Consider the following 115343-nt stretch of genomic DNA (forward strand, 5'->3'; position numbering starts at 1 on the left):
CTTCCGAACCCTCCAGAGTACCCTCCGTAGCCCCGTCCGCTGCCCCGTTGTGCGCCTCAGCGCCGCCGGTGAAGGGGGTTCTAAGGTGATTGCAGAAGAGCCGCAAGCGGTTTTTAAAGAAAAAACACATTTTTCCAGAATTAATTGAAAAATTAATTAAAAACAATAAGTTATGGAAATATAAAAGCCGAGGAGAGTTGTTAAGCCCCCTCTTTCACCGCCACTGCGACGACTCAGGTCCACTTCTCCACCGGTTATCCACAGAAGCCCCCACAGAGTCGGGTGAGACTCGGTCTTTGGAAACGAAAACCCCGCGAGTCAGGGGCGACTCGCGGGGTTCTCTGTAGCGATTGTCAGGAGGCCCGATTCACGCGGCGACTCGGACCTTGCGCTTCTTGGGGGCACGCAGCGCGAGGAGGGTGAGGATCACCGCCAGATATATGAGCGGCTCGACTTGCCATCCCTTGACCAGCCAGACGTAATGGACGCCACCAAGGATCACCGCTGGGTATGTCAGCTTGTGCAGCTGGCGCCAACGCACGCCCAGTTTGCGCACCGACCGGTTGTTGGAGGTGATCGCCAACGGCAGCAACAGTGCAAATCCCGCCATTCCGATGGTGATATAGGGGCGCTTCAGAATATCGGCCCAAACCGCGCCCAGCGTCTGCACGTCGAGAACCGCCCAAACCAACAGATGCGCCAAGACATAGAAGAAGGAAAGAACCCCGATCGCGCGGCGGAACTTCAGCAAGTTAAGCCCAAGGTGACGACGTGCAGGTGTGATCGCCAAGCCCAGCACCAGCAGCTGCAGCGCCAGTTCCCCATATTCATGCTCCAGCGCTTTTACCGGATCGACACCCAACGCACCGGTGATGCCCTGCCAGAACAGAAACGGCATCGGGGCAAAACCGATCAGATACACAGCCCAAGTGGGCAATTTACGTGCATATGTATTGAGGGTGTCGATCATCCGCTGTGGTCCTTAGAAGAACTTGGCCAGGTCCATGCCTTTATAAAGACCTGCGACCTCTTTTTCGTAACCGTTGAATTTCAGCGTATCGATCCGTTTGGTAAACAGACCGCCACCGATGCGGCGCTCGCTGGCCTGCGACCAGCGGGGGTGGTCCACCTCTGGATTCACATTACTGTAAAATCCGTATTCGCCGGCGTTGGCCAAATTCCAGCTGGTCGGCGGCTCTTTGTCGGTCAGGGTGATGCGCACCACGGACTTAATCGACTTGAACCCATATTTCCACGGCACCACCAGACGCAGCGGCGCGCCGTTCTGGTTGGGCAGGTCTTTGCCATAGATGCCGGTGGCCATGATGGTCAGCGGGTGCATCGCCTCATCCAGACGCAGGCCTTCAACATAGGGCCATTTCAGCACGCGGGTTTTCTGACCCGGCATTTCATCGGGACGGTAGAGCGTTTCAAAGGCCACGTATTTCGCCCGCGATTGCACACCGGCCATATTCAGCAGATCGGCCAGTTCAAACCCGTTCCACGGCACCACCATCGACCATGCCTCAACACAGCGGAAGCGGTACAGCCGGTCCTCAATGGTCATCTTGGCCATGATGTCTTCGAACTGATAGTTGCCGGGGTTGTCGACCAGACCGTCGATCTTCACTGTCCACGGACTGGTGGTCAGGGCGCCCGCATATTTCGCCGGGTCATCCTTGCCGGTGCCAAATTCGTAGAAGTTGTTATAGGTGGTGACCTCTTCATAGGTGTTAGCCTTCAGACCTTGCGCGCGCGCTGTCGTGGGCAGACCCGCCACACCGGCCAGACCGACACCTGCAATACCCGCCAATAGGCTGCGGCGTGACAGGTAGTTTGCCTCTGGGGTGATGTCATTTTCCGTCAGAGTGTTTTTCCAGCGTCCGGCCATGGAAATGTGTCCTTTATAAATCCTCACGCGAAAAGTTAGACATAAAGGACGCCTGCGCCAAACAACATCGTCTCACATTGACGTGGTGTGGCTGAAACATTCGCAAGACATTCAGGGGCTTTGGCGGGACTGTCAGCGCCCCGAAACCAGTTCCGCCACCTCAACCGCATAGCGGTCTGTCATGCCGGATACGAAATCCGCCATTGCATGCAACGCCTCATAGTTGCTGTTGATGTCGCGCAGGTCCAAACCGACAGCCCGCACCAGTTGGCGTTCGTAACCGGGCAGCGCCCCCCCATTCCAGCCCGCAGCCTTCAGCGCATTATAGGCTGGCAGGATCCCATCCAGCACCGCACAGATCACATTATGCCCGCGCACCTCCAGCTTGGTTTTACGGGGCGCCGTGAACAGCTGGTTGCCTGCAAGTTCACGAATGGCGCGGAATTTGGTGCCCAGTTCGGAATCATCAATCAGCTCACCAGAATAGGTGCCGGACATGATGGCGTCGTAGTTTGCCTTGAACGCCGCCACACAGGCACGGATGGATTCACCAATCGCGCGTGCACGCAGATGGCTGATCTGCTCATAATCCGTGTGATCCGTGTAAACCTCTTCTGGGGCATTATCGGTATTCCGCTTGTCTTCGATAAGATCCAAGAGCAAGCCACGCACCTCAGAAAAAGTCAGATCGCCCGCGCTAAAGCCATCCTCAAGATCTACAATATTATAACAGATGTCATCCGCCGCCTCGACGAGGAAAACCAGCGGGTGACGACGCCACCATTTTTGACCCCCCGACCCATCCTGTTCGATGAGGCCCAGCGCCCTGGCGGTTTTGGCAAAGATCTCTCGTTCGCTCTCAAAGAAACCGAACTTCTTCGCACCAGCATAGAGGTGCTTTTTGACGTCTTTCTCGGGAATTCCCCCAGCCTCAATCCCCGCTTTGATCGCGGCAGAGGTGGCGGCAGACATCGGGTATTTGGTGAAGGCGCCGATAACGGCATGGGACAGGTCCATGCCACGGTCGCCACGGTACATCTCTAGCCGGGTGAGGATCCGGTAGCCTTGGGCGTTACCTTCGAATTTAGTGAACTCTTGCTGGCGCCCCTTGTTAATCCCTGCAAAAACTCCCTCAGGCTTAGAAAACTGGCGTTCAAACCATGCGCCGATTGTGGCCTCTCCGGAATGCCCAAAAGGTGGATTGCCAATGTCATGCGCCAGAGCTGCGGCATGAATGATGCCCGCAACCTTATGCGCCTCACCGGGTGCAATCTCTTTTTGCTGTTCCAGCCAGTGGCCCACCTGCATCCCCAAATTGCGCCCCACACTGGCCACCTCTGAAGAATGGATCATCCGGTGGCGCAGATGGTCATTGGCGTATAGCGGATGCACCTGCGTCTTGTTCGCCAACCGACGGAACGGCGCAGAGAAAGTGATGCGGTCGGCGTCCTGCGTGTAGTTCGGACGGCCCGGATCCTCTGCCTGCCCCGGCTTGCCCGGACGTTCAGTGTTCAGCAGCGACTGCCAGTTCATTCTCTGGGCCATGCCTGTTCCTCAAAGCCTGTCTTTATGAAAAAGGCCCGCCACATTGGCGGACCCTTCGGCTTATACATATGTCAGCTCAATGCACCACGGCATCATCGGGGCGTGGGCGGTTGGTGGCGCCGATACGATCACCAATGATCAACCCTTCAGCGCCAGCGCTGACAGCGATCTGATCGCCATCCTTCACCTCACCACCCAGCAGCAATTCAGCCAGCGGGTTTTGCAGGGCGCGTTGAATCACCCGTTTCAGCGGGCGGGCCCCAAAGACCGGATCATAGCCCGAATCCGCCAGCCATGTCTTTGCCGCCGCATCCAGATCCAGCGTGATCTTGCGTCCTGCCAGACGTTTCGCCAGACGGCGCAGCTGGATATCGACGATCCCGTCCATATCGGCACGGGCCAGACGGTCAAAGATGATGGTTTCATCCAGACGATTGAGAAACTCAGGACGGAAGTGCGCGCGCACAGCATCCATCACATCGCGTTTCGCCTGCGAAGCATCCGCGCCTTCTGGCAATTGGCTGAGCGCCTGCGCCCCGAGGTTCGAGGTCAGGATAATCAGTGTCTGCTTGAAATCCACGGTGCGACCCTGACCATCGGTCAGCACCCCATCGTCGAGAACCTGCAAAAGCACGTTAAAGACATCCGGGTGTGCCTTTTCCACCTCATCAAACAAAACCACCTGATAGGGGCGACGGCGCACAGCTTCGGTCAACACACCACCCTCATCATAACCGACATAGCCGGGAGGAGCGCCGATCAGACGGGCAACGCTGTGTTTTTCCATAAACTCCGACATATCAAGGCGCACCATGGCGCTGTCGTCATCAAACAGGAACTCTGCCACCGCTTTGGTCAGCTCCGTCTTGCCCACCCCCGTCGGCCCGAGGAAGAGGAAAGAGCCAAGCGGCCGGTTTTCGTCGTTCAGCCCCGCCCGCGCACGGCGCACAGCGTTTGATACAGCGGTCACTGCAGCGCTCTGACCGATCACACGGGCATGTAGATCCTCCTCCATCCGCAGGAGTTTTTCACGCTCTCCTTCCAGCATCTTGGCGGTAGGGATGCCCGTCCACCGCTCGACAACGGTGGCGATCTGCTCAGGGCGCACGGTTTCCTCAATCAAAGCACCAACATGTTCCTGCGCTTCGGCATCGATCAATTTCTTTTCCAGATCAGGGATGATGCCATAAGACAGCTCACCTGCACGGGCCAGATTGCCCTCACGCTTGGCGATATCCAGTTGGGCGCGGGCCTGATCCAGCAGTTCCTTCACTTCACGCGCAGATTCCAGCTTGTCTCGCCCTGCCTGCCATGTGGCCGTCAGGGTAGCGCTGCGCTCCTGCAGTTCAGCCAATTCTTTTTCGCGCACTTCCAGACGATCTTTGGAGGCCGCATCATCTTCCAGCTTCAGCGCCTCAACCTCGATCTGCATCTGCAGGATCTGGCGATCCAGCTGATCCAGCTCTTCCGGTTTACTGTCCACCTCCATCCGCAGCCGGCTTGAGGCTTCATCGACCAGATCAATCGCCTTATCGGGCAGAAAGCGGTCGGTGATATATCGGTGCGACAGGGTTGCCGCCGCCACTAGGGCCGAGTCGGAAATACGCACGCCATGGTGCACCTCATACTTTTCCTTGATGCCACGCAGGATAGAGATGGTGTCTTCCACCGTCGGCTCTTCTACGATCACCGGCTGAAATCGGCGGGCAAGAGCTGCGTCTTTTTCCACATATTTGCGGTATTCATCCAACGTCGTCGCGCCAACGCAGTGCAATTCACCCCGGGCCAGTGCGGGCTTGATCAGGTTCGCCGCGTCCATCGCGCCATCGGATTTGCCCGCCCCAACAAGGGTGTGCATTTCGTCGATGAACAGGATGATTTCACCAGCGGCTTCTGTCACTTCTGTCAGAACAGATTTTAGGCGCTCTTCAAACTCACCCCGGTATTTTGCGCCCGCAATCAAGGCACCCATATCCAGCGCCATCAGTTTCTTGTCGCGCAGGGATTCGGGCACATCGCCATTGATGATGCGCAAGGCCAGACCTTCGGCGATGGCGGTTTTACCCACCCCCGGCTCCCCGATCAGCACCGGATTGTTTTTGGTGCGGCGTGACAACACCTGCATCGAACGGCGGATTTCTTCATCACGGCCAATGATCGGGTCAATCTTGCCCTGTTCAGCAGCCTCTGTCAGGTCACGCGCGTATTTCTTCAGCGCGTCATATCCATCCTCGGCAGAGGCGCTATCAGCGGTACGGCCCTTGCGGATATCGTTGATCGCAGCATTCAGGGTCTGCGGCGTCACCGCACCAGCATCCAGCGCCGACTTGGCCTTGGATTTCACCAATGCCAGCGCCATCAAAACACGTTCAACAGGGACAAAGCTATCCCCCGCCTTTTTCGCCAACGCTTCTGCCTCTGACAGAACCTTGGCGGTGGTGTTGTCCATATAGATGGACCCCGCATCGCCCGAAATCGCAGGCTGTTTCGCCACAGCCGCATCCACCGCCTGAACCACACGTTCAGGCGCGCCACCGGCGCGGCGGATCAGGTTGGCGGCCAGCCCCTGATCATCATCCATCAATGCTTTCAGAAGGTGTTCGGGAACCAGACGCTGGTGGTTTTCCCGCATCGCAATGGTCTGTGCCGCCTGGATAAATCCACGCGCACGCTCCGTGAACTTGCTCAAGTCCATCGTACTCTCCTTTTCTTAAGCGCCCGGTCAGATGATGCGCCCGCTTTGCGGCACGCCCCGGTTTCGGGCCTCACACTCAAGGTGGTGTGTGGGACGCGCAGGTTCAAGAGGTTTTGCACCCAGACATACTAATGAAGGGGTTAAAAATTCCCCGCGCCCGCCGTTCTGAAAAGCAACGAAGTCTTTAGGTCTATGTGGTGCCATCCACGCAGGGATCAAAGACCATCACACAACGGGAGAGCCACCAGATGCATATCAAACAGATCGAAGTTTCCGACCTGAAGTCCAACGCCGATCAATCCCGCGGACTGATTTCGTTTGAATGTGAGGAAGGCACAGTCGAAATGCACTGCTCGGTCCCGAAACAAGGCGTCAAGAACCCGCGCCTTGCGCTGATTTCCGAGGCGCTGCGCCAACTGGCCTGTGCGCCGGAGTTCCGCACCGGTCGACGCCACTTCTCCTTCTCGACCAGCATTGCGGATGCGGACCCGGTGCTGGCCTAATCGATAGGCCTTTGGTGTAGGCCTATCAGTCTTGACCAACTCCAGCATTCCCTGCAAAAGAAGTCCGTTTATCCAGCCGCAGGAGTGCCCACATGTCCAACCTTTCTGACGATCGCCTTATTGTCGCCCTTGATGTCCCCAACGCATTGGCAGGCCTGAATCTGGCCGAAAAGCTGGGCGACGCAGTGTCATTCTACAAAATCGGTCTGGGCATGCTGACCGGCGGTGGTCTGGCGCTGGCCAACGAACTCAAGGAAGAGCACGGCAAGCGGATTTTCCTCGACATGAAACTGTTCGATATCGGCGCCACGGTGGAAAACGCAGTGCGCGGTCTGGCACAGTTCGATCTGGATTTCCTCACCGTGCATGGCGACCCTTACGTGGTGAAAGCCGCGAAAGAAGGCGCATCGGGCAAGGACATGAAAATCCTTGCTGTCACCATTCTAACCTCGCTCGATCGCGCTGATCTGGACGGCGCACTGATCAAATCGGGGGAGATTCGCGATCTGGTGCAGGAACGTGCAGGAAACGCTTTTGCCGCTGGCGCCGATGGCATCATCGCCTCGCCACAAGAGGCCGCCCTGATCCGCGCCCTGCCCGAAGCAGAAGGCAAGCTGATTGTCACACCCGGTGTGCGCCCTGCAGGTGCTGCGCTGGGGGATCAGAAACGTGTGTCCACGCCTGCACAGGCGATAAGGGACGGCGTAGATCATATGGTTGTTGGTCGCCCGATCTGGCAGGCCGACAATCCCCGCGCCGCGGCCGAGGCCATTCTGGCCGAAATTCGCGACGTTTAACCGGCAGCCTTAGTCAGCCGATGCTCCATGTAAATCCTCAGGCGGTCGCGAAAATGCGGGATCGCCTGAGGATGGTGCAGAAACTGATCAGCAGGCCAGCGCTCCAACGCCTGCCCTTCATCGCCCAGAGACAGATCAGCGGCACACGACTCCGCCAGATGAGCGGCAAAGAACCACGTCGGCAACTCCCCCTCTCGTGGAAAACAACGCGCCCAGATCAGATCTGACGGTTGCACCTGGATCGCAACCTCTTCGCGGACTTCACGGATACCACAGGCGACCGGGCTTTCACCCTGCTCCCGCAATCCGCCGGGCAAATCCCAATGGTTCGGCCAGGCGATATCGGGCTTGTCATCGCGCAGCATTACCGTCAGCCTATCACCAATAAACAGGATGACATTGGTGCCTTTGAACACCGTGTCTGCCTGATCCCACCCCGCCTGCATCACTTCGCGCCTCCCTGCACCTTACCCGAACCCCAGACGTACCATGCCGTCCCTTTGCAAATCCTGCCTGACCACCTTTGATCACGCCCCCCGCTGCCCGACATGTCGCAGCCCGCGTGTGGTAACCCATGATGAACTGTTTGACCTGTCCATCGCCCATATGGATTGCGACGCATTCTACGCATCGGTGGAAAAGCGTGACAATCCCGACCTTGCAGACAAGCCGGTGATCATCGGCGGCGGCAGGCGCGGCGTTGTCTCGACAGCGTGTTATGTTGCCCGCATTCGGGGTGTGCGTTCTGCAATGCCGATGTTTCAGGCGCTGAAACTCTGTCCCGAGGCGGTTGTCATCAAACCCAGAATGCATGTTTACGCTGAGGTGTCACAGCAAATCCGCCAGATGATGACGGAACTGACGCCTGCACTCCAACCGCTGTCATTGGATGAGGCGTTTCTGGACATGTCCGGCACCGAAAAATTACACGGTGCGCCACCAGCGGTAATGCTCGCGCGTTTGGTCAAACGCATGCAGGACGAATTGGGGATTACTGGCTCCATCGGCCTCAGTCATAACAAATTTCTGGCCAAGGTTGCCTCTGACCTTGAAAAGCCACGCGGGTTTTCGGTGATCGGCAAAGCAGAGACAGCGGATTTCCTGCACGACAAACCGGTACGGATGATATGGGGTGTCGGTGCGGCATCACAGGCGTCACTGGAACGGGCGGGCATCCGCACCTTCACCGATTTACTGCGCTGGGAACGGGACGATCTGTTCAAACGCTTCGGCCAGATGGGCGATCGTCTGTATCATCTGGCACGGGGACAAGACCACCGGCAGGTGAATGCGCGCGAACCTGTAAAGTCGATATCGAATGAAACGACATTTGGCGAAGACACTGGCGACCCCGACATTCTGGATGGCCACATCTGGCGACTGTCAGAAAAGGTCGCCGACCGCGCCAAGGCCAAGGGGCTGGCGGGCCGTGTTGTGACGCTGAAGCTGAAAACGGATGAGTTCAAAACCATCAGCCGTCGCCACACCCTCCATGATCCAACCCAATTGGCTGATGTCCTCTACCGTGAGGCGCGGACACTGTTTGATGCCGTCCCTTCGCGGTCGCAATATCGGTTGATCGGGGTTGGCCTGTCCAATCTGGTTGATGAAGGTCAGGCTGGATTGGCAGGTGATCTGCTGGACCCACAGGCCACGACGCGCAGCAAGGCTGAACGAGCCACAGACGCGATCCGGGAACGGTTCGGTAAGGACGCGATCAAGAAAGGCCGTGCTTTGCGCTAACCAGCCGCCCTATTCCGCGTTTACTCGGCCGCCAGCCGTTGCGGCCGCGCGCCAATCTCTGCCACCTCGGCGGCGACCTGCGCCATCATGGTACGGAACGCCTCGAAGTTGTTGTTCGGGCGGATCATGTGTTCGTTCATGTAGAGAGACCGGTCAATTTCCACCTGCACCGCATGCTGCCGCCGCGCCGGTCGCCCGTATTGCGATGCAATATAGGCGCCAGCAAAAGGCGCGTTGCGCGCCACGCGTAGACCGGCACGTTGAAACGCGGCCTCTACCCGATCGACAATTTCACTATCCGCAGCAGCGCCAAATCTATCGCCCAGCACCACCTCTGGCCGTGGTTTACCTGACCGAACCACACTATCCACCGCCTCGTGCGGCATCGAATGGCAATCGATCAGGATCGCCTCCCCGAACATGCGCCGCGATTCGTCCAGCAAACGCTGCAACGCCGTATGATAAGGATGGTAGTAACCTGAGATTCGCGCCTGCGCCTCCTCAAGCGTGAGTTTACCGCTGTAGATAATCCGTCCATTGGCCACCACACGGGGAATCACCCCCAGCCCCGAGGCAACCCGCGGGTTGTGCCCACCACCGCGAACGCCAGTGATCAGCGCAGGGTCCAGTTCATCCTCGCTGCGATTGAGGTCAACAAAGGCGCGCGGCGCACCCGCCTTCAGAAACGGAGCACCGAATTGCGTCACACTGTCGAAAAGCCTGTCTACAAAGGCATCTTCGGAGGTGCGAATGCTATGTTGATTGAGGATCGTTCGCTTTAGAAAACTGGCAGGATAGTCGCTCCCTGAATGGGGTGAGGCAAATACAACGCTTGTCAGGCGCTTGGGGGGATGAACAATCTCATAGGCGGAACGGGGCAAGGGCGTCTCCTTCTTCGAGAAATATCATAGCCAGAAAAATCTTCTGCTCGAAAGCCCTTGAAACCCTTACCGACTCCTTTTATAGAACCGCAACCGGCGCGGATCTCCGCGCCCCTTTTCTTGATGAGGGGCTGGTTCGTGCAGGGGAATATGGGCGGTTAGCTCAGCGGTAGAGCACTTCGTTGACATCGAAGGGGTCACAAGTTCGATCCTTGTACCGCCCACCATTTCTTTCGCCTCTTGTGGCGACCCGTAACCCAGGCGCAAGACGCGCCGCGAAGAAGGAGAAGACCCATGAAGGTCAAGAACTCGCTCCGCTCGCTGAAGCAGCGTCACCGCGACTGCCGTATCGTGCGCCGTAAAGGCCGCGTCTACGTCATCAACAAGACGCAGCCCCGTTTCAAAGCCCGTCAAGGCTAAGATACGGCTCGGTAGAGCTTGAAAAAGACCGTTTCGAGAAATCGAAACGGTCTTTTCTTTTGTCCAGTGGTCTAATGTGGTCCGCAAGCCCGCTTAACGCAGGCTGGCACTGGTCAAGCGGGCCATCGTTTGCTGACTGACAAACCCTGTTTCCGGCAGGTCGCTGCGACGCTGAAAGGCGCGGATCGCGCGGCGTGTTTGGTTGGTGAACCGCCCATCCGCCGGACCGGGGTTCAGACCTAAACGCTCCAGCGCCTTTTCGACCAGCAAGCGGGCGATGGGGTTGGCGAAAATAGCCTCCTCTTCACCCCGGTCCTGTTCGATCTGCGCCAGTGACGCACCCGGATTTTGCAGCGCCTCAATCCGGCGCCGAGCGTCATCCACAAAACGGCTGTTAGGATAAAGGTCGATGAATTCACGGTAGCCTGCGATGCTGTCCTGCTCGCGCACCGACTGCCAGTCATAAGCAGCGCGCGCCTCCTCGGCGTCGGCCAAGGCCTGCAGCTCATCCCGCGCAGTTTTGGCAAAGACGCCATCGAGATAACGTTCCAGATAGCGACGCAGATCACGGGCCTCCCCCGTAACACCGGTCTGTTGCCAGAAATCGCGGTCCTGCTGTTCCAGCACCGCACGGCGCGTATTGGCATCCACGTCAAGACGGCGCAAGAGGCTGCGGGTCAGATAGCCTGTGATGGCAAAGCCCTGATCCTGCTGATAGCCACGGATCGCCCCACGGGTACCACGCCCAAAGACGCCATCAATACCGCGGGTGTTATAGCCCAGCACCGTCAAATCACGCTGCACTCCGCGACGATCGGTGCGGGTAAGGCTGAGCGCGTCCTCCGCAGCTTTGGCAGGATTGATCGGCTCAACGGGTTCGGTGGGGTCTGTCGGTTGAGTCTCCGGCTCACCCTTCAGCAGGCGGCGGGCCTCCGCCACAAACAGGCCTGAAGGAAAGCGGCGTAAATAGGCGCGGTAGGCATCAGCAGTATGAATATCGCGCACCGCACTCCAATAGGCGGCGTCACTGTTGGCGATCACCTCGCCATCTGGATTGACCCCGATGCTGCTGTGCCGCGGCAGATAACCAGACAGCACCACGCCGTCCGGCGCATTCGCGGACAAGTCAGCCAAAGACGCAGCATCCGGCGCCAGCAGTTGACCCATCAGGGTGCGCACGCCCTCGCCCGCGCCTGTCAGCAGTGTCACCCCCTGACCGGCGCGATAGTCACCTAGTCCCACGCGCAAGCCAGCCCCTGCTGCGCGGCGATTGCTCCAGACAGGCGCCACTGCCATCAACGACTGACCGGGATAGTCTGCCAGAATGCGATCGAGCGTCGCCAGTGCGATGCCCTGCTGTGCCACCGTCAGGTCGTTCAGCGTATCGCCCCGTTTGGCCCGGCCCAGAAACCAACTGTCGCGCCCGTCGCTTACCACGCTGCCAGACAACACGATCACCGCACGACTCACATCTGCGTCCGCTAAAATCGCGCGGAACTCTTCCGCCGCGCGTCGCAGCCCATCGGCACTGGCCGCATCGGTGCTGCGCACACGGAACCCTGCCGCGCGCAACTGACGGCTCACCTCGCGCGATCCAATCGCGCCCAGTTCTGGCCCGCCGCCATAAGGACGGTTGGTCAGGACAAGCGCGATGTCCGCCGCGATACCGCGTATCGGCAGCACAGCGGTCGCCAAAGCCAGCGCAAAAGTCAAAAATATCGGTCGCATCAGGGACATGGCAGATCCTCCACTAGAACCCACAGCCTATCCCGAGGCCCGAGAGAAAGGAAATCGCACGCCTAAACGATCGGCCGAAACCCGCAAATCATGGCCCAATCATCCCACAAAAAAGGCCGGGGCAATGCCCGGCCGAAAGTTTCAGACCTCATACGAGGGTCTGACAGGGGGGGTAAACACGATCACTCGTAAACCCGTTGATCATCAATGACCTTGCCGTCATTCGGCAGGCTACCCTTTGCAACCACCTCAATCCGGCCTTTCAGTTTCAGCGTGTCGATCACCGACTGGATATAGATGTCTTCGCTGCCGCCTTCGGCTTCGATCTGAACGGTCATCACATCCATTTCACCGTCACGGTCAGCGATGACCCGGGCCTTGGAAATCTCATCATGTTTGGCAACCAAAGCGGCAACTTGTTCGGGGCGCACGAACATGCCCTTGATTTTGGTCGTCTGATCAGCGCGGCCCATCCAACCTTTGATCCGCATATTGGTACGACCACAGGGGCTTTCGCCCGCCAGAACGGCCGAGAGATCGCCGGTGGCGAAACGAATCAGCGGATAGTCAGGGTTCAGCGTGGTGACCACAACCTCTCCCACTTCACCAGGTGCCACGGGGATGCCAGTGCCAGGGCGGACGATTTCGACGATGACGTTTTCATCAACGATCATCCCTTCCATCGCGTCAGATTCATAGGCGATGTTGCCCAGATCGGCAGTGGCGTAGCATTGCAAGCACTTAATACCGCGATCCGCGTATTCCCGGCGCAGCGAGGGGAACAGCGCACCGCCACCAACAGCGGCCTTGGTGATTTTCAGCGGCAGACCCATGGCATCTGCCTTGTCCAGAATGACCTTCAGATAGTCCGGCGTGCCAGCATAGGCAGTCACACCCACATCATGAGAGGCGCGTGCCTGCAATTCAGTTTGCCCAGTGCCCGCAGGCAGCACCGCCGCGCCAACGGCCCGCGCTCCACTTTCAAAGATCATGCCCGCGGGGGTCAAGTGGTAGCCAAAACAGTTCTGCACAATGTCGCCCTGCCCGATTCCGCAGGCATTGAGGAAGCGGCCCATACGCCACCAGTCATGCGCGGTATCGCCCGGTTCATAGATCGGGCCCGGAGACTGAAAGATATGGGCAAAGCCCGTTGCAGGCCGCGTGGTCAGGCCGCCGAAGGGATAGGATTCCCCCTGCGCCGCAACCAATGCCGATTTGCGCAGCACTGGCAGTTTTGCCAGATCCGCCACACTGGCGATCGCCCCTGCATCCGTTCCCGATAATGACCCGCCATAGCCCGGCAAGGCCTGCGCCCGTGCCACCTGGGCAGACAGGGCAGTGGCCTGCGAGGCTGCACGCTGATCAGCGCTGCGGGTTTCAAGGTCGTCAAAGTAACGGCTCATATCTGGGTACTCCGGGGTGGGTGCGACGCACCCGCAAGTGAGATCGAAGGTGGGCTCTGTGGGGTAGAACTGCCGGGCGGCAAACCGCCCGGCTGGCGGCTGGTGTTTTAGCTCAGCCAACGTTTGCGGCGACGATAAGAGCGCACATCGCGGAAGCTTTTGCGGCCTTCATCGGACATGCCCAGATAGAACTCTTTCACGTCGGGGTTTTCGCGCAGATCGGCGGCAGGGCCGTCCATCACCACACGACCCGATTCCAGAATGTAGCCGTAATGCGCAAAACGCAGCGCCACGTTGGTGTTCTGTTCCGCCAGAAGGAAGGTAGTCCCTTCGTTTTCGTTGAGGTTCTTCACAATATTGAAGATCTCTTCGACAAGCTGCGGCGCCAGCCCCATCGACGGCTCATCCAACAAAATGGTTTCCGGACGGCTCATGATAGCGCGACCGATGGCGACCATCTGCTGTTCACCACCCGAGGTGTAGCCAGCCTGACTCTTGCGGCGAGTTTTAAGACGGGGGAAGTAGTCGTAGACCATTTCCAGATCAGCATCCACGGCGCCTTTGCCATCCTTGCGCGTGTAAGCGCCGGTCATCAGGTTTTCCTCGACGGTGAGGTGCTCAAAACAATGGCGCCCCTCCATCACCTGAATAACGCCTTTTTCCACCAGCGCGGCAGGGCTGAGGTCAGCGATCCCGGCACCGCGATAGGTGATAGCACCTTTGGTCACTTCGCCGCGTTCAGAATGCAGCAAATTGGAAATCGCTTTAAGCGTGGTGGTCTTCCCCGCCCCGTTGCCGCCCAGAAGCGCGGTGATACCGCCCTTGGGCACCTTCAGGGACACGCCCTTCAGCACCAGGATCACGTGGTTATAGATCACCTCGATGTTGTTGACCTCCAGCAAGGTCTCTTGGCTGCGTCCTGCGTCCAGCATCTTGTGTCTACTTTCCGATTAACTCTGTTAGAGGTCCGGCCACACCCGAAGGAGCAGCCGGACAGGGGAGTGTTTGCTTAACAACCCGGAGTGATGTTGTTTTCCGCAGCGTAGGCTTCGGAGTCTTCTTTGATCAGCGCATCAATCACTTCACCATCCGAAGGTTCAAAACCGGAAATCAGGCTCCACTCGCCAGCGCCGGCATCCCACTGCTGCACCGCGCCCAGACCTGGGCCACCGTGGTTCTCACAGGATACGCTGAATTCTGGACCAAAGCCCGCCAGACCGTGTTTGTCCATCAGCGGCTGGGTGATTTCCAGCGCCTCCATGCCCTTGATCATGTCAGCCTGCGAAATGTTCGCGTTACCGGAGATTTCCTGCGCCTTTTCAGCGGCCATGTGGGCCAGATAGGCAGCGTAGAGACCACGGTTATAAAGAACGCTGCCGACCTGATCGCCTGCACCGGCCGCTTTACCTGCGTCCACAACGTATTTCTGGATGTCGTCAAAGATCGGGAAGTCCGAACCAACATTGTGGAAGGTCACAGCTTTATAGCCATTCGCCGCGTCCCCCGCAGGCTTCACGTCGTTTTCCGAACCGGACCACCAGACACCGATGAAGTTTTCCATCGGGAAGCGGATGTTCACGGCTTCCTGAATGGCAACCTGGTTCATCACGCCCCAGCCCCACATGATCACATAGTCAGGACGTTCGCGGCGGATTTGCAGCCACTGCGATTTCTGCTCCTGACCAGGGTGGTCAACGGCCAGCAGGCTCAGGTCGTAGCCGTGTTTCGCAGACAGCTCTTCCAGCGTGCGGATCGGTTCCTTGCCGTAGGCAGAGTTGTGGTAGATCAGCGCAACTTTCTTGCCCTTCAGATCGCCACCGTTCAGATCCACCAGATGGTTAATCGCAACCGACGCACCATCCCAGTAGTTGGCGGGGTAGTTGAACACGTTCGAGAAAACAGAGCCGTTCTTGGCCGAAGTCCGGCCATAGCCCATGGTGTGCATCGCGATGCCGTCAGCGGTCACTTTGGGGATCAGCTGATAGGTGATGCCGGTGGACAGCGGCTGATACACCAGCGTGCCCTGGTCTTTGGTCGACTCGTAGCACTCAACGCCTTTTTCGGTGTTGTAGCCGGTTTCACATTCCAGCAGGTTAACCATTTCGCCGCCGATGCCGCCATCGCGTTCATTCAGCAGAGTGAAATAGTCAGCGTAGCCATCTGCGAAGGGAATGCCGTTCGCGGCATACGGACCCGTACGGTAGCTGAGCGAGGTAAAGGTCAGTTCCGCCACAGCGGGGCTGGCCGCCACCATTGCAGCCACGGCTGCGGTGATCAGTTTGGTTTTCATCGGTAACACTCCTCCCTTGGTTTTTTCCGATGTTCGTCTAATGCCGAACACTCCTCTTCGTCCGGCGGTGGATATGGCCCCACGCTTAGTGCGGGAAGGGCCACAGCCGTAGTTTCTCTTTGGCGACACGCCACAGCTGCGCCAGACCATGCGGTTCGGCGATCAGGAAGATGATAATCAGCGCACCGACAATCATGAATTCCAGATGTGCCGCCAGATCAGTTGGCCACCCCAGCATGCCCACCAGCACGTTCTTCAGCAGTACCGGCAGCAGCACCAGAAACGCTGCGCCCGCAAACGAACCGAAGATAGAGCCAAGGCCGCCGATAATGATCATAAACAGAACCAGGAACGATTTGTTGATGCCGAAGGCTTCGCCGACTTCAACCGCGCCAAGATATACCGAGAAGAACAGCGCACCAGACACACCGATGAAGAAAGAGCTGACCGCAAAGGCCGACAGTTTCGATTTCAACGGGTCCACACCGATGATTTCTGCCGCGATGTCCATATCACGGATGGCCATCCATTTACGTCCTGTGGTGCCGCGCGTCAGGTTGCGGGCAATGATCGCGCAGATCGTCACAAAGACAAGGCAGAACAAATATGTTGCCCATGCGCTGGTGTTGGGGCCAGTCACGGCGATGCCAAGCACGGTGCGTTCCGGTGCCGAGATTTGGCCAGAGGCCGAGTAGTTGTAGAACCACGGCACCTTGTTAAACAGCCATACAAGAAAGAACTGTGCCGCCAGTGTCGCCACTGCAAGGTAGAAGCCTTTGATGCGCAGGGAGGGCAGGCCGAAGGCCACACCAACCATTGCCGTCACCCCACCTGCCAGCAGGATATGGATGAAAATACTGACCTCAGGGAAGCCGGTCATCAGTTTGTAAACTGCATAGGCGCCCACTGCCATAAACCCGCCGGTGCCCAGCGACACCTGGCCACAATAGCCAACCAGAATGTTCAGACCGATCGCGGCAATCGCGTAGATCAGGAACGGCATGAAGACCGCGTTCACCCAGTAGTCATTGATGACAAAAGGAACGATCAGGAAGGCAAAGAACAAGACAGCATAGTACCGGTACCGATCAAACTTAATCGGGAAGGTCTGGTTGTCATCGGTATAGGTGGTCTTGAAGTCACCCGCTTCACGATAAAACATGGTCCCTTACCCTTCCTGTTGCGCATGCTGAAATCGCAGCGCGGTATTGTTGATGGTTTGTCCTTTGGTCAGGCCCAGATAGGCCCCAACCCCAGTCAAGAAGCCCAGTCCAGCCAGGCTGGTGGCGGTGAGGATCTGCAGATCGGTCAGGTTTGTCGCCGTCAAGGCGATGTAGCCGAAGGACCAGAAACCCGACCAAGACACCACTGTGAGGATCGCGATAAGTTTCTGCATCAGACCCTCTCGATGATTTTTTCGCCGAACAGACCCTGCGGGCGGAATACCAGAAAGACCAGCGCCAGCGCATAGGCAAACCAGTTTTCGGTTGCGCCGCCAACCAATGGGCCGATGATGAATTCAAACATCTTCTCACCCACACCGATAATCAGACCGCCCACGATCGCGCCGGGGATTGAGGTGAAGCCGCCCAACATCAGAACCGGCAACGCCTTCAGCGCGATCAGCGACAGTGAGAACTGCACGCCCGATTTGGCGCCCCACATGATGCCCGCGACCAGTGCTACGAAACCCGCAACTGACCAAACCATCACCCAGATGAAGTTCAGCGAGATACCAACCGACAGCGCCGCCTGGTGATCGTCAGCAACAGCTCGCATGGCGCGGCCCTGTTTGGTGTACTGGCTGAACAGCACCAGTGCGGCCACCAGAATAATCGCGATACCAGTGGCCACGATGTCCAGCTTATCCAGGAAGAAGCCGTAGAAACGGTCGTTGCCAAAGCCCAGCCACTGGGTGTTTTCTTCGATCCAGAAGCTACCACCCTGCGGCAGGCCAACATCCAGTTTCTTGATGTCGCTGCCCCACATGATGTCACCCATGCCTTCCATGAAATAGGCCAGACCGATGGTTGCCATGAACAGGATAATCGGTTCCTGCCCCACCAGATGACGGAACACGAAACGCTGCACACACCAGGCAAGGCCGATCATCACAATCATCGTCAGAATGATCGCGAAGAAGGCGTTCACATGGAAGCCGAAGTGGTGAATTTCAGTGCCAAGAACCGCGTTGATCAGGTGGGCAAACGGAATTTGCCCATCCATGATCCCCACCAGCGTAAGCGCTGCAAACAGCGCCATCACGCCCTGAGCGTAGTTGAAGATGCCGGAGGCCTTGTAGATCAAGACAAACCCCAGCGCGACGAGGGCATATAGAACGCCTGCCATCAGGCCGTTCAGGAATACCTCTGCCCCAAAGAGAAGCTGTTCAGGCATCAGTTACGCCCCCTTAACCAGATTAGTTTTGCGTGCGATCAGATCAGTCATGGCTCACCCCCAGATAGGCGTCGATAACGTCCTGATTGTTGCGCACCTCATCGGGGGTGCCGTCCCCGATCTTTTTGCCGTAATCCATCACAACCACACGGTCGCTCAAGTCCATCACAACGCCCATATCATGTTCGATCAGAGCGATGGTGGTGCCAAATTCGTCATTCACGTCGAGGATGAAGCGGCTCATGTCCTCTTTCTCTTCGACGTTCATGCCAGCCATTGGTTCATCCAGCAGCAACAGATGCGGGGCCGCCGCCAAGGCGCGGGCCAGTTCCACACGCTTCTTCAAACCGTAGGGCAGACGTGCAACCGGCGTTTTGCGGATCGATTGGATTTCGAGGAAGTCGATAACTTTCTCCACGAACTCACGGTTTTCGACCTCTTCTTTTTCGGCCTTACCTTTCCAGATCGCCTGCTGGAACATGTTTGTTTTCATATAGTTGAGGCGGCCGGTCATCACGTTATCCAGCACAGACATGCCTTCAAACAGCGCGATATTCTGGAAGGTCCGTGCAATGCCCTGCTGGGCCACCTGGTAAGGTTTCATCGGCGGGCGCTTAGCGCCTTTGTACCACACCTCGCCCTCCTGCGGGACATAGAACCCAGAGATCACGTTCAACATCGAGGATTTGCCAGCACCGTTCGGGCCGATGATGGCGCGAATTTCGCCTTCCTTGATGTCAAAACTGATGTCGGTGATTGCCTTCACACCGCCAAAGCGCAGCGTGATGTTCTTCATCTCCATCAAGGTGCCGCCGATTTTGCGGCCATCCTCAGTGATGTAGCCTTCTTCCATCGTAACGCTCATTCTGCTGCCACCTTTGCACTGCTCACTGGAACAACAGCGGCGTCCATCAGTGTCAGATGCGCACTGATCGACCCTTTGCGGCCGTCCTCATAGGTCACTTCGGTGGTGGTGTGGATGTCACTCTTCCCGTCATAGAGACCGGCAATCAGATCATCGAACTTCTCTTCGACAATCCGACGGCGCACCTTGCGGGTACGAGTCATTTCGCCGTCATCCGCATCCAGTTCCTTGTGCAGAACAAGGAAGCGGTGGATCTGACAACCAGACAGCATCTCATCCTCTGCCACCGAACGGTTCACCTCTTCAACGTGCTCTTTGATGGTTTCCAGCACCTTTGGGTGACCCGCCAGTTCCTGATAAGAAGAATAGGCGATGTTGTTGCGTTCGGCCCAATTGCCAACCGCGGTCAGGTCAATGTTGATGAACGCCATGCAGCGGTCACGACCATTGCCGAACAACACGGCCTCCAGCACATTGGGGAAGAACTTCAGCTTGTTTTCCACGAACTTGGGCGCGAACATGCTGCCGTCGGCCATTTTGCCAACGTCCTTCGCACGGTCGATGATCCGCAGATGACCACTGTCTTTTTCCAAGAAACCCGCGTCTCCGGTGGCCACCCAACCATCGTCGGTTTTGGTGCCTTTGGTGCTTTCTTCGTTCTTGTAATAGTACTCGAATACACCGGGGCTGCGGTAATGCACTTCACCGTTGTCATCGATCTTAAGCTCAACACCAGGTGAAGGCACACCAACGGTGTCCGCACGCACCTGCCCATCAGGCTGAGCGGTGATGAACACGGTCGCCTCTGTCTGACCGTAGAGCTGTTTCAGGTTGATCCCCAGAGAACGGTAGAACGAGAAGATCTCCGGCCCGATAGCCTCGCCCGCGGTGTAGCCAACACGTACCCGACTGAAGCCGAGAGTGTTTTTCAGCGGGCCGTAAACCAACAGATCGCCCAGCGCGTATTTCAGTCGATCGCCAAAGCTGACGGAGTTACCGTCCAGAATATCGCCGCCAACTTTTTTCGCGTGATCCATAAAGTGGTGGAACATCTTGCGCTTCAGCGGGCCGGCATCCTCCATACGGATCATCACATTGGTCAACTCGGTTTCAAACACGCGCGGCGGAGCAAAGTAATAGGTCGGCCCGATTTCGCGCAAGTCCACTGTCAGAGTTTCCGCACTTTCAGGGCAGTTCACGCAGAACCCACACCAATAAGCCTGACCAACGGAGAAGATGAAATCACCCACCCATGCCATCGGCAGGTAGGCCAGGATTTCCTCGTCGGGACGCAGCTTATCAAACTCAGACGAGTTTTTCGCCGTCTCGATCACGTTGCGGTTCGACAGAACCACACCTTTGGGTTTGCCGGTGGTGCCCGAAGTATAAAGCATGACACAAGTGGAATCGTAGGTCAGTTTCGACCGGCGACGTTCCAGTTCAGGCGTTAGCTCATCGCGGGCGGCAAAGCCCTGTTCCTGAATGTGGCTGAACTCGTGTAGCTGGGTATGATCGTATTTCCGCATGCCGCGCGGATCTAGGTAGATCATATGTTCAAACTGATGCAGGTCATCCTGAATTTCGATGACCTTATCAACCTGTTCCTGATCTTCGGCGATCACGAAACGGGCGCCGCAGTGATCCAGCACATAGGCCATCTCTTCGGCCGCCGCATCCTGATAGAGGGGCACCGGAATGGCCCCTACGGACTGCGCCGCGACCATCGACCAATACATGTATGGGCGGTTGCGCCCGATAATGGCGATAAAATCGCCCTCATTCACACCAATGTTCAAAAGGCCCCGTGCGAGATTGTTGATCTCGCGTTGCGCTTGACGCCAGGTCCAGCTCTGCCAGATCCCGAACTCTTTCTCGCGATATGCGGGGCGATCCGCCATCTCTGTGGCGTTGCGATGCAACAGCGCCGGAATGGACTGCAGTCCATCCGTCGCCTGTGACGACTGTGCCAATTCTGTTCCTCCCAAATGCCCGTTTTCGTCGAGCGCGCGGCGTCCTCCCACCGCGAAATCCCTCAACCGAGGGTGCGCTGACAAGTTATGCCAGCAACTTTTTCCTGATCATTTCCAAATCCTAACAAATTGTAACAGCAACCACGCTGGTGCTTTCCACAACCTCGCCAGAATGTTAGCCAAGAGACAGGAGGGCCGTGTGGCTTTGGGAAAAAATGACACAGCATCAATGACTAGCGCCGGGCTGAACCTGATTCAGCAAGGGCTGTCGATCTTTGATGATCAGCTAAAAATGGTGTTGTGCAATCAGCGTTTTCGCGAAATGTTCGACATACCGGAGGCCTACAGCCGACCTGGTGTCCACTTTGAAGAGACGATTCGGTTTCTGGTGGAACGTGGTGAATACGGCGAGGTGGACAACGTCGAAGAGGCGATCACGTTCCGCGTCGATCAGGCCCGTGCCTTTACTCCGCACTATGTAGAACGCGAACGATCAAACGGGCGCTGGATCGCAGTGGAGGGGTCGCCCCTGCCCGAAGGCGGCTGGGTCGCCGTTTATACTGACATCACCCGCACCAAGCGGCAGGAAGCACTGCTGCGCACAAGATCAGAGGCGCTGTCAGACAAGGTTCTGGGCTACGCTGAGGAGCTGGCCGCCACCAACCGCCAATTGGAAGCAACGATTAACGCGCTGGAAGAGGCCCAGCGCCAACTGGCCGAGACAGAGGCGCGCACCCGCCAGACGACCGAAATGATCCCCGCCCACATTGCCCATGTGGACCGCAACAGACGCTATACGTTTTCCAACCGCAAACTGTCTAACGTAATGCCGGGGCGACCCTCGGACATCACCGGTCTGGATATCCAAGAGGCATTGGGGGAAGAGATCTACAGCGAAATTGCCCCACATCTGGACAAAGCTTTTGCAGGCGAAGCATCGGTCTTTGAGTTTTTTATCGAAAGCAGTTCGCGTCGCATCCGCGTGTCCTTCACCCCGGCGGAGGATCTGGCGCAGGAACCAGACAGCACCGGCGTTGCGCAAGACCAGCACGGCGGGGTTTATATCCTGTCGATGGACATCACCCGCGAAGCACAGGCGCGCACCGCACTGCAACAAACGCGGCGGCGTGAATTGGCCGCACAACTGGCCAGCGGCATGGCGCATGATTTTTCCAATCTGCTGACCATTATCCTTGGTAGCCAATCCAGACTGCAGCGTATGGAGCTGCCGGAACCAGCACAGAAACAGGTGACCGCCACGCTGTCCGCCGCCCATCGCGGTGGATCACTCCTCAACCGGATTGCTGACATCACCGGCGCGCGGGAATGGCATCCGGTGCCCGCCGATATTGCCCTGTTGCTGGATGATATGAAAATCCTCGCCACCCCTGCTCTGCCCGAGGGATTCACGCTGCACATTTCGAACCTGTTGCATGATAAAATGCTGATGCTGGACACCGGCATGTTGCAAGACTCACTGCTGAACCTGATCCTCAACGCCCGCGATGCCTGCGGCACATCGGGCGAAATTTCCCTGACCGTCGCCCCGGTTCAGCACCTCTGGGCAGAGTTCATAGTCGAGGACACAGGCCCTGGTTTTTCTGACACCGCGTTAGAGCGTGCGATGGAGCCGTTTTATACCACCAAGGGCGGCGAGGGTTCGGGCCTTGGCCTGTCGATGGTCTATGATATGGCGAAACTGGCCGGTGGCCGGTTGCGTATCGCCAATGGCGAAAAGGGCGCCCGCATCACCCTGCGCCTGCCAATGCGCCGTGCCCCTGCCGCGCTAAAACCCGGGCTGGTTCTGCTGGTTGAGGACAGCAGCGACATCCGCGAAGTGCTGCGCCCGATGCTGACCGATATGGGCAATACCGTCATCGAAGCGGCCTCTTATGACGAAGCACGCGCGCTCATTGACGGGGTGCCAGGGATTGCGCGGATACTATCAGACATCTCGCTGGTCGGGGAAAAGACCGGTCTTGACCTACGCGACAGTCTGGGGCCGGATGCGCCACCAATGCATATGATGACCTCGCGCCCGCCCGATGACCCGCTCTACCATACGGCAGCGCAGGGTGGGCCAGTGCTACGCAAACCGTTTACGCAATCGCAACTCACTTCCTTCCTGCAACAGGACCCGAATATCCGATGACCGCCGATCCCTCTGCACCTCTTGTCACCATTCTGGATGATGAACCCGCCATCCGCGCGATGCTGTCCGACGCGCTGGAAGAGGCAGGGTTTCGCACCATGTCCTTCGGACGTGCAACCGAATTTGAGGCGGCGCTGCAGTCAGCGACGCCAGATGTCTGTCTCGTGGACCTGTCATTGCCGGATAAGGACGGGCTGACACTGGTGCATCGTCTGGCACTGGAGCAAGGTGCGACGGTGATCATCATTTCAGGGCGGGCGCAGGTGCAGGACCGGATCACCGGATTAGAACTGGGCGCAGATGACTACATTATCAAACCCTTTGACCCGACAGAGGTGGTCGCCCGCGTCCGCGCCCGCCTACGCCGTGGCCAACCACAACCCCAATCTGCAAACACCGCGATATTCAACGGCTGGACCGCACATTTCGACAGTTACCTTCTGGAGGACGAAACTGGTGACCGGACCCCCATGTCACACGCCGAAGGTCAGGTGCTGCGGCTGTTTCTGGAACGGCCAAAGCGACTGGTATCGCGGGCGGTGATGCAGGAAATCCTTGGCGGTGCGGCAGGCGAAAGCTTTGATCGCGCGATGGACGTGCGCATATCGCGCCTGCGCACCAAACTGAAGGAAGATCCGAAAAACCCACGCCTGATCAAGACGATCTACGGTGCGGGCTATATCTTCCTCGGCGATGTGAGCTGGCGCTAGGGTTTGCCGCAGCACGCGCTCCGTCACAAACACTTGCACGCTGCGAATCGCCTGCCTAGAATCAGGGCATGACCAGCTGTCTGCTCTATCGCCCCTCTGATCGAAACTTCCGGCCACGGTTTTACCGGGTTGAAATCGCAATGAACCTCTTCGAGGAGGTATCCGTCCTGCGAGAATGGGGCGTTTCGGGCAGCAAGGGCACATCAAAGATCGACATCTTCGGCAACCTGCGCCACGCGTCAGAGGCCGCAGATAAGGCCCGCCGTTCCGCAATCCGGCGCGGCTACCTGCGCGCAGACACCTCCTGATTCACCGCATCCGTACCGTAGTCCGCGCAATCCTCAGGTTTCGGCCCCGATTTTGCGGCAAACCCATTGCGTCATGGGTTCCCATTGCCTACCCACATGACGAACAGCGATGTGCAAATGCGATAGGGATCATATGTCCAACATCACACTCGTGCGTCACGGACAGGCCAACACCGGCGCCCGTGATGAGGCAAACTATGACTCGCTCAGCGATCTGGGGCAGCAGCAGGCCGCCTGGCTGGGCCAGCACATCCGTAACACCGGCGAACATTACGAACGGTTCTATAGCGGCACCCTGACCCGCCACCGCCAAACCGCTGCTGGTATGGCCCTGTGCGAGGCTGAGGCGCTTATGCTCGACGAACGCCTCAACGAGATGGAGTTTTTCACCCTCGCCAATCTGCTGCAGCAGCAACAGAACGTCCCCATCCCGCAGGAGCGGGAGGAGTTTGTGACCTACTTGCCGATGCTGATGAACAAATGGCGCGCCAGTGAGATCGACAATCCGCCAGAGAGCTATCAAACCTTCCAGACCCGCACCCAATCGGTGATCGAAGAAATCTCTCAGGGGCGTGGCGCAGCCATTGTCGTGACCTCCGGCGGGTTGATCGCAATGGCGCTGCGCGGGGTACTGGATCTGGACACTCAAGGGTTTTCCCGTCTGGCGCTGGCAATCATGAACAGTTCAATGCACCGCCTGCATAGCGTTGGCGGCGATCTAATGATGACTCAGTTCAACACCGTGCCACATCTCGAGGATCGAGAGCGGCACCATGCACAAACGCACCTATAACAACCGAAAACCAAGAAGCGCGAAACGCGCACAGGAGGGGTAAGCACATGACACATCTCTGGGTTCGCGCGGAACAGCGCCTGAACGAGGACCGCGTTGGCCTGACGCCCGCAGGCGTCAAGGCACTGATCGCGGCGGGCATCCGTGTAACGGTCGAAGACAGTAAAACCCGCGCCCTGCCGATTGACGGCTACATCGCGGCGGGGGCAGAAATTGCACCGGAAAACAGCTGGCCCGATGCCCCGCGAGATGCAATTATCTTTGGTCTCAAGGAACTGCCCGAAGATGGCACGCCGCTGCCACACAAACACATCATGTTTGGCCACGCCTACAAGGGCCAGCATTCTGGCAAGGCGCTCTTGGAACGGTTCAAGGCGGGCGGTGGCACGCTCTATGATCTGGAATATCTGGTCGATGAAACCGGCCGCCGCGTCGCAGCCTTCGGCTACTGGGCTGGCTACGCGGGCGCTGCTGTCACCCTGAAAACATGGGCTGCTCAGCAACGCGGCGAAACCTGCCCCGAGGTTGGTGTTTACAAGGACAAGGATACCCTAAACGCCGAATTGCTGGCGGAGGTAGAGGCGACGGGCAAACCCCGCCCCACCGCCATCGTCATCGGTGCGCTGGGTCGCGTCGGTACCGGCGCTGCCGACCTGTGTGAAGCAATGGGCATTGCCGTGACCAAATGGGACATGGCCGAAACCGCCAGCGGCGGCCCCTTTCCTGAAATTCTAGATCACGATCTGTTCCTGAATTGCATCTTTGCACGCCCCGGTACACCGGTCTTTGTCCCAGCGGAGGCACTGAATGCCGATCGCAAACTGACCGCGATCGGTGATGTCGCCTGTGACCCTGACAGTGATTACAACCCGATCCCCGTTTATGATCGCGCCACCACATGGGCCCAACCAGCCCTACGCGTGGCCAACGATCCGGTGATGGATGTGATGGCGATTGATAACCTGCCCTCTATGCTGCCCGCAGAAAGTTCCGAAGATTACGCCGCACAGCTGCTGCCGTCGCTGCTGACCCTTGGCGATCTGGACGCTGGCGTATGGGGCCGTGCCGACGCGACGTACCGTGAACACGTCGCTAAGGTCTGAAATTTAGGAGGAAGAACATGACTATTCACTGGTGTGGCACCGGCCTGTCGGCCATCCCCGGCCTGCGTCGCCTGCTGGAAGCAGGACAAGACGTCACCGTATGGAACCGAACCGTCGCCAAGGCCGAAGAGGCCGTGGGCGATCTGGCCAAGGACATCCGCCCCTTCTCGATGGAGGCAGTGGCAGGTGCAATGCAGGCAGGCGATGTCGTCGTCTCTATGCTGCCGGCAGATCAACACGTCCCGCTGGCAGAACTGTGCCTGAGTAAGGGCGCGCATTTCGTATCCTCCTCCTACATCGCGCCGGAAATGCGCGCGCTGGATGCGGCGGCGAAAGACAAGGGGCTGTGTTTTGTGAATGAGGTCGGGCTGGACCCCGGCATCGATCACCTGATGGCCCACGCGCTGATGGCGGATTACAAATCGGCCGACGCCTTTGATGCGGGCAACGAGCTGTCCTTCATCTCTTACTGCGGTGGCGTGCCGAAACACGAAAACCCCTTCCGCTACAAATTCAGCTGGTCGCCGCTGGGTGTGCTGAAAGCGCTGCGATCCCCGTCGAAATCCATTCTGGACGGCAAGGAATTTGTTGCCCAGCGTCCGTGGGATGCGCTGTCGAGCTACACCGCACCGCTGCCCACTGCTGAGGCCTTTGAAGTCTATCCGAACCGCGACTCACTGCCCTTTATGCAAGAGTACGGGTTCGAGGCAGATTGGAACGTCAAACAATTCGTGCGCGGCACCCTGCGCCTGAACGGCTGGGCCGAAGCCTGGGCTGATGTGTTCAAAGAAATCGAAACGCTGACAGGTCCCGAAGGCGATGCCCGCCTGAAAGAAATGTCCGATCAGTTCTGGGCCGACAACGCCTATGATGAGGGTGAGCCGGACCGCGTGATCATGTGCGTCGCGCTGAAGGCAGAACGGGACGGTGAAACCGTCTGGCACAAGACCTACACAATGGACGCATGGGGCGATGAACGCGGATCTGCCATGGCGCGTCTGGTGTCGAGCCCCGTTGCAATGGCGATCGAGGCGGTGCTGGACGAACGCATCGCCGCCGGTGTTTCTGCAGCACCTGCACAAGCGGATCTGGTCAGTGACTGGCTGGACACGGTCGGTGAACTGGCCCAGCACATCGAGGTTGTGACCCACTAAGGGTCAGACCATACGCACCCGTATATAAAACGCCCCGCTGAGCGGTCAGCGGGGCGTTTTTGTTTCGTTTCGGTGGTTGGGGTCAGCCGCCGCGGATTAGCTCATCCTCTTCATCCGCTGCAGACAGGCCCAAGGCCTCCAACCCGTTTTCCAGGTGGTCCGACAGATGCGGCGTGCCAATCAGGTAGTCGGCAGTGGGCGTCGTTGCCTCCGCAACGGCAGTGTCGCGGGCCTCATCCCATTCTTCGGGTTCAAAACTGCCGCGACCGATCCACATTAGAGCGACCATATCGGCCTGCTCTTCTTCGGTCATGCGGTCGATAAAGGCGCGCAGCTCACCCTCGGCCCGCCCCAATTCGCGGGCCATCAGGATGATATTGGCAACCTTTTGAACAGAGGTGGTCAGCATGGTTTCGATTCCTTTCGCGCTATCTCTGCTCTCATCCTGCCCTTCCGGCCACGCGCGGACTTTGATCTGGGGCAAGTCGCGAAAGGTGTCGATATTTGCCTTAGGACTTGTCCGTTTCCAACAGGTCGCGCTGCACCTCGGGTTCCGGTTCAGGCGCCAGTTCTTCGAAATCGAAATTATCCAGCTTGTGCGCACGTTTATTGGCGCGGGTGGCTGCGGTCAGAATGCCTGCCACATCATCGCCTGCCTGTCGCAAATGGGTTTCCAACTTGCCCGCACGTTCGCCAACAATTTCCACATCGCGGTGCAGATTGCGCAGTGCTTTGCGAATCTCACCTGCCTGTTCGCGCATCCGCGCATCCTTCAGAATCGCCCGCATGGTATTCAACGTCGCCATGCAAGTCGTCGGCGAGACGATCCAAACACGACGCTCGAATCCTTCCCGCACGAGGTCCGAGAATTTGGAGTGCAACTCGGCGTAAATCGCCTCGGACGGCAGGAACATCAGCGCACCATCGGCGGTTTCGCCTTCGATGATATAACGGTCAGAAATGTCTTTGATATGCTTACGGACAGAGGTTTTGAACTGCTGAATGCCTGCCTTCAGCTCTGCCTCAGTCTGCGAAGACAGCATCGCCTCATAGGCTTCCAGCGGGAATTTGCTGTCGATCACGATGGGGCCGGGTGGGTTTGGCAAATGGATCAGACAGTCAGCGCGTTTGCCATTCGTCAGCGTATGTTGCAGCGTGTAGCTGTCGCGCGGCAGCGCCTTACCGACGATATCATTCAGCTGGATTTCCCCGAACGCCCCACGCGTCTGTTTGTTCGACAAGATATCCTGCAGTGACAGTACATCGCCCGACAGCTTGGTAATGTTTTCCTGCGCCTTATCGATGGTCGCCAGCCGTTCCTGCAACTGCGTCAGCGAGGTGGCCGTCTGCTTCGCGTTGCCCGCCAGCGAGGTGTTCAATTTCTCATGCAGATCAGTCAGCGAGCGGTTGGTGCGCATTTGCATATTCGCCAGATTTTCCTGCATCTGCAGTTGCTGCGCCGCCAAAGTGTCCGCCATTTTCTGCTGCATTGAGGCCAGGTTTTCACCCGTCCCGCGCTGCACCTTGGCAAGGTTTTCATGCAGGTTCACCTGCACCTCCCCCAGACGCTGTTCCATCAATGTCGCGATTTGACCCTGCGATTGCGCATTGGCTTGCGCCTGGGCCCGTAGGCCGCCATCCAGTTGCGTCTGACCCGCCGCCAGTTGATCCACCCGCTGCGCCATCTGGCCCATGTACTGCGCGATCATCGCTTCGGTCCGTTCAGCACGTTTCTGCGCCCCGCTGCGCAAGACCATCGCCGCGATCACGACTAGCACCGCCGCCGCGGCGATCAAGGCAGCGGGGTTTTGCAAAAGGGTGTTCAAATCCATCATCAGGTCCGTCCAAACAGGCGTTCAATATCGCTGAGTTTCAATTCCACATAAGTGGGCCGGCCATGGTTACACTGGCCGGAATGCGGCGTTGCCTCCATCTCGCGCAACAGCGCGTTCATCTCTTCGGCCCGCATGCGGCGGCCAGAACGGATGGAACCATGACAGGCCACGCGGCTAAGGATCGCCTCAATCCGCGCTTGCAGGGTCTGGCTGTCGCCCATGTCCGCCAGTTCATCTAGGATATCTAGGACCAGTTGACGCGCGTTCACCTCACCCAGAATGGCGGGGGTTTCGCGCACCGCAATCGCACCGCCGCCGAACTGTTCCAACCCAAGACCGAGGCGTTCCAGATCTTCCGCAATCTCTAAGATGCGGGCACAGTCACCTTCGGACAGCTCAACAATTTCAGGGATCAGCAGCGCCTGCGCGGCGACACCGTTCTCTGCCATCTGATATTTCAGCTTTTCGTAGACCAACCGTTCATGCGCGGCGTGTTGATCCACAATGACCATACCGGTTTGGGTCTGCGCGACAATGTAGTTTTCGTGCACCTGCGCCCGTGCAGCCCCCAGCGGCAGCGCCTCCAACGGTGGGGCGTCTGGGGTTGCCGGTGACTCGACCACCTCCTCCACCCGTGCGGAATAGCTGCCTGCCAGATCGGCGAAACCGCTGGGGGGCGAAACATACGGTTGCGTATGGTTAAACGCTTCGGGCGCCTGACCCTGATAGCTGGTTCTGAGAGCCGAGGGCGACGGACGGTCCATTTGATAGACACGCGGCTCCGTGGGCCCAGCGCCCATGCCTTCGGGGCGTAGCGCGTTCAATGTTGCATCCGCCACAGTGGTTGAGGCGCGATGCCCTGCTCCCGACAGTGCATTGCGCAGGGCCGACACGATCAACCCACGCACCAGACCGGGATCGCGAAAGCGGACCTCGGACTTGGCCGGATGCACGTTCACATCGACCAGATGCGGGTCACATTCGATAAACAGCGCTGCTGCCGGATGGCGATCACGGCTGAGGAAGTCAAAGTACGCCCCGCGCAGCGCCCCAACCAGCAGCTTATCCTTCACCGGACGGCCATTGACGAACAAGAACTGCGCCACCGCAGAGCCGCGCGAATAGGTCGGCAAGGCGGCATAGCCGGTCAGCATGAAACCGTCGCGTTCGGCGTCGATCTTCAGTGCATTCTCGGCAAATTCCGCCCCCAAAATACGCGCGAGGCGCCCATGCAACGCGTCAAACAAATCCCCGCTTTCGGGATCAGCGCGGAAGGTCACGCGCCCCTCACCACCACCGGACACGTCACGCAGGGTGAAGCCGATGAAGGGTTCGGCCATCGCCAGACGTTTGACCACATCGTTGATCGCCTGCGTTTCGGCACGATCGGTGCGCATGAATTTCAGTCGTGCGGGCGTGGCAAAAAACAGATCGCGCAGTTCGACAATCGTCCCACGGTTCAGGGCGGCAGGTTTCACCGCCTCCATCGCGCCGCCTGCGACGGCGATCTGTCCCGCCTCTGCCCCCGCCGCACGGCTGGTGATGGTCAGACGACCCACTGCGCCCAGTGACGGCAGTGCCTCACCGCGAAAGCCGAAGCTGTGGATGTTGAGGAGGTCAGAACCATCAATTTTGGACGTCGCGTGGCGCGACAGGGCCAGCGGCAGCTGATCAGGCGTGATGCCACAGCCATCATCGGTGACGCGGATCAGGGTTTTGCCGCCGTCAGCAATCGCAATCTCAATCCGTCGCGCGCCGGCATCGATGGCGTTTTCCACCAGTTCCTTCACCGCTGAGGCGGGGCGCTCCACCACCTCACCCGCCGCTATACGGTTGATAGCGGCGTCGTCCAGTTGGCGGATCACCGGCTGAGCGTTTTCGGCCTGTTCGGCGCTTATATTGGGGGCGGTATCGGGCATATCACAAAACCTAGCATAATCCGGCGCGATTCGCCCAATGGCGAATACGGGTCGCAGCGCCACAAATCAGGGCAACGGCGCGGTTTGGTAGAGCTTCACCTTCAGCCCGCCATGCGGCACCGGCGGCCCCGGTTGCAGGAACGGTAGACCAGTCGCCCGCGCCAATGCGGCGTCAGAGGTGACAATGCCCACACGCCAGCCGCTGAAACGTTCTTTCAACACCTCACCAAGGGCGCCATGCAGGGCAAACAGCAGCTTCTTGTTGCCGATCCGTGTGCCATAGGGCGGATTCACAATGACCAGTCCGGGCGGGCCATCGGGACGCTGCAGATCGCTGACCGCCGCATGGGTAAATTCAGTCAGCATCGCAACACCAGCGCGGTCAGCGTTGGCGGTGGAATTGGCGACCGCACCTTCGTTTCGGTCTGACCCGCGGAAGGTCAGATCAGACAGGTTATCTACCGGCGCCAGCACCTCTGCCTTGATCCGCGACCATTGGTTTTCATCAAAGGACACCAGATCCTGAAAGGCAAAACTGCGCGCACGACCCGCCGACAGACCCAACGCCTGTTCCGCCGCCTCGATCACAAAGGTGCCGGAACCACACATCGGATCCAAAACCGGTTCGCATCCGTCAAATCCTGCCGCACGCAGGAACAGCGCGGCCAGAGTTTCGCGCATCGGTGCCTTGCCCACCGCAGCCTTATGGCCACGTTTGTGCAGTGTTTCACCTGAGGTATCGACGCTGAAAGTCACCAGATTATCGTCAATCCGCGCTTTGATTTGCACCTGCCCCTTATCAGAAACTTCTGCGCCCAGTGTTTCGGCAATAGCCTTTTCAATCCGCTGCTTGGCGGCACCTGCGTGGTAGATCTTGGACTTCTTGCAGGTCACCTCCACACGGATGGACACATCAGGGCGGAGAACCTCAGCCCAAGGAAATTTGCGCGACCGTTTGTCCAGCTGTGCCAGATGGAACGCGCGAAATTCACCGATCCGCGCCAACACGCGGGTGGCCCCACGGCACAAAAGGTTCAGCCGCCACACATCTGGCCAGCCGCCTTCAATGGTGACGCCACCGGGCACCTGTTTGGCGGCCTTGTACCCCAAGGCCTGCACCTCTTGGCGCAATTGTGGCTCCAGCCCTGGCGGGGCAACGAGGAAGAGTTCAAACAGTGTATCCATGTCCCCCCAATAGCCCGATTGACACAAAGGCGCGACAGGAAACTGGAACCTCCTGAGATCCCTATAGAGGCACAGTAGAATCGGATCACTCGCCGGCACGGGCACCTCTCGTCCATTTAAAAGCCAGTAGTTTCCGAAATTTAGCACATAAATACATACCAAAGACGGTGCTTGCACGACCAAAACGCTCTCTTTCGTATGGAAACACTACCGGGGGTGCACTTAGAACGTTAAGTATAAATGCAACACGCGTGCTTTTGTTTGCCCATATAAAGACACCTCAAAGGCAATGCACTTCAGACCCCAAGCGCCCTGAGAGTATAGGGAAGCCACGAAAACATGCCGAAATTTCTTTGTAGATTGTCCCGCGTTTCGGGGGTCTTGTACTGTCCATACCCTTCTTGGTCGCGCCCGACACCCCATGTCTTTGAGGCGCGGCATGTCGTTTAAGTTACGTGGTTCGAACTTGCCGGTGCTGGTGCTGGCATTGTTGGCCCTAATCGTGGGCTGTTTTCTGGTGTCGGACATGGTCCGTCGCAATTTCGAGAACGAGCTGCGAAGCGAGTTGGAAAACACCCTACGCAACAATCAGCGCGCCATTGCCCATTGGATGGACACCCGCAAAAGCGAAGTTCTAGCACATGCCGAAGATCCCGCCCTGCTAAGGGCAACCCGCGCGCTGCTGCCGCTAAAAGATGATCGTCAGGCGTTGTTACAGGCATCGGCCCAGCGACATTTAAGAACATTCTTCGGTTCCTTCCTCTATCAGAACCACGTCAACGGCTACTTCCTGATTGCCCGCGACGGCACCAGTCTGGCTTCTTCACGCGACAGCAATATCGGCACGCCGAACCTCCTTCTGGCGCAACCATTGTTGTTTGAAAGATTGCTTTCTGGCGAAGCATTGCTGACCCAACTGACGCGATCAGACATTCACAATACCAACAGCAAGGACATTCGTGATAACGCGACCAACTTTGTAGCTGCGCCGCTGCGCGATGAAACAGGTCGGATCATCGCTGTTCTGGCACTGCGGCTGTTTCCACAACGCGAACTGTTCCGGATGATGCATTTCGCCGACACTCCCGGTTTCAAGCAGGCGTACGCCTTTAATCAGCAAGGCGCGCTATTGTCGGATGTCAGCGAACTAGAGGATCTACGCGCCTCCGGTATCTGGCAATATGGACGCGACCACCTGTTGTTACGGCCCGAAGGCTCCAGCCGCTATTCTCCGCAGGTGCAGCGTAATATACTGCCCGTACAAAAGGCACTGCGAGGCGAAAACAGCAGCAATATAGAGGGCTATATCAACTACGCCGGCCAGCGAGTTGTGGGGGCCTGGCACTATTACAAGGATCTGGGCTTTGGCGTGGCGATCGAACAACCGTTTGATGCGGCCTATGCCCCTCTGCACTTCCTGCGCATGGCAACTATTGCCGCCTTTTCCATCGGGTCAGCAATGGTCGTGCTGATCTTTATGTGGATGGTAGAGGCGGGACGTCGTGTTGATGCCCACCGCCGCCGGATGGCAGCCACGCTGAACGCCACACAGGACGTGAACTTTCTGGTGGATGTTCATGGCCGCGTACAAATGGTTAACCCCGCGCTGAAATCGGTGTTTGGCACCGCACCCGAACTAGGCAGAGGCCAGCGGATCAACCGTTTCATCGATCTTGGCCGTGATAGCAGCATTCGCCTGACCAACGCGGGTCTGCGCGAGTTGGCACGCAATGCCCCACCCGCCACAGTGCGTTGCAACGGCATCCATAACGACGGCCATCGCTTTCCGATCGCCATTCATATCGAACCGCTGCCGCAGGGCCGTGATGTGCCGCTGGAATTTCTGATCGTTGTGCATGACTACAGTGAAATTGAACGCCGCGAAGATGAGCTGCGCCGCGCCCTGCGTCTGGCAGAGGCAGGCAATCGCAGTAAATCCTCATTCCTCTCGACGATCAGCCACGAGCTACGCTCACCACTCTTGTCGGTGATTGCTGCGATTGAATTGCTGACAGAGCGGAATCAGGACCGCGAGGACGAGGACCTGTTGCACTCCTCGCAGCGCTCCACCCGGCAGCTGCTGGGGATCATCGACGACATTCTGGACTTCTCTCGTATCGAGGCGGAAACACTGGAACTGACCCGCCAGGATATCTCGCTGGAAAGTGTCCTTTCCGATGCGCTTAGCACTGTGCGAACGCAGGCCAGCGATAGCGGCGTGCGCCTATTGCCCTATTGTGATCCGGCACTGCCACTGGTGCAGGCTGACCCGATGCGACTGCGTCAAATTATGGCCAACCTGCTGTCAAACGCGATCAAGTTCAGCGCCGGGATGGATCATACTGGCCTGGTAGAAGTGTCCCTGACCACGCAGTCCATATCGGTAGATCAGATGACTATGCAGATAACCGTGCGTGACAACGGCATAGGCATGACGGCCGACACGATGGAAAAGATCTTCCGCCCCTTCACACAAGACGATGGCAGCATCCGCCGCAAGGTCGGAGGCACCGGACTGGGCCTGACGATTTCAGATAGGCTGATCAAGATGATGGGCGGCCAGATCTCTGTCCTGAGCGATAAGGGCGTCGGCACCACATTTGAAGTGCAACTGCCCTTTCAGATGGGGGCCAGCGAACTGCCACGCCTGCGATCACTGGATCAGCGGGTAGTGGGCTTGATAGTGTCGGATCATGCCGTGGTCGGTGGTCTGCAACGCTATATTCACAGCGCTGGGGGACGGGTGATCCAAAACTGGCGGGCGACACAAACAGAGAGCACGCGCCAGCCAGATCTGATCATCACACTGGCGGGCGACGAAACCACACAGGAACTGCCTGAAGGCATCCCTGTTCTGCACATCACACGAGACGATGCGACCAGCGTCGGTCCCCGTAACATGGCAACGAAAACAGATCTGCCACTCGTCCAGTTCCTCCCCAGTCATGTCATTGCCTGCGTGACCGATCTGCTGGCGGACAGCACAATAGATCCGGCGATTGAGCCCGCGCCGCAACCCCGCTCAACCGCGATCCAAATCGCAGCCGCCAACACGCGTGCTGGCCGCCAGGTTCTGTTGGTCGAAGACGACGACATGACGCGCGAAATTACCCTGCGAATGCTGACTCAACTCGGCATCACCGCCCGTGCCGTCAACAACGGTGAAGAGGGACTGAAGGCCTGGCGCAGCGGCAGCTATGACCTGTTGCTATCGGATTGCCATATGCCGATCATGGATGGGTTCCAGATGGCCGCCGGCATCCGCGCCGAAGAGCGCCAGTTGAACAAGGCCCAAACCCCGATCATTGCCGTATCCGCCGATATGACGATGGAAATCGAACGCCTGTGTCACGACAGCGAAATCAACGAATACATCCCCAAACCCCTGACTCCGCAAAAGCTGCGCCTTCTTTTGGACGGGCACATGCCTGCCCAAAAACGCCAGAGCGATGTCTGAGAGGTAAGCGCCAAACCACTGCCGAAAGCGCGGCAAGCACAGACACAAACAGGCCGGGAAGAACCCCGGCCTGTTTTGTTTCCAGTGCACCCATCAATCAGAAGAAGATGTCGTCCAGATCGTCCTCTGACTCGGCGCTCGCCTCGGCCACTTCAGCAACGGGCGCTGCGGCTTCGGCAGATGCTTGTTCGGCCGCTTCGTCCACCGGTTTCAGATGACCAAACATCACGTCCTGAATGTCACGCTCTGCCTGCATGGTATAGACCTTGTGGATATCCGCCAAATGCGCATGAAATGTCTCACTCAGCGCTTCTGGATCCAGCGGCAGCGGTGCCATTGCAACCTTTTCCACCTGATCCAGCAGCTCCAGCTCTTCGACAAAGCTTTCAAAAGCGTCGGCACTGCTGGTGATCGCACTCGCAATCTGCGGCGCGTCGGCCTCCAGGCTGGGCAAAAGCTTCTCCAACACTTCACGCGCCTCACGCAGGGCAGGATCCTCGCCATCCATGGCGTTCAGATCGACGTTCTCGCTTTCAGCCGCCTCGCGATCCGTCCATGCCTGCATCTTGGCCTTGGTCTGTTCCATCGTGTCGGCGAACTTGTCAAAGGTCACCGGCGCCTCCGAGATCACTTCGTTGATCTGCTGCGAGATCATGATCATATCCATCGCCTGCTTGAACCCTCGGGCACAAGTGATGATGGTGTTGAGCGCCGCCAGCTGCATCTCGAATGCGTTGTCCGACAATACCTTGGACCGACTGGCAAGCGCGGTGTCCGCCTCATTCAGGCGCTCCTGTGTCTTGACCTCTGCCTCGGCGTTGGCGGCGAAGTCGAAGCCTTTGCGATCCATCGGCATGGCCGCTACCGACAATGCATAAGCACTGTTCTGGAAAGAGCCCGCGATCTCATGACACTTGGTCAGGAAATCCTGCTGCCGCGCCCGCAGAGAGGCAAAGAGCTGCCGCGCTTTGCGGGTATCCGTGATGGTTTCAGTCACCGTTTCCTGCATCTGCGCCCTTGCGAGCAACATCAGACTGGCCGCCTCGGTCGAATGTGACGGGTATAGCGCCACCCGATCCGAAATAAAGCGCACATGCTCTGCCCGCTGGCGCGACCGGTCGCCAACCTGCAGTGCCGAGATCACTTCAGAGACGTCTTTTTCTGCGACAGCCACATAATCCGACAACCAAGAAGAGGCGGTAGAGGCCGCTTTCATCCCTTGTTCCAATGCGGTCAGCGCCGCCTCCAGGGCTTTGGCTTTGGGCTTCAGGCTGGAAAACAGGGCACGAGCACGCGCTTCGACGTTCTGGCCCATATCTTCGGTTGTGGTGACGATGGTGTCGATCACATCAAACATCTCCGCCACCAGATTGGTCGCATCGCCAGAAATATCCGAAATGCTTTCGGCCAGACGCACCAGTTGCGCGCCCAGCGCCTTGTGGCGATGGCTTTGCGCGATGATGCGGGCGTTGAGCGACACGATGTTCGACGACTGAATAATCTTGGACAGATCTTTCAGGGTCGACGACATCTTTCGGCCATTGTCGCGCAGATCCTGCACGAAGGCCTTGGCGTCTTTACTGTTTTCATCAATCTGCGTCATCAGATCGGAAATGGCGACCTGCTTTTCATTGATCCGTACCAGATTTTCTGGCTCCAGAAGCCGGTCCAGATCGGCAACGCCCTTGCGCAGGGTCTTGGTGGTATCAAAGGCAAAGAACAGCTTGTCCAGAATGTCGCTGAGAACGGTTTCCATTCGCTGGAACGGACCGTCACTCAACCCCTGCAGCGGCGGTGGAGAGATACGAAAATGTTGCATTAGCGTACCCCCCGCGCTGCGATGTGGCCCAGATGGTTGCGATCAAAAGCCTGAATATGTTCAGCGATCTTGTTGAGGTGCACAGCATTTTCTGCCGCGCCCCGTTCCACTGCTTCGCGCGGCATGCCGTAGACCACACAGGACTCTTCGTTCTGGGCCAGTGTGGTGGCACCGGCCTGACGCATTTCCAGCAAACTCTGCGCGCCATCGTCACCCATCCCGGTCATGATCACTCCCATGGCATTCCCGCCTGCCTGAATAGAAAGCGAGCGGAACAGCACATCCACCGAAGGACGGTGGCGGCTGACCGGCGGACCATCAATGACACGGCAGATATAATCGCGCCCCGAACGTTCCAGAATAATATGATGGCTACCCGGCGCCACAACGGCCATGCCGCGGGTCATCTTGTCGCCGTCACGGGCCTCGCTGATGTTAATCGCGCACAGCTTGTTCAGGCGGTTGGCAAAGGCCTCTGTGAACTTTTCGGGCATGTGCTGCACGATGGCGATCGGTGGGCTGTCGGCAGGCAGCATCTGCAGCATTTTCGCCAACGCCTCGGTCCCTCCCGTAGAGGCCCCAATGCCGATGACCGGCGGCGTGCGCAGCACCGGCGGTGCGTTGGGCGAACGGGCCGCCATGATCACGTCCGCAGTTTCTTTCTTCAGCGGTTTCACGTCGCGCGCTGGTGGGCGACGTTTACGTGCCTTTGGGCTGACGCGGGCATGGGCGGCGGCGCGCACGGCGTCGCAAACACGATTCATCCCGTGGTCATCCTTGGACAACGCGCCAATGGAGGATTTCGCCAGCACCTCAACTGCACCCATTTCCAGCGCCTTCATCGAGGCAGAAGACCCCTTTTCAGTGTGGTTGGAACAGATCACCACCGGCATAGGGTGCTGGGCCATGATCCGGCGCAGAAAGGTCAAACCGTCCATACGCGGCATCTCCACGTCCAGCAGCATCACATCCGGCAGTCCCTTGCGCATTTTTTCGGCGGCATCAAATGGGTCTTTGGCCATGTCCACGACCTTCAGGTCGGGCTGGGTTTCAATCATATTCTTGAGCATGGTACGCGCGGTGAGGCTGTCTTCGACAATCATCACCTTGATTTGCTCGTCACTCGTTACTGCATTCATTCGTTATGCCTCCTTCCGGAAAACAGCGGCAGCTTTCTGGATCAGACGTGGATCCGAAGCGACCGAGGTTTCCGAATGCCCCACAAACAGATAGCCACCGGGTTTCAAATGATCGGTGACCGAGGAAACAACCCGTCGCTGGGTTGCTTCGTCAAAATAAATCAAGACGTTCCGCAGAAAGGCGACATCCATCATCTTCTCTACCGGATAGGTCTTATCCATCAGGTTCATTTGGGCAAACCCAACGCGATCGCGCAGCTGTTTGACCACCCGGGTCAGCTGACGGCCGACACTGTCATGGCCTTCCTCCAGATAGAGGGCGCGCATGTCGTCGGGCACGTCCACCACTTCCTCAGGGGTGTAGATGCCTTTACGGGCCTTGCGCACCATTTCGGTCGACAGATCCGTACCCACGATGGAGAAATTGAACCCCGGCGTGCGTTTACTGTGTTCGTTCAGCACCATCGCAGTTGTGTAAGCCTCTTCGCCGCTGGAACTGGCGGCAGACCACACCTTGAACACCTGACTGGTGGACTGACCCGGCAAGACAGTGCGGACCAGATAGTCAAAATGGGCATCTTCACGAAAGAAGTCCGTTTTGTTGGTCGTCATCACATTGATGATCTGCGGCAATTCAGTTTCCAGCAGACCTTCGTTCATCACCATTTTCAGATAGGTGCGCAGGTCACGGATCCCGAGGGCACGGACACGCTTGCGCAGCCGGCCTTCGATCATGGTGCGTTTGTTTTCCGGCAGCTGAATGCCGGTCTTGCTGGTGATGATTTCGCACAGCTTTTTTTGCAGGGCGCGATCTGCCTCCAAAGTTGCTGTGCTCATACCGCTTCCCGGTACGCACCCTGGTCCGCCTCTACCTGTTGATGGAAATCTGAAATCACGCCAGAACTGAACATGCCGTCAAGGTTCAACACCGTGACAAAGCCACCGTCACGGCGACCAACGCCTGCGACCATACGATTGTCCCAGTTCAACAGGCCTTCGTTGGCAAATTCTTCCAGACGGTCGTCGTCAAGGCGGGTCACTTCAAACACCCGATCCGCACGCAGGCCAACCGCATGTTCCTTGCCGCCCATGTTGATCAGCAACACGATAATCCGGGTGTCCGGTTCATTGTCACGGTAGGGGCGTGCCATTAACAGACGCAGGTCCGCCACCAGAACGCTTTCGCCGCGCAGGTCGATATAGCCCAGCAGGTAATCAGGCGTATGCGGCAGGGGCGTGACGGGTTTGGGATCCAGGATCTCTTTCACGCGCACAACAGGCAGCGCAACCTTCTCGTCACCCAAACCACAGGTCAGATAAGTTTTCTGGACTTCGTCCACAGTTGTATTGGTCTCAAACACCTTGGGCCTCCGGCAAATAGGGGGTGGGGCAAAAGCAGGGCATGCGCCCAGCAGGTGCCTGTTTGTGATGGATAGAACGTTCGCGCATATTCGGGCCCACCTTTAAGTCAGGCTGTCATCCGTGGGCATCGCGCCGAGGTATTCTTCGGCGATCTTCTCCACGTCGATCAAATTAACGAAACGGTCTTTCCAACGGCCGATACCTTTGATTGCGCCTTGCGGCCAGCGAGTGCCAACGGACGGAACCTTCTGAATCGTTTCAGGATCCAGCGCCAGAACCGCATGCACTTTTTCAGCAATCACGCCGAGGGTCATAGTCCCCTCTTCCAGTGCCAGTTCCAACACCAAAACACGGGTGTCGATGTCAAAGGGCTTCTGCTCCATCTCGAAAATCGGCCTTAGATCGGCCACCGGCAGAACCACACCGCGCACATTGATCAGACCTGCAGAATAGGGACCGGCCAATGGCACACGGGTCAGCTTGGGCGGTTCCAGCACTTCGCGCAGGATGCGGGTCGGCACGACCAGCAGCTCACCACCCATTTCAAAGGCAACCATATCCTTCAGGTCATCTTCGCTTGCAGATACCAGTTCTAGGGTCATGCTGCTTGCTCCTTTCCGTCTTGGTCGAGGCCTTGCGCCTTCACCAGTTGCGCCACATCCACGATCAGAGCCACATCGCCATCGCCAAGGATCGTCGCCCCGGAGAAGACATTGAGGCGGCTGTGCATCGGAGACAGCTGCTTGATCACCGTCTGGTAGGACCCGATGATACGATCCACCGCCAAACCGATCTGTTGATCGCCGGTGCGCACCAGAACCACCTTGGGGAATTCAGCGCGTTCGCCACCAGTTTCAAAAATCTCGCGCAGCCGCATGATCGAAATCAGTTTTTCGCGCAGTTCGACGGTGGTGGTGGGATCACTGCCATCGCGGATCGCCTCAGGCTCTTCGACGATGCCCTCAACTGCAGCCAGCGGCACAGTGTAGCGGTCTTCGCCAACCTGCAGCAGCAGACCATCGATGATCGCCAAAGTCAGCGGCAGACGCAGCGTGAAGGAGCTGCCCGCGCCCAGTTCCGATTCAATCTCGACCGAACCACGCAACGCCTCAACGGTAGATTTCACCACGTCGGTGCCCACGCCACGACCGGACAGATCAGTCACCTGTTCAGCGGTAGAGAAGCCGGGCGCCATCAACAGCTGGAAGATCTCGCCACGCGACAGATTGGCATCTGCCGATACCAAACCACGGTCAATAGCACGACCAAGGATAAAGTCGGGGTCCAACCCCTTACCATCATCCTGGACCGAGATCAGCACATCCGCACCAGAATAGGATGCCTTCAGGCGCACAGTGCCGCGCGCTGGCTTGCCAGCGGCCACACGAGTGTCGTTATCCTCCAACCCGTGGTCAACGGCATTACGCAGGATATGGACCAGCGGATCGGACAACTTTTCGATCACTGTCTTGTCCAGCTCGGTCTCTTCGCCCTCAATCACAAAGTCGAAGTCCTTGCCGGTCTTGCCTGCCAGATCATGCGCCAGCCGCTGGAAACGGCCAGTGATCGACGATAGCGGGGTCAGACGGATCGCCATTGTGGTGTCGCGCAGACCCAGCGCCAGACGGCGGATATCTTCCACCACCTCAGTCAGGTTCGGATCGTTCAGCTTCTGCGCCAGATCACTCAGCCGGGCCTCTGCAATCACCAACTCGCCAACGCGGTCCATGATGTCATCCAGACGTTCGGCAGACACGCGCATCTGCACGTTGGCGGACCCAGATTTCTTGGCCGCAGGCTTCTTGGTATCAGCCTTAGGAGCCTCTGCTTTCGCGGTTTCTGCCGCTGGAGCCTCCTCAACCGTTACCTCAGCCTCTGCGACTTCAACTGCAGCGGGAGCTGCTGCGCGGATCGCGGTCAGTTCCAGTTCCATAGAATCCTCGTGGAACATGAAAACATCGCGGATCTCTTCTTCGTCCGCGTCTGCAGGCAGGAGGAGTTCCCAAGCGGTGTGCAACTCATTCGGTTTCAGCTCTGCCAGTGCGGGCAGACCATCCACAATCGCCTCCACCTTGGTGTCAGGGCCACCAATTTCCAGCAATTCCTCCAGGATCGCCACCGGATTACCACCAATTTCCATAAACTCGGGCGGCAGCTTGTAGCGCAGCTTCCAGCCCTCAATCTCGCCCTTCGCTTCAGCTGCGGCCTCTTCAACCACCTCAGCCTCAGCTGCTGCCGGGGCCGCATCACCGGAGGTGGCCGCAGACAGCGCCGCCTTCAGTTCAGCGTCCTTTTCGGCAGCCGGATCTTCGCCTTCCAGAAGAGCCACGATCAGATCATAGGCCTTCAGCGACACAGCGATCAGATCAGGTGTCACAACCGCATTGCCCGACCGTACCTGTTCAAAGGCCGCTTCAAAGTCATGGATAAACTCTGCCAGTCGGGCAAACCCGAACATCGCACCAGTGCCTTTCAGCGTGTGCAGATCGCGGAACACCTGCGTGACCAGATCCATATCTTCAGGGGTGGAATTAAGCTGCAGCAGGCATTCCTGCAAACTCTCGATCAGCGCTTCCGTTTCTTGGCGGAAGATTTCCTGGGTTTCCTCATCAATCATCAGCCGACAACCTTTTTCACTACGGCCAACAGTTTGGCCTGTTCAAAAGGCTTCATCACCCACCCCAACGCGCCAGCGGCTTTGGCCTGGCTTTTCAGGTCACCTTCGCTTTCGGTGGAGAGGAAGATGATCGGCACGCCAGAGGACGACGGATCATTGCGGTATGCCTGAATGAACTCGATCCCCGTCATGTTCGGCATGTTCTGGTCGGTGATGACCATGTCAAAGCGTTTGGCCTTGGCTGTGTCCAGACCTTCAGCGCCATCCTCGCACTGGGTCACTTCATAGCCTTCCTGCTGCAGGGTCATTGCTACCATTCGCCGAACCGATGGCGAATCGTCGATAATCAGAATTTCTTTACTCATGTCATACTACCTTCAGCAATTTGGGTCGTTTCAGGCCGCTTGGGCCAACGCGTGATCAAACCCCGTGGTAGCAAGCATCGCACCAAAGGGGGCTACATCCTTCAACGACGCAACTGCGCCGGATTTAACCTTTCCATCACGCACCGCCGCACAAAGTAGCTGACCCAGACCGAAGAGGACCGCACTGGGGATGTCATCAGCCAAATTGGCGGTGAGGCCGCAGGCCTCTACCCCCGCAAGCTGATCGCGCAGCGGCACAAGGCTGTCGAAGGTGCTGGTGCTGTCCAGCGTGATGTTGATTTCCGTTTCCGGCATCATTGTTTCCTTTCATCGCGACCGGGCCAAAGTCGCGGGTTTTTCACACAGGGCTGCGAGGGGCCTAGTTGCAGCACAGGGTCGACTGGCCCCGTCGGATCTCGCCCTCGGGACCAGCCAGTTAACATCAGGACGCGATTTTGAAGTCGCTTTCGTCCGTGTCCTCATCGCTGAGATCAAAGGCCGTCACCTCGGCAGAGGTTTGCGCCACCTCGGCCTCATCCACGCGGAAGAACGAGATGACATCCGCCAACCGTTCTGCCTGACTGGACAGCTCGGTCGCGGCCGATGACATCTCTTCGGCGGCGGCGGTGTTTTCCTGCGTCACACCATCAAGGCGCTGCACAGATTCGTTGATCTGGCTGGACCCAATCGCCAATTCACGCGATGCGCCGGTGATGCCGCTGACCAAGGCAGCGGTTTTTTCGATGTTGGGCACAAGTGTTTCCAACATCTCACCAGCCGTGGCTGCACTTTTGACTGTATCAGAGGACAGCGTGGAAATCTCCGCTGCGGCCTGCTGGCTGTTTTCAGCCAGCTTGCGCACCTCTGCGGCCACAACGGCAAAACCGCGACCATGTTCACCAGCGCGCGCAGCCTCAACAGCAGCGTTCAGCGCCAAGAGATCCGTCTGACGGGCAATTTCCTGCAACACATTGATACGCTCACCAATGGTTTTCATCGCCGTCACCGCATCTGCCACCGCGACACCGGAACGCTGTGCCTCATCGGCAGAGCGGCGCGCCATCTCTTCGGTGCTGATCGCGTTTTCCGAACTGGAAGAGATATTGGCAGACATCTGTTCCACCGCCGAAGACACCTCTTCAGTCGACGACGCCTGTACCGACGCCCCTTCAGACAGCGATTCTGACGTACCTGCCATCTGATCAGCACCCGCCGCCAGATTGCGTACCGCGCTGCCGACATTGCCGACGGTTTCACGCAGTTTATGGACCATGTCGTTCTGCGCCCGCAGAAGATCCGCGATCTCATGCTGACCAGTGACCTCAACAGTGCTGGTCAGATCACCGTCCGCTACATTACGGGCCAAGCCAATCGAATGGCGTAGCCCATTGGACAGGGTGCGCAGGATCAACAAAGACGAAATCAGCGCGATCACACCAGCCACTGCGGCGGCCACAATCAACTTGTATCGCGCCTTGGCAAAATCCGCCTCGGATCGCGCAATGGAATCATTGAGCTGCGCGGTATAAGATTTCTGCAGCTTCATCGCCACGGCCGCAGCAGCATGCACTGCGTCTGAGGCGGATGTGTGGTAGATCTCTTCTGCCTCAGCACGACCGGCCAATCTGGCCGCAATCGCATCTTCGGTGAGCTTCTCAAATTGTTTGATCTTGTCAGACAGTTCTGTCAGCAACTGCTTTTCTTCTTCGGTCGCAAGGCTGAGCAACTCGTCGATCACCGCATCCAACTGCGCCACCTGAGTGGCCACTTCGCCGCGCTGACGGTCGATACGCGCGGTTGGATCCGCTTCACCCTGCCATTCGATCAGGATATCAGCACTGTCCAGACGGATCCCTTGCCCCAGGATAAACACCTGCTGTGCAAACAACAGTTTTGCCGCGTCTTCTCTTGCGACACGGTTTAGTGCGGCATCCGCAGCGTTCAGCTGCCGCACCGCGAAAAATACGCTGCCTGCAAAGATCAGCAACAGTGCGGCAAACGTAAGGGCCAGCCGTGCCTTGATCGTCAATCTCATTAGATTTCCCCTTGGATTCGGCAATTGCGGTCTAAACGCGACCCCAGACCTGCGCTCGGCAATACACAACGACTTGCAGCCGGGCCTTTGGGGGCCACGCATTTGGGGTCTCGGGGTATTCGTAAGGGGGGTCTAGGCTGGGTTGAGATCACGAAGACACACACAATCACACAAGTTAACATTGGTTCAGGTCACAACGACGCATAGGTCGCCTGAAACTATGAACGGCAGAACAGGGGTGTGTTTTCGCGGACCCTACGGAGTCGCAGCGTCAACTAGGCATCCGGCTAGCGGGGCCCCATACTTTTGCAGGTGCTGCAATCAGCGAAGACGGAAAACGCAAAAAATCGCCCGAAGGCGCCGACTGAGAAACATACATAAACGCGCTGTGTAGTGACCCGTTTGTCGCAGCCTGTATGTCTGACATGTAGGGGGGAATGGTAGCGGAGGAGGGACTTGAACCCCCGACACGCGGATTATGATTCCGCTGCTCTAACCAACTGAGCTACTCCGCCGAAGTGAGCGTGGAATTACGGCGAAGGACGCGGAGGGTCAAGAGCGAAAATGCGAAAATCCGTGAGAAAGTGCATCTGCGCCGCCCTCCGCTTCCGACGGAGAGGACCGTAGCATCAGCAGGTGCCGGAACCCAAAGCGTCAATGACAGCCGCGATCTGGTGAAGCCTTGGGCTAATTCACTGCAGTCGCCCAAAAATTAGGCTTTCACATCCGCGACGCTGGGTTTCGCCCAAAATTCAGGCAACGTTTCTTGTTCAGACGTCACTTCTTGCGCTTCATTGCCACCGATCTACGCGATCGCCTGATGCCATCTGCCAAACCTTAGGGGCTTCCCATCACCGTTTCTGCACCGATAATCACTGCCACTGCACCGGCTACATCGGGGGCCTCTCCGCCGCGCGCGATCGGCAAGGGTATCCTTTCAGCCAAGCAACGAGAGCAAAACAGCGTTGTGGACCGATTGCAGACCTCCGGCTGTCTGAAGCTGCTGTTTCCACAGATTCGCGATGGTGCGCTGACCGCAGTGCAGCTGAACACTGCCGGCGGAATCACCGGTGGCGATCAGCTGGACTTTACCGCTGAGGCAGAAGCAGGCAGCCACCTGCGTCTGACCACACAGGCCGCAGAACGCATATATCGCAGCCCAGATCAAACCGCGGGCCGCGTCACCACCTATCTAAGAGCAGAGCGCGGCGCACGCCTCGACTGGTTGCCGCAAGAAACGATTCTGTTCGACCACAGCGCCTTGCACCGCTGCTTGCACGTCGATCTGACCGCTGATGCGCGGTTCTTGATGGTTGAACCGCTTGTCTTCGGTCGCGCCGCGATGGGCGAGGTGCTGCGTCAGGTGTTGCTACGTGATCAGGTGCGGATCCGTCGCGAGGGCCATTTGATCTATGCAGACGGCCTGCGTTTTGGTGGTGATCTGCATACACAGATGCAGCGCATGGCCATTGGTGGCGGTGCAGGTGCGATGGCCACCGCATTGCTGGTCGCGCCAGAAGCGGAATGTGAAGCACTGCAAAACAGCCTGCGTCCGATGCTGCCTGACACCGCAGGCATCAGTCGCCTCACTCCTGATGTGCTGGTGCTGCGCGCGATGGCTGAGGACAGTTTTATTCTGCGTCGTGATCTGATCCCGGCGCTGACCTTGATGAATGGCGCGGACCTGCCGCGCACCTGGATGATCTGAGGACCACATGCAACTGACACCCCGTGAGAAAGACAAGCTGCTGATTGCCATGGCCGCCGAAGTGGCGCGCAAACGACTGGCGCGCGGCGTCAAACTGAACCACCCCGAAGCGATTGCCCTGATCACCGACGCAGTGGTCGAAGGCGCCCGTGATGGACGTTCGGTCGCCGACCTTATGCAAGCGGGCGCCGAGGTGATCAGCCGTAGCGACTGCATGGAGGGCATTCCTGAGATGATCCACGAAGTGCAGGTCGAAGCGACCTTTCCCGATGGCACCAAACTGGTGACCGTCCACCAACCGATCCGCTGATAGAGGAGGCCTCCCCATGATCCCCGGCGAACTGCTGCCCGCTAGTGGCACCTTGGAACTGAACCCCGGCCAGCCCGTTGTCGCGCTGATGGTCGCCAACACCGGCGACCGCCCCATTCAGGTGGGCAGCCACTATCATTTTGCCGAAGCGAACCCCGGCCTCGACTTCGACCGCGCGGCGGCCCGTGGCCTGCGTCTGGACATCGCGGCTGGCACCGCGGTGCGCTTTGAACCTGGTCAGCGGCGCGAGGTGGCCTTGGTCCCGCTGGGCGGCGCGCGCAAGGTTTATGGCTTTAACCAGCAGGTGATGGGGGGGCTCGACTGATCAGAACAGGGCTTGACCAGTGCCGCCACCTGCAGCGCAGTAAGGCTCTATCCTTTTCACTACCGCCGGAGTTTTAGATGATCCGTTTCCTGCCTGTCCTTGCCCTCTACACTGCGATAACGCCCGCCCCTGCGGTGGCCGCCGATTGCAGCGATCCGGTGACAACGCTGGACATGCGCATTTGCGCGGCTGAAGAACTGAAGCGCGCCGACACGCAACTCAACGCAGCCTATCGAGACGCCAAGGCAGCAGCGGCTGAGGTCGACGCCTTGCATGGCGAACCCGCAGAGAGCGGCGCAGTGCATCACCTGCGCGAAGCCCAGCGCGCTTGGATCAAGCTAAGAGATACCGACTGTGTACTGGCCGGATTTCCCTTTCGCGGCGGTACTTTGGAACCACTGGTCGTCACCAGCTGCCACACAGAGCTGACCGAAAAACGCACCGAAGATTTACGACATATCGCGCAAACCCTGCGCCACTAAACACTTTGAGGAGAGGCCCGATGCCTGCCACCATTTCCCGCGCGGATTACGCCGCCATGTATGGCCCCACCGTGGGCGACCGTCTGCGTCTGGCGGACACCGATCTGGTCATCGAGGTGGAACGTGACCTGACCGCCGAACGCGCTGGTGCCGCAACCACGGGCGGCAGTGGCGAAAACGCAATGTATTATGGTGAAGAGGTGAAATTCGGCGGTGGAAAGGTAATCCGCGACGGTATGGGACAGGCACAGACCACCCGCGCCGCAGGGGCCGTGGACACGGTGATCACCAATGCGCTGATTGTGGACTGGACTGGCATCTACAAAGCCGACGTCGGCCTGAAAGATGGCCGCATCCACGCCATCGGCAAGGCAGGCAACCCCGACACCCAACCCGGTGTAGACATCATCGCCGGTCCAGGCACCGAGGTGATTGCAGGTGAAGGCAAGATCCTGACCGCTGGCGGCTTTGACAGCCACATTCATTACATCTGTCCGCAACAGATCGAGGATGCCCTGCATTCCGGCCTGACCACAATGTTGGGTGGCGGCACTGGTCCCGCTCATGGCACGCTGGCCACCACCTGCACGCCAGGTCCGTGGCATCTGGGCCGGATGCTGCAATCAGCGGATGCCTTCCCGATGAACCTTGCCTTTGCCGGTAAGGGCAACGCCTCACTGCCTGCCGCGCTGGAGGAACAGATCAAGGCCGGCGCCTGTGCCCTGAAACTGCATGAGGATTGGGGCACCACCCCAGCCGCGATTGACAACTGCCTGTCAGTTGCTGACGCGATGGATGTGCAGGTGATGATTCACACCGACACGCTGAACGAGTCGGGGTTCGTCGAACACACGGTTGCGGCGCTGAAGGGGCGCACCATTCACGCCTTCCACACGGAAGGCGCAGGCGGCGGTCACGCGCCGGATATCATCAAAATTTGTGGCGAGGAGCATGTCCTGCCTTCCTCAACCAACCCGACGCGGCCCTTTACCGTGAACACTGTGGATGAGCATCTGGATATGCTGATGGTCTGTCACCATCTGGACAAATCCATCCCCGAAGACGTCGCCTTCGCCGAAAGTCGCATCCGCCGTGAAACCATCGCGGCAGAGGATATTCTGCACGACATGGGCGCGTTTTCGATCATCGCCTCTGACAGTCAGGCGATGGGCCGTGTGGGTGAAGTGCTAATTCGCACGTGGCAAACGGCGGACAAGATGAAGAAACAGCGCGGTCGGCTGTCGGAAGAGACCGGCGACAACGATAACTTCCGCGTCCGGCGCTATATCGCGAAATACACCATCAATCCGGCCATCGCCCACGGCATCAGTCACCAGATCGGATCGATTGAGGCAGGCAAACGTGCCGATCTGGTTCTGTGGAACCCTGCGTTTTTCGGGGTAAAGCCCGAAATGGTTCTGATCGGCGGATCTATCGTCTGTGCGCAGATGGGCGATCCCAATGCGTCGATCCCAACGCCACAACCGGTTTATTCACGGCCGATGTTCGGGGCCTTTGGCCGCGCGGTGGAAAACGCGGCCGTGACCTTTGTATCGGAAGCAGCAGCCGCCGAGGGGATCGGCGCTGAACTGGGGTTGGCGAAACAGGTAATTGCAGTGGAAAACACCCGCAACATCGGCAAGAGCCATCTGAAGCTTAACCATGCCACCCCGCATGTAGAGGTAAACCCCGAAACCTATGAGGTACGCGCGGACGGCGAGTTGCTGACCTGCGAACCGGCGGAAAGTCTGCCGATGGCGCAACGCTACTTCATGTTCTGAGGCAGCGGTCAGGGGAGGTGCGATCAGTGCTGCAAGCTATCAGCAAACAGACGGTTCATCGGCCAGCCGGGACGGGACATACGACCCTCAACAGGCAGGCATTCCACATGCACGCTAAGATGATCGCGCCAGTAGCGAGGGTTTTCACGCACTTCCTGCGGCAACAGAACCGGATCAAATTCCGAATTGCGACGGGTGATCACTCGAACACGGTGATTGCGGCCATTGGGCACGGTGCCATCACTGGCATGCACTGCTGCCTCCAGCGCCGCCTCGCGTTCTTTCAAGCGGGCAATCTCGGCGCGGATTTCGGCCAGTTCGTCGGCAAGGCTGATTTTATGCATCATCTGGGTACATCCCGTTTTCATCATTTCCACCATGTGCGCCACCGCTCGTCACTCCGGTCACGAACGGCGCATCTACTGGAAATCTGCAAGGGACAGGCCAACTGACTAAGCCCGCGAAAAGACTCATGAAAGAATCATCAGGATCGGCAAAAATGACACAACAACTCCTTGCCCAAACCTATCAGCCTCATCCAGCAGGTCCCGCCACTGATAGCCTGACCCTTAACTATGAGGATCGGTTTTTGCGCCGCAAACGGCTGCGCACTGACGGCGGGCAGATGGTGTTGATAGATCTGGCGCAGGTCACGTCACTGGATCACGGCGGCACACTGGAGACGAGGGATGGCACCGTGATCGCCATTCAGGCTGCTCCCGAACCACTTTTGCAAGTGACAGGCGATGCCCTGCCGCGTCTGGCATGGCACATCGGCAACCGCCACACGCCCTGCCAGATTGAGGCAGACCGCCTATTGATCCAGCGCGACAAGGTTATTCACACCATGCTGGCCCATCTGGGGGCCGAAGTGGTGGAGGTGGTGGAACCCTTCACCCCAGAAGGCGGCGCCTATGGCCATGGGCGCACCCATTCCCATGAGCACAGCGCCAGCACCCATACGCATCCGCATGGTTCCGGCGATAACGCAGGGCATGATCATGCTCACTAACCCGCAGTTGCTGACACTAACGCAGTGGCTGTCACCCGCCTACCCCATCGGCGCGTTCAGCTACAGTCACGGTCTAGAATGGGCGGTGGAGGCTGGACAGGTGCGGGATGCAGACAGCTTTGCCGCGTGGCTGTCGGACATTTTGGAACGGGGCAGCGGACGCAATGACGTGATCCTGATGGCCGCCGCCTATGCCGCAGCGCCGGAGGAGCTGGAAGAGGTGGATGAGATCGCCCGCGCCTTCGCCGCCAGCCGCGAACGCCTGCTGGAAACAGAATCGCAGGGCGCAGCATTTGCCAAAATCACCGATGCGATCTGGGGCGACATGCCTACCAAACTGACCTATCCCGTTGCGCTGGGTTTCGCAGCAGCGCGCCAGGATATGCCCCTGACGCCGGTTGCCGCGATGTATCTGCATGCCTTTGCCTCCAACCTCTGCGCGGCTGCAATGCGGCTGGTGCCACTAGGCCAGACAGATGGGAACCGCGTGCTACACACCCTCGCCCCGCTGTGTGAACGCGTGACAAAAACCGCGCGACAGGAAACCCTCGATGATCTTGGCGGCGCCTGTGTGCTGGCAGAGATCGCATCGATGAAACATGAAACTCAATACACAAGGCTGTTTCGCACATGACACACCTGAACGGACCCTTGCTAAACGGCCCCCTGCGCATCGGCATCGGCGGCCCTGTTGGCGCCGGCAAGACCACACTGACCGCCAATCTGTGCAAGGCACTGGGCGCGAAATATTCGATCGGTGCGATCACCAATGACATCTACACACAAGAAGATGCCGAGGCATTGATGCGCCTACAAGTTCTGGCACAGGACCGCATCATCGGTGTGGAAACCGGCGGCTGCCCGCATACGGCGATCCGCGAAGATGCCTCAATCAACCTCGCCGCTGTGGCAGAGATGCAAGAGCGGCATCCGGACATAGAGGTGGTGCTGATCGAATCGGGTGGTGACAACCTTTCGGCCACCTTCAGCCCCGAACTGGCGGACCTGACCATCTATGTGATCGACGTCGCCGCGGGCGAAGAGATCCCGCGCAAAGGCGGCCCCGCGATCACCAAATCGGACCTGTTGATCATCAACAAAACCGATCTGGCCCCACACGTTGGTGCCTCGCTAGACGTAATGGAACGTGACGCCACCCGCATGCGCGCAGGCCGTCCCTTCCTGTTCGCTGCACTGCGCCATGGTCAGGGTGTGGAAGAGATCATCGCCCAGATCGAAGAAATTGGTGGGCTAGGCACCGCCTAAGCCATGCGCGCGCATTCTCTGATGGCAGAAAACACCCGCCCCGCCGCCAACAAAGCGCATAAAAAGGGCCGAAGTGACCCTATCACTTCGACCAAGAGCGCTAATTGGAGCGCGAGGGGAAATCTTTGTCTCAGGATTTCGCGTGCTTACCAGTCAAACGGGCCCTTATCGGCAAACTCATGCACGAGGAAGTCGATGAAGGCACGCACCTTCGGCTGGGTGAAGCGGCCCGGTGGGTAAACGGCATAGACGCCCTGCGTCTCTACCGGCAGATCGGGGATGACATCTTCGACCAAACCCTGTTTCATCGCATCCGCATAAAGATAGCTGGGCAGATACGCGATGCCGAGGCCAGCCACAGCCGCGTTCAAGAGCGACTGACCGTCGTTCACACTCAACCCACCCGCCGTGCGGACCTGACGTTTCTCACCGGACGGCGCGGTCAGTTTCCAGACGTTGCCGCTGGACTGGTTGGAATAGTGCAGCAGCTTATGATCATTCAGATCATCGATTTTCTGCGGACGACCATGTTTTTCAAAATAACCGGGCGCGGCGATCATCCGTTTCGTCGTCTCGGTCAGTTTGCGAGCACGCAGGGTGCTGTCTTCCAGCTCACCAATACGGATCGCCATATCAAACCCTTCGGAGATCAGCTCCACATAGCGATTGTTCAGCACCATGTTGACGTTAATATCCGGGAAATCCGACAGAAACTCGCCCAAAATCGGGCTGAGGTGGTTTACACCAAAATCCGTCGCAACCGAGATCCGCAACAGACCAGACGGCGCAGATTGCATCGAGGTGACCAGCGCATCCGCTTCGCCCGCGTCATTCAGAACGCGGCGAGCACGGTCGTAATAGGCCAGACCAATCTCGGTCGGCGACACACGTCGCGTGGTACGGTTTAGCAAACGGGCACCTAGGCGATGCTCCAAACTTGACACATGTTTGGACACGGCAGATTTGGAAATCCCCATCTTGCGGGCCGCATCGGTAAACCCTCCCTGATCCACCACGGTGGCGAAGGCTTCCATTTCGGTCAGGCGATCCATTGGCATGTCCTTTTGGTGTTGCGTTGTTTCTCTCTTGGAAACATCTATCGACACCAAATCGGGCAGGATCTGGGCAACGACCCGACAATATCAGGGTAATTGCACGGATCGTTCATGGCATGGAAACGGTGACACTAACGCAGAATCGCCAATTCGATCACTGTGATCCACAATGGCAACGTTATCGCAGATAGCAGTGTCGTCTGCGCCACCAATGTCGCTGGCCACTGACGATCCGCGCCAAATCCCGCCGCCAGCACATGTGCAGCCGATGCAGTCGGCATCGCCGCGAACAGCACTAATGTCGCCGCAACCGCAGGACTGAGAGACAGCGCATAGGTCAGCCCCAGCGCAAACACCGGCAATGCCAGCAGTTTGGTTCCCACGATGATGCCGCTGAACTGATCCAACCGTGCCAAGGCGCCCCAGTTCATTGTTGCTCCAACAGAAACCAGCGCCAACGGGATCGCCGCGCGGGCCAACAATTCCAAAGGCGCCCGCAACAGCACGGGCAGGGACACACCACAAACACCAACAATAACACCCGCCAGTGCCGCCAACAGAAACGGATTGCGCGCCACACGCCACACAGTCTGCCACAAGGATCCCGCATCGCGCGACAACGCCGTCACCGCAAAGACATTGGCCAAAGGGATCGCCAGCCCCACCGCCACAGCCAATGCTCCGAGCGGCGGTTCACTGAGAGTTTCGACCGCCACAAAGGCCAGCGCGGTGTTGAACCGCCACGCCACCTGCCAGCAACCGGCAAAATCCAGAAACCGCGTCGGCCCATACCGCCGCGCCAAATAGCCCAGCGCCAATCCCAGCGTCATTACCGACCAAACCAGCGGACCAATGGTAACAATATCACCGAAACCAATGGGTCGTGACGCCGCCGCCACAAAAATCAGCGCCGGAAACAGCACCTCAAAGTTCAGCCGATCCAATCCCTGCCACGCCGCCTGCGTCAACCGGTTGCGGATCACACCCCCCAAAGCGACCAGCAGAAAACTGGGCACCAGTCCCGATAGGATTGTTAGAAAGACCATATTCGCCCCACACATCGCCACTCAAAAGACCACCAATCAATCACTATCGCGCCCTTCAGCTTCTGCAATATGGAAATGCTGTTCAAACAACTGCATCCCACGGCTATTGAAACGTACAACGCGGCTGTCCGGCAAACGCTCCGCCCAGCCGTGGTCCAGAAAATGTTGCAACAGGGCACGCCCCAAACGCCCTGCGAGATGCGACTGTCGCATGCTCCAATCCAGGCATTCACGACACATAGGCGCGCGGCTGTTGGGCAGGTTTTCCAGATCCACGCCTACTTCACGCAAAAACCTCTTACCATACGAGGTGAGGGCCAAATCCGACCCCGTCAAAACACCGTTTGCCCGCAGGCTGCGATACATCTGTACACCCATTTCCCCTGCCAGATGGTCATAACACACGCGCGCACGGCGCATCTCTGCATCTTTTGGGCCGATGCGACTGCGCGGGTGCCCTTTTCCTGCGGCCAGCCCCATCAGTGCCTCCAGCACGGCGGCCACATCGTGCCCCGCCAAGGTGAAATATTTATGCCGGCCCGATTTGCGCGGCTGTACCAAGCCGCCCTGCTCCAGCTTCGCCAGATGAGCAGAAGCCGTCTGCGCCAACACACCTGCCTCCTGCGCAAGTTCAGTCGCCGTCAGCGCTTTGCCACTCATCAAAGCGGCCAACATATTCGCGCGGGCGGGATCACCGATCAGAGCCGCGACAAAGGCGATATCTGGTCCATCTTTCATCCACTGCTCCCAAAAGAATGCGCTGCACACTTCGATATTGAGCGAAGCATTAACGGCAATCAAGGAACTAGAAGATGACTATCACAGCACGACAAGAGGCATCACATGCTAACCTGCATCATCCGTTATCAAATCGACTCCGCCAAGAAAGCCCAGTTTGAAGAATACGCGCGTAACTGGGGGCAAGCGATCCCACGCTGCGGCGCCGATTTAGTCGGCTACTATGCGCCGCACGAAGGCTCATCAACGCTTGCCTATGGGATCTACAACATCGAATCTCTCGCTGCTTATGAAGCTTATCGCACGCGACTGGCGGCGGATCCGTTGGGCCAAGAAAACTATGACTTTGCTCAGCAGGAACGATTTATACTGCGCGAAGATCGCACGTTCCTACGCCTCGCCTCCGCCCCGCACGGTTAATCCAGACACCTAAACGCTGCCCAGCAGAAAGCCTGAACATGATCGCTGTCATCTTCGAAGTTGAAATTGCCCAAGGTCAACGCGACGCCTACCTCGATATCGCAGGAAATTTAAAACCCCTGCTGGAGGAAATAGATGGCTTCCTTTCCATCGAGAGGTTTCAGAGCCTGAACAATCCAGACAAGCTCCTCTCCCTCTCCTTCTGGCGCGATGAAAGGGCAGTAGCCAATTGGCGAGGTCTGTCAGAACACCGTGCGGCGCAAAGCGATGGCCGCGCCAGAATCTTCTCTGGCTATCGCCTGCGCGTTGCTGGCGTCCTGCGCGATTACGGTATGGAAGAGCGGGACAGCGCGCCCGAGGATTCACGCGTATTGCATGGATAAACAAAAAGGCGCAGCATGCCGCCGCGCCTTCATTGAGCTTTGCGTGTCTCGAAGGCCTCGGGGTAAGGCCCCCAGCCTTGAACCTTACAGAGCAACCGCCAAACGGGTGCCCTGATTGATTGCGCGTTTCGCGTCTAGCTCGGCCGCCACGTCCGCACCGCCGATGACGTGGCAGGCCACACCTTCTTCTTCCAATGCATCCGCCAACGTGCGCTCGCTGATCTGGCCAGAACACAGCACAACCGTGTCGCAATCAATCACTCGTGGGTTTTCGCGTGCTTCACCAAAGGAAATGTGCAGGCCGTCATCATCAATGCGCTCGTAGTTCACGCCACCGATCATCTCGACGTTTTTCATCTTCAGCGCGGCGCGGTGGATCCAGCCAGTGGTTTTCCCCAGACCCTTACCCAAAGCCTTGGCCTTACGCTGCATCAGGGTGATCTGGCGCGTTGGCGCCTCTGGCTGGGGGCCAGATTCTGCCAAACCGCCGCGCACTTCGGCGGGATCGGCAACGCCCCATTCTTTCATCCACTCGGGCAGATCCAGCGTTGGGCTATCGCCGGTGACAAGGTACTCGCTTACATCAAAGCCAATGCCGCCTGCACCGATCACCGCAACCTTCTGACCGACCTCTGCTTTGTCGCGCAGCACGTCAATATAGGTCAGCACGTTGGCGCGATCCTGACCGGGGATGCCCGGATCACGAGGGACAACGCCGGTGGCAATGATCACCTCGTCGAAATGTTTCAGGTCATCAACGCCCGCCTCTGTGTTCAGCTTCAGCGTGATGGTGGAATCGTTCACACGGGTTTCAAACCAATCAACGAGGCCGTGGAATTCTTCCTTGCCCGGAACCTGACGCGCCATGTTCAATTGACCGCCAACACGATCGGAACGGTCAAATATAGTAACCTTGTGCCCCCGTTCCGCCGCCGTCAGCGCCGCAGACAGTCCTGCAGGGCCAGCGCCGACAACACCCACGGTTTTCACTGTCTCGGTCGGGGTGATCTGCAATTCCGTCTCATGACAGGCCCGCGGGTTGACCAGACAGCTGGTCAGTTTGCCGCCAAAGGTGTGGTCCAGACAGGCCTGGTTACAGCCAATACAGGGCGCGATGTGATCAACTTTATCCGCCGCTGCCTTGGCGACGAAATCCGCATCCGCCAACAGCGGACGCGCCATCGACACCATGTCGGCGCAGCCTTCGGCCAGCACGTCTTCTGCCACGTCGGGCATATTAATCCGGTTCGAGGTGATCAGCGGTATGTTCACCTGCCCCATCAGCTTCTTGGTCACCCAAGCGAAGGCACGACGTGGCACAGATGTGGCGATAGTCGGCACGCGGGCCTCATGCCAGCCAATGCCGGTATTTATGATCGTAGCACCTGCGGCCTCAACCGCTTTGGCCAACTGCACCACCTCGTCGTGGGTCGATCCATTAGGCACCAGATCAATCATCGACAGGCGATAGATGATGATGAAGTTTTCGCCCACCGCCTCACGGATGCGGCGCACCACCTCCACCGGCAGTCGCATGCGGTTTTCATAGGATCCGCCCCAGCGGTCCTCGCGCTTGTTCGTGTGCGTGACGAGGAACTGGTTGAGGAAATAGCCCTCAGACCCCATCACCTCGACCCCGTCATAACCGGCCTTCTGGGCCAATGCGGCGGCGGTCACGATATCGCTGATCTGCTTTTCAATGCCTTCTTCATCCAGCGCCGTCGGCGGAAAGGGAGAGATCGGCGATTTCACTGGGCTGGGGGCGACACATTTGGGCGAATAGGCATAGCGGCCCGCGTGCAGAATCTGCATGGCGATTTTGCCACCAGCCTCATGCACGGCTTTGGTAATGACCGTATGGTTTTCCACATCCTTGTCGGTGGTCATCATCGCAGCGCCGGGCAGCACCGATCCCTCCAGGTTCGGCCCAATCCCCCCTGTCACCATCAGCGCGACACCACCACGGGCACGGGCGGCGTAAAACTCAGCCACGCGGGCCCAGTCTTTCGTCTCCTCCAGACCGGTGTGCATCGAGCCCATAAGGACGCGGTTTTTCAAAGTGGTGAAGCCCAGATCCAACGGGGCAAGTAGGTGCGGATAATTCGTCATGGCGTGCCTCCTCGCAATTTGCGGCGCAGTCTGCGCGAGCCGCTGAGAGGAGTCATCCTGAACGCCACGTAACGTTTACGTAAGGGGCGGTGACGTAATGCGTACACATAACCATACGCCCACGCAGGGTGGGCAAAATGCCCACCCATTCTGACGTTAGTCTTTAGCCACCGCTTTTGGCATATTCACCCGCTTGGACAGTTCTTCGCGACTTTCGATCCGTTCAGAATAGCGATCCACCAGATAGGCAGATTGCGTGCGGGTCAGCAGAGTGAACTTGGCCAGTTCCTCCATCACATCCACAACACGGTTATAGAAGGGGCCGGGTTTCATCCGGTCCTGATCGTCAAACTCATCCCAGGCCTTGGCCACGGACGACTGGTTCGGGATGGTAATCAGGCGCATCCAGCGACCCAGAATGCGCAGCTGGTTCACGGTGTTGAAGCTCTGCGAGCCGCCTTCGACCTGCATGATCGCCAGCGTCTTGCCCTGTGTGGGGCGCACGCCACCGATCGGGGCCAGCGGGATCCAGTCAATCTGGGTTTTCATGATACCGGTCATCGAGCCGTGGCGTTCAGGCGAACACCAGACCATGCCTTCGGACCACATTACCAGATCGCGCAGCTCCTGCACCTTGGGGTGATCTGCATCCGTGTCATCCACCAGCGGCAGGCCAGAGGGATTGAAGACACGCGTTTCACAGCCCAGACGCTGCAGAATACGCGCTGCCTCTTCAACCATCAGTCGCGAAAAACTACGCTGGCGCAGTGAACCATAGAGCAGCAGAATGCGGGGTTTATGCTCTGGACGGTCCGTGGGAAACAGCTGCGCCTCATCAATAACGTGGAAACTGTCGTCGGCAATGTTAGGTGTGGTGATGTCAGACAACGCGGTCTCCTTCTTCGTTCAAAATCATTTCCCCGTCCTCTTTATAGAGCGGCCCATTAGGCGGCACCTCAAGCAGGTCCAACACAGCCTCGGACGGGCGGCACAGGCGCACGCCTTTGGCAGTGCAGACGATAGGGCGGTTCACCAAAATCGGCTGCCGGATCATGTGATCTAACAGCACCTCGTCGGAAACCTCAGGGTCCAACAGGCCCAATTCGGCAGCGGGCGATTTGGTGGTGCGCAGCGCAGTGCGCGGGGTCAGTCCCGCCGCTGCAAACAGCCCCTGCAACTGCGCCCGGGTCCAACCGGTGTGCAAATACTCAACCACTGTCGGCTCCACCCCACTCGCTCGGATGATCGCCAGCACGTTGCGCGAGGTGCCGCAGGCGGGATTGTGATGGATGACGACGCTCATGCTTTCTGCGCCTTCGCATCAGCGTCCGGCGCATCAGAAAACAGCAGACCTGCGACACCCATTGCGACCAGCGCACCGATGATCTGTACCACGATGAAGGCAGGCACATCAGCAGGGTTAATGCCCGCGAAGGTATCCGTGAACGCGCGCCCGATCGTGACGGCGGGGTTGGCAAAGGAGGTGGAAGCGGTGAACCAATAGGCTGCGGTAATATAAAGGCCAACCATGACCGCCACGCTTTCAATACGAAAGCGTATGGTCCCAAGAATGGTCAGCAGCAGACCGAAAGTCGCTACCGCTTCGGCAAACCACTGTGCGCCACCAGTCCGTACGGTGGTGGATGTTTGCAGGATCGCCAGATCAAACATGCCATGCGCCACCAGCGACCCTAAAATCGCACCAAAGCTCTGCGCCATCACATAGGGCGCCAGACAGCCCCATGTCAGATCACCACGAATGGCCATCACCAGCGACACCGCCGGATTAAAATGCGCGCCAGAGATGGGACCAAAAATAGTGATCAGCACCACCAGAATAGCCCCTGTTGGGATCGTATTGCCCAACAGCGCCAGCGCCACGTCCTGTGTCAGTTTGTCCGCCATAATGCCGGACCCGACAACAGTACAGACCAATAATGCGGTGCCCAGAGCCTCGGCCGTCAGGCGATTGGTCAGGGAATAACTCATGCCGCCCCCTCCAGCTCTTGGCCGATCTTTTGCAACGCGGTTTTCTGAGCGGCTGTGTCCATATCATCGAGCGGTAAGGCCAGAAGTGCCTCCACCCGCGCTTTCATCCGCTGATGGGCAAGACGGAAAGCAGCGCGGTTTTCCTCATCCGTTTCGCCGGCACCGGCAGGATCAGGGATGCCCCAATGGGCGCTGACCGGTGCACCGGCCCAATAGGGGCAAGTTTCGCCCGCTGCCGAGGAGCAAACGGTGATCACATAATCCATCGCCACCGCGCCCTCACCGGAAAACTCATCCCAGCTTTTGGAACGCACATAAGAGGTATCGTAGCCAAGGCCATCCAGCAGTTCGACCGCGAAAGGGTTAGGTTTACCAGTTGGCTGTGATCCCGCGGAAAAGGCGCGGAACCGACCCTGTCCCAGCTCATTGATCAGCACCTCGCCCAGCACAGAGCGGGCAGAGTTGCCAGTGCACAGCACCAATACGTTTTTTACTTGTCCCATGATCGGGTGTCCCCTTGTCGGCCCACGCTAACAGCAGGCAATGTCATCCAGAATCGGGCGGCAGAGATCGGGATTGCCACCGCAGCAATCTTCCATCAGGAAAGCCAGCAATCCGCGCAGCCCCCCCATATCCACGAAATAGCGGATCGACCGGCCCTGCCGCTGGTTGCGCACCAATCCGGCCTGATGCAGCACCGACAGGCTGGCAGACATGGTGTTTTGCTTCACCTCCAGCGCATCGGCAATTTCACCGGCAGCCAATCCCTGATCCCCCGCTTTGATAAGCAAGCGAAAGGCATCCAGACGGTTGCCCTGTGACAGGGCGGCAAAAGCGGAAAGGGCAGTCAATTTATCCATAATTCATGATTTATGGATATATTTTGAAAAAAGCAAGTGACGCTTTGATGACAGCCAGCGCGTTATTCAGCCCTGACCACAAAAAATCCGCGCCGAAAATGCGCGGATCTAAAGGCCGTAGCGATGCAAATGAGGCTTAGCGGCCCAACCAGTTCCGCAGGTCCGCCACTGTGGTGCCCGCATCCACAACTGCACCGCCAGTGAACTCTTCCAGTGCGGCGATATTGGCACCGTTAACACCGACCAACACCGGCACGTCCTTTTCCAGCGCCAACGCGATGGTAGAACGGAAGCCGCGCCCGTCGGCCTCATGCTTGCCGAACTTGTTGATGATCACCAGCGCCGGCGCTGCTTCGGTCAGCTGGGTCTCCGTGATCCCAACCGCCTGTTCCAGCGCCACCGTATCCAGACGACAGCCGCGCGAATCCTTGCCAAGGTTCTGCGAAATGCGCACCACTGGACCTGTGGGCAGGATCTGCAGGTCCATATCGCATTTCTCCTGCGGGGCGCATTCAATGTCATGCTGCACCGCACCGGCCAATGGCACACCGTCAGCGGACAGCGCCTCTGCGAAGGCTGCCAGCAGGCGGTTCAGCTCACCACGTTCTGCGATCCGTACATAGCCGATTTTCATCACACCTCTCCTTTAGTGTTTCTTCATCGCATCCAACAGTGCAGCACCAAGCGCGCCGGTGTCATTCCCCTTAGATTGGGACTTGGCGCTGAATTTACCACCCTTTGGGGCTCTTTGTGCACCACCTTTGGGACCGCCGCCCAGGCCATTGCGCGGACTGCCCTTGGCATCACGATCACGCCCGCCAGCGACACCACTGCCATCCTTGCGCATTGACAGCCCGATGCGATTGCGCGGCACGTCCACCTCTGTGACGCGGACCTTGACCACATCGCCCGCCTTAACCACCTCATGAGGATCTTTGACAAAACGATCAGCCAGTTGACTGACGTGAACCAATCCGTCCTGATGCACCCCGATGTCCACAAAGGCGCCGAAGGCCGCCACGTTGGTCACCGTGCCCTCCAACAGCATCCCGGACTTCAGGTCCTTGATGTCATCAATACCCTCGGCAAAGCTTGCGGTTTTGAAGTCCGGGCGCGGGTCGCGTCCGGGCTTTTCCAGTTCCGCCAGAATGTCGCGTACTGTAGGCAGACCGAAGGTGTCGTCCACAAACTCTTCGGCGCGTAGGCGACGTAACTGGGCCTCATCCCCCATCAAATCACGCAGGTCACGACCGCATGCGGCGACGATCTTGCGCGCAACGCCATAGGCCTCTGGGTGAACGGAGGAGGCATCAAGCGGTTCCGCCCCGTCAGCAATGCGCAAAAAGCCTGCGCATTGCTCAAAGGCACGCGGGCCAAGGCGGGCCACGTTCAGCAGATCCTTCCGCGTTTTGAAGGCACCATTGATGTTGCGATGGCTGACAATCGCCTCTGCCAAGCTGTCGCCCAGACCGGACACCCGCGCCAGAAGCGGCGCAGAGGCCATGTTAAGATCAACGCCCACCGCATTCACCGCGTCCTCAACCACCGCATCAAGCGAGCGCGCCAGTTGGAATTGGTCCACATCATGTTGATACTGTCCAACGCCGATGGATTTCGGTTCGATCTTCACCAACTCGGCCAGCGGATCCTGAAGGCGACGAGCGATAGAGACCGCCCCGCGCAAGGAAACGTCCAGATCAGGAAATTCCCGCGCCGCCAGTTCTGAGGCGGAGTAGACGGAAGCACCCGCCTCTGAAACCACAACCTTGGTCGGCGTCATCCCCGGAAGTTCCCGCAAGAGATCAGCCACCATTTTTTCGCTTTCACGGCTGGCCGTGCCATTGCCAATGGCAATCAGTTCGACGCCGTATTCCTTGATCAGCCGCGCCAAAGTCACCTGCGCTCCGCGCAGATCATTTTTCGGCTGGAACGGATAGATCGTATCGGTCGCCAGCACTTTACCTGTCGCATCAACCACCGCAACTTTACAGCCAGTGCGGATGCCGGGATCGAGGCCAAGTGTCGCCTTCGCACCTGCAGGGGCAGCCAGCAGCAGATCCTTGAGGTTGCGGGCGAACACCTGAATAGCCTCATCCTGCGCCCGTTTACGCAGATCACCCATCAGATCCAGCATCATCGACAGTGACAGTTTTACCCGCCACGTCCATGCCGCCGCCTTGCGCAGCCATTGATCACCCGCGCCATTCCCGCCGACGTTCAGGGACGCCGCAACCATATCAGGGGCGCGATCCACGTCCTCTTCGGCAGGCGCAATATCAACGCTCAGCACACCCTCATTGCTGGCCCGCATCATCGCCAACGCGCGATGGCTAGGAGCATCTTTCCACGCCTCCTGATGGTCGAAATAGTCCGAAAACTTGGCGCCTTTAGCTTCCTGCCCTTCGATCACCTTGGCCTTTATCAGCGCATTTCTCTGCATGAAATCACGCAAAGATCCGATCAACGCCGCATCCTCTGTCAGACGCTCAGCCACGATGTCGCGTGCGCCGTTGAGAGCGGTTTTCACATCCGCCACGGCCTCAGTCACATACCCTGCTGCCAGCGCCTCTGGATCCGCGAAACGGTCCGATAGGATCGCATCCAGCAGCGGTTCTAACCCATTTTCACGGGCGATCATCGCCTTGGTGCGGCGTTTGGGTTTATAGGGCAGATAGAGGTCCTCCAGCTGCGCCTTGGTATCCGCACCGGCAATGGATTTCGCCAATTCTTCGGTCAGCTTATCCTGCGAATTGATAGAGTCGAGGATGGTTGCGCGGCGCTGCTCCAACTCTCGCAGGTAGGCCAGACGATCCGAGAGCGTCCGCAGTTGACTATCGTCCAGACCGCCAGTCGCCTCTTTCCGGTAGCGCGCGACAAAGGGCACGGTTGCGCCCCCATCCAGCAGCGTCACAGCCGCGCCTACCTGACTGGCAGCAGCGCCGATTTCCTTGGCAATTGTCTGGTTGATGCGCAGATCGGTTTGGGGCGCCATCGGGATCCTCTCATTCTCAGGGAGACTCACCATAGAAGCGGCTGCGCGAGAGGGAAAGGTGGAATTATGTGGCTAGCGCGGATGCTGGCTGACGGCAAAAACCGCACGCCAGCGTAGAGTGGGCAACCTGCCCACCCTGCCTGTGCTCTGCGGCTTACTCGCCGTAGGGGATCCAGATGGTTTTCACCTCTGTCGCGGCCTCAAGGAAGGGTTTACCCTGCCCGTCAGCACCCAGCCAGTCACGACTTTCGCCATTATTGACCCAGGTACGTTTAAGGTTCGATGCACTCTCACGCTCGACCATCTCCGACAGGTCGGAGGAGGAGAAGCACCAGACAGCATCCACATCCATATGTTTGGCCAACGTGTCCGCCAGATCCTCATGCGGGCCGGTTAGGATGTTAACCACGCCACCCGGCACATCAGATGTGTCGAGGATCTGATAGAAATCCGTCGCTACCAGCGGAAACGCCTCACTCGCCGCGAGAACCACACGGTTGCCCATCGCAATTGCCGGAGCCATGGCCGAGATGAGGCCCAACAGCGGTGCCTCATCAGAACAGATCGTACCGATCACGCCTACCGGTTCCTTAATGGACAGGGCGACACCACGGATCGGCACGCCCTTGGCCGCGCCATCATATTTGTCAGCCCAAGCGGCATAGGTGAACAGACGCTGGATTGAGACCTCAACCTCTTTCGCGCCGTCCTTGCCGCCAGTCAGATCGTTGATCCGTTTGGCAAATTCCTCCGCGCGGGCCGATAGGTTTTCAGCGATGTAATACAGGATCTGCGCCCGCAGGTGGCCGGTTGTCTTACTCCACGCCTTGGCACCACGCGCAGCCTCAACCGCGTTGCGCACATCCTTACGGCCGGAAATCGGCACCTCGCCCAGATGTTTGCCCTGCTTGGACCAGACATCGCGGGAATAGCCGCCATCAGGACGCGCCTGCTTGCCACCAATGTAGAGTTTCGCGGTACGGTCTACCCCCATTGGCGCACACTCGGATCCGACGAACGCCTCTACCTTCTTCAGTGGTTTGGTTTTGCGGATCGGTTTAGTGTAGGCGCTCAGTCCCTCCCAACCTCCTTCACGGCCAAAGCCACTTTCACGCACACCGCCAAAGCCAGCTGCGGCATCGAACATGTTGGCCCCGTTGATCCAGACCACACCTGCGGCCAGTTTCGGCGCGATATCCAGCGCGAGATTCAGGTTTTCCGTCCATACCGTCGCCGCCAGGCCGTAGCGGGTGTTGTTGGCCAATTCGACCACCTCGGCCTGCGTACGGAAAGTAGAGGTGACCAGAACAGGGCCAAAGATCTCTTCCTGCATCAGTGGATCAGCGGGGCTGAGGCCGGAAATCAGCGTCGGCGGATAGTAGCAGCCGTTCGCAGGCAGTTCAGCCGCGGCACGGTGAACTTCGCCGCTGTCGCAGGCGTCAACCATCGTGGCCACAGTCTGCAACTGCACCGGATCAGCCAGCGCGCCCATGTCGATGCATTTGTCCATCGGGTTGCCAACACGCAGCTTGTCCATCCGCGCTTTCAGTTTCGCATGAAAATAATCCGCAATGCCTTCCTGCACCAACAGGCGCGATCCGGCGCAGCAGACCTGACCTTGGTTAAACCAGATCGCATCCACCAGACCCTCAATCGCGCTATCAATGTCGGCGTCGTCAAAGACAATGTAGGGGGATTTTCCACCCAGCTCCAACGTCAGACCCTTGCCCTGACCAGCCGTCGCGCGGCGGATGTGACGCCCGACGGCAGTAGAGCCAGTGAAGGCCACCTTGTCGATGTCAGAATGCGTGGTGATCATTTCCCCCACCGCGCCGTCGCCGGTCACGATGTTGACCACGCCCTTGGGCAGACCTGCCTTGCGGCAAAGATCGGCAAAACACAGCGCGGTCAGCGAAGTGTATTCCGCCGGTTTAAGTACCACGGTGTTGCCCATCGCCAATGCCGGCGCGACCTTCCACGCCAGCATCAGCAGGGGGAAGTTCCACGGGATCACCTGACCACAGACACCCAGGGCCTCGCGACCGGGCAGTTCGTCCTCCATCAACTGGGCCATGCCTGCGTGATGGTAGAAATGACGCTGCACCAGCGGGATGTCGATGTCGCGGCTTTCGCGGATCGGCTTGCCGTTGTCCAATGTTTCCAGAACCGCCAGTAAACGCGCGTGTTTCTGCAGCAGGCGGGCCAGCGCATACATGTGTTTGGCGCGGCCGTGACCGCCCAATTTTGCCCATTTCGGTTGCGCCTTACGTGCGGCGGCTACGGCAGAGTCCACATCCGTTTGAGTCGCCTGACTCAGCGTGGCGAGGATTTCACCGGTAGCGGGGTTCTTGCTGTCGAAGCCATCGGCTGGCGCAGTGAAAGCGCCGTCGATGAAGTGACCGAAGCGATCGCCCTGATCCACCAGCCAAGCCAGCGCGTCAGCGGCGGATTCTGGGGCGGGGCCGTAATCCATGGTTTTAAAGATCTCTTTAACGGTCATGTGTCTGACTTTCTGTCTCGATCTGTCTGTTCGGTCTGGGCAACGTTTTCTGCACTCAGAAAGCGGGTCGGAATTTCAATTAAATTCAAAATTTTAGCCCATTGCGTGACGGTTGCTGGCCGAATAGGCCCCAGTGACGTGGTGCTCCAACTGGCGTTCAATATCGCCCAGAAGGGACGAGGCACCAAAGCGGAACAGATCCGGCTGCAACCAGCGATCGCCCAGTTCTTCTTTGATCAGGGCCAGATAGGTGATCGCGTCCTTCGCCTTGGAAATCCCACCTGCGGGTTTGTAGCCCACACGGTAACCGGTGCGGTCATGGTAATCGCGGATCGCGCGGATCATCACCAAAGTCACCGGCAGCGTGGCGTTGACGCTTTCCTTGCCAGTGGAGGTTTTGATGAAATCGGCACCTGCCATCATGCAAATGAGCGAAGCCCGCGCCACATTGCGCAAGCTGCCCAACTCGCCCGTGGCCAAGATCGCCTTGACATGTGCATCACCGCAAGCCTCGCGGAACGCCTTCATTTCATCATAGAGCGCCTGCCAGTTCTGGCTGAGGACATGACGGCGCGAGATTACGATGTCGATCTCTTTCGCGCCCGCTTTCACGCTTTCGCGGATTTCTTCGACCCGCAGGTGAAGCGGCGACAAGCCAGCCGGAAAGCCGGTGGAAACGGCGGCAACCGGAATGCCACTGCCTTTCAGTGCCGCGACCGCGCTTTCGACCATGTCGTGGTACACACAGACCGCGCCAGTGGTGATGCCCTCAACGCCCAGCTCTGCCAGAATGTCGGCGCGCACCGGCGTTTTCGCCTTGGCGCACAGGCGAGCCGCGCGGCCCACGGTGTCATCGCCCGACAGGGTGGTCAGGTCGATGCAGGTGATCGCCTTCAACAGCCACGCAGCCTGATAGTCCTTCTTCACCGACCGGCGACCTGGCAGCGTCGCACAGCGGCGTTCAATGGCGGACGTGTTGGCCTGAACCCGCGACACCCAATCAAGGTCAAGCGGCATGCCGGGGTTACGCGGTTCATGCAGCTGCGGCAGTTGCGCACCGGTCTTTGCCGTGGTCTGCGCGTCCAGCTGATCTGATGTCTGGCTTGGGGTCTGTTCTATAGCTGTTGTCACCTTGTCCTCCGTGGACTGCGGTTAGGGGTCAATGCGGGGAAAAGCCGTTGAGGCACTTAGCCGTTTTCGGGTGCGTTGTTACAGGCGATCATGCCCTGTTGTTGCAGGTCGTGCAAATCGCGGTGTTCCATCATCAAATGCTGACTGGCAAAGGCTGCCTTGTACCCCGTGCTAAGCGGACCGGTCGCGACCAGCGCCACCCGTTGACCCAGCCAATAGGGCTTGGTCGCCGCCAGTTCCGCCCCCAGCAGATGACCGATCGTCGCGCCCGCATTTTCGGCCAACTGTGCGCTGGACAGCTGTGTTGCCAACCGTTCGGGCCGCGACAGCGTATCGCTAAGGGCATCAGCATCAAGCGTGTCGAAATCCCCCGCGCCAAGGCTGCGGACCAATAATGGGGTTAGGTAGCTTTGAAAGCTGACTGCTTCATCGGCGCTGATCTGAACCCAGTGACTTTGATCGCCATCCACCACACATGCAACGCCATCAAAATCCTTGGCCACACGGCACAAACCCGCCAGCGCCAACCGACTGCTCATCGGCAACAGGCCCAAAGGTTGCGTTTGGCTCAGCGCGCCACCGGGGACGGGGCAGATCAGTTTGGCAGGGACCGGCTGACTGGCCGCACCACCGAAGGGGATGATCCGCGACGCAGCACTGTCGGCGAGTGCCACCCCCTGTGGGGTATCGCCCGAAAACCGCCACGCAAGGCGGGTGTCGTGGTCTGCAACCACACCGATCCAATCTGAATGATTCATGTGTCGCTCTTATGTTTTATTGACCAAAGGGTCAATGTTTGCGCTGCCAACGCGGTGCGGCGCCTGAAAGGCCCTTCACTTTATACTGATATTTGTGATGTCCAAATAACAGCTTAGTGCAGCGACAATCCGCTGTCTAAATTACGTCCAGCGCACATCGGATCAGCGGCTAGAGGTCAGCTTCAAGAACACATCTTCCAGATCTGCCTCTTCGATCCGCAGATCGCGAATCTGGATGGCTGCCTGATGGGCAATGGCCAGAACCGCCTCAGCACTGGTTTGGTTGGCGCGATAGGACAGCGCCAGCGCCCCGTCAGGCCGCAGTTGCGCACTCACCTCAGGGTGTTCCGGCAGGGTGACAACCGGCGACTCTGGGTGGATCACCATCGTCTTGACATCCATCTGCCCCATCAGGTTCGCCTTGGTATCGCGGGCCACCACTTCGCCCTGATTGATGATCGCGATTTCATCACACATCTCCTCTGCCTCTTCGAGATAGTGGGTGGTGAGGATGATAGTCATGCCTTGTTCGTTCAGCTTGCGCACATTGGACCACAGCATCTGGCGCAGTTCGATATCGACGCCCGCAGTCGGTTCATCCAAAACCAGCACATGCGGCGCATGCACCAGTGCCTTACCCAGCAAGAGCCGCCGTTTCATCCCCCCAGACAGGGTGCGCGCGTAAACCTCTGCCTTATTTTCCAGACCGATAAGGCGTAGAATTTCGTCACTGCGACGTTCCGCCTTTGGCACGCCATAAAGGCCGGCCTGCACCTCCAGCGCCCCACGGGGGGAGAAGAAGGGATCCATATTCAACTCCTGCGGCATCACCCCGATAGAGGCCCGCGATTGCCGCGGGTTCACATCCTGATCAAAGCCCCAAATCTTCACTTGGCCAGAGGTCTTCGTCACCAGACCCGCCAGAATATTGATCAGCGTCGATTTCCCCGCGCCATTTGGACCCAGTAGACCAAAAACCGACCCCCGCGGCACGTCCAGATTGATGCCTTTCAACGCATGCTTTTCCGGCTCACCCTTACCGCCACGATAGGTCTTTTTCAGATTGCGGATTTCAATGGCGTTGTCGCTCATGGCTGGTCTTGCCCCTGCTGGTGGTATCGCTCATAACAGCACCTAGTAGTTTTGCAGCCAAAAGGAAACGTCCCCCATGACGACCCAAGCGCCAGAGACCCAAATCGTCGAAAAATCCAAGATTGCCTGCGATGGCGGTGAAGGAGCCTTGGGACATCCTCGCGTCTGGCTGCAAATCCCCGAGGCAGAGGGCTACGTCGAATGTCCCTACTGCGACGCAAAATACGTGCTGAAAGGCGGCGCGGCGGATCAGGAGCACTGATCAAGCGTAAAGCATATTCCCGTCTGCGAAAGCTGAAAACCCTCGTCACGGTTAGTATTGCCGCGATTATTGGCTGCACGCTTTTATACATCGTAGCCGCCCTGCTAGGCGGCATGATCGAAGGACGCGTTGCACAGCCATCACCTGAGAACAACTCAGAGACGGTTACCATCGGCTTAATCTCTGGCCCGATACATAATGACTTTCTGCTGCCGCTTGATGAACGCACCCGTACACAGTTCGCGGCGCTTGCTTCCCCTCAGGTGCCAATCTACCATCCAAATGCGGCATGGTTACTGATCGGGTGGGGGGCACGTGATTTCTACACCACCGTTGGTCGTTATCAGGATGTCAGCGCAGGGGCCGTTCTACGGGGAATATTTGGTGACCGATCCGTGATACGGACAGAGGTGTTGGGCACACTTGGTGACAGTGCAGACATTCGCTGGCTACAACTGAGAGACCATCAATATCAGGATCTAATAGCCGGGATAGGGACTGATATTGTGCCTGATCCGCAACCAATCACCACCGATGGCGCCACGCACGGTGCGTTTTTTGCCGCCACGGATCGGTTCCATGCTTTCAACACCTGCAACGTCTGGGTCGGGCGGAAATTACGCGATTCCGGTGTACGGTTCGGGGCATGGACGCCACTGCCTGCCTCAGTCAGCCTGTCGTTGTGGCGGTTTCATTCGCAATGAATCCGCAGCAAAATTGATCCCCACCCCCCTGTTCCCTGATCCCAATCCGTGCGATCACGGCAGATACAGAAAATGCCCAACCCTCAACGCGCGGAGAGTTTGTATGACCACCCAATTCGGCAAAGGCTGTCACCTGCATCTGATTGACGGGTCAGCCTTCATTTTTCGCGCCTATCACGCCTTGCCGCCACTGACGCGCAAATCCGATGGCCTTCCGATTGGTGCCGTGTCGGGCTTCTGCAACATGTTGCAGCGCTATGTGGAGGGCAACACAGGCCCTGATGCCCCCACGCATGTAGCGGTGATTTTCGACAAAGGCAGCCACACCTTCCGCAATGATCTCTATGATCAGTACAAGGCCAACCGCGAAGCGATGCCCGAAGATCTGCGCCCGCAGATGCCGCTGACCCGCGAGGCAACCCGCGCCTTCAACATTGCCTGCAAAGAGATGGAGGGGTTTGAGGCCGACGACATCATGGCCACCCTCGCCCATCAGGCCCGCGATGCCGGTGGCCGCGTGACCATTCTGTCCAGCGACAAAGACTTGATGCAGCTGGTTGGCGACGGTGTCGAGATGCTGGACCCGATGAAGAACAAACGTATCGACCGCGATGGCGTATTCGAAAAGTTTGGCGTGGGGCCGGAACGGGTGGTCGATGTGCAGGCGCTTATGGGCGATAGCGTGGATAATGTACCCGGTGCTGCAGGTATCGGAGAGAAGACAGCGCCCGTAATCATCCGAGAAATGGGGTCTCTAAACGCCGTTTTTGATCCAACAGAACGACAATTGGCAGTCGATCGCATCCAGTTAGAAATCGACAAATACGTAGCGGATTTCTCGGAAGAAATTGGCCGAACATTTAAACTTTCCGCCAAGAAAGATGCAATCGATCTGCTGAACAAGCTTTACCCAGAACTAGAGCTTGCGAACCTTACAGCGAAAGATCTGACAGACATTTCAAAGCGTGGGTTCGAGGCCGCAAACTGGCTCCTTGAAGCGCGAGAGAAAAACAAGCTTGTCTCGTCTCTGCTTCCCAAAGTGTTGGAGCAAAAAGGGAACGTCGAACTGTCCAAAAAATTGGTCCAGCTGGATTGTGGCATGACGCTGGACTTCACCCTCGATGATCTTGAGGTGAAGGATCCCGTGGCCGAAGATCTGGTTGGCTTCCTCAGCCAGATGGAGTTCCGCACCCTGACCAAACGCGTCTCAGACCAGTTGGGGGTTGAGGCGCCTGTGATCAACGACACGCCACAATCCGGCGGCGCAGCGGAGGCGGCAGAGGAACCTGTCGATCTGCCCTTTGACGCGGATGCCTATGAATGGGTGAAGGACGCCAAGGCACTGCAAGCTTGGATCGATGCGGCCTACAAGCGTGGATACGTGGCGGTGGACACGGAAACCACCGGCCTGGACGAAATGCGGGTGGATCTGGTGGGCATTTGCCTTAGCTCCAACGCCGGTCAGGCGTGTTACGTGCCGCTGGGACACAAGGCGGGGGCCGATGACCTATTTGGCAGTGACCAGTTGGCCGAAGGACAGATGCCGATGGATCAGGCATTGTCATTGCTGAAGCCGCTTCTGGAGGATGAAAGCATCCTCAAAATCGGCCAGAATATGAAATATGACGCCAAAATCTTTGCCCGCTACGGCATTGAGGTGGCGCCGATTGATGACACAATGCTAATTTCCTACGCGCTGCACGCAGGCATGCATGGCCACGGCATGGACGCGCTGTCTGAACGTTATCTGAACCATACGCCGATCCCGATCAAAACCTTGCTGGGGTCCGGGAAATCTGCCATCACTTTTGACCGCGTGCCGATTGAGGACGCGGTGAAATATGCCGCTGAGGACGCCGACATTACCCTGCGCCTGTGGCAGAAGCTGAAGCCGCAGCTGCATCAACAGCAGGTCACGACCGTCTATGAAACACTGGAACGCCCGCTGGTGCATGTCCTGAAAGACATGGAGATGACCGGCATTCAGGTAGACCGCGATGCCCTGAGCCGGATGTCCAACGCCTTTGCCCAGAAAATGGCAGGCTATGAGGCGGAACTATATGAATTGGCGGGCCATGAGTTCAATGTGCAAAGCCCCGCACAGGTCGGCAAAATCCTGTTCGAAGAGATGGAGCTGGAAGGCGGCAAAAAGACCAAGACCGGCCAATGGTCCACCCCTGCCGACGTGCTGGAGGATCTGGCAGCAGAGCACAGCTTTGCTCGGCGCGTGCTGGATTACCGCCAGCTGCAAAAGCTGAAATCGACATACACTGACGCGTTGCAGGATCATATTCACCCCGAAACCGGCCGCGTGCATACTTCCTACCTGCAAAGCGGGGCAAACACAGGCCGGATGGCGTCGAACGATCCGAACCTGCAGAACATCCCTGTGCGCAGTGAGGAAGGCCGCCGCATCCGCGAGGCGTTCGTCGCCGGTGAGGGCAAGGTTCTGTTGTCGCTCGACTATAGCCAGATTGAGCTGCGCATTCTGGCGGAGATGGCCGGTATTGATGCGCTGAAACAGGCGTTCAGGGATGGTCATGACATTCACGCCATGACCGCATCAGAGATGTTTGACGTGCCAATGTCTGAAATGACGCCAGAGATTCGCCGCCAGGCGAAGGCAATCAACTTCGGCGTGATCTACGGCATTTCGGCCTTTGGTCTGGCGCGCAACCTGCACATCGCGCGCGGCGAGGCGCAGGACTTCATCACCCGTTATTTTGAACGCTTCCCCGGCATCCGCACCTATATGGAAGAGACCAAGGCCTTCGCCAAGGAACACCTCTATGTGCAGACCCTGTTCGGGCGCAAAATCCACATGCCGGAGATTAACGCCAAAGGTCCGCGTGCAGGGTTTGCCCAGCGTGCAGCGATCAACGCGCCGATCCAAGGCACCGCAGCGGATGTAATCCGCCGTGCGATGATCCGCATGCCTGACGCCATTGCAGGCCTGCCGGCCAAAATGTTGCTACAGGTGCACGACGAACTGATTTTTGAGGTGGATGAGGCGGCTGCCAATCAAGTGATCGAGCGCGCGCGCGAGGTGATGGAGAGCGCCGCCGCGCCTGCCTTGCACATGTCGGTGCCGCTGGTGGTTGATGCCGGTCGCGGCGCCAACTGGGCAGAGGCGCATTAACGCGCCTCATGCCTTTTACCAGTTCCGCGGGCTTCACGAAATAATCTCGAACTTGTTCACATCAACCAGACCACGGTCGGTAATTTTCAGGTTCGGGATGACCGGAAGCGCAAGGAAGGCCAGCTGCAAAAAAGGCTCTTCCAGCGTCACACCCAGATCGCGGGCGGCGGAACGCAAAGCGACAAGTTGGTCATGAACCACCTCATGACTCTCTAGGCTCATCAGACCGGCGACAGGCAGCGGCAGTTCGGCCAGCACCTTGCCCCCCTCAACCACGACAAAGCCGCCCTCAATCTCGCCCAGGCGGTTCGCGGCCAGCGCCATATCGTCGTAATCCGCGCCAACCACGGCGATGTTGTGGTGATCGTGACAAACCGTGGATGCAATAGCGCCGCGCTGCAGGTTGAACCCACGCACGAATCCAGTGGCCATATTACCGTTTTTGCCGTGCCGCTCGATCACCGCGATCTTGATCAGGTCGCGGCTGAGGTCAGGGCGTTTATCGCCATCCTCGATCGCCATCACCTCATGCAAATGTTCGGTGATGATCTTGCCCTCTAAGATGCCGATCACATCGGTGTCTTCACGGTTGCCAGCCGTGCGGAAATGCTGCGGGCCCACTTTAGGCGCATTGACCGAATTGCGCCCTACGGGATCAATTAAATCGCGTGCGGCAAAGGCCGCATCATCCACCCAGGTACCGCCACAGATCACATCAGCCACTTCGCAGGTCTGCAGATCATTCAAAATGACAATATCAGCGCGTTTGCCAGGGCTGATCTGACCACGATCTTTCAGCCCAAACGCCTCTGCCGCCGATAAGCTGGCGGCGCGGTAAGCGGCCAAGGGTGAGACGCCAAGGCTGATCAACGTACGGATCATATAGTCCAGATGCCCCTGTTCAGCGATATCCAGAGGGTTGCGGTCATCCGTACAGAGGCACAGATAGGGTGCACTCACATCGTTCAGGATCGGCGCCAAAGCGTGCAGGTCTTTGGACACTGAACCTTCCCGGATCAACACCCGCATGCCTTTTTGCAGCTTCTCCAGCGCTTCCTCAGCCGTTGTCGCCTCATGTTCGGTGCGGATACCGGCGGCGATGTAGCCGTTCAGGTCCTTGCCCTGCAGCAGCGGGCAATGGCCGTCGATATGAACATCCTCAAACAAGGCAAGCTTTTCCATCACATCCGGCAGCTGATGCAGCACACCGGGGAAGTTCATGAACTCCGCCAGCCCAATACCGCTGGGGTGGCCCATCAGGGGTTTCAGATCCTCGGCCAAAATGGTGGCCCCTGCGGTTTCCATATCTGTGGAAGGCACGCAGGACGACAACTGCACCTTGATATCCATCAGCGTGCGTTCAGACGCAGATTGGAAATAGCGGATGCCGTCGGGTCCGATCACATTGGCGATTTCATGCGGGTCGCAGATCGCAGTGGTCACCCCGCGCGGCAATACGCAGCGGTCAAATTCAAACGGCGTCACCAGCGAACTTTCGATGTGCAGATGCGTGTCAATGAAACCGGGGACCATCACCTTGCCGGTCACGTCCACCTCTTGTTTGCCCTCATAGTCGGCACAGATACCAACCACGCGGTCACCACAGATCGCCACATCGCCGGACAGCATGGCACCAGTCATCAGGTCAAGGATCTGCCCACCCTTCAACACCAGATCCGCCTGCGCCATGCCGCGCCCCTGTGCAATTCTGTCTGAAAGTGTGCTGTGCTGGCGCGTCATATCTGGTCCCTTCCGTCCGCAAAAGAATGGCGCAGCATGCCATTTATGCTGCGCCAACGGTAGGGCCATTTATTAGGATACAGGTATAAGGATACGGGTCGATCAAACCCCGTCGGGCTGCCCCACCACCACAAAGGTCAGCATGTCCGGCGCCAGCACGCGTTTGGCGACGCGGTTAACGTCTTCTAGCGTCACAGCATTTACGCGATTGTTGCGGGTGTCGATGTAATCCAGCGGCAATCCGTCCATCTGCATCGCCACAATAATGTTGGCGATAGAGGCATTGCTGTCAAAACGCAGCGGGTAAGCACCGGTCAGATAGGTCTGTGCATTGCGCAACTCTTCCTCGGTGATGCCTTCATTTGCCGCTTTCGCCCATTCGGCGCGGATCACCTCAATCGCCTCTCCAACGCGGTCATTTGCTGAGGCAACAGATCCCATCCACAGTTTCGCCTGATCCTTATCAACGAGGAAGGTCGAGACGCCGTAGGTCAGCCCGCGTTTTTCGCGCACCTCCTGCATCAGGCGGCTTTCAAACGACCCGCCGCCCAGAATGTGATCCAGCACAAAAGCCGCAAAAAAATCGGGATCATCGCGGTGCAACGACCCTTGAGCGAAAAGCGCCACAGATTGCGGCGTCTCAAATTCTACCACGCGGGTGCCGCCAGGCAAATTCACATCTGCGCGCGGCGGCAGCGGCACCTCTGCCAAAGGCAGATCCACCAGCAATTCATCCAGCAGCTGCGCCAGTTCCGGCGCAGTCACATCACCAACGGCAGAGATAAAGACACGATCACGGGTCAACGCGTTTTTATGCGCAGTCAGAATGTCATCTCGGCTCAACGCGGTAACCGTTTCCAAGGTACCCGATTGCGGCAGGCTATAGGGGTGATCTCCAAACAGCAGTCGATCCATTTCGCGCCCTGCGATATCCTGCGGTGATTTCAGATCTGACCGGATACCGGACAAAACCTGTTCACGCACCCGCTCAACCGCGTCCGTATCAAAACGCGGCTCCACAAGTGAGCCGCGCAAAAGCGCCAACGCCTCGTCCTTATTTTCACTCAGGAAACGGGCCGAAACTGTCACCGTGTCATCATAGGCACCATAATCGAATGAGGCTGCCAGCCCTTCAACTTCACGGGCAAAACCGCGGGCGTCCAGATCGCCGGTACCCTCTTCCAGAAGACCCATCATCAGGTTGGTCGCGCCAGCTTTTCCGGGTAGATCCAGCGACGTACCGCCCTGAAAACGCAGTTCCAGCGCGACGAAGGGAATAGAGGGCTCTTCGACCAGCCAAGCGGTCAGGCCACTGGCGGAGGTCACAGGTTTAATATCCACAGAGGCCACAGCGGGGGTGATCAGGGCCAGCGTTGCCACGAGGCTAAAGGTGAGTTTGCGCAGCATGGGTTTAACCCTCCTCTGCCATCAACCATCCGGTAACGGATGTTTTGGGATTCAACACTTTGCGGGCAGCAGTCATAACGTCATCGGCAGTGACTGCCTGCAAGATGTCGGGCCATGCCTGCACATCAGCAACGGTCAGGCCCTGCGTCAGGGCGCGGCCATAACGGTTCGCCAGCCCTTGGACGTCATCACGCGCATAAATCTCGGACGCGCGGATCTGGGTTTTGATCCGCTCCAGATGAGCTGGATCGACGCCTTCGGACAGGAAGTCCGCCAGCACCTGATCCAATGCCGCTTCCGCTTCGGTCAGGCTAACGCCGGGGGTGGGAACGACCAACACCTCCAGCGTCGTCGCATCCAGCGACTGACCATTATAAAACGCGCCGGCATAAACCGCCGTCTGGCTTTCAAACTGCAGCTTTTCGGCCAAAACAGCCGTCTGCCCGCCACCCAGCAGTTCGGCCAGAATGCGCAGCGCAGCAGCCTCTTCCTGGGCGCCGCTGTTGCGTTCGGGCGCCAGATAGGACCGGCTGACAGAGGGCTGCGCCACACGCGGATCAGCAAAGGTCACACGACGCGGCGCGGTTTGCGGCGGTTCTTGGCTGCGCACTCGCTCCACCGGCAGGTCGGGATTGGCGGGGATCACACCGTAATGACGATCCGCCAGCTCACGCACCTCGTCCGGTGTCACATCGCCAGCAACAACCAGCACCGCGTTGTTGGGCGCATAAAAGGTTTTATAGAATGACAGCGCATCATCGCGATCTAGGCTCTCCATTTCGTGGCGCCAGCCGATGATCGGCACGCCATAGCGATGGTTCAGATACTGCACTGCCCGCTGCTGTTCGCGGAACAACGCCCGCGCGCTGTTTTCCACCCGCTGATTGCGTTCCTCCAGAATCACATCACGTTCAGTGAGAATCTCGTCCTCAGACAGGCGGATATTAACCATCCGATCACTTTCCATCTGCATCATCAGATCCAGACGATCCGCTGCAATGCGTTGGAAATAGGCGGTGTAATCAAAGCTGGTAAATGCATTGTCACTGCCGCCATTCTGCGCCACGGTGGCGGAAAATTCACCCGGCGCCAACGTATCTGTACCTTTGAACAACAGGTGTTCCAGAAAATGCGCCACGCCCGACTGGCCGACAGGTTCATCGGCGGATCCAGCACGGTACCACAGCATGTGCACCACCACGGGGGCGCGATGATCTTCGATCACCACCACCTCTAACCCGTTATCAAGGGTGAAACTGGTGACGTGATCCGTTGGGCTGTGATCAGCTGCCCTAAGGGGCAACGCCATTGCGACCATTGCCGCCAGCGCGGCTGCTAAACGCTTCATTCAGCGATCCTCCTGTGCTTGCCTTCAAGATACGCCCCAATCAGGGCGCGGCAAGCGCGGAAACCCGGGCTGACGCGGACGTGAGCCACCGTCAGCGTGTTACCGCGCTTGAGAAAGATAAAAATGCCTGGGGGCAGCCGAGGGACGCGGCCAGCTTACCTGGGTGGGGCGCTCGGCGTTTGGACTCCAAACTCACGCCATTTGTCCGCTTCGACGCTGGGGTCGAGGGCAAATTTGCGATAGGCGCGATCGTAACGGTCCACTTTTACCAGCTTCAAGCGCGTGAAGCGCGAATTGAAGCGACGGAACTCTTCGTCTTCTGCGTCAAGTGTTGTCCGGATATCGGCGGAGATGCCATTGCGGCTGGCATGGGCCAGCAACGCAGAGTCTGCCGCCGGTATTTCAGCGGTAGCCACCAGCGCACTGGCACGCCCGCCAAGTGCGGTGATACCATCAGCAACGGGATTCTGATCTGTTAGGTTACGGCCCCCGGGGGTCGGTGTCGGCAGGGATGCGTAATCGGTGGGCTGTTGCAAATCTTTGCTCGGCAACACCAGAAATTCATCCGGACCCGCGGAATTAGACCGCAGATCGCGCAGACCGATGTCACGCTCTTCGTTGGAACACGCCGCGATTGTCAAAACCGCCATCAACAATACCAAAATGCGCGGCATTGCCACCTCCTGCCAAGTCAGTACGCACAGTCAGCCTGAAACAGTCAGCCTGAAAGACTGCCTCATGTCATAGCCGATGAATTCGACAACGTCACGCGGCCTTTTGGGCACCCCCCCACACAACCAGCCCAAAAGCGCCGATGAAAATGGCAATATCGGCAACATTGAACGCATAAGGGTTTGAAATCCCACAACACGACATATTGAGGAAGTCGGCAACAGCCCCATACAGGAACCGGTCCACGACATTGCCCAAAGCGCCGCCAATCAGCAAACCGGCGGCAATCAGGCCCATACGACCCGGACGATCTTTGTGCACCCAGTAAAGGACAAAGGCGCAGATCAAAAAGGCCATGCCGATCAGCACCCAACGGGCCAGATCGCCATTGTCTGAAAGCAAGCCAAAATTAATACCGGTGTTCCACGCCATCCGCAGGTTCAGGAACGGTGGCAGCACGTCAATCTCACCGCGCAGGCGCAGGTCGAGGTAATGTACCACGTAATACTTGCTGGCTTGGTCCAGCAAAAACGTCCAGAAGCCCGCCCAAAATACGGTTGTCATCTGCCTATCCTCAATGTGGGGCCACTTTGGCGGGCCCTCTCATTTTCGTTTGTTTCCGGCAAGTGTACCACAAACCCGCCGGAAACAAGTGCTTTTTTAGCGCAAGCGCCTCTCCGCTTACGGGGAATTTAGTGACGGAAGTGACGCATACCAGTCAAAACCATCGCCAGACCAGCCTCATCGGCGGCGGCAATCACCTCATCATCGCGCATCGACCCGCCCGGCTGAATCACGCAGGATGCACCGGCAGCAGCAGCTTCCAAAAGACCGTCCGCGAAGGGGAAGAAAGCGTCAGACGCCACGGCAGAGCCTTTGGTCAGCGGTTCCTGCAGCCCCATCGCGTCAGCCATACGTTCCGCCTTTTTAGCGGCGATCAGAGCACTGTCCAAACGGCTCATCTGACCAGCGCCAACACCAACGGTGGCACCATCTTTGACGTAGACGATGGCGTTGGATTTGACGTGTTTGGCCACTTTCCATGCAAACAACAGGTCGCGCATCTGTTCCGGGGTCGGAGCCAGTTTCGTCACAACCTTAAGGTCATCCATACCGATAAAACCGTTGTCGCGATCCTGCACCAGCATACCGCCCGACACCTGACGGTAGGCAAGACCTTTGTCGCTGGTATCCGCCAGCGCAGGGGTCGTTAGCAGGCGCAGGTTCTTCTTCTTGGCAAAGATTTCGCGCGCCGCATCGTCCGCACCGGGGGCGATGACCACTTCGGTAAAGATCTCGGTGATCTTTTCAGCGGTGGCACCATCCAGCGGCTGGTTCAGTGCGATGATGCCGCCAAAGGCAGAGGTGCGGTCGCAGTCAAACGCCTTGGAGTACGCGTCTTCCAGCGTGGCGCCACGGGCGACACCACAGGGGTTAGCGTGTTTGATGATCGCACAGGCGGGACCATCTTTGGGCAGGAATTCAGACACCAGTTCAAACGCCGCGTCGGTATCGTTGATGTTGTTGTAAGACAGTTCTTTGCCCTGATGCTGTTCTGCCACTGCAACGCCGGAACGACCCGATCCATCGCTGTAAAACGCTGCACCCTGATGGCTGTTTTCACCATAGCGCAGACCCTGCACATAAGTGCCAGCGAACACGCGGCGGCGCGGGGTTTCTTCGCCAATGGCCGATGCCATCCAAGTGGATACAGCCGCGTCATAAGCACCGGTGCGGGCATAGGCGATTTGGGCAAAACGCTGGCGGAACGCGTAGGTGGTCGCGCCATTATTGGCGTCCAACTCCGCGATCAGGTCGCTGTAATCCTCTACATCCACAACGGTGGTGACAAAGGCATGGTTTTTGGCGGCGGCGCGGATCATTGCGGGACCACCGATGTCGATGTTTTCGATCATCTCATTGTAATCGGCACCACGGGCCAGCGCGGCCTCAAACGGGTAGAGGTTCACCACCAACAGGTCGATGGCGCCAATGTCATGTTCGTCCATCGCTGCGACATGCGCATCGTTGTCGCGCAGGGCCAACAGGCCGCCGTGTACCTTTGGGTGCAGGGTTTTCACCCGACCATCCATCATTTCAGGGAAACCGGTCACATCCGCCACATCTACAACAGGGATGCCTGCGTCGCGGATCGCCTTAGCCGATCCGCCGGTGGACAGTAGCTCAACACCACGGTCGCTTAGCGCTTTGGCCAGGTCAATCAGACCGGTCTTGTCGGATACGGAAATCAGCGCGCGGCGGATGGCGTTCGGAGATGTCATAATTTGGGTAGCTCTCTGCTTGTTCAGGTCAGGTCCAGCTCTTCCCGGTTCAGATCGCGCACACTTATCGGCGTGTCTTGGGCCTTGGCAAGCGACCACCGGATGCGTGTCGCATAATCCATTGCGCGCCCAGATAAAACGATTTGTTTTGTTGCGCGGGGCTTCAAACGGCCTTTTTCAAGGTAAACAGAGGGATCCAGCGTCATTTGCAACGCACCGTCATGTCTGAACACCCACAGCTCGCCGCTTTTCAGAGCCAGCGAAATCGCACTGCCGCCCATGTCCACGGTGGCCTCCACCTCAGGATGCAGGTGGAAGCGGATCTGAAACGGGATGCCCTGCAACGTGACCTGATCCATCGCTTTGTCGAACCGCTGTTTATCAGCGCCTTCCAGCGCAACCAGCAGATCCTCCCCCGCCATGCCACGCCCATCAAAGGTCAATTCCAACGTACGTGCATGGGTCAGACCGTGGCTGCGGATATAGCCGTCGTGTCCGCCCTCAAACCGGATTCCATCCGGCGCCTGAGAGATTTGCACCGGCACCCGCAGGGGCGCAGCGGCCAGCAATTCCTCGCGCCCCGTTTTCGGCGCCAGACGCGAAGAAGAGTATCCTTCTAATGACAGCGTCGAATGGCTGGGCGTCGCGCGACCTGCGCGGCGCCAGTCAATGCCGAACACCGCCCCAGAGCCGCAGTTCACCACCAAAGGCCTGCGACCAGACGTGAGTTCAAACGCCAAGGTCGCGGCATGGGCATTGCCCGATGCCTTACCCATCGGTGGCACCGCTGCATCCACAATGACGGAGGTGCGCCCAGCGCTGAGGCGGGCATAGCCCATCGACAGCCCGTCGGGCGTGCGTTCCTTCACCCCTGACGCTGCAAGTGCGCCGTCCAAACGCCCCTCCAAACCGCGGCCACCGCCGTGAAACCGCGCCAGCCCGCCATCTGCATGACGCAGGGTGCGCAAGGTGGGCGCGATACGTTCAATCGCACCGCGGTGCGCCTCGCCCACCGGTTGGCCAGTTTCCTGTAGAGCCGCCGCCGCCCAGCTGAGAAGGGTGAAAACCTCCAGCAACTCCTCTGGATTACGGGTCGGAATACCGCCCTGTTCGTCAACCTGCGCCGCGCATTCCTTTTCCAGCGCCTTCACCGCAGGGGCGACGTGTTGTTCCATCCCCTCCAGCGACAGCCCCGCATAAAGGAGACCAGTCAGCGCCTCAAACCGTGGCAGGCCCGGCGTTGTCTTGTGCCAACGACGGCTAAGGAAAATCGCCTGATGCGCCAGCGTGCGATAGAACGCCTCTGACGCTTCGGCCTCTTGTCCGCGCAACAGGAACAATGCGTGGTGGATCCAGCGGATAATCCGCCGTCCGGTTAGATCCGGTGTCCACCCCGCACCGGACCCATCGCCATAGGCCACAATCCACGCCCAAAGCCACTCCGCCGCCAGCGCGCGGGTGCGCGGATCACCTACGGCGGCCAGATCATCCAGCCAGACGAAGCCATGTATCTCCTCCTGCCACATCTGATCGGGGGGCGTAACATCCCACAGGAGGGTGCCCTGAGCCTCTACCAGATGACCAGCAAACAGGTAGTTGCCCGCCAGCAACTGACGACCACGGGCAAAAGTCCCGATGGTGCGCGGCTCCGGTTGACTGACAAACCCGGTTGCAGGCTGGGCGCGGGTGGCGCGACGAGCGTGCCAGCGGTGCATCAGCCGCGTGTAGCGGGCTTGGATCCCCTCGGGGATCTGATCAGAATCTTGGTGCTGGGTCTGCGTCCGCTTGGACATGTACTCTCTGCCTCTTACGCGCTGTTATCGCGAATTTTGCGTCACGATAACGCGCATCAGCCACAGCTGTCACCGCCCAATTGGGCATTCGGCAGGCTGCGGCCAATTTCGCCAGGACGGGCGCATTGAAAACAGCGGTTGATTAGGCTTTGCGCTTCAGACAGGCCATGTAGAACCCGTCCATACCGCCCTGATCGCCCCAATAGTCGGGCCGCAGGCGCAGACCGCCTTCCTCAGTGACCCAGCCAGCCTCAATCCCCGGTAGGTTCAGCGATTCGCGGTCGACCTGCCATTCCGGGTTCCGCTCCAGCGCTTCTTCGACCTGACATTCGCCCTCATCCGGCAGGAGCGAACAGGTGCAAAACACCAGCCGCCCGCCCGGTTTTACCAGCGACATGGCGTGATCAATCATCTGCACCTGTAGATCAATCAGCGCACCAAATTCTGACCCATCCTTTGCCAGCGGCAGATCGGGATGGCGGCGGATGGTGCCAGTGGCAGAGCAGGGTGCATCCAGCAATACCGCATCATAGCTGCCCTGATGTTCAAGCGCGTCCCCTGCCACAATTTCTGCACTCAGGCCCGTACGGGCCAAGTTTTCAGTGACCCGTGCCAGACGGGCTTCCGACAGATCCAGCGCAGTCACCTTGGCACCAGCGGCGGCCATCTGCATGGTCTTGCCCCCCGGTGCGGCGCACATGTCCAGCACGGTTTCGCCTGCCTTCACATTGAGAATTTTCGCAGGTAACGCGGCGGCGGCGTCCTGCACCCACCAATCGCCCGCTTCATAGCCCGGCAGAGCAGACACCTGACCAGCGTTTTCCAAACGTACCGATCCGGTGGGTAAAAGCGCGCCCCCCACTGCCTCGGCCAGTTGAGCAGCATCCCCCTTAGCGCTCAGATCCAGCGGGGCACCGTTCAGGTGAACCTGTTCCATAGCCGCGACGGCCTCTGCCCCATACCCCATAACCAAAGGGTCCCTCAGCCCGCGCGGCAGGCGCGGCGTGCGCAGCTTGGCCCATTCAGCCTCCCCCTCACCTGCAACCTTACGCAGAACCGCGTTGACCAGACCTTTCAGGCCAAGGGTGCGTTTATTCGCAGCGGTCAGCGCGACGGCCTCATTCACAACACCATGGGCATCCCCACCCGTACACAGTTCCATCGCACCAATGCGCAGGATGTTTTGCACGCGCAGCGGTGGTGCCTTGCGCAGGTGTTTTTTCAGCACGCGGTCTGCCCGTTCCAGATTGCGCAGCACCTCCAGCGTCAGACGCTGGGCGCGGGCACGATCCGCGGGTTCCAACCGGTCCAGTGCGCCTTGGCCCAAGAGTTCGGACAACAACCGCCCCTCGCCCAAAATCTGCGTCAACAAGTAGAGCGCAGCACCGCGCGGCGTCAGTTTTCCCATAGGACGTTCCGGCGCGTCGCCCTGCGACTTACCTTGCGAACGGCCCTGCGGGCGGCCGCGGGATTTGCCCGGAGATTTACCGTGGGGCTTACCAGAACGATTGTTTTGATGGGGTTTGGGCATATGATATCCTTCGGCCTCTTTGCCTTGGCGCGTGGAGGGCGTATATCAGCGCTATAGTTCCTTAGAAAGGACACATGAATGAGCGAGATTGAGAAAAAATTGCCCGCCGCCGCCCAGCGTGCACTGGCCGAGGCGGAAGAACGCCGCAAAAAAGCCGCCGAGGCAGACGCACTGCCCAAAGAACTGGGCGGGCGTGATGGCCCCGAACCCGTGCGCTATGGCGACTGGGAAAAGAAGGGCATCGCGGTAGATTTTTGATCGCTAGGGCAGCAGCGCCGCCTTAGTCCATTCCAATGCTGTAGCGTTCCCGCTCGCCCCGCCCCTTATCCGGCACAATATACAACGTCGCGCCGCTGGATCGGACGATGCCGCAGGTTTCGCCCTGATCAATGGTGCCATAGAACACCCGTTTACACAGCTGCCCATCGCGCCATTCCCAATTGCCCAGCAGCGGCCGCCCCCAAACGCGGCCCTTAACCTGCCCCAGATCGTCAAACCGCATCCAAAGGCCTGTCTGGCTGATATATTTTCCCGACATCTGCAGCAGGAAATCCTCGCGGTCCTTCATGGTGAAAAAACCTTCGGCCTGCGCCTGCGGCACCGGCGGCAACACGAGGGTGGCAAGGGGAATAAAGCTTAGCAGAAACAGGCAGGTGCGCAGCAGCATTTAAAAACCACGAGGTGAGGGACATCGCCCCCACCTCGCAAGATCTGTGCCAAATTTTGAGTGTTCGTTGATCAGAGACCCAACACATCAATCATATCATATTCACCGGGCGCCTTGCCCTGCCCCCACAGCGCCGCCTTTAGCGCCCCACGGGCAAAGATGGCGCGATCGGTCGCCATATGCCGCAGCACGATGCGTTCACCGGCGGCAGCAAACAGCACATCATGTTCGCCCACAATATCGCCACCACGGATGGCGGCGAAACCGATATCGCCTCTCTTGCGCGCGCCGGTAATGCCATCACGGCCCGAATCGCGCACGTCCGCCAGATCAACACCGCGCCCCTCAGCCGCCGCTTCACCCAGCATCAAGGCGGTGCCCGATGGTGCATCGACCTTTTGATTATGATGCGCCTCGATCACCTCGATATCAAAATCCTCATCCAACGCGGCGGCGACCTTCTTGGTCAGCTGCACCAACAGGTTCACACCCAGCGACATGTTCCCCGCGCGGATGATCGTCGCATGACGCGATGCGGCGTTCAGTTTCGTCAGATGGTCGTCATCCATGCCGGTGGTGCCGATGACATGTACCGCGCGCGCCTGCGCGGCCAATGCTGCAAATTCCACTGTCGCGGCAGGTGCAGTGAAATCAATCACCGCCTGCGCTTGTGCAAAGGCCGCCAGCGCGTCATCGGTGACGGTCACGCCAACGTCTGCGCCGCCCATACAGGCACCAACGTCGCGGCCAATCCAGTCGTGGCCCGTGCGTTCCACCACGCCGACCAGCTTAGCCTTATCGCTGTCCAGCACAGTCTTGATAAGCATCTGTCCCATACGACCCGATGCGCCCGTTATAACGATTCCCGGCAGGTTGGTCATGGCTCTCACACTCCTGAAAACTTGGTTTTTGCCTGCATAGAGCAGCATTGCCCGCTTGGCAAAGGTGCCATGACGCCTTAGATGCAGCCTATGGCCAAAGGAAATTCATACAGCGCCGGGCCCAGCACCCGGCAATTGCGCGTCGGCGAGTTAATCCGCCGGACGATGTCTGACCTCTTGATGCGAGGTGAGGTGCATGATGATGCGCTTGCCCGCATGTCGATCACGGTGGGCGAGGTGCAGATCACTTCTGACTTGCGCGTGGCGACCTGTTATGTGCTGCCACTGGGCGGCAAAGACGGCGACGAAGCGGTCAAGATTCTGGCCCGCAATCAAGGCGAGCTGCGCCATCTGATCGGCCGCAAATGCGGTCTGAAACACGCACCAGAACTGCGGTTCAAGGTCGACACCTCCTTTGACCGGATGGATGAGACCCGCGCGCTGCTGAACCGCGAAGACGTGCGTCGCGATCTGGACAAGCCCGACGGTGAGTCTGACGACGACGCAATCGAAAGCTAATCTGTAATGCGCCGGTTTCTTGCCCTAATCACGCTGGCGCTCACCGTTATGGCATCCCCTGCCTGGACTCTGGAATGCCAGCGCCTTTCTTATTTAGGCACACCCTACACAGTGTGTGAGGTTGACCCAGCGTCGGAGGACCTGCGTCTGTTTCACAGTGATGCCCGCGGGGTGTTGGGCAGCTATGGTCGCATTGATCAGATGCTGGCGAATGAGGGGCGTGTCCTGAGTTTTGCGATGAACGGCGGCATGTATCACTCCGATCGCGCGCCAGTGGGCCTTTATGTCGAGGACGGCATGGAACAGACCCGCCTGCTGACCGGGGCCAGCGATGGCAACTTTGGTCTTTTGCCCAATGGTGTGTTCTGCATCCGCGACGGTCGCGCCGATGTGGTGGAAACGCTGCGCTTTGCGAAAGAAAGCCCCCAATGCCGCTATGCCACCCAATCGGGGCCGATGCTGGTGATTGACGGACAGTTGCACCCCCGTTTCATTCCCGGCGGCACCTCACGTTATATCCGCAACGGCGTTGGCAGCTCTGCGGACGGGCAGCGCGTGATTTTTGCAATTTCCGACTCGCGGGTGAATTTTCACGATTTCGGACTGTTGTTTCGCGACCATCTGAAACTGCCCAACGCGCTGTTTTTGGATGGCAAGGTCTCTCGAATCTACCTGCCTGCTGAGGGCCGAGCCGATCTGGGATTTCCCGTGGGCCCTATGATCGGTGTGACTGTGCCTTTGGCGGAGTGATCAGTGGCCAAAACAGCACCCCAATGTGGCAGGCACAATTTGACACACCAGCCCCGCTGCGGTAACTGGCGCGCCACTCTAGTTTTCACGACAAATCGGGGATCATCATGGGACGCAAGCGCAAGGGGCGTGACATTTCGGGCTGGCTGGTGGTCGACAAACCGGCAGGCATGACCTCGACCGCTGTGGTCAACAAGGTCCGCTGGGCGCTGGACGCGAAGAAGGCTGGCCATGCAGGCACCCTTGACCCCGAAGCGACCGGCGTTCTGGCCGTCGCCTTGGGCGAAGCCACCAAAACCGTGCCCTTCATCACTGATGCGCTGAAAGCCTACCGGTTTGTGGTACGTCTGGGGCAGGCGACCAACACTGATGACGCCGAAGGCGAGGTGATCGCCGAAAGCGCCGATCGCCCGACAGATGAAGATATCAAGGCCGCACTTGGCGCCTTCCTTGGCGACATCATGCAGGTGCCGCCGAAGTTTTCGGCGGTGAAGATCGACGGTGAACGCGCCTACAAACTGGCCCGCAGTGGCGATGAGGATTTTGAAATCGCCGCCCGCCCCCTCTGGGTGGACGAATTGGTGATGACCGACCGTCCCGATGCCGACCATGTGGAGCTGGAAATGGTCTGCGGCAAAGGCGGCTATGTGCGTTCTATCGCCCGCGATTTGGGCGCGGCATTAGGTTGTCATGGCCACGTGCTGCATCTGCGCCGCATCTGGTCCGGCCCGTTTGAGGCCGAAGACGGTCTGACGTTTGAGCAGATCGAAGAGCTGGCGCGTACCCCTGAATTGGACGATCACCTGCTGCCGCTGGAACAGGGTTTGGCGGACCTGCCAGAGGTGAAAACCACCGAACAAGGCGCCGCCAAACTGCGCAATGGCAACCCCGGTCTGGTGATCGCAACGGACGTGGAATACGGCGATGAATGCTGGGCCAGCCTGAACGGCGAAGCGATTGCTGTTGGGGTATTCAAGGCCGGTGAACTGCACCCTAGCCGCGTGTTTGTACGCGGGTAAGATCAACCGCTTAGGCCCCCACAATCTGCGGCTGTTCGCAATGCTGACAGGCGATTAACAATAGATCCGCCGTCGCCACCTCCGCGGCGGAGAGGTCTTGACCGTCCACGTCCATCCAATGCGGCCCGCCCTCCGTCTTTGTGGCCTGTAAGGCCAGCGACAATGCCGTCTGGTCCCCCGCCAGCGCGATCAGCACCTGATCACCCGCTTCCAGCGTGGTGGCATCCGCATCACGATCATAGCGCAATATCAGCTCGGCCATCATCGACCGGGCACCGCCTGCCTCCTCCTGAAAGAGAAGGGCAAGTTGATCTGCGCCTTGCTCAACGACGAAGGGATCAGAGGCGGTGGGCTCCACGCCACACTTTAGCGGATCAGATCCAAGATCAGTCTCTAACTGATGGGTTTTGACCACGTCCGACAAAACGATCGCCGCCAGCAGGTCCTCCTCTTCGCCACCTGTGACCTGCGTCTGACCAACGCCTGAGGCAGTGGCGAGCAGATCAAACAGCCCCAAGGTGCCGTCGGGCGCGGGCCGCGCGACCTCTTGCACAGGCGGATCATCGCGCTCACCGCCACCCTGCCCATCAGGCGGCAGCGCTGTCGCCTCCTCCAGATCCTCAACAAAGCTCATGACCGCATCAGAAATCATCAGGCCAAACGCAACGGGGACAGCCAGCAACAACAGCAACAGGGGGGACATACGCAAAACCTCACCAGAACAAGCAGTCTGATGAGGGTGCGGTGATTCCAGTGAATTTTAGCTTAATCGGGACGAAATTAGATCAGCTGCGTTCGCCAACCAATGCCTCCAACGGGCGGGCGGTCAGGATCAAATCAGCGGCTTCGCCCTCCTCGGCGGTGATTTCGTTGCCTTCAACGTCCAGCCAAACCGGCGCGTCCGCGTCGGTTTCAGCGTCGTAGAAAGCAACCGTCATCGCGGTCTGGTCACCGTTCAGGCGCAGAACCTCATCACCGTCCATCTCAACAACTGTGGTGTCGGTGTCAGCGTCATGTTCGATCATGAAGCTATCAACCGCATCTTTTGTACTGAAATCAGTGGTGTAGACGCCTTCATGCAGCGCGTAGTCGATTTCCAGCTTGTCTTCGCCAATAGTGAAATCGGTGATCACTGCGGCTTCGTTATCACCGAAGTAGTTATCAGCGTAGGCTTTGAAAGTGTCTTCGCCTTCGCCGCCGGTGGCGGTTGCGTTCGGGCCGACATACAGGATGTCATCGCCTTCGCCGCCATCCATGACGTCGCCGTCATTGTCGGTCAGGCTGATTTCGCCGGGCTGGTGATTCCAATCGTCACGATAAAAGTCATCGGAGCCGCTAAACAGCAAGTCGTCCCCTTGACCGCCGTCCAGCGTATCTGCCCCGTCTGAGCCAAACAGTGTGTCGTCCCCGCTGCCCCCAGCCAGAACGTCATCACCACGACCGCCGTTCAGCAGTTCGGCCAGATCCATAATCTGCTGGTCGTCCTGTTGGGTCGCTTCCGACGCTTCTACGTCATCTGAGTGCGTCTCTTGATCCGCTTGATCCGCATCATCGAGAGCCGTCATGCCGTAAGCACCGGCCATCATCGCGCTGATCAAAATCAAGAGTGTCATCGTTAAACCTCACATCGGTTGTCGTAGTCGACTTATGGGATAAATCTAGCACATCCCTAAGGGAGGCATGAGTCATCTAACTGACGACAAACGACGCCAACCCTACAGGGCCAAGGCCTTATCACGCCTTGTCACATAGGGCTTTCCGCCACAGGCGATTGCACTAACGTCAGAAATATGGCCAATAAAGCGGATGATCACACGCGATTTCCAAAAGGGCGACGCCCTGTCCACCGCCACCTACTCTGACTGTGAACGCTATAGGTATCAGTTGACGCGAATCTGGGATTCGGGAGGGCAGAAGGCCCTGTTTGTGATGCTGAACCCGTCAACCGCGACAGAGGTGCAAAACGATCCCACAGTGGAACGCTGTGAACGCCGTGCACGAGCGCTGGGGTTCGGGGCATTTCGCGTGACCAACATCTTCGCCTGGCGCGACACCGATCCAAAGGCGATGCGCGCCGCCGCTGACCCCATTGGTGAGGCCAATGACAGCGCTATCCTTGAAGGCTGTGACTGGGCCGACCAGATCATCGCCGCATGGGGCAGCCATGGTGACCACCTGAACCGCGGCGCCCATGTGGCTGCCCTACTGCGCGCCACGGGTCAGCCTGTCTATGCGCTGGGTCTGACCAAGGCAGGACATCCCAAACACCCGCTTTACATCGCTTACACACAACAACCCGAACTGTGGGACATCCCCGAACAAGGGGGAACCGCCTGATGGATCAGCCGACAAAGACACCGCAAACAAGCGCCCACAATACCCAAGAGGACGCCATCCGCCGCCTGACCGCCGAGGTCGAGCGGTTCAACAATCATCGGTTCGTCGCAGTGCAGAACTCTCGCTGGCGTCTGTTGGGGTTTCAATTCATGCGCGGACTGGCTTTTGGCCTTGGCTCTGTCATCGGTGCAACCCTGTTGGTCTCTATGATCGGCTGGTGGCTATCGCAGTTTGAATTCCTGCCTCTGATCGGCGACTGGATGGTGATCCTGTCAGAAGAGTTCGAGCGTGCCGTGGGCGGCAACGAGCAAGCCAACTGATCCAGAGAGGCCGTCCAACTGCAGCGACCATATTAACCATTTGATTCGTTCCGTTTTGACCGACCGCAGCGGATCCCGCAGACTACGGACTGGGTGAATGGGGCCGATCTGTAAAGGTAGGCGGGCAAATGGTGATCGCGATATGCTAGTTTTCACAGGAATGCTGGGCGCGTTGGTGGCTGGAGTCGCATTGGCCGGCTTGGTTGGAATGCCCGATGCGCATGATGACCCCTCAAACGACAATGACGCGTCACAGGATGGCCGTGCAGCAGACACTGCTGGCGATACCCCCTATGATCCCGAAACCGATCCCAGCGCCTATCTGATCCGGCTGATCGCCGATGGTGCTACCCATACAAATACAGATCTCACAGACGCGGGCACCCCCGTCTTTGGCAGCGCAGATGATGATATTCTGACGGGCGACGCAGATGCAGATTACATCAGAAGCGGCGCGGGTAACGACCGTGTGCATGGCTATGGTGGTGACGATCTGATCGTCGCAGGCGACGGCACGGATGAGGTGCTCGGCGGAGACGGGCAGGACCACTTGTGGGGCGGTGCGGGCGATGACACGCTGCATGGCAACGATGGCGATGATCAGTTGCACGGCGACGCGGGGGACGATCACCTCTATGGCCACAACGGGGACGACCAGCTGCGCGGCGGCGAAGGATCCGACGCCCAGTTCGGTGGCGCCGGGCAAGATCGCCTGAACGGTGAGACTGGCGATGACAGCCTGCAGGGTGGTCTTGGCGACGACACGCTGCTGGGCGGTGCGGGGGCGGATGTGCTCTTTGGTGGGTCGGGCGACGATCTGCTGCTCGGCGGAGATGACAACACGAGCGATTTCCTCAACGGAGGCGGTGGTGCGGATATCATCCAGTTTGGCCGCGCCGATGTGGTCAGCGGCGGCGACGGCGCAGATACGCTGGTGACTGAGGTCAACGGCCCAGAAGGCACGGAGCAAACAGCCGAAGTGATGGATTTTGATACCGCTGCCGACACGCTGGTGCTATTTTATCAGGACACTGGCGGCGACGCACCGGATCTGGACCTGCGCCCTTCGCAGGCTCCCGATGGCGGGTTAGAGGTCTGGCTGCAAAACCAACAGGTCGCACTGCTACACGGTGTCGATGATCCCAACAGTGCCGATATCCGCCTGCTACCCGACCCACGCGGCGCCGCTTGATCGTTCCCTCAGCGCAGATACCCTGGAAACAGGTCTTTTCCCTTCCCTTCAGCGCAATTTTCCCGTAACAGCACGCATCGCTTGGGCCTGACCCTAGCGATTCCTCCATAGGACCTCGTCTGGACGACATCCCGGCTTGTGCCCTGAACCCTTAAACTTAGGAGATCCCCGATGTCGATCACTGCTGAAGAAAAAGCACGCGTCATGAAAGAATACGCAACCAAAGAAGGCGACACCGGTTCGCCCGAAGTACAGGTTGCTATCCTGTCGTCGCGCATCGCGACCCTGACCGAGCACTTCAAAACCCACAAAAAAGACAACCACGGCCGCCGTGGTCTGCTGATGATGGTTGCACAGCGTCGTAAGCTGCTGGACTACCTCAAAGGCAAAGACGAAGCCCGTTACGCTGACCTGATCAAACGTCTGGGCCTGCGTCGCTAAGGTTTTCGGATCTTTCCGATCCAGAAACGCCCTCTCCTGTCGGAGGGGGCGTTTTTTATTGCCTGCCTACGCCAAACAAGTTGATCGCCAAGTCGGTTGGGACGTCACGTTTACGCCAAGTCTATCTCTGTCAGGTGGCAATTCCATGCTACCCTTGGATCAGGAGATGATCAGAGGAGGATGATCATGGGACCAACTATACGAATTTTGATGAACATGGGCACGCTGCACCGGCTGTTGCCCCTGTGGATTGCCGGGCTGATTGCCATCGTGGTGTTCTGGACACCATGGTTTCTGCTGGCGATTGTGTACGGCATGGTGGCGCAGTTTGTCGTCGAATACGCGATGCACCGTTTTCTATACCACCGCGAGCCACCGAGCGAACAAAGCCCATTCAACGAACTGTACCGCAGCCATATCGGCCATCACGAATTTCCCAACAACCCAGAGTTTTTCACCGGCGATCAGCATTGGTATCCGGTGAAATTCGCCAGCCAGTCGCTGGTGGTGCACTTTCTGGTTCTTTGGTATTTCCTCGGCTGGCAGATGGCGCTGCTGTGGCCCTTTATTGCGCTGACCGTTGGGTCGGTAACCGCCTTCACTTTCTATGAATATTGCCACACACTGGCCCATGTGAAGGTGCCCAAGGGTTGGTTTGGCGAACGTGTCACCCGTAGCCACCTGCGCCATCATTTCAACGATCATGAGACCACGTTTCACGTCAGCTTTGGTATGGGCTGGATCGACCGGCTATTTGGCACAGCCTATGACCGTGAACAGGCCAAGGAACGGTTTGATCGCCAAACCATCCTGTCGATGGGCATGGATCCCGACGACCTGCGGCTGGTCACCGCGCGTAAGGCCTACGGGCTAACGGGCCACCCGATACGCCGCAAAGAGGCCTGAGCGCACCAATCTGCCTAAAAACCGAACCAACAAGCCTCGTCAGCCATCGCTGGCGGGGCTTGTCTTTGCCTCGGTCCCGACCTTATATGTTATGTTATTACATTTTGGATTCGACAGAGGTTCTCCCCATGCCTGATCTCCACCAACCTGATCATCGTTCGCCCGATCTGACCGACACCCGCCTACCGGTCACCGTACTGTCCGGCTTCCTTGGCGCGGGTAAAACCACGCTATTGAATCGCCTTCTGAACAACCGCATGGGCCTGCGCATCGCGGTGATTGTGAACGATATGTCAGAGGTAAACATCGACGCCGATCTGGTGCGCAGTGACACCGGCAGCCTCAGCCATACCGATGAAACACTGGTGGAGATGTCGAACGGCTGCATCTGTTGCACCCTGCGGGAGGATCTGCTGATCGAAGTGCGCCAGCTGGCCGAACAGGGGCGCTTTGACTACCTGCTGATCGAATCCTCCGGCATTTCGGAACCGATTCCCGTCGCCACCTCCTTCGCCTTTGAGGATGAAGAGGGCCGAAGCCTGTCACAGGTGGCGCGGTTAGATACGATGGCCACCGTCGTCGATGCGGTGAACCTGCTGCGTGACTTTTCCAGCCATGACTTTCTGGCCGATCACGGCGAAACCGCGGGCGAAGATGACGATCGCACGCTGGTCCATCTGCTGACCGATCAAATCGAATTTGCCGATGTCGTTGTTCTGAACAAGGTCAGCGACGCAGGCCCGGAAAGAACGCAGGCCGCCCGTCAGATCATCCGCAGCCTCAACGGCGACGCGCGGATTATCGAAGCCGATTATTCCGAGGTCGATCCGCAGGCCCTGCTAAACACCGGCCTTTTTGATTTTGACCGCGCCTATCAGCATCCCCAATGGGCGAAAGAGCTGTACGGTCATGCCGACCATGTGCCAGAGACAGAGGAATACGGCGTTGGATCCTACGTCTACCGCGCCCACGCGCCCTTTGATCCGGCCAAGGTGCATGCGGTTCTGAACGGCCCGCTGAACGGTGTGATCCGTGCCAAGGGGCATATGTGGCTGGTCACGCGACCGATGTTTGTTGCGGAATATTCGATGGCTGGGGCGCTCTCGACCGTGGGGCCGATTGGCACGTGGTGGGCCTCGGTTCCGCAGGAGCGTTGGCCGGATCATCCGGGCCTGCAGGATTATATGCAACAGCACTGGCGCGAACCGTTCGGGGACCGGCGGCAAGAGCTGGTCTTTATTGGGGCTGGCATCGACTGGCCAGCGCTGCGCGCAGAGCTGGACGCCTGCCTGTGTGTTGAGGCGACAGCTGAAACGTTGGATCAATTCGCCGATCTGCCCGATCCGTTCCCGCTGTGGCGTCACCCAACCCGTGACATGGAGGCCGCCGAATGAGGGGCACGCGCCGCACGACAAAATCTAAAAACAATCTGGGCGAGACCGGGCTGTCACGGCGGGCACGTCGCGGTGATCCGATGCGGGATTTTGACACTCTGCCAGCGCCCTTACGAGCGTGGGTCCGCGAGGCAGTTCTGCCATGGTCGCCCCATTCCTGCCGTCGGATCTGGACCCGCGCCTTAGCCAAAGGCGCCAGCGAGGCAGAGGCGCTGGCCCGTCTGGATCGTGCCGAAGCCGCGACGCTGGCGCGCAGTCAAACGGCAGGAGTCTGATTGTTGTTTCAAAACAGCCCGAAAACATGTAAGGCCGCGCTATCTGAGACGTTGTGCCCGGACCCTGGCACTCGGACATGAAGATAATGGGGTCGGCGGCAATGGGGCCGCCATTTACACAAGGCAGCATCGGGATACGCTCGAACCGCTGCCAACTAGGATACGCATATGTTTGACGTAACGACCAAATCGATGCAGTGGGGCGAAGAGACCCTCACTCTGGAAACGGGCAAAGTGGCCCGTCAGGCCGACGGCACCGTCATCGCCACTCTGGGCGAGACCTCCGTAATGGCCAACGTGACCTTCGCAAAGGCACCGAAACCCGGTCAGGATTTCTTCCCGCTGACCGTTCACTATCAGGAAAAATACTACGCTGCGGGTAAAATCCCCGGCGGTTTCTTCAAGCGCGAAGCGCGCCCAACCGAAAAAGAGACACTGACCGCACGTCTGATCGACCGTCCGATCCGCCCGCTGTTCGTTCCCGGCTTCAAACACGAAGTTCTGGTCATGTGCACCGTGCTGTCGCACGATCTGGTCAATGACCCCGACGTTGTTGCGATGATCGCAGCCTCTGCAGCGCTGACCATTTCGGGCGCACCGTTCCGTGGCCCGATCGCCTGTGCCCGTGTTGGCTTTGAGGATGGTGAATACATCCTGAACCCGACCGTGGACGACATGGATCAGCTGCGCAACAACCCCGATCAGCGCCTTGATCTGGTTGTCGCCGGCACCAAAGACGCCGTGATGATGGTTGAATCGGAAGCCTATGAGCTGACCGAAGCGGAAATGCTGGGCGCGGTAAACTTCGCCCACGAACAGATCCAGCCGGTCATCGACCTGATCATCGATCTGGCCGAAGATGCAGCGAAAGAGCCGTTTGAATTTGTCGCCCCCGACTATTCGGACCTCTACGAAGTGGTGAAAGCCGCTGGTGAAGAGCAGATGCGCGCCGCATACGCGATCACCGACAAGCAGGAACGTGTTGCCGCTGTTGGCGCCGCCCGCGACGCAATCGTTGCCGGTCTGACCGAAGAACAGCAAGAAGACGCCAACCTCGGTTCCGCGCTGAAGAAGCTGGAATCGGTTGTTCTGCGTGGGTCTGTTGTCAAGGAAGGCAAGCGTATCGACGGTCGTGCACTGGATCAGATCCGTCCGATCGTTGCGGAAACCGGCATGCTGCCGCGGACCCATGGTTCGGCCCTGTTCACCCGTGGCGAAACCCAAGGTCTGGTTGTGACCACCCTGGGCACCGGCGACGACGAACAGATCATCGACGCCCTGCACGGCAACTACCGTTCGAACTTCATGCTGCACTACAACTTCCCGCCCTACTCGGTTGGTGAAGTGGGCCGCGTTGGTTCCCCCGGTCGTCGTGAGATTGGTCACGGCAAACTGGCATGGCGTGCGCTGCAGGCTGTTCTGCCCGCCGCAACCGATTTCCCCTACACCGTCCGCGTTGTCTCCGAGATCACCGAATCGAACGGTTCCTCCTCGATGGCATCGGTCTGTGGTGGCTCACTGTCCATGATGGACGCAGGTGTACCGCTGAAGTCGGCTGTTGCCGGTGTTGCGATGGGTCTGGTGCTGGAAGAAGACGGGTCCTACGCGATCCTGTCCGACATTCTGGGCGACGAAGATCACCTGGGCGACATGGACTTCAAAGTGGCAGGGACCGAAAACGGCATCACCTCGCTGCAGATGGACATCAAGGTTGCAGGCATCACGCCTGAGATCATGGAAAAAGCTCTGGCACAGGCCAAAGATGGCCGGATGCACATCCTGGGCGAAATGAACAAGGCGCTGTCCGGCACCTCTGACTTCTCGGTCCACGCTCCGCGCATCGAAACCATGCAGATCCCCACCGACAAGATCCGTGAAGTGATCGGTTCCGGCGGCAAGGTGATCCGCGAGATCGTTGAAACCTCGGGCGCCAAAGTCGACATCAACGACGACGGCATCATCAAGATCGCTTCGCCCGATGGCGAGTGCATCAAGAAGGCCTATGAGATGATCCACTCGATCGTCGCAGAGCCGGAAGAAGGTGCGGTCTACAAAGGTAAAGTTGTGAAGATCGTCGACTTCGGCGCCTTCGTGAACTTCTTTGGCAAGCGTGACGGCCTGGTGCACGTGTCGCAAATCGAAAACCGCCGCCTGAACCACCCCTCCGACGTCCTGAAAGAGGGCCAAGAGGTATGGGTCAAGCTGCTGGGCTTTGATGACCGTGGCAAAGTGCGCCTGTCGATGAAAGTTGTCGATCAGGAAACCGGCGAAGAAGCCAAGAAAGAAGACGCAGAGTAATCTGCCCTTCGATGAGATGAGAAAGCCCCGGCCATTGGCCGGGGCTTTTGCTTTGGGGGATGCTCACAATTCTTTGATCAACAGAGATTTGAAACGCCCCGTCTGAAAGCACACGTTGAGAAAAATGCACTGCCGCGTCGCTGCTTCCCCCTTGCGCATGTCACCTTGATCGGTATTCAGGCCGCTGCTCCAGCATAACTGGCGCTTCGAAAGTTCTATTCCATGCCTATAATTCTGAAAAAATACCCCAGCAAACATCTTGAAGTGTATATCCCCGAAGACTTGGAGCCATCGCTTCGGCAACACGTCCTGTCGGTCTTGCCTGATCCGACTCGAACAGTTGCGCCAGAGAAGGCACAAGTTTTGAAGTCTGCGCATCAAAGGTTAGTCCTGCGACTGCCCGCAGGGCGCTCGCATCCATCGTTGATCGCCAAAATGTTTCCGCTGCGTAAAGTCAGCTCGATGCTGCGCTACCGGAAATACGCATACCGCGAATTTTTGAACGGCGAACGCGCGCGTCGGCGCGGTATCGCAGCACCGATACCCTATGGCTATTTCCACGCGCGTTGGCTTGGACTGGTGCAGGGTAGCGGGCTGATCACCAATGATCTGACCGGATACAAAGACATCAGCCAATTATCTGAAGAAAAAGGTGATTTCCTTGCGGCAGCCACTTTGGCAATCCCCGCCATCGTAGCGCAATATAACGCTGGCATTTACCACGGCGATTTTCGCGATGCGAACCTGATGATCGCACCAGGATCCACTGATGGAAGCGACTACAGTCTTATCGATTGGCAGTACGCGTCCTACGTGAAGCCGCGGCAGGAATGGTTGTTGGAACACCTCTGCGCCTTTTTCATCACGAAATCACCACGCAAGCACCAAGAAACATTGCTGCGCGAAGGTTTGGCACGGGTGCACACGGCAGCGCAGCCGGACATCCCACTGATTGTCCTACAACAACGCGTGGAACGTCTGATGCGCAAGAAGATGTCGACCCGACGCAGGTTACAGCTGACACCAGCCTAAGGCGCGTATCAGGCATACCATCTGTCTCGATTGCAGTGTAATGTCGCTGAAATTGCAGGGGTGGAATGGGGCTACAGGTGCCACGGCCCGCCCAAACGACAGGATACAGGGTCTCTATCCATGCCCGGAACATACCCCATTTTCGTCATCAGTCTGGAAGACGCCGCAGAACGGCGCCAGGACCTGATGGATCAACTTCAGGCACAGGGTCTGACAGCGCAGATGTTTCCCGCCATTGACGCCCGCCAAGGCGTGCCTGCCGCGCTGGAACACCTGGTGGACCGCCCGCAAACACGCAAACGCATGCGCCGCGATATGAGTGCGGGCGAATATGGCTGCGCCCTGTCCCACCGCACTCTCTATGAGAAAATCGTCACCGAAGGCCTGCCCGGCGCGATCATTCTGGAAGATGACGCCATCCCGCATCCGTCCTTTGGTGACTTCGTTCGCGCTGGCGATGCCGAAGGCAAAGATATGGTCGTGTTCGATTATATCCGTGTGTCCGTATCGCGGTGGCGCGAGCAAACCGTCACAGCAGGCGTCAAGCTGCACCAGCTTTTTGCCCGCTCCACCCGCACCACCGGCTACGCGGTATCGCAGAACGCAGCCCGAAAGCTGCTGGCCGAAACCACACCGATCTCGCACGCAGCAGATTGGCCCTGCGATCTCTACACAGTTGGCGCTTGGGCGACCTATCCAAAGCTGATCAATCACCCTGATGAAGACGAGGTTCCCTCAACCATAAGCGCGGACCGTGCGACATTGACCCAGAAAAGCTCCAAACACCCGATGCGCCATTTCCGTGCAGAACACTGGCGCAAGAAAATCGCGAAACGCGTAGGATAAATCATTGGAACCTGTACTGATCCTGACGATGAAATGGGGCACGCTTTATGGGCCCCATTACGTAAACAATCTGGCCCGCGGGGTGAAAAAACACCTGAAGCGCCCGCATCGTTTCATCTGTTTTACCGATGATGCAGCCGGGCTGGACGAGGGCATCGAGGCGATGCCGCTACCCGAACTGGGCCTGCCGAAGGGCCATAAGGATACCCGTTGGCAAAAGTTGGCGCTGTTTCGCAAGGACCTGTTCGGCCTGAAAGGCACAGCGCTGTTTTTGGATCTGGATCTGGTGATCGTGGATGATCTGGAGCCTCTGTTTGAAATGGACGGCGCCTTCCGCATTATTCGCGACGATGACCTGTTCCGCGCAAAACCATTGCGCAAGGTAAATCCGAAACGTGATGCCTTCCTGCATTCTGTCGGCAACAGTTCTGTCTTCCGCTATGAAGTGGGGGAACACAGCTACATTCTGGACGCCTTCGTCGCCGATCCCAGCGCCGCCACCGCAGGATTTGAGATCAGTCAGCAGTTCCAGAGCGATCAATTGGCAAAACACGGCAACCTGCACTACTGGCCACAAGAATGGTGCGTCAGCTTCAAAAACCACTGTGTGCCGCGCGGTTTTTCCAGCTATTTCAACGACCCCAGTCTGCCCAAAGGTGCCCGCATCGTGGTCTTTGCCGGATCGCCCAAGATGGATGACGCGCTGAATGGCAAAGGCGGCAAGTGGTATCGCCGGATCGGGGATGTATCGTGGTTGAAATCGCAATGGATGAATGCGGGCTAACAAATGTCGAGTAAGAACTGGTTTTCCGCACTGAAATGGCGCCAGCGCGTCCGTCGCAGCCAGCATGAGCTGTCGCGTCGGCGTGTGACCCCCCGCGCGCATGGGCTGGATGCGCCGCTGGTGGTGTCCTTGACCAGTTTTCCCAAGCGCTTCGAAACGCTTCCTCTGACGTTGAAATGCCTCCTACAACAGAGTGTTAAAGCGGACGCGGTGATCCTATGGGTCGCGCATGCGGATATGGATGCGCTCACCCCTGAGATTCTGCAGCTGCAGGAGCAGGGTTTAAGCATCCGCGCCTGTGATGAACTGCGCCCCTACAACAAACTGATCCATGCGCTGGTCGACGACCCCGACCGTTACATCGCCACGGCCGATGATGACGTCTACTATGAGGCGGACTGGCTGGAAAAACTCGTCACTGGCGCGCAGCAACACTCGCGCCATGTGATTTCGCATCGTTCACACCGCGTGGGCTATGACGCTAACGGCCAGATGCTGCCCTATGGCCAGTGGCAAAAAAACATCGGCACCGCAGGCGCTGGGGTGGATGTGTTTGCCACCGGCGTCAGCGGCGTCCTGTACCCACCACGTTGTCTGCACTCTCAGGTGACAGACGCCGAAACCTTCACGCGGCTGTGCCCCGGTACAGATGATATCTGGTTTTACTGGATGGCCCGCATGGCAGGCACGCAAGTGCATCATCTGGGCCCCAAACGGCGCATTCTGGAATGGCCCAGTTCGCAGGATGTCAGCCTGCGGCAAAACAATCACGGGCAGGACAACGATAATGGCAATGATCGCGCCATAGCCGAACTTATCCGACACTTCGGACAGCCGAAATAACACCCAAACTGAAAACGCCCCGAACCTCACGGCCGGGGCGTTCACGTTTCCGACGAGGACGAACCCTTAGACAGGGTTCTTGGCAAAGCGCAGGTAGGGCAGTTTTTTGTCCAGCGCGCCGTACTTCTCTTCAGCCGCAGCGTCGTCCAGTGCCAGTGCAACGATCACGTCCTGACCGGTTTCCCAGTTGGCGGGCGTTGCCAGCGGCTGACCAAAGGTACGTTGCAAACCGTCCAGCGCGCGCAGCACCTCGGCAAAGTTGCGGCCAACCGACATCGGGTAGGTCATGGTCAGCTGCAGTTTCTTGTCCGGTGAGATGATGAAGACAGATCGCACAGTGGCGCTGTCTGCAGGGGTGCGGCCATCGGGCAGGTAGGCGTCTGCGGGCAGCATGTCGAACAGTTTCGACACTTCCAGACCTTCGTCGGCAATGATCGGGAACCCTGCAGTGGCGCCGGCGAAGCTTTCGATGTCGCCTTTCCAGCCTTTGTGATCTTCGACGCCGTCAACGGACACGCCGATGACCTTGGTGCCGCGCTTCGCCCATTCGTCGGCCAGCTGTGCAACCGCGCCAAATTCGGTGGTGCAGACGGGGGTGAAATCCTTGGGGTGGGAAAACAGGATCGCCCAGCTGTCACCAATCCAATCGTGGAAGGAAATAGTTCCTTGATCGGTTTCAGCAGTGAAATTCGGAACGATGTCGTTGATGCGCAGGCCCATTTCAGTGTCCTTTCGGGTCAATCTACAGAGTGGAATAGCGCGGGAGGTCAGAGATCCCGCTGATGGTGCTGACTGCATATTCACCAGCCCAGCGACGCACGCAACCGTGAATTTTCAGGACATTTCCCTTGACCTTCTGATAATTTGATCAAATTCTGTAAGTGACGTGACCACACGGTCTTGCGCGTGCTGAAAACGCCTGACACAGTGCGCGGGAATCTGGCTGGATTTCACCATACTTACGGTGGTCCTGCGCGAAAACAACCTACGCTTTAGCGTCTCATGGAGGTCATCTTATGATCGAGAAACGTCAGTTCTATATCAACGGCGCCTGGGTAAACCCGATTGAAGGCAAGGATCACAACGTCATTGATCCCTCCACCGAGGAGGCCTGCGCTGTTATCTCTATGGGCGGTGCTGCCGACGTAGATGCCGCAGTTGCTGCCGCCAAAGCCGCGTTCCCTGCGTGGATGAACACCCCAGTCGAAGAGCGTATCGCGCTGGTGGAGACATTCCTCGAGATTTACCAGCGCCGCAGCGACGAAATGGGCGCGGCGATTTCGCTGGAAATGGGTGCGCCGATTGATATGGCCAAAGCGTCGCAAGCGGGTGCTGGATCCTACCACGCCGCAAACTTCATCAAGGCGGCAAAGAACTTCGATTTCTTCAAACCGCTGGGGGCCCATGCCCCGAACGACCGTATCGCGATGGAAGCGGTCGGCGTCTGCGCCCTGATCACCCCGTGGAACTGGCCGATGAATCAGGTGGTGTTGAAAGTGATCGCCGCAGCGATCGCAGGCTGCACCATGGTTCTGAAGCCCTCTGAGGAAAGCCCGCTGAACGCCATGCTGTTCGCCGAGTTCATGGACGAAGCAGGTTTCCCCGCCGGTGTATTCAACCTGGTGAACGGCGACGGTGTTGGTGTTGGCACCGCGCTGACCGGACACAAAGACGTGGATATGGTGTCCTTCACCGGTTCCACCCGTGCTGGCATCGCCATTTCGCAGAACGCCGCGCTGACGCTGAAACGTGTGCATCTGGAACTGGGTGGCAAGGGCGCGAACCTGCTGTTTGCCGACGCGGATGAAAAGGCCGTGAAACGCAGCGTGCGCCGGATGATGGAAAACTCCGGCCAAAGTTGTAACGCCCCAAGCCGCATGATGGTGGAGCGCAGCATTTATGACCGCGTCGTCGATGAGGCGGCAGAGGTTGCCGGCAGCATTAAGGTGGCCAGCGCCCATGAGGCAGGCAACCACATCGGCCCCGTGGTGAATGAGGCCCAGTGGAACAAAATTCAGGGCCTGATCCAGCAAGGCATTGACGAAGGCGCCCGTGTCGTCGCCGGTGGTCTGGGCCGCCCGGAGGGCCTGAACAAAGGCTTCTTCGTTCGCCCGACGATCTTTGCCGATGTAACCAACGACATGACCATCGCACAGGAAGAAATCTTTGGCCCCGTGATGGCGATCATTCCCTTCGACACCGAAGAGGGCGCGGTAGAGATGGCCAATGACACCGTCTACGGCCTGACCAACTACATCCAGACGCAGGATGGTGAGCGCGCGAACCGCATTTCACGCCAGCTGCGCTCGGGCATGGTGGAAATCAACGGCAAAAGCCGCGGCGCTGGTGCACCCTTTGGCGGTATGAAACAATCCGGCAATGGTCGCGAAGGCGGCAGCTGGGGGATTGAGGACTTCCTCGAGGTGAAATCCATCGCCGGCTGGACTGAGGCGTAAGCCGTAGGTCAACGACACACAGGAAACCGGGCCGGAAACGTCCCGGTTTTTTTATTGGCAGTTAGTCCGAATTCTGAGAATCAAAACGGCGCTTTTGCCCTAAACGACATACCCTTCCCGCTTTCGGGATGGTTCACCCGCAACTCTTCGGAATGCAGCATCAGGCGGGGATGCTCCGCGGCCTCCCCTGTGGCGTAAAGCGGATCACCAAGGATCACATGCCCTAGCGACAGCATGTGAACGCGCAGCTGATGGCTGCGGCCCGTCTTCGGCGTCAGCCGCACGCGGGTCTCAGCATCTGATGCTTTCAGCACCCGCCACAGTGTCACGGCCTCTTTGCCCGTTTCATGGCACACCATCTGGCGCGGGCGGTTGGGCCAGTCGACGATCAGCGGCAGATCAATGGTGCCTGTCTTCTCCTCGATCCGGCCATGAACCCGGGCGACATAGCTTTTCTTCGTCGTGCGCTTTTCAAACTGCATAGACAGATTGCGCTGTGCGTGTGGGGTGAGGCCAAAGATCATCACCCCAGAGGTGTCACGGTCCAGCCGGTGCACCAAAAGCGCCTGCGGAAACACCGCCTGCACACGACTCAGCAGGCAATCAGATAAATGTTCGCCACGCCCCGGCACAGACAAGAGGCCGGAGGGTTTGTTGACCACCACGATCTCATGATCCTCATGCAGGATCTCCAGCGGGTCATTCGGCGGGGCGTAGGGTGTGATTTCCATGGCCCGCTGATACGACGGCGCGCGCGTGCAGGCAAGTTAGCCGCGTGATTTGCGCAATCCCCGCACCATCGGCACCGTGTAGACCACCAGCGCGGCCCAGATCAGCGGGAAGGCGATCATCCGCGCCTGTCCCATGGGTTCGCCAAAGACGAACACAGCGACAAGGAAGATCATCGTCGGCGCAACATATTGCAGGATGCCGATGGTCGACAACTTCAGCAGTTTGGCACCGTTCGCATAAAGTAGAAGTGGAATGGCCGTCATTGGACCTAGCCCAATCAGCAATACCGTCGTGCCAGCACCGCTGGTGAAGTGGCCCTGACCCGTTGCCGCCAGATAGCCGAGAAAGCCGATGCCGAAGGGCAATAGAATAAGCACTTCCAGCAGGAAACCCTGATTGGGACCAATGGGCAGCGATTTCTTAAAGAAGGCGTAGAACCCCCACGTCACTGTCAGGCCGACGGCGGGCCACGGCAGGGTGCCCGCATCATACCACAGCACGCTAACGGCAGCAGCAGCCAGTGCAATGGCAATCCACTGGGTGCGGCTCAACCCCTCACCCAGCAGCACCGCGCCGATGGCGACAGAAAACAGCGGGTTGATATAATAGCCAAGTGCAGCATCAAGCGCCCGATCAGCAGAAATCGACCAAATGTAAATGCCCCAGTTAACCGAGATTAGCAGGGCGGTAACACAGGCCATGGCCAGCATGCGTGGCGCGCGCAGCGCAGCAATCAAATCCGCCGTACGCCGCCGGTAAAATAGCAGCGTCGCCGCAACAGGCACCGCCCAAACAACGCGGTGCGCCACCACCTCAATCGCTGGGATATGTTCCACCGCTTTCATATAGATCGGCAGAAAACCCCAAATGAAATAAGCACCAAAGGCATATAGCAGCCCCTGCGGGGTATCGACGTTCTGTGCTCGTTTGTCTGCCATGGGCTCTCTCCTCTTGGGTTCGCCCTATCGGTTGCATCAGCAAAAGGGAAGACCGCAGATTTGCGGTCTGAGCGACAGCCTCCCGTTCCTGTCAACGCTCCTGAATAAGGCCATCGTTTAACGGATAGTAATCGGCCTTTTCCGACACGAAGATATTGCGCCCCAATGCAACCCCGGTCGGCCCGTCAACTGATCCAAGAGCAAAGCTGATGAAATCAGGGTGCCCCACCCCAACCCAGAACAGGAATGATCCACAATCTGGACATATCCCTCGCTCTGCCTGCTCACTCAACCGCAGCCATTTGACCGGTCCGGTCATCTCAAAACTCGTTCGCGGCACATGGGCAGAGGCCCAGGCATGCCCCGACATCTTTCGACACTGACTGCAATGACAGACCGCCGCGCCCTTGGGTGTGGCGCGGCAGGTAAACTGAATCTGCCCGCAGGCGCAGCTGCCATTTAGCACATCTGTCATCTCATTCTCACAACATCAGCGCTTTGATACGGCAAAGCTGTGCTTGAGGATCAGCGCCAGTTGATCGGCGTCTTCCTGCGTGAAGGCATCGCGCAGATCACTGTCCAGATCAAAGACCCCGATCAGCTGCCCTGCACCGTTCCAAACTGGCAGCACCAGTTCTGATCGGGTGGAGGAAGCGCAGGCGATGTGGCCGGGGAACGCCTCTACATCAGGGACCAGCTGCACCTCGCCGGTGCGGGCCGCTGCACCGCAAACACCGCGGGCAAACGGAATCACCAAACAGCCATGGCCGCCCTGATAGGGTCCGATTTTCAGCAACTCTGGCTCGGTCACCCGGTAAAAGCCGGTCCAATTGAACCGATCGTCGCTATGGTGCACCTCGCAGGCGAGGGTGGCCATGATGGCCACTTCGTCTGTTTCGCCCTCAACCAAAGAGGCAATGGTTTTGGTCAGATCGTCGTAGTTAACGCGCATGTCTCTTCTCCTGACATATTCTGACGCAGGGGGCTGGGAATGTGGCGCCAAACTCCACAACCTTTCCTGCGTCAGGCAAGGTGTCAGTCCCGTTCGATTGCAATTGCGGTGCCTTCGCCACCGCCAATGCAGATCGCTGCGACACCGCGTTTCAGACCACGTTTTTCCATCGCATTCAACAGCGTCACCAGAATACGTGCGCCTGACGCGCCGATGGGGTGACCCAGCGCGCAGGCCCCGCCATTGACGTTCACCTTGTCACGCGCAATGCCGAGTTCCCGCATGAAGGCCATAGGCACCACAGCGAAGGCCTCATTCACCTCCCACAGGTCCACATCCTCAACCGACCACCCCAGACGATCGAGCAGTTTACGCGCCGCAGGTACCGGCGCGGTGGGGAAGAGCGAAGGCGCATGAGCATGGCTGGCGTGGCCCAGAATGCGGGCGCGAACCTGCAAGCCTTGCGCTGCTGCCGCCTCGGCCGAGGCTATGACCAACGCTGCCGCGCCATCCGAAATTGACGAGGCATTTGCCGCCGTCACCGTGCCGTCCTTGCGGAACGCAGGTTTTAATTGCGGGATCTTCTCGGGGCGTGCTTTGGCGGGCTGTTCATCCGCAGTGATGACCTGATCACCTTTGCGGGTTTTCAGGGTAACGGGCGTAATCTCCCCATCAAACGCACCCGCTTTTTCAGCCTCCAAAGCGTTGGAAAGCGAGCCAAGCGCATAAGCATCCTGTTCCTCACGGGTGAACTGGAACGCCTCGGCACAGTCTTCGGCGAAAGTGCCCATAAGGCGGCCCTTGTCATAGGCGTCTTCCAGACCATCAAGGAACATGTGATCCAGCATCTGCTGGTGGCCGATCCGCGCGCCCGCGCGCATCTTGGGCGCCAGATAGGGTGCGTTTGACATGCTCTCCATCCCGCCGGCAATCATCGTATCGGCGTGACCCAATGCAATCTGGTCAAAGGCCATCATCGCCGCCTTCATGCCCGATCCGCACATCTTGTTCAGCGTGGTGGCGGGCACCTCTTCGCCCAAACCACCGGCAAAACCTGCCTGACGCGCAGGCGCCTGCCCCTGACCTGCAGGTAAAACGCAGCCCATAAGCACCTCATCCACGGTGCCAGCACCTGCATCAGACAATGCCGCACGGATCGCTGCACCGCCAAGTGTTGCGGCCTCTACCCCGTCAAAGACGCCTTGAAAACCGCCCATAGGCGTGCGCGCAGCACCTGCGATAACCACTGATTTCATCTCTTGATCCTCCTCCACATCGGTTTGCACAGGTTCAGCAGACCGAATTTGATGCTATTGTGCATTAATTGAACGACTGTTCAAAACAAAAAACACCTGCAGGCGCGATCCGTAGAAACCACATAAAAATCCTAGCAAAATATGGCATGCTCCATCGACAATCACAAAATCGCCCCAATTCTCCCCAAAAACAGTCGTAAATCGCAGTCATAGTCAGGTCACTAGCTGATAAGCTTGCCTCGATGCCGTGACATCACAGCCCCCACCCAGTGCGCGGCATCGAGGAACTTTCCCTTTGATATCACGCAGTCCACCCCTAGGTTATTTTGATGAGCAAGGGATAACGAAATGCGTAATTTTCATCAGCCAGGCCGCTCGGCTGTTTATGCAAGCAATGGGATCTGCGCGACGTCGCACCCGCTGGCGGCACAGGCCGCCGTCGATATCCTACAACGGGGCGGCAACGCGATGGATGCGGCGATTGCGGGTGCGGTGCTATTGGGGATCTGCGAACCTCAGATGACGGGCATCGGTGGCGATCTATTTGCACTGTTTTCCCCTGCCGGATCAAATGACATCCTTGCCCTCAACGGATCGGGTCGTGCGCCACAGGCAGCCAGCGCCGGCGCGCTGCGTGACCGCGGACTGACCGCTGTACCATTGACCGGACCAGAGGCGGTGACCGTCCCCGGCGCCATAGACGCTTTCTGCACGCTCAGCGCAGATCACGGAAAAATGGGACTGGACACACTTCTCGCACCTGCCATTCGCTATGCGGACGAGGGCGTGCCGGTGGCCCCGCGCGTAGCCTTTGACTGGTCCGAAAGTGCCGCAATCCTGCAGGGGCATGGCCGCCAGCACTACCTGATCAATGGTGAGGTGCCACAGATTGGCCAATGCTTTGCCTCCCCCGCGCAGGCGGAGGTGTTGCGCCGCATCGCCCGCGATGGCCGCAGCGCATTCTATGAAGGTGAAGTGGCCGAGGATATGATCGCCTGCCTGCGAGATCGCGGCGGCGTGCATGAGGCGGCGGACTTTGCCTCCAACCGCTGTGATTACACCGATCCGGTCAGCGGCGATTACAACGGCGTTGATCTGGTCGAACATCCGCCGAACGGTCAGGGCGCTACAGCCAATCTGATGCTGAATATCCTCAAGCATTTTGACATTGCGGGAATGGATCCCTTCGGCTCTGCCCGTGCGCATATTGAAGCTGAAGCGGCGAAGTTGGCCTATGACGCGCGCAACCGCTTTATCGCGGATGTCGCGATGACTGATATGCTGGACCATATGCTGTCGCCGGACACGGCTGCAAAACTGGCCGCACTCATCGACCCCAAACGCGCCATGGCGGACCCCGCTGCCCTATCAGAGGCGGTCCATAAGGACACGATTTACATAACGGTGGTAGACCGCGACCGCATGGCGGTGTCGCTGATCTATTCAATCTTCCACGGGTTCGGATCCGGCATCGCGTCAGAGAAGTTTGGCATCCTGATGCAAAACCGCGGCGCGGGTTTCACCCTAGAGGAAGGCCACCCGAATGAGATGGCAGGTGGCAAGCGCCCGATGCACACCATCATTCCCGGCATGCTGCGCCAGAACGGCAAGGTGTTGATGCCTTTTGGCGTCATGGGCGGTGCCTATCAGCCGAACGGGCACGCGCGCTTCGTCTCTAACATGGTGGATTTCGGCATGGACCCGCAGGCCGCCATTGATGCCCCGCGCTGTTTTTCCGACGCTGGTATAATGAAAGTAGAGGATGGCTATAGCGATCAGGTGCGCCAAGAGCTGACCGATCTGGGCCATAAGGTGGAGGTGCCCAGGATCCCCATTGGCGGCGCGCAGGCGATCCGGATTGAAGATGACCTGCTGATCGGGGCCTCTGACGCGCGCAAAGATGGCTGTGCGCTGGGGTATTAACTTCATCACGCATCACAAACGAAAAGACCTCGGACGTAACTCCGGGGCCTTATGTTTTGCGGGCTTTGCAGCGCTTAGTTCAGCGAAAAGTGCAACGGGTAATGCCCGTCCTCAAACGGGCCGAAAAGGTCGGGAATATCCGGATGGCTGACCGGTTCGCCGGAATAGTCCGCAACAAGGTTCTGTTCAGACACATAGGCGACATAATAGCTCTGCTCGTTTTCAGCGAGCAGATGGTAGAACGGCTGTTCCTTGCGCGGGCGACTATCCTCCGGGATGGAACGATACCATTCCTCGGTATTGTTAAACTCGGGATCGACGTCAAAAACCACGCCGCGAAACGGGTGTTTTTTGTGACGGACAACCTGTCCCAAATGATATTTTGCACGTGATCGTAGCATCAGCTTGCAGCCCCCATACCTCAGAGATAGACCTTTCCGGGGGGGGTTGTCCATTGCTGGACGCCAAATTGGGAGGAAACAGTCTGTGAACCTTGTCCTGACAGTGCTGGAAATTACAGCGCCGGTGTTCCTGCTAGCGGCCATCGGATTTATCTGGATCAAGGCGGGGTTGGAGTTTCCGCTGCGCTTTGTCATCCAGCTGGCGATGAACCTTGCGATCCCTTGTCTGATCTTTACCGCCTTGATGAAAACCCAGATTGAACCGCAGGCACTTGCCGATCTGACGCTGGCGGCCATCGCAGCCTATGGGGCGATGACAGTGGCGGGATTCCTATTGGTTAAAGTGGCAAAACTGGACATACAAACCTACCTGCCGCCCGTTATTTTCGGCAACACCGGCAACCTTGGACTGCCCTTAGCGCTGTTTGCCTTTGGTGAGGTGGGGCTGAGTTACGCGGTGGTGGTCTTTGCTGTCATGGCGGTCTGGTCCTTTACCTTCGGTGTATGGTTGGTCGCAGGCGAAGGCGCCTTTGGCAAGGTGCTGCGCGAACCCTTGGTGGCAGCGACCCTGCTGGGCGGTTTGTTCCTGTGGCAGGGCTGGGAAACACCAGTGTTTCTGACCAACACGCTCGACCTGATCGGGCAAATGGCGATTCCGCTGATGCTGATCACGCTGGGCGTTGCCGTGGCACGGCTGTCCCCAGGGCAAATTGGACAGGCGGCGTGGATTTCAGCGGTGAAATACGTGCTGTGTTTTGGAATCGCTTGGGCAATTGCACAGGCATTCCAGCTGGATCCAGTGGCGGCAGCAGTGCTGATCATCCAGATCGCCACGCCTGTTGCAGTCTCCTCTTACCTGCTGGCGGAAAAATACGGCGCTGATTCTGGATCTGTCGCAGGTTTGGTGGTTGTGTCCACCGTGATGTCCATTGTTGCCCTGCCCTTAATGCTGGCCTTGCTGATCTAAGAGCAGCCCATTCCTGCGACATAAGCGGAATGTGATCCCCAGCCGCAACTGTGCCGTTTGCAGGCGCCTCAGTTTGCGTTAAGCTGATCCCAAAATAAAAGAGAGCACGAGGCAGATGAGCAGACTCCTTCGTCTAATGGTGCTGATGATGGTTTTGGCGTCCTGCGGCGGTGGCAACTACACAGCCCCGCGCAATCTGGACAATGCCTGTTCGATCCTCAGCCAACGACCGAAATTTGGCCGCGCTTTCCGCGCTGCAGAACGCCGTTGGGGTGTCCCTGTGCACGTGCAGATGGCCACCATCCACCAAGAAAGCAAATTCGTCGGCAACGCCCGCACCCCCTACCGCTATGTGCTGGGTGTGATCCCGATGGGGCGCGTCAGTTCCGCCTATGGCTATGGTCAGGCACTGGACGGCACATGGGCCGAATACCAACGCGCCACCCGCAGTTTTGGTGCACGGCGTGACAACATCTATGACGCCACCGATTTCATGGGCTGGTACATGAACAATTCGCGCGACCGCAACGGCATCGCGCTGAGCAACGCCAAACACCAATATCTGGCCTACCACGAAGGCCATACCGGCTATCGCCGCGGCACCTACAAACGGAAGAGCTGGCTGGTCCGCGTTTCCAACAACGTCGATGCCCGCGCCAAGATGTATCAGGCACAGCTGCGCACCTGTCCACGGCGGTAACACATTCCGCGCGGTCCAAACCGTTCAGAAAACAAAAGCCAGACCCGCATGCCTGCCGGTCTGGCTTTCTCTTTCTGAAAGGGTTCAGTCGTCGTTTAGCGACTACGACGTTCCTTCTCTGCGCGGATGCTAAACACACTGTTGCGCAGCGAAACAGAGCCATCAAGCTCCCCCAGCACAACAGTGGTCGCCGTGCCAACCTCATCGCGCACAACCCATTGGCGCAGCTGCACGGGATTGTCGGTAAAGACCAGCTCCAGCGTACCGTATTCAGGATGCTCTGGATCCTGCGCCAGAATAGAGGTGGACGTGCCATCGTGAGTATGGCCCACAACCATATTGGCCTTGGCCAAGTCTATGCTGCGATCAAGGATCAGTTTCAACGGTGTCTTGCTGAGGGGATAGGTTTCTGGCTGCGGGTTGCCGCGTGGGTCAAAAATCGCCACCGAGCGCGATTCCGCAAGCACCAGTGTTTCGTCCTGATCATATTCAAACCGGATCTTCCACGGGCGCTTCAGCTGTAGCTGACCGGTCATGATGGTGCCGTCATCGCTGATCTGAGTGAAGTTCGCCTGCGCGGTCTTCAACCCGTTCAGATACCCAGACAGACGTTCCAGCGGAATTTGATCCGCAAACGCAGGCAGCGCCGACAGACCAAGGGCAGCAATGGCTGCCAGAGACATAGAAAATCGTTTCATAACAATAAACCTAATCGCTTTCACATCCTGCAACAGGTGGGGATCCCTCACAAAGATGTCAAATGGCAAAAAGCGGCCCATGAATATGGACCGCTTTACCTATGTTTCACCGTGTCAGCCCACTTCGGGAACCAGAACCTCGCGTTTACCGACATGGTTAGCGGCAGAGACAACCCCCTCATCTTCCATCTGTTCTACCAATCGGGCGGCTTTATTATAACCAATCGCCAGTTTCCGCTGGATGTAGGAAGTGGAGCATTTCCGGTCCTTCGCCACAATCGCAACGGCCTGATCATAAAGGGCATCTTCACCGTTGGTATTGCCCCCCAGGCCCAGCACTGCGTCGATGTTATCGGCCTTCTCATCCTCTGGTCCATCGACCACACCACCGATGTAATCGGGGGGACCGTAAGATTTCAGATGGTTGACGATTTCCTCGACCTCCTCGTCACTGACAAAGGGACCGTGGCAACGGGTGATCTTCGCCCCGCCTGCCATATAAAGCATGTCGCCCATGCCCAAGAGCTGTTCCGCGCCCATTTCGCCAAGGATCGTCCGACTGTCCACTTTTGACGTCACCTGGAAAGAAATTCGGGTGGGGAAGTTCGCTTTAATCGTACCGGTAATCACGTCAACCGACGGACGCTGCGTAGCCATGATCAGGTGAATACCCGACGCACGCGCCATCTGCGCCAGACGTTGAATGCAGGCTTCGATTTCTTTGCCGGCTACCATCATCAGGTCGGCCATCTCATCCACGATGACGACGATGTAGGGCATTTTGACGGGGGTGATTTCCTCCGTCTCGAACACTGGCTCACCCGTCTCATCATCAAATCCGGTCTGTACGGTACGGCTGAAGGTTTCGCCTTTGGCCAACGCATCTTCTACGCGGCTGTTATAGCCGTCGATGTTCCGCACACCCATTTTGGACATCTTGCGATAGCGATCTTCCATCTCGCCCACGGTCCATTTCAGCGCCACAACCGCCTTTTTCGGATCGGTTACAACCGGCGACAGCAAATGCGGGATGCCATCGTAAACCGACAGTTCCAGCATTTTCGGGTCGATCATGATCAGACGGCATTCCTCTGGCGTCAGTTTATACAGCAAGCTGAGGATCATAGTATTGATCGCCACAGATTTACCGGACCCAGTGGTCCCTGCAATCAAAAGGTGGGGCATCTTGGACAGGTTGGCAACCACAGGATCACCGCCGATGTCCTTGCCCAGTGCCAGCGGCAGTTTCTGATTGCCGTCGCCAAAGTCACGCGCCGCAAGGATTTCACGCAGCACCACTTTTTCACGGTTTTCATTGGGCAGTTCAATGCCGATCACGCTGCGGCCGGGCACGGTGGACACACGCGCTGACAGGGCCGACATAGAGCGTGCGATGTCATCGGCCAAGCCGATCACACGGCTGGCTTTCAGACCGGGCGCGGGTTCCAATTCGTACATGGTGACAACGGGGCCAGGGCGCACGCTGACGATCTCACCCTTCACACCATAATCATCCAACACGTTTTCCAACATGCGAGCGTTTTCTTCCAGCGCCTCGTCACTCAGGTGGTGTCGCTGGATCGCCGCGGGATTAGCCAAGAGGCCGAGCGGCGGCAGCTCATAAGCGGGCGCTTTATCATCAAACTGCAAGCCCGGCTGCGCCTCCGCCTTTGCACGGGTAGAGGGCTGGATCGGCTTGCGATTGAGTGGCTGCACCACCTTGCGCGGCTCCGGCGTTGGGATCGCGTGCGGAGCTGCCGGTGAGGGCGAAACCGGCGCTGCAGGCTCTGGCGCGGCCATTTGCGGCGCCGCTTTCACAGGCTGTTCCACCACCTCACCGACGGAGGCCGCAATTTCAGCAATCGCCGATGGGATTTCCGAAGCGATCGGTGTTTCAACATAGGCGGGCTGCGGCGTCTCTGCCACCGGGGTGGCAGCGGGCGACCTTACCGCCCCGGCCGGCATGCCTTCATGCGGGACAGCTTCGGCAAAAATGTTCTGCGGCGCGGGATCGATATGTGGCGCGGCAACAGGCGGCGTCGCAGTTGAAGGTGTCGTAGGTGCAGACACCGGAGCAGCAAGGGGTGGTTCCACCCGTCCGCCAGCGGTCAGCGGCGGCTCAACCCGCAGGCCATGCGCCTGCTGTGTCTGAACCTGAGCCACTTGCATCTGCGGCTCGGTGTTCAGAACCAACGGATCTGGCCCGCGACCACGCCCCTTTGTCAGCGGCGCCACGGTTTCCACCTGCACCGCGGGATTCGAACGCACCCGCGATTTGATAGCGTCAGAAATTTTGGATTTGATACGGTCTTCGCCCGGCGCCTCAACATCGGGTGCCAGCCCCTGCGCAACCAGCTCAGGCATAGGCATCTCGACATTTTCCACCGGATCGGCGCGACGGATCAGGGTGGGCATGCGTTTCAACAGGCTGGGTTTCGCTTCAGGCTCCGGCACGGGTTCAGGCGCATAGTGCTGCGCGGCGACCTGTTCTTCGGTCATGAAGTCGAAGTCACCCTCATCAGTGACCTGCCATTCATCTTCTTCTGCCTGACGGACCCGCTCTGCACGGCGTTCGGCGCGGTTCGCTTGCATGGTCAACGCAGCGCCCAAGGCCCCTTTGGCCCCGCGGCCCAGCAGTGCCAACAGAACTGCATAGGTCAGAACCAGCCCCACCATCAGGAAACGGCCTGCACGCTTCACCTCTGGTAAAGTGAAGCCAAGAACAAAAATCGCCAGCGCAATCATTGCCGCTGCACTCAGCAGCGACATCAGCTTCAGCGCAAATCCCATAGAAAACGGCACAACGGTCAGCACAAAGCCAAGGATCGCATCACCAAACCGACCACCAAGGCCATAGCCCATGGTCCAGCCCTCACCGGGCGACAGCGTCGCCGCGTAGACAGAAGCAACGGCAATCAGAATCGGCAAGAATATCAGGCGCCCCAGCGCCCGATCCAACCCATGGTGCATCATCAGGCGCGCACCCCAAGCCAGAATGGTCAGCGGCAACACCCAAGCGCCATTGCCCAGAATCACCGACAACAACGCCGAGATGGACGCCCCCGGTCGACCCAGCCAGTTTTGCACCGGCGCATCCGTGGCCGACAGGAACGACGGATCCTCTGGCACATGTGAATAAATCATCGCCACAAAGATCAGCCCGATCAGTATCAATCCGATCCCGATCAATTCCTTGCCGCGCTTTTCCAGTGCGGCCTGCATGTCGCTGCCAAATAGGGGATCGCGTCCGCGTGCCTGATATGCCATCGCTGCCCTCTTTCCTTACTGGTAGAGTGTGTGGCGCAGCGCCGTCAGCGCCTGTTCCACATCGTTGTTGGGGTGGACGAGTGCCACCCGAATATAACCTTTGCCCGGATTAAAACCGTTCACATCCCGTGCCAGATAGGCACCGGGCAAAACGCGCACCCCGGTTTCTTTCCACAGTTTCAGCGCCGCCTCTTCGCCGTCCTCAACCGGCAACCACAAGAAGAACCCCGCTTCCGGGCTGAGGTATCCGGGCAGGTCGCCAAGAATGCGATCCGCGATGTCGAACTTCTGCTGATAGAGCGTGCGGTTTTCCACCACATGCGCCTCGTCCGCCCAAACTTTCGCTGCTGCGGCCTGCAAAGGCAGCGGCAAGGGTGCACCGGAATAGGCGCGCAACTGGCGGATGCGCTGTATGCTATCAGGCCCACCGGCAACGAATCCGGATCGCAGACCAGGCAGGTTTGAGCGTTTGGACAGCGAATGGAAAATCACCACCCGCTCGGGATCTGCGCCCACCTCTTTCGCAACCTGCAAGGCCCCTACGGGAGGTGTGTTTCGGTAAATCTCAGAATAACATTCATCCGCGAAGATGCGGAAATCATACTGTTCGGCCAATTTGATCAG

General features: G+C 58.4%; 110 protein-coding genes and 2 tRNA genes (1 of these 112 running past the window's edge). 45 read left to right on the forward strand and 67 right to left on the reverse strand.

Annotation, left to right across the window (positions count from 1 at the left end):
• Nucleotides 1-367 precede the first annotated feature (367 nt).
• The 4 genes from msrQ to clpB all read right to left on the reverse strand — a co-directional run bounded on the left by msrQ (nucleotide 368) and on the right by clpB (nucleotide 6131).
• Nucleotides 368-970, reverse strand: a complete 603-nt coding sequence (gene msrQ, locus MHM86_RS14865; protein WP_239200921.1) for a protein-methionine-sulfoxide reductase heme-binding subunit MsrQ — start codon at nucleotides 968-970, stop codon at nucleotides 368-370.
• A gap of 12 nt (nucleotides 971-982) precedes the next feature.
• Nucleotides 983-1891 (reverse strand): protein-methionine-sulfoxide reductase catalytic subunit MsrP, encoded by a 909-nt coding sequence (gene msrP, locus MHM86_RS14870; protein WP_239200922.1) that lies wholly within the window; start codon nucleotides 1889-1891, stop codon nucleotides 983-985.
• A gap of 132 nt (nucleotides 1892-2023) precedes the next feature.
• Entirely contained in the window at nucleotides 2024-3436 is a 1413-nt protein-coding gene (gene dgt, locus MHM86_RS14875) for a dGTP triphosphohydrolase (RefSeq protein ID WP_239200923.1), read from the reverse strand.
• A gap of 76 nt (nucleotides 3437-3512) precedes the next feature.
• Nucleotides 3513-6131 (reverse strand): ATP-dependent chaperone ClpB, encoded by a 2619-nt coding sequence (gene clpB / locus MHM86_RS14880; RefSeq protein WP_239200924.1) that lies wholly within the window; start codon nucleotides 6129-6131, stop codon nucleotides 3513-3515.
• 248 nt (nucleotides 6132-6379) lie between these two features.
• Between clpB and MHM86_RS14885 the strand changes: the two genes are divergently transcribed.
• Together MHM86_RS14885 and pyrF are read left to right on the forward strand one after the other, a co-directional pair.
• Nucleotides 6380-6634 carry a hypothetical protein gene (locus MHM86_RS14885; RefSeq protein WP_239200926.1) on the forward strand — a complete coding sequence of 85 codons (255 nt, stop codon included), beginning with the start codon at nucleotides 6380-6382 and terminating at the stop codon, nucleotides 6632-6634.
• A gap of 92 nt (nucleotides 6635-6726) precedes the next feature.
• Nucleotides 6727-7431: an orotidine-5'-phosphate decarboxylase gene (gene pyrF, locus MHM86_RS14890; protein WP_239200928.1), complete on the forward strand. Its 705-nt coding sequence runs from the start codon at nucleotides 6727-6729 to the stop codon at nucleotides 7429-7431.
• Here pyrF and MHM86_RS14895 read toward each other — a convergent pair.
• The gene (locus MHM86_RS14895; protein WP_239200929.1) at nucleotides 7428-7877 is read right to left on the reverse strand and encodes an NUDIX domain-containing protein; all 450 of its coding nucleotides are present in this window, start codon (nucleotides 7875-7877) and stop codon (nucleotides 7428-7430) included. The genes pyrF and MHM86_RS14895 overlap by 4 nt on opposite strands.
• A 43-nt stretch (nucleotides 7878-7920) precedes the next feature.
• Here MHM86_RS14895 and MHM86_RS14900 point away from each other — a divergent pair, with 43 nt between their 5' ends.
• Nucleotides 7921-9174, forward strand: coding sequence for a DNA polymerase IV (locus MHM86_RS14900; protein ID WP_239200930.1), 1254 nt, complete (start codon nucleotides 7921-7923; stop codon nucleotides 9172-9174).
• 20 nt (nucleotides 9175-9194) lie between these two features.
• On the opposite strand, the gene MHM86_RS14905 is transcribed toward MHM86_RS14900, so the two are convergent.
• Complete coding sequence (locus tag MHM86_RS14905; RefSeq protein ID WP_239200931.1) at nucleotides 9195-10055, reverse strand: N-formylglutamate amidohydrolase; 861 nt, start codon at nucleotides 10053-10055, stop codon at nucleotides 9195-9197.
• Nucleotides 10056-10207: 152 nt separating this feature from the next.
• Here MHM86_RS14905 and MHM86_RS14910 point away from each other — a divergent pair.
• Nucleotides 10208-10282: transfer RNA gene (locus tag MHM86_RS14910), tRNA-Val, on the forward strand.
• Nucleotides 10283-10349: 67 nt separating this feature from the next.
• The gene (gene ykgO, locus MHM86_RS14915; protein ID WP_058319430.1) at nucleotides 10350-10475 is read left to right on the forward strand and encodes a type B 50S ribosomal protein L36; all 126 of its coding nucleotides are present in this window, start codon (nucleotides 10350-10352) and stop codon (nucleotides 10473-10475) included.
• 93 nt (nucleotides 10476-10568) lie between these two features.
• Here ykgO and MHM86_RS14920 read toward each other — a convergent pair whose 3' ends face one another.
• The 9 genes from MHM86_RS14920 to MHM86_RS14960 all read right to left on the reverse strand — a co-directional run bounded on the left by MHM86_RS14920 (nucleotide 10569) and on the right by MHM86_RS14960 (nucleotide 21137).
• A complete protein-coding gene (locus tag MHM86_RS14920; RefSeq protein WP_239200932.1) occupies nucleotides 10569-12212 on the reverse strand; it encodes a peptidoglycan-binding domain-containing protein in 1644 nt (547 codons plus the stop codon).
• A 182-nt stretch (nucleotides 12213-12394) separates the two neighbouring features.
• Entirely contained in the window at nucleotides 12395-13615 is a 1221-nt protein-coding gene (locus tag MHM86_RS14925) for a phenylacetate--CoA ligase family protein (protein WP_239200933.1), read from the reverse strand.
• A 107-nt stretch (nucleotides 13616-13722) separates the two neighbouring features.
• The gene (locus MHM86_RS14930) at nucleotides 13723-14547 is read right to left on the reverse strand and encodes an ABC transporter ATP-binding protein (RefSeq protein WP_239200935.1); all 825 of its coding nucleotides are present in this window, start codon (nucleotides 14545-14547) and stop codon (nucleotides 13723-13725) included.
• Nucleotides 14548-14624: 77 nt separating this feature from the next.
• Nucleotides 14625-15905: an ABC transporter substrate-binding protein gene (locus MHM86_RS14935; RefSeq protein ID WP_239200937.1), complete on the reverse strand. Its 1281-nt coding sequence runs from the start codon at nucleotides 15903-15905 to the stop codon at nucleotides 14625-14627.
• 85 nt (nucleotides 15906-15990) lie between these two features.
• Nucleotides 15991-17067 (reverse strand): branched-chain amino acid ABC transporter permease, encoded by a 1077-nt coding sequence (locus MHM86_RS14940; RefSeq protein WP_239200939.1) that lies wholly within the window; start codon nucleotides 17065-17067, stop codon nucleotides 15991-15993.
• A 6-nt stretch (nucleotides 17068-17073) separates the two neighbouring features.
• Nucleotides 17074-17301 (reverse strand): hypothetical protein, encoded by a 228-nt coding sequence (locus tag MHM86_RS14945; protein WP_239200941.1) that lies wholly within the window; start codon nucleotides 17299-17301, stop codon nucleotides 17074-17076.
• Nucleotides 17301-18302 (reverse strand): branched-chain amino acid ABC transporter permease, encoded by a 1002-nt coding sequence (locus MHM86_RS14950; protein ID WP_239200950.1) that lies wholly within the window; start codon nucleotides 18300-18302, stop codon nucleotides 17301-17303. The genes MHM86_RS14945 and MHM86_RS14950 overlap by 1 nt, the downstream gene beginning before the upstream one ends.
• A gap of 43 nt (nucleotides 18303-18345) precedes the next feature.
• The gene (locus MHM86_RS14955) at nucleotides 18346-19155 is read right to left on the reverse strand and encodes an ABC transporter ATP-binding protein (RefSeq protein ID WP_239201115.1); all 810 of its coding nucleotides are present in this window, start codon (nucleotides 19153-19155) and stop codon (nucleotides 18346-18348) included.
• A gap of 8 nt (nucleotides 19156-19163) precedes the next feature.
• Nucleotides 19164-21137, reverse strand: coding sequence for an AMP-binding protein (locus tag MHM86_RS14960; protein ID WP_255723252.1), 1974 nt, complete (start codon nucleotides 21135-21137; stop codon nucleotides 19164-19166).
• A 229-nt stretch (nucleotides 21138-21366) separates the two neighbouring features.
• On the opposite strand from MHM86_RS14960, the gene MHM86_RS14965 reads away from it, so the two are divergent.
• The 6 genes from MHM86_RS14965 to MHM86_RS14990 all read left to right on the forward strand — a co-directional run bounded on the left by MHM86_RS14965 (nucleotide 21367) and on the right by MHM86_RS14990 (nucleotide 27357).
• Complete coding sequence (locus MHM86_RS14965) at nucleotides 21367-23289, forward strand: PAS-domain containing protein (protein ID WP_239200952.1); 1923 nt, start codon at nucleotides 21367-21369, stop codon at nucleotides 23287-23289.
• Entirely contained in the window at nucleotides 23286-23999 is a 714-nt protein-coding gene (locus MHM86_RS14970; protein WP_239200953.1) for a response regulator transcription factor, read from the forward strand. Before MHM86_RS14965 ends, MHM86_RS14970 begins: the two co-directional genes overlap by 4 nt.
• A gap of 68 nt (nucleotides 24000-24067) precedes the next feature.
• Nucleotides 24068-24307, forward strand: coding sequence for a WGR domain-containing protein (locus MHM86_RS14975; protein WP_239200954.1), 240 nt, complete (start codon nucleotides 24068-24070; stop codon nucleotides 24305-24307).
• A 133-nt stretch (nucleotides 24308-24440) separates the two neighbouring features.
• Nucleotides 24441-25100 (forward strand): histidine phosphatase family protein, encoded by a 660-nt coding sequence (locus MHM86_RS14980; protein WP_239200955.1) that lies wholly within the window; start codon nucleotides 24441-24443, stop codon nucleotides 25098-25100.
• Nucleotides 25101-25147: 47 nt separating this feature from the next.
• Nucleotides 25148-26203, forward strand: coding sequence for a saccharopine dehydrogenase (locus MHM86_RS14985; RefSeq protein ID WP_239200956.1), 1056 nt, complete (start codon nucleotides 25148-25150; stop codon nucleotides 26201-26203).
• 17 nt (nucleotides 26204-26220) lie between these two features.
• On the forward strand, nucleotides 26221-27357 hold the full coding sequence (locus MHM86_RS14990) for a saccharopine dehydrogenase C-terminal domain-containing protein (protein ID WP_239200957.1): 1137 nt from the start codon (nucleotides 26221-26223) through the stop codon (nucleotides 27355-27357).
• Nucleotides 27358-27439: 82 nt separating this feature from the next.
• Here the strand turns inward: MHM86_RS14990 and MHM86_RS14995 are convergent, their stop codons facing one another.
• From MHM86_RS14995 to MHM86_RS15010, 4 genes are all read right to left on the reverse strand, one after another.
• The gene (locus tag MHM86_RS14995; protein WP_239200958.1) at nucleotides 27440-27766 is read right to left on the reverse strand and encodes a DUF3775 domain-containing protein; all 327 of its coding nucleotides are present in this window, start codon (nucleotides 27764-27766) and stop codon (nucleotides 27440-27442) included.
• A gap of 100 nt (nucleotides 27767-27866) precedes the next feature.
• Nucleotides 27867-29189, reverse strand: coding sequence for a DNA recombination protein RmuC (locus MHM86_RS15000; RefSeq protein ID WP_370644188.1), 1323 nt, complete (start codon nucleotides 29187-29189; stop codon nucleotides 27867-27869).
• Nucleotides 29190-29191: 2 nt separating this feature from the next.
• Complete coding sequence (gene mutL / locus MHM86_RS15005) at nucleotides 29192-31111, reverse strand: DNA mismatch repair endonuclease MutL (RefSeq protein ID WP_239200964.1); 1920 nt, start codon at nucleotides 31109-31111, stop codon at nucleotides 29192-29194.
• A gap of 66 nt (nucleotides 31112-31177) precedes the next feature.
• Complete coding sequence (locus MHM86_RS15010) at nucleotides 31178-32296, reverse strand: class I SAM-dependent RNA methyltransferase (RefSeq protein ID WP_239200966.1); 1119 nt, start codon at nucleotides 32294-32296, stop codon at nucleotides 31178-31180.
• A 439-nt stretch (nucleotides 32297-32735) separates the two neighbouring features.
• On the opposite strand from MHM86_RS15010, the gene MHM86_RS15015 reads away from it, so the two are divergent.
• On the forward strand, nucleotides 32736-35753 hold the full coding sequence (locus MHM86_RS15015) for an ATP-binding protein (protein WP_239200968.1): 3018 nt from the start codon (nucleotides 32736-32738) through the stop codon (nucleotides 35751-35753).
• A gap of 97 nt (nucleotides 35754-35850) precedes the next feature.
• Here the strand turns inward: MHM86_RS15015 and MHM86_RS15020 are convergent, their stop codons facing one another.
• The 10 genes from MHM86_RS15020 to MHM86_RS15065 all read right to left on the reverse strand — a co-directional run bounded on the left by MHM86_RS15020 (nucleotide 35851) and on the right by MHM86_RS15065 (nucleotide 45605).
• Complete coding sequence (locus tag MHM86_RS15020) at nucleotides 35851-37572, reverse strand: hypothetical protein (protein ID WP_239200970.1); 1722 nt, start codon at nucleotides 37570-37572, stop codon at nucleotides 35851-35853.
• Complete coding sequence (locus MHM86_RS15025; protein WP_239200972.1) at nucleotides 37572-38711, reverse strand: chemotaxis response regulator protein-glutamate methylesterase; 1140 nt, start codon at nucleotides 38709-38711, stop codon at nucleotides 37572-37574. The genes MHM86_RS15020 and MHM86_RS15025 overlap by 1 nt, the downstream gene beginning before the upstream one ends.
• 3 nt (nucleotides 38712-38714) lie before the next feature.
• Nucleotides 38715-39548: a protein-glutamate O-methyltransferase CheR gene (locus MHM86_RS15030; RefSeq protein WP_239200974.1), complete on the reverse strand. Its 834-nt coding sequence runs from the start codon at nucleotides 39546-39548 to the stop codon at nucleotides 38715-38717.
• Entirely contained in the window at nucleotides 39545-40072 is a 528-nt protein-coding gene (locus MHM86_RS15035) for a chemotaxis protein CheW (protein ID WP_239200975.1), read from the reverse strand. Before MHM86_RS15035 ends, MHM86_RS15030 begins: the two co-directional genes overlap by 4 nt.
• Nucleotides 40073-40174: 102 nt before the next feature.
• The gene (locus tag MHM86_RS15040; protein ID WP_239200977.1) at nucleotides 40175-40675 is read right to left on the reverse strand and encodes a chemotaxis protein CheW; all 501 of its coding nucleotides are present in this window, start codon (nucleotides 40673-40675) and stop codon (nucleotides 40175-40177) included.
• A complete protein-coding gene (locus tag MHM86_RS15045; protein WP_239200979.1) occupies nucleotides 40672-42690 on the reverse strand; it encodes a chemotaxis protein CheA in 2019 nt (672 codons plus the stop codon). The genes MHM86_RS15040 and MHM86_RS15045 overlap by 4 nt, the downstream gene beginning before the upstream one ends.
• On the reverse strand, nucleotides 42690-43055 hold the full coding sequence (locus MHM86_RS15050; RefSeq protein ID WP_058319403.1) for a response regulator: 366 nt from the start codon (nucleotides 43053-43055) through the stop codon (nucleotides 42690-42692). The genes MHM86_RS15045 and MHM86_RS15050 overlap by 1 nt, the downstream gene beginning before the upstream one ends.
• A gap of 30 nt (nucleotides 43056-43085) precedes the next feature.
• Complete coding sequence (locus MHM86_RS15055; protein WP_239200981.1) at nucleotides 43086-43370, reverse strand: hypothetical protein; 285 nt, start codon at nucleotides 43368-43370, stop codon at nucleotides 43086-43088.
• Between the two features lie 127 nt (nucleotides 43371-43497).
• Complete coding sequence (locus tag MHM86_RS15060; RefSeq protein ID WP_239200983.1) at nucleotides 43498-45090, reverse strand: methyl-accepting chemotaxis protein; 1593 nt, start codon at nucleotides 45088-45090, stop codon at nucleotides 43498-43500.
• A gap of 438 nt (nucleotides 45091-45528) precedes the next feature.
• Nucleotides 45529-45605, reverse strand: a tRNA-Met gene (locus MHM86_RS15065).
• Between the two features lie 452 nt (nucleotides 45606-46057).
• On the opposite strand from MHM86_RS15065, the gene MHM86_RS15070 reads away from it, so the two are divergent.
• The 5 genes from MHM86_RS15070 (at nucleotide 46058) to ureC (ending at nucleotide 49696) form a co-directional block, all read left to right on the forward strand.
• On the forward strand, nucleotides 46058-46798 hold the full coding sequence (locus MHM86_RS15070; RefSeq protein ID WP_239200985.1) for an urease accessory protein UreD: 741 nt from the start codon (nucleotides 46058-46060) through the stop codon (nucleotides 46796-46798).
• Nucleotides 46799-46805: 7 nt separating this feature from the next.
• Complete coding sequence (locus MHM86_RS15075) at nucleotides 46806-47108, forward strand: urease subunit gamma (RefSeq protein ID WP_239200988.1); 303 nt, start codon at nucleotides 46806-46808, stop codon at nucleotides 47106-47108.
• Nucleotides 47109-47124: 16 nt separating this feature from the next.
• The gene (locus MHM86_RS15080; protein ID WP_239200992.1) at nucleotides 47125-47433 is read left to right on the forward strand and encodes an urease subunit beta; all 309 of its coding nucleotides are present in this window, start codon (nucleotides 47125-47127) and stop codon (nucleotides 47431-47433) included.
• Between the two features lie 77 nt (nucleotides 47434-47510).
• Nucleotides 47511-47915: a lysozyme inhibitor LprI family protein gene (locus MHM86_RS15085; RefSeq protein WP_239200993.1), complete on the forward strand. Its 405-nt coding sequence runs from the start codon at nucleotides 47511-47513 to the stop codon at nucleotides 47913-47915.
• A gap of 20 nt (nucleotides 47916-47935) precedes the next feature.
• Nucleotides 47936-49696: an urease subunit alpha gene (ureC, locus tag MHM86_RS15090; RefSeq protein ID WP_239200994.1), complete on the forward strand. Its 1761-nt coding sequence runs from the start codon at nucleotides 47936-47938 to the stop codon at nucleotides 49694-49696.
• A 23-nt stretch (nucleotides 49697-49719) separates the two neighbouring features.
• On the opposite strand, the gene MHM86_RS15095 is transcribed toward ureC, so the two are convergent.
• The gene (locus MHM86_RS15095) at nucleotides 49720-50043 is read right to left on the reverse strand and encodes a hypothetical protein (protein WP_239200995.1); all 324 of its coding nucleotides are present in this window, start codon (nucleotides 50041-50043) and stop codon (nucleotides 49720-49722) included.
• Nucleotides 50044-50195: 152 nt separating this feature from the next.
• Between MHM86_RS15095 and MHM86_RS15100 the strand changes: the two genes are divergently transcribed.
• From MHM86_RS15100 to ureG, 3 genes are read left to right on the forward strand one after another with little or no spacing between them, the layout of a single operon-like run.
• On the forward strand, nucleotides 50196-50708 hold the full coding sequence (locus MHM86_RS15100) for an urease accessory protein UreE (protein WP_239200997.1): 513 nt from the start codon (nucleotides 50196-50198) through the stop codon (nucleotides 50706-50708).
• Nucleotides 50698-51342 (forward strand): urease accessory protein UreF, encoded by a 645-nt coding sequence (locus MHM86_RS15105; RefSeq protein ID WP_239200999.1) that lies wholly within the window; start codon nucleotides 50698-50700, stop codon nucleotides 51340-51342. Before MHM86_RS15100 ends, MHM86_RS15105 begins: the two co-directional genes overlap by 11 nt.
• On the forward strand, nucleotides 51339-51974 hold the full coding sequence (gene ureG / locus MHM86_RS15110) for an urease accessory protein UreG (RefSeq protein WP_239201001.1): 636 nt from the start codon (nucleotides 51339-51341) through the stop codon (nucleotides 51972-51974). The genes MHM86_RS15105 and ureG overlap by 4 nt, the downstream gene beginning before the upstream one ends.
• Nucleotides 51975-52120: 146 nt before the next feature.
• On the opposite strand, the gene MHM86_RS15115 is transcribed toward ureG, so the two are convergent.
• From MHM86_RS15115 to MHM86_RS15125, 3 genes are all read right to left on the reverse strand, one after another.
• Complete coding sequence (locus tag MHM86_RS15115; protein ID WP_058319391.1) at nucleotides 52121-53026, reverse strand: LysR family transcriptional regulator; 906 nt, start codon at nucleotides 53024-53026, stop codon at nucleotides 52121-52123.
• A gap of 134 nt (nucleotides 53027-53160) precedes the next feature.
• Entirely contained in the window at nucleotides 53161-54075 is a 915-nt protein-coding gene (locus tag MHM86_RS15120) for an AEC family transporter (protein WP_239201003.1), read from the reverse strand.
• 36 nt (nucleotides 54076-54111) lie between these two features.
• Nucleotides 54112-54813: a helix-turn-helix transcriptional regulator gene (locus MHM86_RS15125; RefSeq protein WP_239201005.1), complete on the reverse strand. Its 702-nt coding sequence runs from the start codon at nucleotides 54811-54813 to the stop codon at nucleotides 54112-54114.
• Nucleotides 54814-54918: 105 nt separating this feature from the next.
• Between MHM86_RS15125 and MHM86_RS15130 the strand changes: the two genes are divergently transcribed.
• Entirely contained in the window at nucleotides 54919-55233 is a 315-nt protein-coding gene (locus tag MHM86_RS15130) for an NIPSNAP family protein (protein ID WP_239201007.1), read from the forward strand.
• Between the two features lie 38 nt (nucleotides 55234-55271).
• The gene (locus MHM86_RS15135; protein WP_239201009.1) at nucleotides 55272-55616 is read left to right on the forward strand and encodes an antibiotic biosynthesis monooxygenase; all 345 of its coding nucleotides are present in this window, start codon (nucleotides 55272-55274) and stop codon (nucleotides 55614-55616) included.
• Between the two features lie 84 nt (nucleotides 55617-55700).
• On the opposite strand, the gene MHM86_RS15140 is transcribed toward MHM86_RS15135, so the two are convergent.
• The 12 genes from MHM86_RS15140 to MHM86_RS15195 form a co-directional block, all read right to left on the reverse strand.
• On the reverse strand, nucleotides 55701-57725 hold the full coding sequence (locus MHM86_RS15140) for an NADPH-dependent 2,4-dienoyl-CoA reductase (RefSeq protein WP_239201010.1): 2025 nt from the start codon (nucleotides 57723-57725) through the stop codon (nucleotides 55701-55703).
• A 156-nt stretch (nucleotides 57726-57881) separates the two neighbouring features.
• Entirely contained in the window at nucleotides 57882-58613 is a 732-nt protein-coding gene (gene arsH / locus MHM86_RS15145; RefSeq protein ID WP_255723253.1) for an arsenical resistance protein ArsH, read from the reverse strand.
• The gene (gene arsC, locus MHM86_RS15150) at nucleotides 58606-59028 is read right to left on the reverse strand and encodes an arsenate reductase (glutaredoxin) (RefSeq protein WP_239201011.1); all 423 of its coding nucleotides are present in this window, start codon (nucleotides 59026-59028) and stop codon (nucleotides 58606-58608) included. The genes arsH and arsC overlap by 8 nt, the downstream gene beginning before the upstream one ends.
• Nucleotides 59025-59714, reverse strand: coding sequence for an MIP/aquaporin family protein (locus MHM86_RS15155; RefSeq protein ID WP_239201013.1), 690 nt, complete (start codon nucleotides 59712-59714; stop codon nucleotides 59025-59027). Before MHM86_RS15155 ends, arsC begins: the two co-directional genes overlap by 4 nt.
• Complete coding sequence (locus MHM86_RS15160; protein ID WP_255723254.1) at nucleotides 59711-60217, reverse strand: arsenate reductase ArsC; 507 nt, start codon at nucleotides 60215-60217, stop codon at nucleotides 59711-59713. Before MHM86_RS15160 ends, MHM86_RS15155 begins: the two co-directional genes overlap by 4 nt.
• Before the next feature lie 27 nt (nucleotides 60218-60244).
• Nucleotides 60245-60574 (reverse strand): helix-turn-helix transcriptional regulator, encoded by a 330-nt coding sequence (locus tag MHM86_RS15165; RefSeq protein WP_239201014.1) that lies wholly within the window; start codon nucleotides 60572-60574, stop codon nucleotides 60245-60247.
• 136 nt (nucleotides 60575-60710) lie between these two features.
• Nucleotides 60711-61208: a DUF2478 domain-containing protein gene (locus MHM86_RS15170; RefSeq protein ID WP_239201015.1), complete on the reverse strand. Its 498-nt coding sequence runs from the start codon at nucleotides 61206-61208 to the stop codon at nucleotides 60711-60713.
• 12 nt (nucleotides 61209-61220) lie between these two features.
• Nucleotides 61221-63566 (reverse strand): Tex family protein, encoded by a 2346-nt coding sequence (locus MHM86_RS15175; RefSeq protein WP_239201017.1) that lies wholly within the window; start codon nucleotides 63564-63566, stop codon nucleotides 61221-61223.
• A 154-nt stretch (nucleotides 63567-63720) separates the two neighbouring features.
• Complete coding sequence (locus MHM86_RS15180) at nucleotides 63721-66066, reverse strand: aldehyde dehydrogenase family protein (protein WP_239201024.1); 2346 nt, start codon at nucleotides 66064-66066, stop codon at nucleotides 63721-63723.
• A gap of 93 nt (nucleotides 66067-66159) precedes the next feature.
• Nucleotides 66160-67152: a deoxyribose-phosphate aldolase gene (gene deoC, locus MHM86_RS15185; protein WP_239201121.1), complete on the reverse strand. Its 993-nt coding sequence runs from the start codon at nucleotides 67150-67152 to the stop codon at nucleotides 66160-66162.
• 101 nt (nucleotides 67153-67253) lie between these two features.
• Nucleotides 67254-67955: a 2-dehydro-3-deoxygalactonokinase gene (locus MHM86_RS15190; protein ID WP_239201026.1), complete on the reverse strand. Its 702-nt coding sequence runs from the start codon at nucleotides 67953-67955 to the stop codon at nucleotides 67254-67256.
• A gap of 162 nt (nucleotides 67956-68117) precedes the next feature.
• Complete coding sequence (locus tag MHM86_RS15195) at nucleotides 68118-69047, reverse strand: ABC transporter ATP-binding protein (RefSeq protein WP_239201028.1); 930 nt, start codon at nucleotides 69045-69047, stop codon at nucleotides 68118-68120.
• Nucleotides 69048-69123: 76 nt separating this feature from the next.
• On the opposite strand from MHM86_RS15195, the gene MHM86_RS15200 reads away from it, so the two are divergent.
• From MHM86_RS15200 to polA, 3 genes are all read left to right on the forward strand, one after another.
• Nucleotides 69124-69309, forward strand: coding sequence for a zinc-finger domain-containing protein (locus MHM86_RS15200; protein ID WP_239201029.1), 186 nt, complete (start codon nucleotides 69124-69126; stop codon nucleotides 69307-69309).
• A complete protein-coding gene (locus MHM86_RS15205; protein ID WP_239201030.1) occupies nucleotides 69249-70013 on the forward strand; it encodes a TIGR02117 family protein in 765 nt (254 codons plus the stop codon). The genes MHM86_RS15200 and MHM86_RS15205 overlap by 61 nt, the downstream gene beginning before the upstream one ends.
• A 103-nt stretch (nucleotides 70014-70116) precedes the next feature.
• Nucleotides 70117-73152, forward strand: coding sequence for a DNA polymerase I (gene polA / locus MHM86_RS15210; protein ID WP_239201033.1), 3036 nt, complete (start codon nucleotides 70117-70119; stop codon nucleotides 73150-73152).
• Nucleotides 73153-73185: 33 nt separating this feature from the next.
• On the opposite strand, the gene ade is transcribed toward polA, so the two are convergent.
• The 8 genes from ade to MHM86_RS15250 all read right to left on the reverse strand — a co-directional run bounded on the left by ade (nucleotide 73186) and on the right by MHM86_RS15250 (nucleotide 83802).
• Entirely contained in the window at nucleotides 73186-74892 is a 1707-nt protein-coding gene (gene ade / locus MHM86_RS15215) for an adenine deaminase (RefSeq protein WP_239201035.1), read from the reverse strand.
• A gap of 102 nt (nucleotides 74893-74994) precedes the next feature.
• Nucleotides 74995-76299, reverse strand: coding sequence for a pitrilysin family protein (locus MHM86_RS15220; RefSeq protein ID WP_239201037.1), 1305 nt, complete (start codon nucleotides 76297-76299; stop codon nucleotides 74995-74997).
• 4 nt (nucleotides 76300-76303) lie between these two features.
• Nucleotides 76304-77647, reverse strand: coding sequence for a pitrilysin family protein (locus tag MHM86_RS15225; RefSeq protein WP_239201039.1), 1344 nt, complete (start codon nucleotides 77645-77647; stop codon nucleotides 76304-76306).
• Nucleotides 77648-77802: 155 nt separating this feature from the next.
• Nucleotides 77803-78321: a DUF3035 domain-containing protein gene (locus MHM86_RS15230; RefSeq protein WP_239201041.1), complete on the reverse strand. Its 519-nt coding sequence runs from the start codon at nucleotides 78319-78321 to the stop codon at nucleotides 77803-77805.
• A gap of 91 nt (nucleotides 78322-78412) precedes the next feature.
• Nucleotides 78413-78883, reverse strand: a complete 471-nt coding sequence (gene lspA, locus MHM86_RS15235) for a signal peptidase II (RefSeq protein ID WP_239201043.1) — start codon at nucleotides 78881-78883, stop codon at nucleotides 78413-78415.
• A gap of 128 nt (nucleotides 78884-79011) precedes the next feature.
• Nucleotides 79012-80601, reverse strand: a complete 1590-nt coding sequence (gene purH, locus MHM86_RS15240) for a bifunctional phosphoribosylaminoimidazolecarboxamide formyltransferase/IMP cyclohydrolase (protein WP_239201044.1) — start codon at nucleotides 80599-80601, stop codon at nucleotides 79012-79014.
• Between the two features lie 23 nt (nucleotides 80602-80624).
• Nucleotides 80625-82316 carry a heparinase II/III family protein gene (locus MHM86_RS15245; RefSeq protein WP_239201123.1) on the reverse strand — a complete coding sequence of 564 codons (1692 nt, stop codon included), beginning with the start codon at nucleotides 82314-82316 and terminating at the stop codon, nucleotides 80625-80627.
• Between the two features lie 220 nt (nucleotides 82317-82536).
• Entirely contained in the window at nucleotides 82537-83802 is a 1266-nt protein-coding gene (locus MHM86_RS15250) for an RsmB/NOP family class I SAM-dependent RNA methyltransferase (RefSeq protein WP_239201125.1), read from the reverse strand.
• 201 nt (nucleotides 83803-84003) lie between these two features.
• On the opposite strand from MHM86_RS15250, the gene MHM86_RS15255 reads away from it, so the two are divergent.
• A complete protein-coding gene (locus MHM86_RS15255; protein WP_239201045.1) occupies nucleotides 84004-84183 on the forward strand; it encodes a DUF1674 domain-containing protein in 180 nt (59 codons plus the stop codon).
• A gap of 22 nt (nucleotides 84184-84205) precedes the next feature.
• Here MHM86_RS15255 and MHM86_RS15260 read toward each other — a convergent pair whose 3' ends face one another.
• Nucleotides 84206-84592 carry a hypothetical protein gene (locus tag MHM86_RS15260; protein WP_239201046.1) on the reverse strand — a complete coding sequence of 129 codons (387 nt, stop codon included), beginning with the start codon at nucleotides 84590-84592 and terminating at the stop codon, nucleotides 84206-84208.
• A 71-nt stretch (nucleotides 84593-84663) separates the two neighbouring features.
• Complete coding sequence (gene dapB / locus MHM86_RS15265) at nucleotides 84664-85473, reverse strand: 4-hydroxy-tetrahydrodipicolinate reductase (protein WP_239201047.1); 810 nt, start codon at nucleotides 85471-85473, stop codon at nucleotides 84664-84666.
• Nucleotides 85474-85563: 90 nt separating this feature from the next.
• On the opposite strand from dapB, the gene rbfA reads away from it, so the two are divergent.
• The 3 genes from rbfA (at nucleotide 85564) to truB (ending at nucleotide 87761) form a co-directional block, all read left to right on the forward strand.
• Complete coding sequence (gene rbfA / locus MHM86_RS15270) at nucleotides 85564-85992, forward strand: 30S ribosome-binding factor RbfA (RefSeq protein ID WP_370644191.1); 429 nt, start codon at nucleotides 85564-85566, stop codon at nucleotides 85990-85992.
• 6 nt (nucleotides 85993-85998) lie between these two features.
• Nucleotides 85999-86742: a phosphodiester glycosidase family protein gene (locus MHM86_RS15275; RefSeq protein WP_239201049.1), complete on the forward strand. Its 744-nt coding sequence runs from the start codon at nucleotides 85999-86001 to the stop codon at nucleotides 86740-86742.
• A 107-nt stretch (nucleotides 86743-86849) separates the two neighbouring features.
• Nucleotides 86850-87761 carry a tRNA pseudouridine(55) synthase TruB gene (truB, locus tag MHM86_RS15280; RefSeq protein WP_239201052.1) on the forward strand — a complete coding sequence of 304 codons (912 nt, stop codon included), beginning with the start codon at nucleotides 86850-86852 and terminating at the stop codon, nucleotides 87759-87761.
• Between the two features lie 10 nt (nucleotides 87762-87771).
• Here the strand turns inward: truB and MHM86_RS15285 are convergent, their stop codons facing one another.
• Together MHM86_RS15285 and MHM86_RS15290 are read right to left on the reverse strand one after the other, a co-directional pair.
• Nucleotides 87772-88464 carry a hypothetical protein gene (locus MHM86_RS15285; RefSeq protein WP_239201053.1) on the reverse strand — a complete coding sequence of 231 codons (693 nt, stop codon included), beginning with the start codon at nucleotides 88462-88464 and terminating at the stop codon, nucleotides 87772-87774.
• An 82-nt stretch (nucleotides 88465-88546) separates the two neighbouring features.
• Nucleotides 88547-89374, reverse strand: a complete 828-nt coding sequence (locus MHM86_RS15290; protein ID WP_239201054.1) for a hypothetical protein — start codon at nucleotides 89372-89374, stop codon at nucleotides 88547-88549.
• 193 nt (nucleotides 89375-89567) lie between these two features.
• Between MHM86_RS15290 and MHM86_RS15295 the strand changes: the two genes are divergently transcribed.
• The 12 genes from MHM86_RS15295 to MHM86_RS15350 all read left to right on the forward strand — a co-directional run bounded on the left by MHM86_RS15295 (nucleotide 89568) and on the right by MHM86_RS15350 (nucleotide 100429).
• On the forward strand, nucleotides 89568-90098 hold the full coding sequence (locus MHM86_RS15295; RefSeq protein ID WP_239201055.1) for a DUF1643 domain-containing protein: 531 nt from the start codon (nucleotides 89568-89570) through the stop codon (nucleotides 90096-90098).
• Complete coding sequence (locus MHM86_RS15300) at nucleotides 90098-90418, forward strand: DUF5665 domain-containing protein (RefSeq protein WP_239201056.1); 321 nt, start codon at nucleotides 90098-90100, stop codon at nucleotides 90416-90418. The genes MHM86_RS15295 and MHM86_RS15300 overlap by 1 nt, the downstream gene beginning before the upstream one ends.
• Nucleotides 90419-90560: 142 nt before the next feature.
• Nucleotides 90561-91610 carry a calcium-binding protein gene (locus MHM86_RS15305; protein ID WP_239201057.1) on the forward strand — a complete coding sequence of 350 codons (1050 nt, stop codon included), beginning with the start codon at nucleotides 90561-90563 and terminating at the stop codon, nucleotides 91608-91610.
• 171 nt (nucleotides 91611-91781) lie between these two features.
• Nucleotides 91782-92051, forward strand: a complete 270-nt coding sequence (gene rpsO, locus MHM86_RS15310; RefSeq protein WP_058319234.1) for a 30S ribosomal protein S15 — start codon at nucleotides 91782-91784, stop codon at nucleotides 92049-92051.
• Nucleotides 92052-92237: 186 nt separating this feature from the next.
• Nucleotides 92238-92957: a sterol desaturase family protein gene (locus MHM86_RS15315; protein ID WP_239201059.1), complete on the forward strand. Its 720-nt coding sequence runs from the start codon at nucleotides 92238-92240 to the stop codon at nucleotides 92955-92957.
• 167 nt (nucleotides 92958-93124) lie between these two features.
• Nucleotides 93125-94351: a GTP-binding protein gene (locus tag MHM86_RS15320; RefSeq protein ID WP_239201127.1), complete on the forward strand. Its 1227-nt coding sequence runs from the start codon at nucleotides 93125-93127 to the stop codon at nucleotides 94349-94351.
• Complete coding sequence (locus MHM86_RS15325; RefSeq protein WP_239201061.1) at nucleotides 94348-94626, forward strand: DUF6525 family protein; 279 nt, start codon at nucleotides 94348-94350, stop codon at nucleotides 94624-94626. The genes MHM86_RS15320 and MHM86_RS15325 overlap by 4 nt, the downstream gene beginning before the upstream one ends.
• Before the next feature lie 168 nt (nucleotides 94627-94794).
• A complete protein-coding gene (gene pnp / locus MHM86_RS15330) occupies nucleotides 94795-96924 on the forward strand; it encodes a polyribonucleotide nucleotidyltransferase (RefSeq protein ID WP_239201063.1) in 2130 nt (709 codons plus the stop codon).
• Nucleotides 96925-97146: 222 nt separating this feature from the next.
• On the forward strand, nucleotides 97147-97956 hold the full coding sequence (locus tag MHM86_RS15335; RefSeq protein WP_239201065.1) for a lipopolysaccharide kinase InaA family protein: 810 nt from the start codon (nucleotides 97147-97149) through the stop codon (nucleotides 97954-97956).
• Nucleotides 97957-98076: 120 nt separating this feature from the next.
• Entirely contained in the window at nucleotides 98077-98802 is a 726-nt protein-coding gene (locus tag MHM86_RS15340; RefSeq protein WP_239201067.1) for a glycosyltransferase family 25 protein, read from the forward strand.
• Between the two features lie 4 nt (nucleotides 98803-98806).
• Complete coding sequence (locus MHM86_RS15345) at nucleotides 98807-99586, forward strand: hypothetical protein (protein WP_239201069.1); 780 nt, start codon at nucleotides 98807-98809, stop codon at nucleotides 99584-99586.
• Between the two features lie 3 nt (nucleotides 99587-99589).
• Nucleotides 99590-100429 carry a glycosyltransferase family A protein gene (locus MHM86_RS15350; protein ID WP_239201073.1) on the forward strand — a complete coding sequence of 280 codons (840 nt, stop codon included), beginning with the start codon at nucleotides 99590-99592 and terminating at the stop codon, nucleotides 100427-100429.
• 66 nt (nucleotides 100430-100495) lie between these two features.
• Here MHM86_RS15350 and MHM86_RS15355 read toward each other — a convergent pair whose 3' ends face one another.
• On the reverse strand, nucleotides 100496-101149 hold the full coding sequence (locus tag MHM86_RS15355) for a peroxiredoxin (protein WP_239201074.1): 654 nt from the start codon (nucleotides 101147-101149) through the stop codon (nucleotides 100496-100498).
• Between the two features lie 296 nt (nucleotides 101150-101445).
• Here MHM86_RS15355 and MHM86_RS15360 point away from each other — a divergent pair, with 296 nt between their 5' ends.
• Nucleotides 101446-102885: an aldehyde dehydrogenase family protein gene (locus tag MHM86_RS15360; RefSeq protein ID WP_239201075.1), complete on the forward strand. Its 1440-nt coding sequence runs from the start codon at nucleotides 101446-101448 to the stop codon at nucleotides 102883-102885.
• An 80-nt stretch (nucleotides 102886-102965) separates the two neighbouring features.
• On the opposite strand, the gene MHM86_RS15365 is transcribed toward MHM86_RS15360, so the two are convergent.
• The 5 genes from MHM86_RS15365 to MHM86_RS15385 form a co-directional block, all read right to left on the reverse strand.
• Nucleotides 102966-103616, reverse strand: a complete 651-nt coding sequence (locus MHM86_RS15365; RefSeq protein WP_239201076.1) for an RluA family pseudouridine synthase — start codon at nucleotides 103614-103616, stop codon at nucleotides 102966-102968.
• A gap of 36 nt (nucleotides 103617-103652) precedes the next feature.
• Nucleotides 103653-104555 carry an EamA family transporter RarD gene (gene rarD / locus MHM86_RS15370; protein ID WP_239201079.1) on the reverse strand — a complete coding sequence of 301 codons (903 nt, stop codon included), beginning with the start codon at nucleotides 104553-104555 and terminating at the stop codon, nucleotides 103653-103655.
• Nucleotides 104556-104646: 91 nt separating this feature from the next.
• Nucleotides 104647-104925 carry a GFA family protein gene (locus tag MHM86_RS15375; RefSeq protein ID WP_370644192.1) on the reverse strand — a complete coding sequence of 93 codons (279 nt, stop codon included), beginning with the start codon at nucleotides 104923-104925 and terminating at the stop codon, nucleotides 104647-104649.
• Between the two features lie 120 nt (nucleotides 104926-105045).
• The gene (locus MHM86_RS15380) at nucleotides 105046-105507 is read right to left on the reverse strand and encodes a GAF domain-containing protein (protein WP_239201081.1); all 462 of its coding nucleotides are present in this window, start codon (nucleotides 105505-105507) and stop codon (nucleotides 105046-105048) included.
• Nucleotides 105508-105590: 83 nt separating this feature from the next.
• Nucleotides 105591-106763 (reverse strand): acetyl-CoA C-acyltransferase, encoded by a 1173-nt coding sequence (locus tag MHM86_RS15385; RefSeq protein ID WP_239201083.1) that lies wholly within the window; start codon nucleotides 106761-106763, stop codon nucleotides 105591-105593.
• Nucleotides 106764-107111: 348 nt separating this feature from the next.
• On the opposite strand from MHM86_RS15385, the gene MHM86_RS15390 reads away from it, so the two are divergent.
• A complete protein-coding gene (locus MHM86_RS15390) occupies nucleotides 107112-108686 on the forward strand; it encodes a gamma-glutamyltransferase family protein (RefSeq protein WP_239201085.1) in 1575 nt (524 codons plus the stop codon).
• Between the two features lie 74 nt (nucleotides 108687-108760).
• On the opposite strand, the gene hspQ is transcribed toward MHM86_RS15390, so the two are convergent.
• Nucleotides 108761-109087, reverse strand: coding sequence for a heat shock protein HspQ (gene hspQ / locus MHM86_RS15395; protein ID WP_058319219.1), 327 nt, complete (start codon nucleotides 109085-109087; stop codon nucleotides 108761-108763).
• 85 nt (nucleotides 109088-109172) lie between these two features.
• Between hspQ and MHM86_RS15400 the strand changes: the two genes are divergently transcribed.
• Nucleotides 109173-110054: an AEC family transporter gene (locus tag MHM86_RS15400; protein ID WP_239201086.1), complete on the forward strand. Its 882-nt coding sequence runs from the start codon at nucleotides 109173-109175 to the stop codon at nucleotides 110052-110054.
• A 115-nt stretch (nucleotides 110055-110169) separates the two neighbouring features.
• Entirely contained in the window at nucleotides 110170-110754 is a 585-nt protein-coding gene (locus MHM86_RS15405; protein ID WP_239201087.1) for a lytic transglycosylase, read from the forward strand.
• A gap of 95 nt (nucleotides 110755-110849) precedes the next feature.
• On the opposite strand, the gene MHM86_RS15410 is transcribed toward MHM86_RS15405, so the two are convergent.
• The 3 genes from MHM86_RS15410 to MHM86_RS15420 form a co-directional block, all read right to left on the reverse strand.
• Nucleotides 110850-111452: an outer membrane lipoprotein carrier protein LolA gene (locus MHM86_RS15410; protein WP_239201088.1), complete on the reverse strand. Its 603-nt coding sequence runs from the start codon at nucleotides 111450-111452 to the stop codon at nucleotides 110850-110852.
• Nucleotides 111453-111566: 114 nt separating this feature from the next.
• The gene (locus MHM86_RS15415; protein WP_239201089.1) at nucleotides 111567-114719 is read right to left on the reverse strand and encodes a DNA translocase FtsK; all 3153 of its coding nucleotides are present in this window, start codon (nucleotides 114717-114719) and stop codon (nucleotides 111567-111569) included.
• Between the two features lie 15 nt (nucleotides 114720-114734).
• On the reverse strand, nucleotides 114735-115343 hold the 3' portion of the coding sequence (locus tag MHM86_RS15420) for an aminotransferase class I/II-fold pyridoxal phosphate-dependent enzyme (protein WP_239201090.1). Its footprint extends 567 nt past the window's final position; only the last 609 of its 1176 coding nucleotides appear in the window; the start codon falls outside the window, past its right edge; its stop codon occupies nucleotides 114735-114737.

The organism is Thalassobius sp. Cn5-15 (assembly GCF_022347685.1).
Taxonomy (GTDB): domain Bacteria; phylum Pseudomonadota; class Alphaproteobacteria; order Rhodobacterales; family Rhodobacteraceae; genus Thalassobius.

Coding starts and splice junctions, on each gene's coding strand:
- msrQ (WP_239200921.1), bottom strand. CDS start 970: ATGATCGACACCCTCAATACATATGCACGTAAATTGCCCACTTGGGCT.
- msrP (WP_239200922.1), bottom strand. CDS start 1,891: ATGGCCGGACGCTGGAAAAACACTCTGACGGAAAATGACATCACCCCA.
- dgt (WP_239200923.1), bottom strand. CDS start 3,436: ATGGCCCAGAGAATGAACTGGCAGTCGCTGCTGAACACTGAACGTCCG.
- clpB (WP_239200924.1), bottom strand. CDS start 6,131: ATGGACTTGAGCAAGTTCACGGAGCGTGCGCGTGGATTTATCCAGGCG.
- MHM86_RS14885 (WP_239200926.1), top strand. CDS start 6,380: ATGCATATCAAACAGATCGAAGTTTCCGACCTGAAGTCCAACGCCGAT.
- pyrF (WP_239200928.1), top strand. CDS start 6,727: ATGTCCAACCTTTCTGACGATCGCCTTATTGTCGCCCTTGATGTCCCC.
- MHM86_RS14895 (WP_239200929.1), bottom strand. CDS start 7,877: ATGCAGGCGGGGTGGGATCAGGCAGACACGGTGTTCAAAGGCACCAAT.
- MHM86_RS14900 (WP_239200930.1), top strand. CDS start 7,921: ATGCCGTCCCTTTGCAAATCCTGCCTGACCACCTTTGATCACGCCCCC.
- ykgO (WP_058319430.1), top strand. CDS start 10,350: ATGAAGGTCAAGAACTCGCTCCGCTCGCTGAAGCAGCGTCACCGCGAC.
- MHM86_RS14920 (WP_239200932.1), bottom strand. CDS start 12,212: ATGTCCCTGATGCGACCGATATTTTTGACTTTTGCGCTGGCTTTGGCG.
- MHM86_RS14925 (WP_239200933.1), bottom strand. CDS start 13,615: ATGAGCCGTTACTTTGACGACCTTGAAACCCGCAGCGCTGATCAGCGT.
- MHM86_RS14930 (WP_239200935.1), bottom strand. CDS start 14,547: ATGCTGGACGCAGGACGCAGCCAAGAGACCTTGCTGGAGGTCAACAAC.
- MHM86_RS14935 (WP_239200937.1), bottom strand. CDS start 15,905: ATGAAAACCAAACTGATCACCGCAGCCGTGGCTGCAATGGTGGCGGCC.
- MHM86_RS14940 (WP_239200939.1), bottom strand. CDS start 17,067: ATGTTTTATCGTGAAGCGGGTGACTTCAAGACCACCTATACCGATGAC.
- MHM86_RS14945 (WP_239200941.1), bottom strand. CDS start 17,301: ATGCAGAAACTTATCGCGATCCTCACAGTGGTGTCTTGGTCGGGTTTC.
- MHM86_RS14950 (WP_239200950.1), bottom strand. CDS start 18,302: ATGCCTGAACAGCTTCTCTTTGGGGCAGAGGTATTCCTGAACGGCCTG.
- MHM86_RS14955 (WP_239201115.1), bottom strand. CDS start 19,155: ATGGAAGAAGGCTACATCACTGAGGATGGCCGCAAAATCGGCGGCACC.
- MHM86_RS14965 (WP_239200952.1), top strand. CDS start 21,367: ATGACTAGCGCCGGGCTGAACCTGATTCAGCAAGGGCTGTCGATCTTT.
- MHM86_RS14970 (WP_239200953.1), top strand. CDS start 23,286: ATGACCGCCGATCCCTCTGCACCTCTTGTCACCATTCTGGATGATGAA.
- MHM86_RS14975 (WP_239200954.1), top strand. CDS start 24,068: ATGACCAGCTGTCTGCTCTATCGCCCCTCTGATCGAAACTTCCGGCCA.
- MHM86_RS14980 (WP_239200955.1), top strand. CDS start 24,441: ATGTCCAACATCACACTCGTGCGTCACGGACAGGCCAACACCGGCGCC.
- MHM86_RS14985 (WP_239200956.1), top strand. CDS start 25,148: ATGACACATCTCTGGGTTCGCGCGGAACAGCGCCTGAACGAGGACCGC.
- MHM86_RS14990 (WP_239200957.1), top strand. CDS start 26,221: ATGACTATTCACTGGTGTGGCACCGGCCTGTCGGCCATCCCCGGCCTG.
- MHM86_RS14995 (WP_239200958.1), bottom strand. CDS start 27,766: ATGCTGACCACCTCTGTTCAAAAGGTTGCCAATATCATCCTGATGGCC.
- MHM86_RS15000 (WP_370644188.1), bottom strand. CDS start 29,189: ATGGATTTGAACACCCTTTTGCAAAACCCCGCTGCCTTGATCGCCGCG.
- mutL (WP_239200964.1), bottom strand. CDS start 31,111: ATGCCCGATACCGCCCCCAATATAAGCGCCGAACAGGCCGAAAACGCT.
- MHM86_RS15010 (WP_239200966.1), bottom strand. CDS start 32,296: ATGGATACACTGTTTGAACTCTTCCTCGTTGCCCCGCCAGGGCTGGAG.
- MHM86_RS15015 (WP_239200968.1), top strand. CDS start 32,736: ATGTCGTTTAAGTTACGTGGTTCGAACTTGCCGGTGCTGGTGCTGGCA.
- MHM86_RS15020 (WP_239200970.1), bottom strand. CDS start 37,572: ATGCAACATTTTCGTATCTCTCCACCGCCGCTGCAGGGGTTGAGTGAC.
- MHM86_RS15025 (WP_239200972.1), bottom strand. CDS start 38,711: ATGAATGCAGTAACGAGTGACGAGCAAATCAAGGTGATGATTGTCGAA.
- MHM86_RS15030 (WP_239200974.1), bottom strand. CDS start 39,548: ATGAGCACAGCAACTTTGGAGGCAGATCGCGCCCTGCAAAAAAAGCTG.
- MHM86_RS15040 (WP_239200977.1), bottom strand. CDS start 40,675: ATGACCCTAGAACTGGTATCTGCAAGCGAAGATGACCTGAAGGATATG.
- MHM86_RS15045 (WP_239200979.1), bottom strand. CDS start 42,690: ATGATTGATGAGGAAACCCAGGAAATCTTCCGCCAAGAAACGGAAGCG.
- MHM86_RS15050 (WP_058319403.1), bottom strand. CDS start 43,055: ATGAGTAAAGAAATTCTGATTATCGACGATTCGCCATCGGTTCGGCGA.
- MHM86_RS15055 (WP_239200981.1), bottom strand. CDS start 43,370: ATGCCGGAAACGGAAATCAACATCACGCTGGACAGCACCAGCACCTTC.
- MHM86_RS15060 (WP_239200983.1), bottom strand. CDS start 45,090: ATGAGATTGACGATCAAGGCACGGCTGGCCCTTACGTTTGCCGCACTG.
- MHM86_RS15075 (WP_239200988.1), top strand. CDS start 46,806: ATGCAACTGACACCCCGTGAGAAAGACAAGCTGCTGATTGCCATGGCC.
- MHM86_RS15080 (WP_239200992.1), top strand. CDS start 47,125: ATGATCCCCGGCGAACTGCTGCCCGCTAGTGGCACCTTGGAACTGAAC.
- MHM86_RS15085 (WP_239200993.1), top strand. CDS start 47,511: ATGATCCGTTTCCTGCCTGTCCTTGCCCTCTACACTGCGATAACGCCC.
- ureC (WP_239200994.1), top strand. CDS start 47,936: ATGCCTGCCACCATTTCCCGCGCGGATTACGCCGCCATGTATGGCCCC.
- MHM86_RS15095 (WP_239200995.1), bottom strand. CDS start 50,043: ATGATGCATAAAATCAGCCTTGCCGACGAACTGGCCGAAATCCGCGCC.
- MHM86_RS15100 (WP_239200997.1), top strand. CDS start 50,196: ATGACACAACAACTCCTTGCCCAAACCTATCAGCCTCATCCAGCAGGT.
- MHM86_RS15105 (WP_239200999.1), top strand. CDS start 50,698: ATGCTCACTAACCCGCAGTTGCTGACACTAACGCAGTGGCTGTCACCC.
- ureG (WP_239201001.1), top strand. CDS start 51,339: ATGACACACCTGAACGGACCCTTGCTAAACGGCCCCCTGCGCATCGGC.
- MHM86_RS15115 (WP_058319391.1), bottom strand. CDS start 53,026: ATGGATCGCCTGACCGAAATGGAAGCCTTCGCCACCGTGGTGGATCAG.
- MHM86_RS15120 (WP_239201003.1), bottom strand. CDS start 54,075: ATGGTCTTTCTAACAATCCTATCGGGACTGGTGCCCAGTTTTCTGCTG.
- MHM86_RS15125 (WP_239201005.1), bottom strand. CDS start 54,813: ATGAAAGATGGACCAGATATCGCCTTTGTCGCGGCTCTGATCGGTGAT.
- MHM86_RS15130 (WP_239201007.1), top strand. CDS start 54,919: ATGCTAACCTGCATCATCCGTTATCAAATCGACTCCGCCAAGAAAGCC.
- MHM86_RS15135 (WP_239201009.1), top strand. CDS start 55,272: ATGATCGCTGTCATCTTCGAAGTTGAAATTGCCCAAGGTCAACGCGAC.
- MHM86_RS15140 (WP_239201010.1), bottom strand. CDS start 57,725: ATGACGAATTATCCGCACCTACTTGCCCCGTTGGATCTGGGCTTCACC.
- arsC (WP_239201011.1), bottom strand. CDS start 59,028: ATGAGCGTCGTCATCCATCACAATCCCGCCTGCGGCACCTCGCGCAAC.
- MHM86_RS15155 (WP_239201013.1), bottom strand. CDS start 59,714: ATGAGTTATTCCCTGACCAATCGCCTGACGGCCGAGGCTCTGGGCACC.
- MHM86_RS15160 (WP_255723254.1), bottom strand. CDS start 60,217: ATGGGACAAGTAAAAAACGTATTGGTGCTGTGCACTGGCAACTCTGCC.
- MHM86_RS15165 (WP_239201014.1), bottom strand. CDS start 60,574: ATGGATAAATTGACTGCCCTTTCCGCTTTTGCCGCCCTGTCACAGGGC.
- MHM86_RS15170 (WP_239201015.1), bottom strand. CDS start 61,208: ATGAAAATCGGCTATGTACGGATCGCAGAACGTGGTGAGCTGAACCGC.
- MHM86_RS15175 (WP_239201017.1), bottom strand. CDS start 63,566: ATGGCGCCCCAAACCGATCTGCGCATCAACCAGACAATTGCCAAGGAA.
- MHM86_RS15180 (WP_239201024.1), bottom strand. CDS start 66,066: ATGACCGTTAAAGAGATCTTTAAAACCATGGATTACGGCCCCGCCCCA.
- MHM86_RS15190 (WP_239201026.1), bottom strand. CDS start 67,955: ATGAATCATTCAGATTGGATCGGTGTGGTTGCAGACCACGACACCCGC.
- MHM86_RS15195 (WP_239201028.1), bottom strand. CDS start 69,047: ATGAGCGACAACGCCATTGAAATCCGCAATCTGAAAAAGACCTATCGT.
- MHM86_RS15200 (WP_239201029.1), top strand. CDS start 69,124: ATGACGACCCAAGCGCCAGAGACCCAAATCGTCGAAAAATCCAAGATT.
- MHM86_RS15205 (WP_239201030.1), top strand. CDS start 69,249: ATGTCCCTACTGCGACGCAAAATACGTGCTGAAAGGCGGCGCGGCGGA.
- polA (WP_239201033.1), top strand. CDS start 70,117: ATGACCACCCAATTCGGCAAAGGCTGTCACCTGCATCTGATTGACGGG.
- ade (WP_239201035.1), bottom strand. CDS start 74,892: ATGACGCGCCAGCACAGCACACTTTCAGACAGAATTGCACAGGGGCGC.
- MHM86_RS15220 (WP_239201037.1), bottom strand. CDS start 76,299: ATGCTGCGCAAACTCACCTTTAGCCTCGTGGCAACGCTGGCCCTGATC.
- MHM86_RS15225 (WP_239201039.1), bottom strand. CDS start 77,647: ATGAAGCGTTTAGCAGCCGCGCTGGCGGCAATGGTCGCAATGGCGTTG.
- MHM86_RS15230 (WP_239201041.1), bottom strand. CDS start 78,321: ATGCCGCGCATTTTGGTATTGTTGATGGCGGTTTTGACAATCGCGGCG.
- lspA (WP_239201043.1), bottom strand. CDS start 78,883: ATGACAACCGTATTTTGGGCGGGCTTCTGGACGTTTTTGCTGGACCAA.
- purH (WP_239201044.1), bottom strand. CDS start 80,601: ATGACATCTCCGAACGCCATCCGCCGCGCGCTGATTTCCGTATCCGAC.
- MHM86_RS15245 (WP_239201123.1), bottom strand. CDS start 82,316: ATGCACCGCTGGCACGCTCGTCGCGCCACCCGCGCCCAGCCTGCAACC.
- MHM86_RS15250 (WP_239201125.1), bottom strand. CDS start 83,802: ATGGGAAAACTGACGCCGCGCGGTGCTGCGCTCTACTTGTTGACGCAG.
- MHM86_RS15255 (WP_239201045.1), top strand. CDS start 84,004: ATGAGCGAGATTGAGAAAAAATTGCCCGCCGCCGCCCAGCGTGCACTG.
- MHM86_RS15260 (WP_239201046.1), bottom strand. CDS start 84,592: ATGCTGCTGCGCACCTGCCTGTTTCTGCTAAGCTTTATTCCCCTTGCC.
- dapB (WP_239201047.1), bottom strand. CDS start 85,473: ATGACCAACCTGCCGGGAATCGTTATAACGGGCGCATCGGGTCGTATG.
- rbfA (WP_370644191.1), top strand. CDS start 85,564: ATGGCCAAAGGAAATTCATACAGCGCCGGGCCCAGCACCCGGCAATTG.
- MHM86_RS15275 (WP_239201049.1), top strand. CDS start 85,999: ATGCGCCGGTTTCTTGCCCTAATCACGCTGGCGCTCACCGTTATGGCA.
- truB (WP_239201052.1), top strand. CDS start 86,850: ATGGGACGCAAGCGCAAGGGGCGTGACATTTCGGGCTGGCTGGTGGTC.
- MHM86_RS15285 (WP_239201053.1), bottom strand. CDS start 88,464: ATGTCCCCCCTGTTGCTGTTGTTGCTGGCTGTCCCCGTTGCGTTTGGC.
- MHM86_RS15290 (WP_239201054.1), bottom strand. CDS start 89,374: ATGACACTCTTGATTTTGATCAGCGCGATGATGGCCGGTGCTTACGGC.
- MHM86_RS15295 (WP_239201055.1), top strand. CDS start 89,568: ATGATCACACGCGATTTCCAAAAGGGCGACGCCCTGTCCACCGCCACC.
- MHM86_RS15300 (WP_239201056.1), top strand. CDS start 90,098: ATGGATCAGCCGACAAAGACACCGCAAACAAGCGCCCACAATACCCAA.
- MHM86_RS15305 (WP_239201057.1), top strand. CDS start 90,561: ATGCTAGTTTTCACAGGAATGCTGGGCGCGTTGGTGGCTGGAGTCGCA.
- rpsO (WP_058319234.1), top strand. CDS start 91,782: ATGTCGATCACTGCTGAAGAAAAAGCACGCGTCATGAAAGAATACGCA.
- MHM86_RS15315 (WP_239201059.1), top strand. CDS start 92,238: ATGGGACCAACTATACGAATTTTGATGAACATGGGCACGCTGCACCGG.
- MHM86_RS15325 (WP_239201061.1), top strand. CDS start 94,348: ATGAGGGGCACGCGCCGCACGACAAAATCTAAAAACAATCTGGGCGAG.
- pnp (WP_239201063.1), top strand. CDS start 94,795: ATGTTTGACGTAACGACCAAATCGATGCAGTGGGGCGAAGAGACCCTC.
- MHM86_RS15335 (WP_239201065.1), top strand. CDS start 97,147: ATGCCTATAATTCTGAAAAAATACCCCAGCAAACATCTTGAAGTGTAT.
- MHM86_RS15340 (WP_239201067.1), top strand. CDS start 98,077: ATGCCCGGAACATACCCCATTTTCGTCATCAGTCTGGAAGACGCCGCA.
- MHM86_RS15350 (WP_239201073.1), top strand. CDS start 99,590: ATGTCGAGTAAGAACTGGTTTTCCGCACTGAAATGGCGCCAGCGCGTC.
- MHM86_RS15355 (WP_239201074.1), bottom strand. CDS start 101,149: ATGGGCCTGCGCATCAACGACATCGTTCCGAATTTCACTGCTGAAACC.
- MHM86_RS15360 (WP_239201075.1), top strand. CDS start 101,446: ATGATCGAGAAACGTCAGTTCTATATCAACGGCGCCTGGGTAAACCCG.
- MHM86_RS15365 (WP_239201076.1), bottom strand. CDS start 103,616: ATGGAAATCACACCCTACGCCCCGCCGAATGACCCGCTGGAGATCCTG.
- rarD (WP_239201079.1), bottom strand. CDS start 104,555: ATGGCAGACAAACGAGCACAGAACGTCGATACCCCGCAGGGGCTGCTA.
- MHM86_RS15375 (WP_370644192.1), bottom strand. CDS start 104,925: ATGTCGGGGCATGCCTGGGCCTCTGCCCATGTGCCGCGAACGAGTTTT.
- MHM86_RS15380 (WP_239201081.1), bottom strand. CDS start 105,507: ATGCGCGTTAACTACGACGATCTGACCAAAACCATTGCCTCTTTGGTT.
- MHM86_RS15385 (WP_239201083.1), bottom strand. CDS start 106,763: ATGAAATCAGTGGTTATCGCAGGTGCTGCGCGCACGCCTATGGGCGGT.
- MHM86_RS15390 (WP_239201085.1), top strand. CDS start 107,112: ATGCGTAATTTTCATCAGCCAGGCCGCTCGGCTGTTTATGCAAGCAAT.
- hspQ (WP_058319219.1), bottom strand. CDS start 109,087: ATGCTACGATCACGTGCAAAATATCATTTGGGACAGGTTGTCCGTCAC.
- MHM86_RS15405 (WP_239201087.1), top strand. CDS start 110,170: ATGAGCAGACTCCTTCGTCTAATGGTGCTGATGATGGTTTTGGCGTCC.
- MHM86_RS15410 (WP_239201088.1), bottom strand. CDS start 111,452: ATGAAACGATTTTCTATGTCTCTGGCAGCCATTGCTGCCCTTGGTCTG.
- MHM86_RS15415 (WP_239201089.1), bottom strand. CDS start 114,719: ATGGCATATCAGGCACGCGGACGCGATCCCCTATTTGGCAGCGACATG.